At 43.0% G+C, this 106,031-nt stretch carries 86 protein-coding genes, 5 pseudogenes and 2 riboswitches; of the genes and pseudogenes, 43 read left to right on the top strand and 48 right to left on the bottom strand.

What is annotated here, in order from left to right; translation table 11 throughout:
- Window positions 1-199 precede the first annotated feature (199 nt).
- From KFO40_RS08060 to KFO40_RS08045, 4 genes are all read right to left on the bottom strand, one after another.
- Window positions 200-1,747: an arylsulfatase gene (locus KFO40_RS08060; RefSeq protein ID WP_211146243.1), complete on the bottom strand. Its 1,548-nt coding sequence runs from the start codon at window positions 1,745-1,747 to the stop codon at window positions 200-202.
- Between the two features lie 83 nt (window positions 1,748-1,830).
- Window positions 1,831-2,994: a M24 family metallopeptidase gene (locus tag KFO40_RS08055; protein WP_008641198.1), complete on the bottom strand. Its 1,164-nt coding sequence runs from the start codon at window positions 2,992-2,994 to the stop codon at window positions 1,831-1,833.
- A 232-nt stretch (window positions 2,995-3,226) separates the two neighbouring features.
- A complete protein-coding gene (gdhA, locus tag KFO40_RS08050) occupies window positions 3,227-4,564 on the bottom strand; it encodes an NADP-specific glutamate dehydrogenase (protein WP_008024724.1) in 1,338 nt (445 codons plus the stop codon).
- 216 nt (window positions 4,565-4,780) lie between these two features.
- A complete protein-coding gene (locus KFO40_RS08045; protein WP_009038722.1) occupies window positions 4,781-6,892 on the bottom strand; it encodes a prolyl oligopeptidase family serine peptidase in 2,112 nt (703 codons plus the stop codon).
- 146 nt (window positions 6,893-7,038) lie between these two features.
- Between KFO40_RS08045 and KFO40_RS08040 the strand changes: the two genes are divergently transcribed.
- The 4 genes from KFO40_RS08040 to KFO40_RS08025 all read left to right on the top strand — a co-directional run bounded on the left by KFO40_RS08040 (window position 7,039) and on the right by KFO40_RS08025 (window position 13,693).
- On the top strand, window positions 7,039-8,274 hold the full coding sequence (locus KFO40_RS08040) for an AAA family ATPase (protein WP_121960516.1): 1,236 nt from the start codon (window positions 7,039-7,041) through the stop codon (window positions 8,272-8,274).
- 5 nt (window positions 8,275-8,279) lie between these two features.
- The gene (locus tag KFO40_RS08035; RefSeq protein WP_008024719.1) at window positions 8,280-8,921 is read left to right on the top strand and encodes an HNH endonuclease; all 642 of its coding nucleotides are present in this window, start codon (window positions 8,280-8,282) and stop codon (window positions 8,919-8,921) included.
- Between the two features lie 4 nt (window positions 8,922-8,925).
- The gene (locus tag KFO40_RS08030) at window positions 8,926-11,892 is read left to right on the top strand and encodes a PEP/pyruvate-binding domain-containing protein (RefSeq protein ID WP_211146242.1); all 2,967 of its coding nucleotides are present in this window, start codon (window positions 8,926-8,928) and stop codon (window positions 11,890-11,892) included.
- A gap of 319 nt (window positions 11,893-12,211) precedes the next feature.
- Complete coding sequence (locus KFO40_RS08025; RefSeq protein WP_211146241.1) at window positions 12,212-13,693, top strand: PCMD domain-containing protein; 1,482 nt, start codon at window positions 12,212-12,214, stop codon at window positions 13,691-13,693.
- Between the two features lie 905 nt (window positions 13,694-14,598).
- On the opposite strand, the gene KFO40_RS08020 is transcribed toward KFO40_RS08025, so the two are convergent.
- From KFO40_RS08020 to KFO40_RS07990, 7 genes are all read right to left on the bottom strand, one after another.
- Window positions 14,599-15,381, bottom strand: a complete 783-nt coding sequence (locus tag KFO40_RS08020; RefSeq protein WP_117809256.1) for a porin family protein — start codon at window positions 15,379-15,381, stop codon at window positions 14,599-14,601.
- A gap of 13 nt (window positions 15,382-15,394) precedes the next feature.
- Complete coding sequence (locus KFO40_RS08015) at window positions 15,395-16,525, bottom strand: PCMD domain-containing protein (protein ID WP_117809257.1); 1,131 nt, start codon at window positions 16,523-16,525, stop codon at window positions 15,395-15,397.
- A 215-nt stretch (window positions 16,526-16,740) separates the two neighbouring features.
- Window positions 16,741-17,040: a HipA N-terminal domain-containing protein gene (locus KFO40_RS08010; protein ID WP_117809258.1), complete on the bottom strand. Its 300-nt coding sequence runs from the start codon at window positions 17,038-17,040 to the stop codon at window positions 16,741-16,743.
- The gene (locus tag KFO40_RS08005; protein ID WP_117809259.1) at window positions 17,037-17,255 is read right to left on the bottom strand and encodes a helix-turn-helix transcriptional regulator; all 219 of its coding nucleotides are present in this window, start codon (window positions 17,253-17,255) and stop codon (window positions 17,037-17,039) included. The genes KFO40_RS08010 and KFO40_RS08005 overlap by 4 nt, the downstream gene beginning before the upstream one ends.
- Window positions 17,256-17,386: 131 nt before the next feature.
- On the bottom strand, window positions 17,387-18,721 hold the full coding sequence (locus KFO40_RS08000) for an NADP-specific glutamate dehydrogenase (protein WP_004317274.1): 1,335 nt from the start codon (window positions 18,719-18,721) through the stop codon (window positions 17,387-17,389).
- 247 nt (window positions 18,722-18,968) lie between these two features.
- Window positions 18,969-19,145 (bottom strand): hypothetical protein, encoded by a 177-nt coding sequence (locus KFO40_RS07995; protein ID WP_004317275.1) that lies wholly within the window; start codon window positions 19,143-19,145, stop codon window positions 18,969-18,971.
- Complete coding sequence (locus tag KFO40_RS07990) at window positions 19,142-21,433, bottom strand: NADP-dependent malic enzyme (protein ID WP_008024705.1); 2,292 nt, start codon at window positions 21,431-21,433, stop codon at window positions 19,142-19,144. Before KFO40_RS07990 ends, KFO40_RS07995 begins: the two co-directional genes overlap by 4 nt.
- Before the next feature lie 269 nt (window positions 21,434-21,702).
- Between KFO40_RS07990 and KFO40_RS25875 the strand changes: the two are divergent.
- A pseudogene (locus tag KFO40_RS25875) lies at window positions 21,703-21,864 on the top strand (RNA polymerase sigma-70 factor); the annotation flags it as partial.
- A 326-nt stretch (window positions 21,865-22,190) separates the two neighbouring features.
- Here KFO40_RS25875 and KFO40_RS07985 read toward each other — a convergent pair.
- The 5 genes and pseudogenes from KFO40_RS07985 to KFO40_RS25935 all read right to left on the bottom strand — a co-directional run bounded on the left by KFO40_RS07985 (window position 22,191) and on the right by KFO40_RS25935 (window position 28,530).
- Window positions 22,191-23,627 carry a calcineurin-like phosphoesterase C-terminal domain-containing protein gene (locus tag KFO40_RS07985; protein WP_118407719.1) on the bottom strand — a complete coding sequence of 479 codons (1,437 nt, stop codon included), beginning with the start codon at window positions 23,625-23,627 and terminating at the stop codon, window positions 22,191-22,193.
- 3 nt (window positions 23,628-23,630) lie between these two features.
- On the bottom strand, window positions 23,631-24,230 hold the full coding sequence (locus KFO40_RS07980) for a hypothetical protein (protein WP_211146240.1): 600 nt from the start codon (window positions 24,228-24,230) through the stop codon (window positions 23,631-23,633).
- Between the two features lie 54 nt (window positions 24,231-24,284).
- Window positions 24,285-25,768 (bottom strand): annotated as a pseudogene (locus KFO40_RS07975) (SusD/RagB family nutrient-binding outer membrane lipoprotein).
- 10 nt (window positions 25,769-25,778) lie between these two features.
- Window positions 25,779-28,286, bottom strand: coding sequence for a TonB-dependent receptor domain-containing protein (locus KFO40_RS07970; protein ID WP_249938188.1), 2,508 nt, complete (start codon window positions 28,284-28,286; stop codon window positions 25,779-25,781).
- Window positions 28,234-28,530: a carboxypeptidase-like regulatory domain-containing protein gene (locus KFO40_RS25935; RefSeq protein WP_248005566.1), complete on the bottom strand. Its 297-nt coding sequence runs from the start codon at window positions 28,528-28,530 to the stop codon at window positions 28,234-28,236. The genes KFO40_RS07970 and KFO40_RS25935 overlap by 53 nt, the downstream gene beginning before the upstream one ends.
- A 356-nt stretch (window positions 28,531-28,886) precedes the next feature.
- Between KFO40_RS25935 and KFO40_RS07965 the strand changes: the two are divergent.
- Both KFO40_RS07965 and KFO40_RS07960 read left to right on the top strand, forming a co-directional pair.
- A pseudogene (locus tag KFO40_RS07965) lies at window positions 28,887-29,558 on the top strand (PDDEXK nuclease domain-containing protein); the annotation flags it as partial.
- A gap of 23 nt (window positions 29,559-29,581) precedes the next feature.
- Window positions 29,582-29,866 (top strand): annotated as a pseudogene (locus KFO40_RS07960) (TolC family protein); the annotation flags it as partial.
- A gap of 126 nt (window positions 29,867-29,992) precedes the next feature.
- Here the strand turns inward: KFO40_RS07960 and KFO40_RS25635 are convergent.
- The 9 genes and pseudogenes from KFO40_RS25635 to KFO40_RS07915 all read right to left on the bottom strand — a co-directional run bounded on the left by KFO40_RS25635 (window position 29,993) and on the right by KFO40_RS07915 (window position 35,026).
- Complete coding sequence (locus KFO40_RS25635) at window positions 29,993-30,295, bottom strand: hypothetical protein (RefSeq protein ID WP_225449910.1); 303 nt, start codon at window positions 30,293-30,295, stop codon at window positions 29,993-29,995.
- 163 nt (window positions 30,296-30,458) lie between these two features.
- Window positions 30,459-30,653 carry a hypothetical protein gene (locus KFO40_RS07950; protein ID WP_118407727.1) on the bottom strand — a complete coding sequence of 65 codons (195 nt, stop codon included), beginning with the start codon at window positions 30,651-30,653 and terminating at the stop codon, window positions 30,459-30,461.
- A gap of 147 nt (window positions 30,654-30,800) precedes the next feature.
- A pseudogene (locus KFO40_RS07945) lies at window positions 30,801-31,100 on the bottom strand (hypothetical protein); the annotation flags it as partial.
- A gap of 19 nt (window positions 31,101-31,119) precedes the next feature.
- A complete protein-coding gene (locus KFO40_RS07940) occupies window positions 31,120-31,743 on the bottom strand; it encodes an NYN domain-containing protein (RefSeq protein ID WP_117684065.1) in 624 nt (207 codons plus the stop codon).
- Window positions 31,744-32,059: 316 nt separating this feature from the next.
- Window positions 32,060-33,109 carry a DUF4373 domain-containing protein gene (locus tag KFO40_RS07935; protein ID WP_117684041.1) on the bottom strand — a complete coding sequence of 350 codons (1,050 nt, stop codon included), beginning with the start codon at window positions 33,107-33,109 and terminating at the stop codon, window positions 32,060-32,062.
- A gap of 47 nt (window positions 33,110-33,156) precedes the next feature.
- The gene (locus tag KFO40_RS07930) at window positions 33,157-33,600 is read right to left on the bottom strand and encodes an N-acetylmuramoyl-L-alanine amidase (RefSeq protein WP_211146238.1); all 444 of its coding nucleotides are present in this window, start codon (window positions 33,598-33,600) and stop codon (window positions 33,157-33,159) included.
- Window positions 33,597-34,352 carry an HNH endonuclease gene (locus KFO40_RS07925; protein WP_117684042.1) on the bottom strand — a complete coding sequence of 252 codons (756 nt, stop codon included), beginning with the start codon at window positions 34,350-34,352 and terminating at the stop codon, window positions 33,597-33,599. Before KFO40_RS07925 ends, KFO40_RS07930 begins: the two co-directional genes overlap by 4 nt.
- Window positions 34,353-34,460: 108 nt before the next feature.
- On the bottom strand, window positions 34,461-34,685 hold the full coding sequence (locus KFO40_RS07920) for a hypothetical protein (RefSeq protein ID WP_211146237.1): 225 nt from the start codon (window positions 34,683-34,685) through the stop codon (window positions 34,461-34,463).
- Window positions 34,682-35,026, bottom strand: coding sequence for an SH3 beta-barrel fold-containing protein (locus KFO40_RS07915; protein ID WP_008770759.1), 345 nt, complete (start codon window positions 35,024-35,026; stop codon window positions 34,682-34,684). The genes KFO40_RS07920 and KFO40_RS07915 overlap by 4 nt, the downstream gene beginning before the upstream one ends.
- 296 nt (window positions 35,027-35,322) lie before the next feature.
- Here KFO40_RS07915 and KFO40_RS07910 point away from each other — a divergent pair, with 296 nt between their 5' ends.
- Entirely contained in the window at window positions 35,323-35,790 is a 468-nt protein-coding gene (locus KFO40_RS07910) for a hypothetical protein (protein WP_008770760.1), read from the top strand.
- A gap of 42 nt (window positions 35,791-35,832) precedes the next feature.
- On the opposite strand, the gene KFO40_RS07905 is transcribed toward KFO40_RS07910, so the two are convergent.
- On the bottom strand, window positions 35,833-36,057 hold the full coding sequence (locus tag KFO40_RS07905) for a carboxypeptidase-like regulatory domain-containing protein (RefSeq protein ID WP_004314034.1): 225 nt from the start codon (window positions 36,055-36,057) through the stop codon (window positions 35,833-35,835).
- 584 nt (window positions 36,058-36,641) lie between these two features.
- On the opposite strand from KFO40_RS07905, the gene KFO40_RS07900 reads away from it, so the two are divergent.
- The 8 genes from KFO40_RS07900 to KFO40_RS07865 all read left to right on the top strand — a co-directional run bounded on the left by KFO40_RS07900 (window position 36,642) and on the right by KFO40_RS07865 (window position 48,623).
- The gene (locus KFO40_RS07900) at window positions 36,642-39,779 is read left to right on the top strand and encodes a SusC/RagA family TonB-linked outer membrane protein (protein WP_004314033.1); all 3,138 of its coding nucleotides are present in this window, start codon (window positions 36,642-36,644) and stop codon (window positions 39,777-39,779) included.
- A gap of 37 nt (window positions 39,780-39,816) precedes the next feature.
- A complete protein-coding gene (locus KFO40_RS07895) occupies window positions 39,817-41,370 on the top strand; it encodes a RagB/SusD family nutrient uptake outer membrane protein (protein ID WP_004314032.1) in 1,554 nt (517 codons plus the stop codon).
- 20 nt (window positions 41,371-41,390) lie between these two features.
- Window positions 41,391-42,302, top strand: coding sequence for a putative zinc-binding metallopeptidase (locus KFO40_RS07890; RefSeq protein WP_008770762.1), 912 nt, complete (start codon window positions 41,391-41,393; stop codon window positions 42,300-42,302).
- 22 nt (window positions 42,303-42,324) lie between these two features.
- Window positions 42,325-43,635, top strand: coding sequence for a DUF4302 domain-containing protein (locus KFO40_RS07885; protein WP_211146245.1), 1,311 nt, complete (start codon window positions 42,325-42,327; stop codon window positions 43,633-43,635).
- A gap of 1 nt (window position 43,636) precedes the next feature.
- Complete coding sequence (locus KFO40_RS07880; RefSeq protein WP_211146236.1) at window positions 43,637-44,803, top strand: BACON domain-containing protein; 1,167 nt, start codon at window positions 43,637-43,639, stop codon at window positions 44,801-44,803.
- Between the two features lie 259 nt (window positions 44,804-45,062).
- Window positions 45,063-46,259 carry a hypothetical protein gene (locus tag KFO40_RS07875; RefSeq protein WP_211146235.1) on the top strand — a complete coding sequence of 399 codons (1,197 nt, stop codon included), beginning with the start codon at window positions 45,063-45,065 and terminating at the stop codon, window positions 46,257-46,259.
- Window positions 46,260-46,296: 37 nt separating this feature from the next.
- The gene (locus KFO40_RS07870; RefSeq protein WP_118218486.1) at window positions 46,297-48,084 is read left to right on the top strand and encodes a hypothetical protein; all 1,788 of its coding nucleotides are present in this window, start codon (window positions 46,297-46,299) and stop codon (window positions 48,082-48,084) included.
- Between the two features lie 20 nt (window positions 48,085-48,104).
- Window positions 48,105-48,623 (top strand): hypothetical protein, encoded by a 519-nt coding sequence (locus KFO40_RS07865; RefSeq protein WP_118218435.1) that lies wholly within the window; start codon window positions 48,105-48,107, stop codon window positions 48,621-48,623.
- Between the two features lie 245 nt (window positions 48,624-48,868).
- On the opposite strand, the gene KFO40_RS07860 is transcribed toward KFO40_RS07865, so the two are convergent.
- Window positions 48,869-49,141: a DUF4248 domain-containing protein gene (locus KFO40_RS07860; protein WP_049702163.1), complete on the bottom strand. Its 273-nt coding sequence runs from the start codon at window positions 49,139-49,141 to the stop codon at window positions 48,869-48,871.
- 366 nt (window positions 49,142-49,507) lie between these two features.
- Here KFO40_RS07860 and KFO40_RS07855 point away from each other — a divergent pair, with 366 nt between their 5' ends.
- The 5 genes from KFO40_RS07855 to KFO40_RS07835 all read left to right on the top strand — a co-directional run bounded on the left by KFO40_RS07855 (window position 49,508) and on the right by KFO40_RS07835 (window position 56,596).
- Window positions 49,508-50,020, top strand: coding sequence for an HU family DNA-binding protein (locus KFO40_RS07855; RefSeq protein WP_009038697.1), 513 nt, complete (start codon window positions 49,508-49,510; stop codon window positions 50,018-50,020).
- A gap of 530 nt (window positions 50,021-50,550) precedes the next feature.
- Window positions 50,551-51,411, top strand: coding sequence for an Rpn family recombination-promoting nuclease/putative transposase (locus tag KFO40_RS07850; protein WP_118407738.1), 861 nt, complete (start codon window positions 50,551-50,553; stop codon window positions 51,409-51,411).
- 287 nt (window positions 51,412-51,698) lie between these two features.
- Window positions 51,699-51,888, top strand: a riboswitch (cobalamin riboswitch).
- Between the two features lie 31 nt (window positions 51,889-51,919).
- The gene (locus KFO40_RS07845; protein WP_211146234.1) at window positions 51,920-54,313 is read left to right on the top strand and encodes an anaerobic ribonucleoside triphosphate reductase; all 2,394 of its coding nucleotides are present in this window, start codon (window positions 51,920-51,922) and stop codon (window positions 54,311-54,313) included.
- A gap of 194 nt (window positions 54,314-54,507) precedes the next feature.
- Window positions 54,508-54,966 (top strand): anaerobic ribonucleoside-triphosphate reductase activating protein, encoded by a 459-nt coding sequence (gene nrdG, locus KFO40_RS07840; protein WP_008026567.1) that lies wholly within the window; start codon window positions 54,508-54,510, stop codon window positions 54,964-54,966.
- Window positions 54,967-55,201: 235 nt separating this feature from the next.
- Complete coding sequence (locus KFO40_RS07835; RefSeq protein WP_087320439.1) at window positions 55,202-56,596, top strand: MFS transporter; 1,395 nt, start codon at window positions 55,202-55,204, stop codon at window positions 56,594-56,596.
- 84 nt (window positions 56,597-56,680) lie between these two features.
- Here KFO40_RS07835 and rseP read toward each other — a convergent pair whose 3' ends face one another.
- From rseP to tsaB, 7 genes are all read right to left on the bottom strand, one after another.
- Complete coding sequence (gene rseP, locus KFO40_RS07830) at window positions 56,681-58,036, bottom strand: RIP metalloprotease RseP (RefSeq protein WP_004317003.1); 1,356 nt, start codon at window positions 58,034-58,036, stop codon at window positions 56,681-56,683.
- 124 nt (window positions 58,037-58,160) lie between these two features.
- On the bottom strand, window positions 58,161-59,330 hold the full coding sequence (locus tag KFO40_RS07825; RefSeq protein WP_004317002.1) for a 1-deoxy-D-xylulose-5-phosphate reductoisomerase: 1,170 nt from the start codon (window positions 59,328-59,330) through the stop codon (window positions 58,161-58,163).
- Between the two features lie 97 nt (window positions 59,331-59,427).
- On the bottom strand, window positions 59,428-60,288 hold the full coding sequence (locus KFO40_RS07820; RefSeq protein ID WP_004317001.1) for a M23 family metallopeptidase: 861 nt from the start codon (window positions 60,286-60,288) through the stop codon (window positions 59,428-59,430).
- A gap of 74 nt (window positions 60,289-60,362) precedes the next feature.
- Window positions 60,363-60,902: a ribosome maturation factor RimM gene (gene rimM / locus KFO40_RS07815; RefSeq protein ID WP_117684054.1), complete on the bottom strand. Its 540-nt coding sequence runs from the start codon at window positions 60,900-60,902 to the stop codon at window positions 60,363-60,365.
- Window positions 60,899-62,203 carry a UDP-N-acetylglucosamine 1-carboxyvinyltransferase gene (murA, locus tag KFO40_RS07810; RefSeq protein ID WP_008641268.1) on the bottom strand — a complete coding sequence of 435 codons (1,305 nt, stop codon included), beginning with the start codon at window positions 62,201-62,203 and terminating at the stop codon, window positions 60,899-60,901. Before murA ends, rimM begins: the two co-directional genes overlap by 4 nt.
- A 157-nt stretch (window positions 62,204-62,360) precedes the next feature.
- Complete coding sequence (locus KFO40_RS07805; RefSeq protein WP_004316998.1) at window positions 62,361-62,972, bottom strand: DUF4290 domain-containing protein; 612 nt, start codon at window positions 62,970-62,972, stop codon at window positions 62,361-62,363.
- Window positions 62,973-63,001: 29 nt separating this feature from the next.
- Window positions 63,002-63,691 (bottom strand): tRNA (adenosine(37)-N6)-threonylcarbamoyltransferase complex dimerization subunit type 1 TsaB, encoded by a 690-nt coding sequence (gene tsaB / locus KFO40_RS07800; RefSeq protein WP_004316997.1) that lies wholly within the window; start codon window positions 63,689-63,691, stop codon window positions 63,002-63,004.
- An 89-nt stretch (window positions 63,692-63,780) separates the two neighbouring features.
- Between tsaB and KFO40_RS07795 the strand changes: the two genes are divergently transcribed.
- From KFO40_RS07795 to nadD, 3 genes are all read left to right on the top strand, one after another.
- Window positions 63,781-64,659, top strand: coding sequence for a YicC/YloC family endoribonuclease (locus tag KFO40_RS07795; protein WP_004316996.1), 879 nt, complete (start codon window positions 63,781-63,783; stop codon window positions 64,657-64,659).
- A 186-nt stretch (window positions 64,660-64,845) separates the two neighbouring features.
- Window positions 64,846-65,415: a guanylate kinase gene (gmk, locus tag KFO40_RS07790; RefSeq protein WP_008641270.1), complete on the top strand. Its 570-nt coding sequence runs from the start codon at window positions 64,846-64,848 to the stop codon at window positions 65,413-65,415.
- Window positions 65,416-65,623: 208 nt separating this feature from the next.
- The gene (gene nadD, locus KFO40_RS07785) at window positions 65,624-66,214 is read left to right on the top strand and encodes a nicotinate (nicotinamide) nucleotide adenylyltransferase (protein WP_049702168.1); all 591 of its coding nucleotides are present in this window, start codon (window positions 65,624-65,626) and stop codon (window positions 66,212-66,214) included.
- Window positions 66,215-66,219: 5 nt separating this feature from the next.
- On the opposite strand, the gene KFO40_RS07780 is transcribed toward nadD, so the two are convergent.
- Both KFO40_RS07780 and KFO40_RS07775 read right to left on the bottom strand, forming a co-directional pair.
- Window positions 66,220-67,509, bottom strand: coding sequence for an ATP-binding protein (locus KFO40_RS07780; RefSeq protein ID WP_211146233.1), 1,290 nt, complete (start codon window positions 67,507-67,509; stop codon window positions 66,220-66,222).
- 197 nt (window positions 67,510-67,706) lie between these two features.
- Window positions 67,707-68,786: a metallophosphoesterase gene (locus KFO40_RS07775; protein ID WP_211146244.1), complete on the bottom strand. Its 1,080-nt coding sequence runs from the start codon at window positions 68,784-68,786 to the stop codon at window positions 67,707-67,709.
- A gap of 184 nt (window positions 68,787-68,970) precedes the next feature.
- Between KFO40_RS07775 and KFO40_RS07770 the strand changes: the two genes are divergently transcribed.
- A complete protein-coding gene (locus tag KFO40_RS07770; protein WP_211146232.1) occupies window positions 68,971-69,864 on the top strand; it encodes a 1,4-dihydroxy-2-naphthoate polyprenyltransferase in 894 nt (297 codons plus the stop codon).
- A 3-nt stretch (window positions 69,865-69,867) separates the two neighbouring features.
- On the opposite strand, the gene rfbB is transcribed toward KFO40_RS07770, so the two are convergent.
- From rfbB to KFO40_RS07755, 3 genes are all read right to left on the bottom strand, one after another.
- On the bottom strand, window positions 69,868-71,004 hold the full coding sequence (gene rfbB, locus KFO40_RS07765) for a dTDP-glucose 4,6-dehydratase (protein ID WP_008641275.1): 1,137 nt from the start codon (window positions 71,002-71,004) through the stop codon (window positions 69,868-69,870).
- A gap of 22 nt (window positions 71,005-71,026) precedes the next feature.
- A complete protein-coding gene (gene rfbA / locus KFO40_RS07760; RefSeq protein WP_004316988.1) occupies window positions 71,027-71,896 on the bottom strand; it encodes a glucose-1-phosphate thymidylyltransferase RfbA in 870 nt (289 codons plus the stop codon).
- A gap of 99 nt (window positions 71,897-71,995) precedes the next feature.
- Complete coding sequence (locus KFO40_RS07755; RefSeq protein WP_009038686.1) at window positions 71,996-72,490, bottom strand: metallophosphoesterase family protein; 495 nt, start codon at window positions 72,488-72,490, stop codon at window positions 71,996-71,998.
- Between the two features lie 55 nt (window positions 72,491-72,545).
- Between KFO40_RS07755 and ppk1 the strand changes: the two genes are divergently transcribed.
- From ppk1 to KFO40_RS07710, 9 genes are all read left to right on the top strand, one after another.
- Window positions 72,546-74,729 (top strand): polyphosphate kinase 1, encoded by a 2,184-nt coding sequence (gene ppk1 / locus KFO40_RS07750; protein WP_211146231.1) that lies wholly within the window; start codon window positions 72,546-72,548, stop codon window positions 74,727-74,729.
- A gap of 412 nt (window positions 74,730-75,141) precedes the next feature.
- Window positions 75,142-77,391 carry an inorganic phosphate transporter gene (locus tag KFO40_RS07745; RefSeq protein ID WP_008017861.1) on the top strand — a complete coding sequence of 750 codons (2,250 nt, stop codon included), beginning with the start codon at window positions 75,142-75,144 and terminating at the stop codon, window positions 77,389-77,391.
- Between the two features lie 236 nt (window positions 77,392-77,627).
- Window positions 77,628-78,134 carry an Imm9 family immunity protein gene (gene imm9, locus KFO40_RS07740; RefSeq protein ID WP_134985584.1) on the top strand — a complete coding sequence of 169 codons (507 nt, stop codon included), beginning with the start codon at window positions 77,628-77,630 and terminating at the stop codon, window positions 78,132-78,134.
- Between the two features lie 283 nt (window positions 78,135-78,417).
- On the top strand, window positions 78,418-79,044 hold the full coding sequence (locus KFO40_RS07735; RefSeq protein WP_015531513.1) for an HU family DNA-binding protein: 627 nt from the start codon (window positions 78,418-78,420) through the stop codon (window positions 79,042-79,044).
- Window positions 79,045-79,159: 115 nt separating this feature from the next.
- Window positions 79,160-80,098 carry a tyrosine-type recombinase/integrase gene (locus tag KFO40_RS07730; protein WP_074708701.1) on the top strand — a complete coding sequence of 313 codons (939 nt, stop codon included), beginning with the start codon at window positions 79,160-79,162 and terminating at the stop codon, window positions 80,096-80,098.
- Window positions 80,099-80,501: 403 nt separating this feature from the next.
- Window positions 80,502-83,078, top strand: a complete 2,577-nt coding sequence (locus KFO40_RS07725) for a hypothetical protein (RefSeq protein ID WP_121960492.1) — start codon at window positions 80,502-80,504, stop codon at window positions 83,076-83,078.
- A gap of 26 nt (window positions 83,079-83,104) precedes the next feature.
- Complete coding sequence (locus KFO40_RS07720) at window positions 83,105-83,971, top strand: BT1926 family outer membrane beta-barrel protein (protein WP_049702173.1); 867 nt, start codon at window positions 83,105-83,107, stop codon at window positions 83,969-83,971.
- An 84-nt stretch (window positions 83,972-84,055) separates the two neighbouring features.
- Entirely contained in the window at window positions 84,056-84,598 is a 543-nt protein-coding gene (locus KFO40_RS07715) for a DUF4369 domain-containing protein (RefSeq protein WP_008026606.1), read from the top strand.
- Between the two features lie 340 nt (window positions 84,599-84,938).
- Window positions 84,939-85,859 carry a hypothetical protein gene (locus KFO40_RS07710; protein WP_211146230.1) on the top strand — a complete coding sequence of 307 codons (921 nt, stop codon included), beginning with the start codon at window positions 84,939-84,941 and terminating at the stop codon, window positions 85,857-85,859.
- Between the two features lie 137 nt (window positions 85,860-85,996).
- Here the strand turns inward: KFO40_RS07710 and KFO40_RS07705 are convergent, their stop codons facing one another.
- Window positions 85,997-87,277 (bottom strand): O-acetylhomoserine aminocarboxypropyltransferase/cysteine synthase family protein, encoded by a 1,281-nt coding sequence (locus KFO40_RS07705; RefSeq protein WP_004306892.1) that lies wholly within the window; start codon window positions 87,275-87,277, stop codon window positions 85,997-85,999.
- Window positions 87,278-87,407: 130 nt separating this feature from the next.
- Here KFO40_RS07705 and KFO40_RS07700 point away from each other — a divergent pair, with 130 nt between their 5' ends.
- On the top strand, window positions 87,408-88,502 hold the full coding sequence (locus KFO40_RS07700) for an N-acetylmuramoyl-L-alanine amidase (protein WP_117684067.1): 1,095 nt from the start codon (window positions 87,408-87,410) through the stop codon (window positions 88,500-88,502).
- A gap of 604 nt (window positions 88,503-89,106) precedes the next feature.
- Here the strand turns inward: KFO40_RS07700 and KFO40_RS07695 are convergent.
- Genes KFO40_RS07695 through accC form a run of 3 tightly spaced genes read right to left on the bottom strand, consistent with a single transcriptional unit; the run spans window position 89,107 to window position 92,709 of the window.
- Window positions 89,107-90,642 (bottom strand): acyl-CoA carboxylase subunit beta, encoded by a 1,536-nt coding sequence (locus tag KFO40_RS07695; RefSeq protein WP_008026609.1) that lies wholly within the window; start codon window positions 90,640-90,642, stop codon window positions 89,107-89,109.
- 19 nt (window positions 90,643-90,661) lie between these two features.
- Window positions 90,662-91,171: an acetyl-CoA carboxylase biotin carboxyl carrier protein subunit gene (locus tag KFO40_RS07690; RefSeq protein ID WP_004316076.1), complete on the bottom strand. Its 510-nt coding sequence runs from the start codon at window positions 91,169-91,171 to the stop codon at window positions 90,662-90,664.
- 23 nt (window positions 91,172-91,194) lie between these two features.
- The gene (gene accC, locus KFO40_RS07685; protein WP_004308984.1) at window positions 91,195-92,709 is read right to left on the bottom strand and encodes an acetyl-CoA carboxylase biotin carboxylase subunit; all 1,515 of its coding nucleotides are present in this window, start codon (window positions 92,707-92,709) and stop codon (window positions 91,195-91,197) included.
- Window positions 92,710-92,840: 131 nt separating this feature from the next.
- Window positions 92,841-93,045: riboswitch (cobalamin riboswitch) on the bottom strand.
- A 276-nt stretch (window positions 93,046-93,321) separates the two neighbouring features.
- Here accC and KFO40_RS07680 point away from each other — a divergent pair.
- From KFO40_RS07680 to KFO40_RS07670, 3 genes are all read left to right on the top strand, one after another.
- Window positions 93,322-93,645 (top strand): thioredoxin family protein, encoded by a 324-nt coding sequence (locus KFO40_RS07680; protein WP_118195969.1) that lies wholly within the window; start codon window positions 93,322-93,324, stop codon window positions 93,643-93,645.
- 238 nt (window positions 93,646-93,883) lie between these two features.
- On the top strand, window positions 93,884-94,201 hold the full coding sequence (locus tag KFO40_RS07675; protein ID WP_004308987.1) for a type II toxin-antitoxin system RelE/ParE family toxin: 318 nt from the start codon (window positions 93,884-93,886) through the stop codon (window positions 94,199-94,201).
- Window positions 94,202-94,208: 7 nt separating this feature from the next.
- Window positions 94,209-94,523: a HigA family addiction module antitoxin gene (locus tag KFO40_RS07670; protein WP_004308988.1), complete on the top strand. Its 315-nt coding sequence runs from the start codon at window positions 94,209-94,211 to the stop codon at window positions 94,521-94,523.
- Window position 94,524: 1 nt separating this feature from the next.
- On the opposite strand, the gene pncB is transcribed toward KFO40_RS07670, so the two are convergent.
- Window positions 94,525-95,691, bottom strand: coding sequence for a nicotinate phosphoribosyltransferase (gene pncB / locus KFO40_RS07665; protein WP_004308989.1), 1,167 nt, complete (start codon window positions 95,689-95,691; stop codon window positions 94,525-94,527).
- A gap of 166 nt (window positions 95,692-95,857) precedes the next feature.
- Between pncB and KFO40_RS07660 the strand changes: the two genes are divergently transcribed.
- The gene (locus KFO40_RS07660) at window positions 95,858-97,747 is read left to right on the top strand and encodes a toxin-antitoxin system YwqK family antitoxin (RefSeq protein ID WP_008019372.1); all 1,890 of its coding nucleotides are present in this window, start codon (window positions 95,858-95,860) and stop codon (window positions 97,745-97,747) included.
- 170 nt (window positions 97,748-97,917) lie between these two features.
- Here the strand turns inward: KFO40_RS07660 and KFO40_RS07655 are convergent, their stop codons facing one another.
- Both KFO40_RS07655 and KFO40_RS07650 read right to left on the bottom strand, forming a co-directional pair.
- Entirely contained in the window at window positions 97,918-98,697 is a 780-nt protein-coding gene (locus KFO40_RS07655) for an SDR family NAD(P)-dependent oxidoreductase (protein ID WP_004308991.1), read from the bottom strand.
- A gap of 372 nt (window positions 98,698-99,069) precedes the next feature.
- Window positions 99,070-100,008 carry a DUF1848 domain-containing protein gene (locus tag KFO40_RS07650; protein ID WP_004308992.1) on the bottom strand — a complete coding sequence of 313 codons (939 nt, stop codon included), beginning with the start codon at window positions 100,006-100,008 and terminating at the stop codon, window positions 99,070-99,072.
- Window positions 100,009-100,445: 437 nt separating this feature from the next.
- On the opposite strand from KFO40_RS07650, the gene KFO40_RS07645 reads away from it, so the two are divergent.
- The 3 genes from KFO40_RS07645 (at window position 100,446) to KFO40_RS07635 (ending at window position 102,850) form a co-directional block, all read left to right on the top strand.
- On the top strand, window positions 100,446-101,315 hold the full coding sequence (locus tag KFO40_RS07645) for a DUF6845 domain-containing protein (RefSeq protein WP_015531530.1): 870 nt from the start codon (window positions 100,446-100,448) through the stop codon (window positions 101,313-101,315).
- 265 nt (window positions 101,316-101,580) lie between these two features.
- Entirely contained in the window at window positions 101,581-102,384 is an 804-nt protein-coding gene (locus KFO40_RS07640; protein ID WP_004308994.1) for a helix-turn-helix domain-containing protein, read from the top strand.
- Window positions 102,385-102,478: 94 nt separating this feature from the next.
- Window positions 102,479-102,850, top strand: a complete 372-nt coding sequence (locus KFO40_RS07635; RefSeq protein ID WP_004317320.1) for a VOC family protein — start codon at window positions 102,479-102,481, stop codon at window positions 102,848-102,850.
- Between the two features lie 218 nt (window positions 102,851-103,068).
- On the opposite strand, the gene KFO40_RS07630 is transcribed toward KFO40_RS07635, so the two are convergent.
- A complete protein-coding gene (locus KFO40_RS07630) occupies window positions 103,069-103,926 on the bottom strand; it encodes a GyrI-like domain-containing protein (RefSeq protein WP_015531532.1) in 858 nt (285 codons plus the stop codon).
- A gap of 311 nt (window positions 103,927-104,237) precedes the next feature.
- Here KFO40_RS07630 and KFO40_RS07625 point away from each other — a divergent pair, with 311 nt between their 5' ends.
- Complete coding sequence (locus KFO40_RS07625) at window positions 104,238-104,462, top strand: winged helix-turn-helix domain-containing protein (protein ID WP_004308997.1); 225 nt, start codon at window positions 104,238-104,240, stop codon at window positions 104,460-104,462.
- Between the two features lie 262 nt (window positions 104,463-104,724).
- Here KFO40_RS07625 and KFO40_RS07620 read toward each other — a convergent pair whose 3' ends face one another.
- Window positions 104,725-105,828 carry an AAA family ATPase gene (locus tag KFO40_RS07620; protein WP_074708867.1) on the bottom strand — a complete coding sequence of 368 codons (1,104 nt, stop codon included), beginning with the start codon at window positions 105,826-105,828 and terminating at the stop codon, window positions 104,725-104,727.
- Window positions 105,829-106,031 lie beyond the last annotated feature (203 nt).

Raw genomic sequence — 106,031 nt, 5'->3', positions numbered from 1 at the left:
TTTTTCGTAGGGCGTTGCCCTACGCTATATAATTAAGCCCTTTCAGGGCACCCCAATAAATATATAATTGTAAGGCTTTCAGCCTAACTGCAAAATTCTCATTTAACTGCTAAATTCCCATTTAATTAAGAACTGTACTGAAATGAATGAAACCTTGCTTTCTAACTGCTGATTACTCATTATTTCTTTATCCGTACGTTTACTGTTTGGGTAGTGTTACCGAGAAATATGGATTGGGCGTATGTTGTTCGAAGATGATAGCTTTCATCTTTTCTACAACGTCCGGATGTTGGAGTGCTATATCAGTATCTTCGTGAATGTCCGTTTTTAAGTTGTAGAGGAACGGTGTTCCTTTTTTTACCACCATCTTCCAATCGTCCATGCGTACGGCAATCTGGTCTGTTTCATCAAATTCCCAATACAGGAAATCATGTTTCTTTTGCTTTTTCTTACCCAGCAGTGTGGGTGCAAAAGAAATTCCATCGAAATAATCGACTTCTTTTTCTTTATTGCGATATTTTTTTTCGTAGTCCTTGATGCCGATCACTTCGCAGAATGTAGGCATTAAATCATAAAAAGCACAGATGTGATCGTTCACTTTACCTGCCGGTATGTGCCCCGGCCAACGCGCGATAAACGGAATACGTATTCCTCCTTCATGACACTGGCGTTTTAATCCACGCAGTTTTCCGTCTCTGCCGAAGAAAGTAGGATCGGCTCCACCTTCTTCGTGAGGGCCGTTATCACTGGAGAAAATAACCAATGTGTTTTCGTCCAGCCCTTTCTCTTTCAGCTTTTTCAGGACTTCACCCACGTAATAATCCAGCCGGGTAATCATTCCTGCAAATTGAGCATGAGTGTGCGTAATAGCATTGTATCGTGAGCCTTCGCTTCCTTTAAACTCTTTGTCCGGGTTGAATTTGGCTTTGTATTCATTCAGGATGGAATCTTCCGGTTGAACGAGTTCCGCATGAGGCAAAGTGTAAGTCAGTATGCCGAAAAACGGTTGTTGGTCGTCTTGTTGGTCCAACCACTCCAATGCTTTCTGATGAATCATGTCGGCCGAGTATTGCGGACGTTTCTGGTAGTCGGGACCATACATCGGATATTTGATGTTTTCATCCATCACCACCCGCACCACTCCGGTGTCGCCCAACGCTTTACTATAACGGTTCAGGAAATTGGGGTAGTAGAGATGAGCCTGAAATTGACAGATGTAACCGTAGTATTCATCTATTCCCCGTTTGTCGGGAGTAGAACGCGAGCCTTCATATCCTCCCGCCCATTTGCCGAACATACCCGTGGTATAGCCATTGTCTTTCATTATTTCCGGCAAGATTACATGGTCGGAATCATAAGGATGTTGTCCTACTATCGAATATTCTTGGTTTTGCCCATACAACACGATCGGTACATTTTTCCAGTATTCTTTGTTGCCTCGCACCTCACAGTGGCCTGAATGTTGCCCTGTCATGAATGAAGCTCTGGAAGGCGCGCTGACGGGACTGCCGGCGTATGCCTGTGTAAAACGCATACCTTCATTCGCCATCGTGTCTATATGAGGGGTGCGGATAAATGGTTGACCGTAACAGCCTAAATCTCCATATCCCATGTCATCGCAGAGAATGAAAAGAATATTGGGTGGAGTATTTGATTGGGGCGGTGTAGTGTTTTCCGGTGCTTTGTTAGTGGCTGTTGCAGCACAGGCAACAGTGGACATAAAGGTTAGAATGAAAGGTTGTTTCATTGTTTTTTGGGGGTTAAGTGTGTTATTAGTAGTAGAAAAAGATGTGTCCGTTCTTTGCCGGACACATCTTTTTCATCATCTGTTTAACTTAATTCAATGATTTCTTCATTGCAGTTCGTCAGCTTTTCTATTCCTTCATTGGTTACTACCCAAGAGTTTTCAATACCTACGGGGCCTACACCCGGAATAACGATTTTCGGTTCGAGGGCAAAGACCATGCCCGGTTCTAATTGTTGTTTCATGCGGGGAGCCAATACCGGAGCTTCATTAATTTCGAGTCCGATACCGTGGCCGATAAACTTGGCTTGTTGCCCTGTTCCCATAAATTTGTCGGCAAATCCGGCTTCTTTGGCTATTTCGACAGCTATGTCGTAAAGCACTTCACAAGCAATGCCCGGTTTGGCGATGGAAGCTATCTTTGTTTGGATATCCAAACAAACCTGATGGGCGGTGTAAGCCTCTTCGGGCAGCTTTCCTATTGAGAATACGCGGCTCATATCGTTCATGTAGCCGTTGAAGTTACCTCCCAAGTCCACCATAACGCTCTGACCTTCCTTTAGCGGAGTTTTATTTGCTCCTCCCGGCAAAGCAGGATCAAGTCCCTGTCCACCTAAAGCAAAATCATAGGGCGAGGGGTATCCGGCATTGTCTCCGGTCAGTACGCTACCCATGAATATTTCCATGCTGCGTCCGAATACCCGGAAAATTCCGAGGCAACCTTGCAGACGCATCAGGCGTTCTATTTCAATGGAAAACTCGATGTCTGTCATACCGGGGCGATATACGCTTGGAATCTGTTCGTATGCCTTGGCGTGGGCAATGCCCGAACGGCGGAACATCTCAATTTCTACAGGTGTTTTCACACTGCGTGCCTGACGAATCAACGGGGTGCCATTTACAACTTCTGCTTCCGGAAACAGGCTGGCCAGACGACAATATTCCGTATAAGGGAGCTCGTCACCTTCTAACATCAGTTTGGTTGGCATCGGCAATCCTTGTTCTTTCAACAGGTCAACGATTTGTTCCGGTTTGCGAATCGAGAACGAATGTTCTCCTGTGATATTATTAGGGCGTTTGAAAAATAATAGTGCAGGCGAATGAAGGGGGAGGTAAAGATAGCCACTGACTACACAGCCATACGTGTAAATTAAATTTGCATTACAAGTGATAAGTGCGGCGTCAATGCCCTGTGACACCATCAGACTGCGAATCTTGTCACGGCGAAATTTCAATTCGGGTTGTAGCATTTTTTATTTATTACATGATTATTAATTACAAAACTATCAATGGTAAATTATTAGTTGTGAGTTATTTATCTGATATAACAAATTCACAAACCATTATTTAACCTATCATGCCACAAAGATAATTAATTCCAGCGAAAATAATGTTAATCTCAAAAAAATAGCGCTACCCGCGTCCTGTCACAGGAGGCGAGCAGCGCAAACCACAAATACAAATACAACTAAACAAAGTCTTCTAAATAACGCCTTGTCCCATCATTGCGTGAGCTACTTTCATAAATCCGGCAATGTTGGCACCCTTCACATAATTAATGTATCCGTCGGGTTCCGTGCCGTACTTCACGCATTGTGCATGGATGCCGTGCATGATTGCATGGAGCTTTTCGTCCACTTCGGCAGCACTCCAGCTTAGGTGCATTGCGTTTTGAGACATTTCCAAACCGGAAGTGGCAACACCGCCTGCGTTGACCGCTTTACCCGGAGCATACATTATCTTATGTTCAATAAAGAGGTCGATTGCTTCGGGAGTACATCCCATGTTGGAAATTTCTCCGACGCAAAGTACGTCATTTTTTATGAGATTTTGAGCATCTTCTCCATTTAATTCATTTTGGGTAGCACAAGGAAGTGCGATGTCTGCTTTCACTTCCCACGGGCGCTTGCCTTCTACAAAGGTAGCATTCGGATACTGTTCTGCATAAGGTGCAACAATGTCATTACCCGAAGAACGAAGTTCGAGCATATAGTCTATCTTTTCGCCGCTGATACCATCCGGATCGTAGATATATCCGTCCGGGCCGGAAATTGTAATCACTTTGGCACCCAGTTCGGTAGCTTTGGTAGCTGCTCCCCATGCAACGTTGCCGAAACCGGAAATAGCGACTGTCTTACCTTTTATATCAATACCTTTCGCTTGTAGCATCTGATTTACAAAATACAGACCACCGAAACCGGTAGCTTCCGGGCGAATCAACGAGCCTCCGAATTCTAATCCCTTGCCGGTGAATGTGCCTGTAAATTCACGAGTCAGTTTCTTATACATACCGAACATATAACCTACTTCACGTCCGCCTACGCCGATATCACCGGCTGGTACATCCATATCCGGTCCGAGGTGACGCCATAACTCCAACATAAAGGCTTGGCAGAAACGCATGATTTCAGCATCACTCTTACCGCGCGGAGAGAAATCGGAACCACCTTTTCCACCACCCATAGGCAGCGTGGTCAGTGCATTTTTGAATGTCTGTTCGAAACCGAGGAATTTCAGAATGGAAAGATTGACGGAAGCATGGAAACGGATACCACCTTTATAAGGACCGATCGCATTATTGAATTGTACACGATAACCGAGGTTGGTCTGCACCTCGCCTTTGTCATCCACCCACGTCACACGGAAAGTGAAGATACGGTCGGGTTCTACCAATCTTTCTATGATTTTAGCTTTTTCAAATTCAGGATGTTGATTGTATATATCTTCGATAGAAAGAAGAACTTCCTTCACTGCTTGAAGATATTCAGATTCACCGGGATGCTTAGCCTCCAAAGAGGACATGATTTTCTGGATGTTCATGATACTATATTTTAAAAGGTTAATTCTGATAAAATGTCAACTAACTCACTGCAAATATAGGAAAATTTTTCAAAGTTGCTTGTTTTAATGCGGATATTTTGATTAAATAATGATAAAATGTCAATTTCTTCTGTTGAAAAACACAAAGCCCCGCAGCCTGTAATGTAAAATACAGGTTACGGGGCTTGTATGTGTTTATAAATAGGAAGTGCCGCTTTAGAATTTTGGTTTCATTCCTAGATTATACATGATGAATCCATAAATATCAGCTTGTTCTTCCAGTACTTTAGCCATTGGTTTGCCTGCGCCATGCCCGGCTTTGCTGTCAATACGGATCAGTGTCGGATTGGTACCGTCGTTGTCGGCTTGCAGGGTAGCGGCAAACTTGAATGAGTGGGCAGGGACTACACGGTCGTCATGGTCGGCGGTAGTGACCAGTGTTGCCGGATATTTCGTGCCCGGTTTCAGGTTGTGCAGTGGAGAGTAGCCTTTGAGGTATTCAAACATCTCTTTGCTGTCTTCGCTTGTGCCGTAATCGCTTGCCCAGTTCCAGCCGATAGTAAATTTATGGTAGCGGAGCATATCCATCACACCTACCTGCGGAATCGCTACACGGAACAGGTCGGGACGCTGTGTCATGCAGGCACCTACCAACAGACCACCGTTGGAACCTCCTACAATGGCGATTTTATCTTTATTTGTATATTTCTGGTCGATCAGATATTCGGCAGCAGAGATGAAATCATCGAATACGTTCTGTTTCTGCATTTTAGTTCCGGCTACGTGCCAGTCTTCGCCGTATTCACTACCACCGCGCAGGTTTACTTGTGCGTAGATACCCCCATTTTCGAGGAATGGAATGCGTGTGGCACTGAAGCCCGGGTTGAGGCTGATACCGAAGCCACCGTATCCGTAGAGGAATACAGGGTTTTTGCCGTCTTTCTTCAAATCTTTCTTATAAGTAAGGAACATCGGAATTTTTACGCCGTCTTTGCTGGCGAAGAATACTTGTTCGGTCACAAAATCGTCCGAGTTGAACTGTACTTTCGGGGCACGATATAGTTCGTAGGTGTTCTGATCCATGTCGTATTTGTAGGTAGCACCCGGAATGGTGAATGAAGTGAATCCGAAGAAACATTCTTTGTCGTCTTTGTTGCCGCTAAAGCCTACGGAACCGAGTGACGGCAGTTGGATTTCCTGAATTTGTTTACCGTCGAGACCGTAAACGTATGCGTGGTTTGAGGCATCTTTGTCATAAGTAAGGAACAGTTTGCCACCGATCACTTCCGCATTTGAAAGAACAGCTTCCGATTCGGGTACGAGCTCTTTCCAGTCCTCCAGCTTCGGACGGTTGATGTCGGCTACCATGATCCGGTTTTTCGGTGCACCGTAGTTGGTATAAATATAAATTTGGTCGCCGATAACTTCGATTGGGTAATATTGGTAGTCGAGGTCTGTAGTCAGCTGGATGAAGGGTGAATTCGGCTTTTTCAAATCCCGTATAAACAGGTTGTTACCTCTTCCGGCACCGGATTCCGTCAGGAAGAGAATCCGTTCGTCTTCACTGGTGCTCGATGTATAGAAACGTTTCGGATAAGCAGGATTCTGATAAATCAGTTTATCTTTTGACTGTGGCTCACCGATTTTGTGATAATAGATTTTGTGATTCTCGTTCACGTTGGAGAACTCTTTTCCTTTGGTCGGCGCATCATAGGCACTGTAATAGAAACCGTCTCCCTGCCAGGCGGCACCGGTAAACTTGGCCCATTCGATGTGGTCTTCCAGCAGTTTTCCGCTTTCGGTATCCATTACATAAATTTCAGACCAGTCCGAACCGCTGCGTGAAATACTGTAAGCGGTGTACTTGCCGTCGTTTGAGAAATAAAGACCGGTCAGTGCTACTGTTCCGTCGTCCGATAGTTTGTTCGGATCGAGGAAAACACGCGGTTCGCCGTCCAATGAGTCCTGCACATAGAATACACTCTGGTTCTGCAGACCGTCATTTTTACTGAAATAATACTTCCCATGTTTCTTGATCGGGGCACTGATCTTCTCGTAATCGGCCAGTGTCGTCAATCGTTTCAGAAGGTTTTCGCGGAACGGGATCTGGCTAAGATACTCATTCGTTACTTTGTTTTGTGCTTCTACCCAGGCAGTAGTGGCTGCGCTGGTGTCATTTTCCAACCATCTGTAAGGGTCGGGAACTTGTGTGCCGAAGTACACATCTACAGTGTCTACCTTTGCCGTCTCGGGGTAGACCAGCTTTTTTTGTTGGGGAGCGCATGACATCACCATGATTCCACTCATTAATAAAGTTACTTTTTTCATGTGAATAAAAAGTCTTTTTGAATAAACTTAAAGTTACAAATCTACAAAATAATAAGAGATAAACAAGTAAACTTTATAAAGAAGATGATGGAAAATGAGATTTAAAGAATTAACTTTGCAAAAGTAATCATCAAGTATAAAGGACTATGGATAATTTTATTACGAGTATCAAGGTTAATCATATTTTTCATTTGGAGAACTTTTGTATACCAATCTCTGAAAATGAAAAAAAACATCTGATTATTACGGGAAAGAACGGAAGTGGTAAGACTATTTTGTTGAATGCAATTGTGGAGCATTTAAGTCAGGTTTGTAATGATAAGATGTTGAGTTTCTTAGATTTAAAGAAAAATTTAGAGTCTAATCAAGCATGGTTGCAGCAAGCTGAGACCACTGGTGATTCGAAAAGTATTGCTTCCGGCCAGAATAATGTTGAATATTATAAAAATAGAATTGAAGAATTTTATGGAAAAGTAGAACTTTCATTCCATGATATATACTCCATCTCTAAGGATTTTTTTAGTCAGAACTTTATTATAGCCTACTATGCTGATGAACGTAAGTCTCTTTTTGTAGAACCTAAGAATCCTGTTAAGCCGGATTTGAAGATGAAGACTGATCTGAAACATAATAAAGTAGATCAGTTCTTGAATTTTATGGTTGACTGTAAAGTGCAAGAGGCTTTAGCTCGTAATGAAGGAAAAACAGAGGATGCTGATTATATTCGTCAATGGTTTGTCGGCTTCCGAAATATTCTTCGTCAGATATTTGATGATACAACCTTAGAACTTGATTTCAATTATAAAGATTACTCTTTCCTCATTCAAACACGCGGAAAGTCGTTTAAATTCACCGAACTATCAGCAGGATATTCGGCTGCATTAGACATTGTAGCTGATTTAATTTTAAAAATGCAATCACAGAATAATGTGGTCCGTGCATACGAGAAAGGAGGAATTGTGTTGATTGATGAAATAGAAACGCATCTTCATTTGGAACTACAAAGAGTGATTTTGCCGATATTGACTACTATTTTTCCTAACATACAGTTTGTTGTCACTACTCATTCCCCTTTTATTCTTAATTCTTTAGAGAATGCTGTTGCTTTTGATTTGGAGCATCGTGAACCAATTGAAGACTTAACGGATTATTCTTATGAAGCATTAGCAGAAGGTTACTTTGGTGTTCGTACAGACTCCAGTGAGATTCAAATGCGTTTACAACGGATGGAAGAATTGATTCGTTCTGATCGGCTTTCTATTTCGGATAAAAGTGAGTTGGAAATGTATCTGCAGGATTTTGATAAGATTCCGGAAGCAGTTGCTCCTGCTATTAAAGCTAAATATTATGATCTGAAAAGAGAGTGGCAAAATAAGAATTAATTAAGATGATTAGAATTTGTAAAAATGCAGATAAGCCACAAACTTTAGATAAGAGTTATAATACGGACGAGGTCTGCAAACAATTACTGATGGATCAGAATGATAAATGTTATCTATGCGAACGGCGTTTGACAACTGATTATCAAGTAGAGCATTTTAAATCGCAAGCCAATAATGGAGACTTGAAGCAAACATGGGAAAACTTATTTGTAGCTTGTGGATACTGTAACAATAAAAAGTCGAATAAGTATGATGATATCTTAGATCCGACTCAATATGATATCGAAACTATAATAGAACATTCAAATGATTTTGTTAATCAGAAAGCAATATTTGATAGTGATAATAGAACTTCTGAAGTACTTTCAACGATAAAGTTATTGAATTTATTATTTAATGGAAAACTATCTTATAGGAATTGTCGTGAGCAACGATTTTATGATGAATTTATTCAAAAAATGAATTTCTTTTCTTATGTTGTTGATGAATATATGTCAGGTAAGAAAGAATATTATTATCCGGTTATAAAAGAACAGTTGGATATTCGTAGTGAATATTTGGGATTTAAATATGCAATTATTCATAGTAACGATTTGCTGAAACATGATTTTGGAGATATGACGATTTGGAATAAGAAAGGAGAATGACTTTATGCTTAGTAAATATAAATTAAACCAGCTTTACTTCAAAGATACACAGTTCGCCAACCTGATGACAAGGCGAATTTTTAACGTGTTGTTAATCGCCAACCCTTATGACGCTTTTATGTTGGAAGATGACGGGCGCATTGATGAGAAGATTTTCAATGAATACACCTCTTTATCTTTGCGTTATCCACCTCGTTTCTCGCAGGTATCCACAGAGGAGGAAGCATTGGCGCAGTTGGAAAATATGTCGTTCGACCTGGTGATTTGTATGCCGAGCACGGGGGACAATGACAGTTTTGATATCGGTCGTCATATCAAAGAGAAATACGAGCATATTCCTATCGTCATCCTGACTCCTTTCAGCCATGGTATTACCAAACGGATTATCAATGAAGATTTAAGTGCGTTTGAATATGTGTTCTGTTGGTTGGGCAATACCGACCTGTTGGTGTCTATTATCAAATTGATAGAGGATAAGATGAATTTGGAACACGATGTGCAGGAAGTCGGTGTGCAGTTGATTCTTTTGGTGGAGGATGGTATTCGTTTCTATTCTTCTATTTTGCCGAATCTGTATAAGTTCGTGTTGAAGCAGAGTCAGGAGTTCTCTACTGAAGCCTTGAATGCGCACCAGCGTACACTTCGTATGCGCGGGCGGCCTAAGATTGTACTGGCACGTACGTATCAGGAGGCAATGGAAATTTATCATAAATATCAGAATAATATATTAGGAGTAATCACTGATGTCCGTTTCCCGAAAGTGGAACGGGGTGAGAAAGATGGTTTGGCAGGTATCAAGCTGTGTGCCGAGATACGAAAGAATGATCCGTTTGTTCCGTTGATTATCCAGTCGTCCGAGTCGGAGAATGCATCTTATGCAGCTAAGTATGGTGCCAGCTTTATTGATAAGAACTCAAAAAAGATGGATGTCGATTTGCGTCGTATTGTTTCCGATGATTTTGGTTTTGGTGATTTTATATTCCGTAACCCGGCTACCGGGGAAGAGATTGCCCGTGTCCGGAATTTGAAAGAGTTGCAAAACATTCTTTTTGCTGTACCTGCGGAGTCTTTCTTATATCATATCAGCCGGAATCATGTGTCGCGTTGGTTTTATTCCCGTGCTATGTTTCCCGTAGCCGAGTTCTTGAAACCGATAACATGGAATAGTCTTCAAGATGTGGATGCTCACCGGAAAATCATCTTTGAAGCCATTGTGAAGTATCGTAAGATGAAGAATCAGGGAGTTGTGGCTGTCTTTAAGCGCGACCGCTTCGACCGTTATTCTAACTTTGCCCGTATCGGAGATGGTTCTTTGGGCGGAAAAGGGCGTGGACTGGCGTTTATTGATAATATGGTGAAGCGTCATCCGGAGTTTGACGAGTTTGAGAATGCGCGTGTCGCCATTCCTAAAACGGTAGTGCTCTGTACGGATGTGTTTGATGAATTTATGGATACCAATAATTTGTATCAGATTGCATTGTCGAACGCGGATGATGATACGATTCTGAAATACTTCCTGAAGGCCAAGTTGCCGGACAGGCTGGTGGAGGACTTCTTTACTTTCTTCGATGTGGTGAAATCTCCGATTGCCATCCGTTCCTCTTCTTTATTGGAAGACTCTCATTATCAGCCGTTCGCCGGAATTTATAGTACATATATGATTCCCTATCTGGATGACCGGTATGAAATGTTGCGTATGCTTTCGGATGCTATTAAAGGGGTGTATGCTTCGGTTTATTTCCGCGACAGTAAAGCGTATATGCAGGCCACTTCGAATGTGATCGATCAGGAAAAGATGGCTGTTATCTTGCAGGAGGTAGTTGGTAATCAATATGGCGATCGTTATTATCCGTCTATGTCTGGTGTGGCCCGTTCGCTGAATTATTATCCGTTGGGGGATGAAAAAGCAGAAGAAGGAACGGTTAACCTGGCTTTGGGATTGGGAAAATATATTGTAGACGGTGGTATGACCCTTCGTTTTTCTCCTTATCATCCTAACCAGGTGTTGCAAACCAGCGAAATGGAAATCGCCCTGAAAGAGACCCAGACCCGTTTTTATGCTTTGGATTTGAAAAATGCCGGGCATGATTTTTCTATCGACGATGGTTTCAATTTATTGAAACTCCATGTCAAAGAGGCGGAAAATGATGGTGCCTTGCGTTATATCGCTTCTACGTATGACCCGTATGACCAGATTATCCGGGATGGTTTATATCCCGGAGGTCGGAAGGTGATTACTTTTGCCAATATCCTGCAACATGATGTATTCCCGTTGGCTCGTATTCTGCAATTAGTCTTGAAATATGGTGAACAGGAGATGCGCCGTCCGGTTGAAATTGAATTTGCGGCTACGATGAGTCGTGAACATGATAAATCCGGAACTTTCTATCTGTTACAAATACGTCCTATCGTAGACAGTAAAGAAATGCTGGACGAGGATTTGAACGAGATACCGGATGAAGATGTGATTCTCCGCTCATATAATTCATTGGGACACGGTATCATGAATGATATTTATGATGTGGTCTATGTAAAGACCGATAATTATAGTGCCTCCAACAATCAGGCAATTGCCTGGGAAATAGAAAAGATTAACCAACAATTCTTGAATGAAGGAAAGAATTATGTGCTTGTCGGTCCGGGACGTTGGGGAAGCAGCGATACTTGGCTCGGCATCCCTGTGAAGTGGCCGCATATCTCGGCTGCCCGTGTGATTGTGGAAGCCGGACTGACCAATTATCGGGTAGATCCCAGTCAAGGGACACACTTTTTCCAGAATTTGACTTCTTTTGGAGTAGGATATTTCACTATCAACGCCTTTATGAATGATGGGGTTTATAATCAGGATTTCCTCAATGTGCAACCTGCGGTGGAAGAAACGAAATATCTTCGTCATGTCCGCTTTGAGAAACCGATGGTGGTCAAGATGGATGGAAAGAAGAAGCAGGGTGTGGTTTTGATGCCTTTTTAAGTGGAACTCGCAATAATTTTATGTGAAACAAATTTTGGAAGTACTAGGAGGGGCGTTTTTTATGTGTTAGAATTGATAAGATTCTTTTTTCTGACCGTTGGTCTTTTTAACTAAATTAAAATATGACTTAAATCTTCCGTAGCGTACCGTATAGTGTGAATATTAACCTTAAAAAGTCTATATAGACAGGAAATATGGCCTTATGATCTTAAAAATAGGACATAAAATACAAAGAATTGACCTTGTGTAAATTATTATAAAGCTGTTACTTTGTACTCGTTTTTGTGATCAAATAGATTATTAATTAATTATGAAAATTATGAAGAAGAGTTTATTGTACTTGTTTATGCTTGTTTGTTCTGTTAGCATATTCATGAGTTGTAGTGATGATGACGATGAAGTGAAATATCCGATAGATACAGAATTGGCTGGAGGCTATGTTGGTAATCTGTCTGTGAATGTGGATGGTAATCAAATGGGAACTACTGAAAATCAAAAAATCACAATTTCACAGTCTAATAAGGGAACTAACCAAATTGCATTATCATTGAAGAATTTTATTTTTTTGGTAAATGTTGGTGATATTGAAGTTGATCCTTGCACTGTGAAAGCTATAGATGGTGGTTATGCTTTTGAAGGTCAACAGAATCTAGATTTGGTACAGCCACTTGGTAATTGCCCTGTTAGTATTTCTGGTACTGTGAAAGGTAGCAATATTAATATTGAAATAGGTGTAAAAGTTGGTGCTCCTTTAAATCAAAATGTAAAGGCTACTTTTGTTGGTCGTAAATTGACAGGTAGTGAAAGTTCGGAAGCTAAAATAACAAGTTTTATTATTGACGATGAGGCAGTAGTAGAACAACCAGTTATAAATGAAGAAGCTGGTACGATTGTTTTTGCTGTTAATGAGGAAGTAGAATCTTTAAAGTTTACTCCTATTATTGAAATATCTGAAGGAGCAACTATTACTCCGGCTTCCGGCGTAGCACAGGACTTCTCGAATAATAAGAAAGTGACTTATACTGTGACGGCGGAAGATGGCACCGTGAAAGTTTATACAGCTTTTGTGGAAGGTACTCGCAAGGTATTGAAATATTCTTTTGAAGATTGGAAGGAAGGTACTAAGAATGATGAACTGTTACCCAAAGATTTGTGGGCAGGAAGTGCTGCAGGAGCAGGTATTTTAGGTGGTACTTTGTTGAGAAAGGAAACTAGAGAGGATGGTACGTATGCGGCTAAACTGATAACTTTTGAATATCCAAATGAGCCAAATTCATTAGTTCCGAAGATTACTGCCGGTTCTATTTTTATTGGTAAATTTGATATGATGCCTGCTTTACAAGGTGATAGGTTGAGTTGTACTAAATTTGGTCTTGATGCAGAAACAGTTAGTTTAGGTGGAAAACCGCTTCGTTTTAAGGGTGTTTATAAATATGAATCAGGTTCTAATTATCTTGACGCTTCTAATTATGAAGATGTAAAACCGGTTGATATTAAAGATAAAGGACAGATTCAAGCCGTATTGTATAAAGTGCAAACAGGTGAGGATGGTAAAGAGATTGTATTGACAGGTCACGATGTGAACACTTCGGAATTAAGAGTTGCTGTTGCTAATATTATCGTTGAGGATATTAAAGAATATACTCCTTTTAACATTGAATTTGAATATTTACAAGAGTATGACCGAACCGCAAAATATAAATTTGCTATAATTTGCTCTTCAAGTAAAGATGGTGATTTATTTAAAGGTGCTGGTGGTAGTACTTTGATTGTGGATGAATTTGAAGTAATATGTGAATAAGATTATTATAATATAAGTTGGCATACATTTGATGTGTGTTTATTGTATAAACGAGGGTGTCTATGAGGATATCCTCGTTTTTCTGTAAAATCCTGTATATATATATCAAATAAATATTAAATAGATTTCCCTTACTGTTTTTGGACAGTGGGGAGTTTTTTTGTAGTGAGGGAGAATTATTGTTTGTTTATGGCAATCATACCCAAAATGTCATTCAATATACGATACAGAAAAGGATTTGTTCACTATAGAATAACATCCGGATATAAAGTTTCAATGAATTTGAACTCAGCAAATACTACATAATGGAAAAATATCTATCATACTATCATTTATTTTTATATTAAGCTAGCTGTCAATAAGATAAGTATGATAGATGATTTTTCAAACAGGTATCTATCATATTTTTGTCGCAAAAAACGGGTATCTATCATATCCATACTGCATCCGTTTTAGTGTAGTATTAGGGGAAACACCCATATGAAGCCACAATAATATCCACTTTATAGGATGATAACCTGTATTTGGCAGCTAAATAATCCATTGGAAACGGTAATCTTTTTATAGCCTACATATGTAGGCTGTACAGCCCGCAGCTGTAAACCGTACAGCCTACGTATGCAGGCTGTTTGTCACACAGATGTGGGCTATAAACTTATCGCTGTCAAAGTGGGATTATTAAGCCATACAAGTCGGATTTATATAGGTTTATTGCAACAAAAACAAGCCATCTTACGCCTGTTTGAACCTTATTGGGCTATTTTATTGATGAGAGATACTCGCTTTTTGGTGGTATAGAAACGCGGAAACGCTTACGATATTACCATAAATAAAAAACTACGAGAAGAATTCCCGTAGTTTTCTATTGACACAATATTCTGGATTGTTTAGTATAAAACAATATGCTAAAATGCATATCCAAATCCCACGTTCAAATAAATAGGATACATGGCAAATGAGATTGTATCAAAATCTTTTTTGAAAATATCATTCAGCCCCCACGTTAAGTCAGCGTATACATTTAGATGTTTAAATGCTCTCCATTCGCCGCCTAGTTGTAGTCCCCATTGAAATTTTTGGAGATTTTCGGAAAAATCATAGGTAGCTATGCTTTCCCCAGAGAAAACAACTCGTGAACCTGTTTGGTCTGGAGTACGTAAATGACCGTTGTATACATGTCCGGAGAATCCTCCTTCGATGAGGTATGATATGTATGGACCTGCAGACAATTTCCAACGCTTGCTTATCTTATAGTTAGCAACCACCGGAATTGTCAGATATGAATTTTTAACTTTGGTCTTTACTCCTCCTGTCCATAATCCTTGTAATTCTCCACCATTGGTATTGATAATTTTCATACCGTAATTTTTTACGGTAGCTTCGGTGGTCATATTCTTATTTTCAAGTCGCACTCCTACAGTCATCCCCCATTTGGGATCGAACCACTTCGTCGCATTACCTTCAATTGAAATTGCGATTCCTGGTGCATAACTATCAATTTTACGGATTTCTTTTGGTAGAGGTAATGGTGAAGTTCCACCAATATTGAAACCGGCCTTTATACCATATTCCCATCCATGTAAATAAGACCAGATGATACCTTGGTTTCTTTCTTCCTGTGCTTGAGCTGTGAATATGCTTACAAATAGCAGCACAACTATGATATTGATTGATTGATATTTTTTCATTGTGTTAGTTTTTTTATTCTTTACAAATAAGTTCTAGCTCATCAACGTATAGAGTGCTACCAACAGCCCCTCTAAAATAGGCGCCATCTACGCTGGATGATAGTACAATACCTAATTTATATTTACCGTTTTGTAGTTTCGTATCGTCAATTTCTCGTCCTTTTACTGATTCGAAATATAAAGTAAACTCATTCCATTCATCTTCTGATTCAACGATATCTTCAGGTTTTATTCGTGCTAATAATACTAATTTATCAGAGTTGAATACGTCATCACCATTGAGCATGATAGAATTATTTTCTGCCTCATACATAACAGCATAAATATCACATTTATCCTTTTTTCCGGTTTGTGGCTGTCCTTCTACAGAATAAACTTCCCCAGCTTTAAATTTATAATGTCCTTTTAGTGCTATGGGATGTTTATAAAATTGAAAACCAAAGTTCGTTGCTTTTCTAGGATTTGTCAGTGCATTTTCTACTTCGAATGTTCCGATAAATAAATTCCCAGCAGCAATATACATTTTTACCATTGCACCAAAATCTCCAGTGTTACGGGTTTCTAGCTTTACAGCCTTACCTTTAAAACCATTTGTAACTTGTACTGTTGGGTAATCTATTCTAGAATTAGCCATACCTGTTAATTTAAAACCAGGATTACCGCTTGACCATTGTAGTACTTTAGATATTTCTTGCGAGGTTGCTGGTGTAAATTCGTAAAATGTATCGTATTCACTGGAGGTTGTCAGTAATTCTTCAAAACTGAAAAGGGTAGGTAATTCCGCTAAAATCACATTTACGGTATAAACAGGCTGCCATTGACCGTCTTCTGATGTAACGGTGAATTTACGGGAGTGCGGTTCTTCGCTGAAATCATAGGTAGATTCAGTATCGCCTGCTATTGGAGTATTTACTTTAATTGTAGCTCCTTGTGGAAGTGTAAATTTTAATTTCTGTTTGGAAAGGTCGGCTCCTTTATTTACATATACATTGATTACTTTAGAATCTGCATCGATATTTGCCAATTGCACATCATCGCCTGAACAAACATCAATGGCTGCTTCTGAATTTAATGCTTCATCCTGTATGCAGGAGGATATTGCACATGTAAAGATGAAATAGGCTATTAAAGTCTTAATTTTCATTTGATTTTCCTTTTTAGTTTACTAATTTAGTATCTTCTATAAAACTTGGTTGCAAAGTTAAGTTTCTTTTTTGAAATGCAGCACTTCATCACTTAAGTAATTCAATAAAATTAGTGCCTTTTTAAAATTGATGTTATAAATGAATTATTCCTTTTTACATCCCTGCACTGTTTTTATAATAAATCTAACCACCCTTCGAGGTTCTGTGAGACAATTTAGCTTGCACTCCTGTAAGTGTGGTTTGTGAACATATGACTTGACATACGGTCACGTCGATTTATCTTCCAGCTTTTCTCGGCAATATCCAAGAGACAGTCTTCGGGAATGAGACCGTCAAAGAATGGGAATAATATTAGACTTGTATATACTTTTTCAGAGATTGGCAATGTGAGACTGGTAGGTTCGGCATCGTTGGATTTAATGTAGGCTGTATCGTATTGGAAAGTATAGCCATTTTCATCTTCTGTAAGCAATCCTGCAAACTGGTCTTGGTTGTATATGAGTGCTTGTCTCATAGCTTGTTGAATTTATTTATTGGTACAACCCCCACTTTCATTCCAAAGAGGCTAAGCACTTGATTTACTTTATCAAGACGCAAAGTCTGTTTGTCTTGTTCGAGTTCGCGTACAAAGCGTAATCCAACTCCTGATTTTTCGGAAAGTTCTACTTGGGGCAAGTTATGTTCTTTACGCATTTGCTTGACGTATTCTGATAATGATTTATCATCCATATTATACCCTTTGGGGTATAAATATAATGTAATTTTTCTGTTTTACACCCTTTAGGGTATAAAAACTCCCGCACTTCCTTTCGGAAGGCGGGAGCCTTTAAATAAACTATAGCTTATATATCTTTCGCTGATTATACGATACCTTGTGCCATCATTGCTTTAGCAACCTTCATGAATCCGGCTACGTTAGCACCCTTCACATAGTTTACGTATCCGTCGGCTTCTGTACCGTACTGAACGCAAGCTTCGTGGATATTCTTCATGATGCTCTTCAGTTTTTCGTCTACTTCTTCAGCGCTCCAGCTCAATTTGATAGAGTTTTGAGTCATTTCAAGACCTGATACTGACACACCACCGGCATTAGCAGCTTTACCCGGAGCGTAAAGGATCTTAGCATCCTGGAACACTTTGATAGCTTCCGGAGTAGAAGGCATGTTAGCTCCTTCAGATACGGCGATACAGCCGTTTGCTACCAGTTGACGAGCGTGGTCGCCATTCAATTCATTTTGAGTAGCAGAAGGAAGAGCGATATCACATTTTTCACCCCAAGGTTTAGCTCCTTCTACATATTTGCAACCATATTTTTCTGCGTATTCACGGATACGGCCACGGTACAGATTCTTCAGTTCCATGATGTAGTCCAGTTTTTCGCGGTCGATACCATCCGGATCGTAGATATAACCGTCAGAGTCAGAGCAAGTAACTACTTTACCACCCAGTTCGATTACTTTTTCGATTGTATATTGAGCAACGTTACCAGAACCGGAAACCAGACAAACTTTACCTTTCAGGTCAGTGCCTTTTGTTTTCAGCATTTCCATCAGGAAGTAGATGTTACCATAACCGGTAGCTTCCGGACGAATCAGTGAACCACCGAATTCGCGGCCTTTACCTGTAAATGTTCCGGTAAATTCATGAGCCAGTTTTTTATACATACCGAACATGAAACCTACTTCACGGCCACCAACACCGATGTCACCGGCAGGAACGTCAGTTTCAGGACCGATGTGACGCCACAGTTCCAGCATGAATGCTTGTACGAAGCGCATTACTTCGGCATTTGACTTTCCACGAGGAGAGAAGTCGGAACCACCTTTACCACCACCCATCGGCAGCGTAGTCAGTGAGTTTTTGAATGTTTGTTCAAAGGCAAGGAACTTCAAGATAGAAAGGTTTACAGATGCATGGAAACGGATACCGCCTTTGTAAGGACCGATCGCGTTGTTGTGCTGAACACGGTAACCCATGTTGGTCTGAATATTACCTTTATCATCCATCCAAGTCACGCGGAACTGATATACTCTATCAGGAATACACAAACGTTCGATCAAGTTTACTTTATCAAACTCCGGGTGTTTGTTGTATTCTTCTTCAATAGTAGAAAGTACTTCTTCTACTGCTTGATGATACTCCGGTTCATTGGGAAATCTTCTTTTCAGATCGTCTAATACCTTTGCTGCATTCATAATCTTTTTTTCTTTAATTGGTTGATATAAAAATAATGTGCTAATTTGACAATTTGCTCATGTGCCGCTCGACTATGTGCTTTTCTGCCGTATAGCAATTTGCACACTTGTATATGGGTACATCGGATTTTTATTTCCGGTTGCAAAAGTAAAGATAAAAATTGAACTGGCAAACATTTTATAAAGAAAAATGCGATAAAACATCAAATTTGATATTTTATCGCATTAAAAATAGGAAAAAAGATATTTATTTGTTCTTTTTGATCGACTTATAAACAGGAATAAATACTAATGCTGCCGAAATGACAAGCATTACTATCGTCATCCCGTCAATTCGTTCGGCTTTTGTTAGAACTAAATAGCAAAGCGCCAACCAAAGCAGGCTGATGCAAACTATTTGTGATTTGGATAACGGGCGTTTCATTTCACTCCTCTTTTCTTTTTGTCAACAATGGCGTCGATCACGGCTACGGCTGTGATATTCACAATGTCACGGACGGAACTTTCGAAATCGGTGAAGTGGATAGGTTTGTTCAATCCCATCTGGATAGGGCCGATGAATTCTGTATCCGGGTCCATTGCCTGCAACAGTTTGTAACCGGCGTTTGCTGAACTTAGATTCGGGAAAATCAATGTATTTACGTCTTTACCTTTCAGGCGGGTAAACGGATATTTGGTATCACGCAATTCGCGGTTCATGGCAAAATTAACCTGCATTTCACCGTCGATAGCCAATTCCGGATATGCTTCCTGCATGTGAGCAACTGCTTCGTGCACTTTCACTGGGCTACCTGCGGTATCAGCGCCGAAGTTAGAGTATGACAACATAGAGATAACCGGTGTGTGATTGAAGAAACGAACTGTTTTATCGGACAGTTTGGCGATATCAATCAATGTTTCCGTATCGGGGTGGCGGTTAATCAATGTGTCTGCCAGGAAGTAAGTACCTTTCTTGGAGTTCAGGATATGCATGGTACCGAAGTGTTTGAAGCCCGGTTGGATGCCGATCACTTCTTTTGCCACTTTGATCGTATTGCTATATCTTGTATAAAGTCCGGTGATGAATGCGTCTGCATCTCCTGTTTCCACCATCATCATACCGAAGTAGTTGCGTTCGAACATCTTGTCGTTGGCTTCTTCGTAGGTAAATCCTTCGCGTGCACGTTTTTCTGCAAGGATGCGGGAGTAACGCTCGCGACGATCTGATTCGTCCGGGTGGCGAAGATTGACGATTTCAATACCTTCCAGACTAAGCTCCATTTCTTCTGCCAGTTTTCCGATAGCTTCGTCGTTTCCTAATAAGATAGGATGACAGATACCTTCGGCTTTTGCTTCAACGGCAGCTTTCAGCATATTCGGGTGGATACCTTCGGCAAATACGACACGTTGCGGTGAGCGGCGGGCAGTATCATACAGTTGGCGGGTCAGTTTGGATTCGTAACCCATCAATTCGCGCAGGTGAACACAGTAAGCGTCCCAGTCTTTGATTTCAGTGCGAGCCACTCCGCTTTCCATAGCAGCTTTTGCCACTGCGCAGGAAACTTCGGTGATGAGGCGTGGATCTACCGGTTTCGGGATAAAGTATTCCGCACCGAAAGAAAGGTTGTTTACGTGGTAGGCTGCGTTGACTACATCAGGTACCGGTTGTTTTGCCAGGTTGGCAATAGCGTGTACGGCCGCAATCTTCATTTCTTCGTTGATTGCTTTAGCTTGAGTGTCCAAAGCACCACGGAAGATATATGGGAAACCGATTACATTATTAATCTGGTTCGGATAGTCGGAACGTCCGGTAGCCATCAGTACGTCAGGACGTGCTGCCATGGCATCTTCGTAAGAGATTTCCGGTGTCGGGTTGGCCAATGCGAATACGATGGGCATCGGAGCCATGCTGCGTACCATATCTTGACTCAACACATTTCCTTTTGACAGGCCGAGGAATACATCCGCGCCCTTGATTGCTTCTTCCAGTGTGTGGATATCTGTGCGGTCAGTTGCAAAATATCTTTTCTGTTCGTTCAGATCGGTACGTGTCTTGCTGATAACGCCTTTACTATCCAGCATGACAATATTTTCGAGGCGAGCGCCCAAAGATACATATAATTTAGTACAAGATACTGCGGATGCACCGGCACCGTTCACGACGATTTTCACATCCTCGATTTTCTTTCCTGCCACCTGCAAGGCATTTACCAAACCGGCGCTGGAGATAATAGCAGTACCGTGCTGGTCGTCGTGCATTACAGGAATGTCTAATTCTTCTTTCAGGCGACGTTCGATTTCAAAACATTCGGGCGCCTTGATGTCTTCTAGGTTGATACCTCCAAAGGTAGGAGCGATTGCTTTCACTGCCGCAATGAACTTCTCCGGATCTTTCTCGTCTACTTCGATGTCGAAAACGTCGATACCGGCATAGATTTTGAAAAGCAGCCCTTTACCTTCCATTACAGGTTTGCCGCTTAATGCGCCTATATCGCCCAGTCCGAGTACGGCTGTACCGTTAGAAATAACAGCTACAAGATTTCCTTTAGCTGTATACTTGTATGCATCCTGCGGGTTCTTCTCAATTTCGAGACAAGGTTCTGCTACACCGGGGGAATATGCGAGTGATAAGTCGGTTTGAGTACTATAAGGTTTGGTAGGCACTACCTCAATCTTGCCGGGTTTGCCCTGTGAGTGATAGAGCAAAGCGGCTTCTTTCGTTATTTTAGCCATGGTATATATGTAATTTGTTAATAAGTTATCAATTGGCTGCAAATGTAGGAATAAAAGTTAGAAATTGTTGCTGTTGATTGGTAATTTCTATTAATTTTATAGCAAAATGGCTGAATTTATGATATGAAATACATAGGATATGCATTTATATCCTATTCTTTTTTAAAAGCTTAGATATTGATTTATTGAAATTTTAACAAGCGCTTTGGTTGTCGGCTTTAGTTATTTCGTTATTTTTGAGTCCATATATGATTTAACCTTATTTGATGATGATTACCACCCAACAACTTCAATTATTGAAGGAAGGAAATAAAAATGCTTTTGAAGCGTTGTATCGTGCATACAATGCTCGCATTTCCCCAAATATGGTGTATTATTACGTGAGACGCGAACTCCTACTTCAAAATTATGTGGATAAACTATCAAATGAATACTAAAATTCTTCTAGTTTGCTGATTTTCAGGGAAAATATGAAATAAACAAATGAGACAATTAACCGAATTATAACATTTTAAATAGCTGAATCAAAAAGTGGTTTCAACTGCTGATTCGCATAAAGATATAAGAGATAGGTGACTGGTTGGAAAAAAGTAGAGTTTATGCCGGATAGCTACGGCAGTTTGTTTTCGTAGCCGGATGGCATAAATTCTATTGATTATCAGTTCAATAAATATACAGATAAACAGTCTTCCTATTTTTCTTTTTATCTCCAAACAGTTCTTGTCAAAGAATACTTATTTGTGTTTCATAGGATAAACTACAGTTTCACCTCTTTCGTGAATACTTCCCCGAAACGATTCTTAACCACCACTTTGACAGACTTTGTACCTTTCGCAGGCTGTGCCCGGAAAAGATGCCGTGTATGATAGCCGGTTTTCTTTCCTTTCACCATGTTGATGTAATCCTGGTCTTCATCATCAAAAGCCTGCATGGCACCTTTCAATACTCCGTCTTCGTACCAGTTTACCGTATACGTTCTGTCCCAATCCCAGATGTTGGCTACCACATAGTCTTTCTGGCTTTCAAATTCTCCCGGCTTGTAGAGCCGGAACTGATAATCGGGAGAACAGCCTGTCGCTTTGTAACGCCACTTCACATCGTCACCTTTCACTTCTACCACCAGATAACCGTTCGGCGCTCCGCAACGGTTCACGTGTCCTGCCCACCATGCACCGCAGGCAGCTCCGATATTATGTTCATAAATAGTAGGCGCAGGTTGCTGATTCTCATAGAAATGTGTGTGTCCCGAGAAAATATGAACCTGATACGGTCTTAATAGTTGGAAAAGCGCGTTGGCGTTGCGTGCATTTCCACCGGCCGATACCGTGTTGTTGGCTACCGGAGCGTGTACGTTCAGGAATACGGTGCTTCCTTCGGGCACATAACTTAAATCTTTTCTCAACCAGTCCAGATCTTCCGGTGTGAATCGTTCCGTGTATTTCTTATTACCATCGTAATCGATGTCTTTCATTGCGATTACATGGATTTTTCCAATGTTGAATGAATAGTTGGCCGGACCGAACGACTGGTAATAATTCTGTTCCCCATATCCGTCTGCCGGATGGTCCGTCTGTGTCATGGACTTGTAGAGCAGGTTGAAATCATGGTTTCCCATTAGTTGGAACATTGTGATACCTAAATTAGAGACGGCTTGCCGGTAAGGAGCATATAAGTTCATGGCATCCCACACAAGGTCGCCCAGTCCCATACCAACGATTTCGAAGTTCTTTAGCGAGTCGGCAGTTTGTTTCAGGTCGGGCACTGTTTCTGTGCGGAAGCGGTCCAGTTGCTTCTCGTTCCTCACTTGCGGATCGGAAATGGCGATATATACAAATTCATCCGCTGGCTTCTGCCGTTTGGTCAGAACGAAGTTGCACTGATTCTCGCTTTTCTTCGCATCCAAATACTGATAGAAGCCGTCGGCTACACCCTCTTTGGAAGGAAGCTCATAGTCTGCCGGAGTAGAGATGTAAACCATCGGATAACGTGCCGGATCGGTGTTCAAAACATAGTTTCCTTGCGCGTCGGTTGTTTTAAAATGCGCACCGTCAGTTACTACTACACCGCTGACAGGCTTACCTGTGTTATCTTTCACACTGCCTTTCACAACAGTCTGACCAAAAGCGGCAACAACATTTAGCTGGAGACATAAGATTGCCGCAAACAGCATATTTCTATTACATACTTTTTTCATTGCTTATAACTTTCTTAGAGTGACTTGATTGAATAATGCGATAATCTCTTCCGGTTCGTCTGCCGACTTTACAGCCTCTTCGAAAGACTTGCTGTTATCGTCGAAACACATCACATTGGCACAATCCAGAATGTGTGCCATGTTGGATGTAGCAACTTCCCGGCTCACTTCTTCCTTTTTCAGTGCCTTTTTATAATATTTGTTCACCTTGTTGACTGCCTTGTAAATGGAAGGCTTCAAAATCTCAACGGAAGAATCAGTGAATCCGATCGTTACATCATACTCGTGCGTGTAATTCTGGATGAAAGTATTCCATTTTCCGGTAATGTCACTACCTAGATAATGTTCCGTTTCAAACACCGGTTTAGTTGTCGGAATCTCTCCATATACGTCGAATATAAATGTAGCTTTTGGTTTCTTCCCTACGGGAGTCGCTTCTTTCTCCAGTTTGTTTTCTGCTGTATTTCCTACCGTATTCTCCGCAACGTTTCTTGAAACATTTTCCTTTCCGCGGATATTTTCGTTCATGGCAAGTTCTCCTTTCTGTGCTATTGCTGTCATTGTTATATATAACATGACAGCCATACTGATAATTTTCTTCATATACATTGAATTTTAAATTTATGGTTGATACATTTCTTTATTTGCCATATTCCGTTATTGTTGCCACATTAATCGAATATTAAAATCATCACCTCCCATATTCTGCTTGGCAGCCTGATAGTTTTGTTTTTCAGGTTGGTACGTTGCAGGGCAGCCGGATATTTGAAACGTTTCGGCATTTGGTTGTTGGCATTCGCGATGCCGGGTCCTACGGGCAACACAGGAAAGCCGGTACGGTTATATTCGAACCACTGCTGATAGTCGCAGAAGAACAGTGCGACGAATTTCTGGTTCATGATACGTTCCAAAGTATCGTCATAAGCCGCTTCCGGATTCTCAAAGTAATTGTCGGGCAATACCTGTCCCCACTGTTCGATAGCTGCCTGCACTCCTTTCTGATACGCTTCTTTGGCAGCGTTGCTTCCTCCGTCGATCACTCCTTTCTTCAGTAGTTCCGCTTTGATAAATTCAACTTCGGCATAAGGCATCATGGCAAGTTTCATGGGAGCTTTCGCCATTTCTTGATTCAGTCCCGAAGCCGTGATGGAGGGCAACGTCTGATAACCGCTGGGCAAGCCTACATAATCCTTTGTCTGGTCGGGCAGAGTGACCTGCGTTGCATACACTTGCAGACGAGGGTCGTTCCATCCTTTTAGCAGGTCGACAAAGAACTCGGAAATCTGAACGTATGAAGTGAAATCCTGCGGCCGGGTGAGCGGAGCTTCCTGCGGATAAGTTCCGCTGATGGCAAGCAGGGCGGCATCATCGTTCGATTCGAATACCGGATAGGTGGCGGGATCGGTTAGCATCGTGCGCAATTCCTGTTTCGCGTTGAACTCCGGAACGTCGATCACGCGGAGCAATGCACGCAGGCGGAGCGAGTTGCAGAACTTCTTCCATTTCTTTATACCGGTTGCATCTCCTTTAGACGTGTTGTACAACATTTCGCCCGATTGGTTGTAGATCAGTCCGTTAGCTTCGTCAAACAGTTCGTTTGCCGTTTTCAGGTTGTCGATAATTTGTCGGTACACTTGTTGTTGGGTGTCGAACTTCGGTGCGAGTATTCCTTCATCGGCAGAGCAGGCTTCGCTCATCGGGACGTCACCGAAAGCATCGGTTAGAATCTGGTACAGCCAACTTTGCAGTGTGAGTGAGATGGCGTCATAATTGGGTTGTTTGGAAGCCTCCGGGAGTTTTTCGGTGAGACGCGTCATCTCTTTGGCGTTATTGATCCATTTATAAAAGGTAGTCCATGTGCCGTCTCCCTGGCTGTCCGTCATATACCACCATCCGACACCGTTAGTGCTGGAAGTAGATACAGCGCATTGCATCAGGTCGTAGGTGTAGTTGTTGTAGAGTTTCCAGTTGTAGACAGACGTTTCGTAGAGAATCGGGTTGAGCAGTGTGCCGGGATTCACCTCGTCCATGCGGGTGGGGTCCGTATTCAGTTCGTCGAAGCTGGTACAGGAGGTTGTACAGAGTGTTCCGCACACTATTATTCCTCCTGCTATATTCTTTAAAAAATTATAGGTTTTCATGAGTCAGTGTTTAAAAAGATAAGTTAATATTTAATCCGAAAGTACGTGCCGTAGGCAGTGAACCCGTTTCTACACCCGTTACCATCGAACTTCCGTTGAGGGCGGCAGATTCGGGGTCAAATAAAGGATAATCCGTGATGCAGAACAAGTTGCGTGCATAAAACGCTATCGATGCTTTGCTGAAAGGAGTTTTCTTCAGTGTGCTGCCCGGTAATTTATATTCCAGTCTCATTTCACGCAGTTTGAGGAAATCGGTGCTGAAAGTGTTCGTCTCCACGTTTGCCATCCGATAGTACTCTTTATAATAGCTTTCCACGGTTACCACTTTAGTGTTTTTCGAGAAGCTACCGTCGTCGTTTTTCACTACACCCGGGGCAATCATATACATTCCGTCCTGTGGTGAAAGTCCGGCGGTGGCAATGCGCGGATCATCTTTCGACATATAAAATTCCGTTCCCGGCAGACGTCCGTTCAGGGTATGTGCCAGTTTTCCCTGTTCCGTCATTTTGTGGTGAGAGTGCGAATACATTTTTCCTCCCACTTGTCCGTCGAGCAGGACGCTAAGAGTAAAGTTTTTGTAGGAAAATTCGTTATACAATCCGGCTTTCCATTTCGGATAGGCTGTGGCTACGTATTCAATCTCTCCCGAACGTTCGGGCAGTCCGTTATCATTGATGACAACGTTTCCTTCCGGGTCGCGCACTAGTTTGTAGCCCCAGAGGTCGCCTGTCGTACCTCCCACGCGTCCGATGATGGAGACGTTGCCGATACTGCTGATTAACTGATTCTCGTCTGCCCCTTCCGCCAGCGAAATAATCTTGTTTTCGTTTTTAGACCAGGTAAAAGTGGCGTTCCAGCGGAAATCTCTGCTGACTACCGGGGTAACGTCCAATTGGATTTCATAACCACGGTTGCGGACACATCCCGAATTGATAGTCGCTTTGCTGTACCCTGTAGTCGGGTCCATCGGAGCATCCAGAATTTGGTTTTTGGTGCGGTTGTAATAGAATGTGAAATCGAGCCCGATGCGGTTTTGGAACATACGCAGGTCGAAACCGGCTTCGTAGTTGGTTGAAATTTCCGGTTTGAAGTCCTGATTGTACAGTGTGGAAGCAACGACAGCCGATCCGGGGAAATCGCTCGTTCCGTAGTAGGGCGATGTTTTGTAAGGGTCTGTGTCGTTACCCACCTGGGCGAAAGAACCTCTTACTTTCAACAAATTGATTGGTTCCGGCATTAGGAACAGTTCGTTCATCACTGCGCTGACGCTGACCGACGGATAGAAGAAGGAACGGTTGTTCTTCGGTAGGGTAGACGACCAGTCGTTACGTCCGGTGACGTCGAGAAACAGTTTATCCTTATATGCGAAGTTGGCTGTGAAATAAAGACTGTTCAATGCTTTCTTTTTGATGACAGTCTGCACGTTCGGGTTGGAGACACCGTTTGCCAGTTTGTAGACTCCCGGCGTAATCAGTCCCACCACCGAGGCGGCGAGCATATCATAGCTCTGTTGCATCATGTTTCCTCCCGCCGAAGCATTGACGTGCAATCCGTTAGCGAAGGAATCATGGTACGTAAATAAAGCGTCGCTGTTTAATTCATAATCGAACACATTCTGTTTTTTGAAGAATCCGTTACCAAATACCACATCGCTGATAGGACGGTGTTGTTCGCGCTGGTCGGCTGATAGTTGAATACCGGACCTGATCATGAAATCGAACTTGCTGTTGATACGCAGGTTGGCGGAAACGGAGGAAACGTTACTATGTTTCTCTGACGGATTTTCAGATTCGTATAGAATGACATACGGGTTTCCGATGAAGGAACTGTAAGGCTGGAGCTGTTTCACATTTTCCTGTCCGGTACGCCACATCGGGCGTAGCCAGTCGAGGTTGACATTCGGATTCTGGAAGATGAGAAAGTAAGAGATGGAGTTACTGTTATACCCCAGGGCAGGCGTATTGTTGAGCTTGCGGTAGGTATAGCTCGATTTAAAATTGATGCGCAGTGCCCGCGAAATCTGTTGTTGGGCGGAAATCATGGCAGTGATGCGCTGGAAACCTGTATTGGGAAGAATCCATTCGTTTTTGGTGTGGGTGATGGAAGCCCGCACGCTGCCCCGGTCGGATTTTCCGGTCAGGGCTACGGAGTTGGTAATTGTGTAGCCCGTCTGGAACAAATCCTTGCGGTTGTTTTTATACGCTACCCAGGGAGTCGCTTCGGAGGCACGTCCCTGTGTCGCCGGATCATATTGGTAGAATTTCCTGTTGGCATCGAAACGTGCTCCGTATGCGCTACTCGTTCCGCTGGTGCTTGCGTAGCTGCCGTCTTCCGCTTTTCCGTAGGAGTAGTATGGTTCGCCCTCATAGATGGACCCTGCCGGACCGATGTTACTCGGCAGTCCCTGTCCGAATTCATACTGATAATCCGGCCACCTCATCACATCGTCTATGCTGAAGTTACCGCTATAAGATACGCCGATACCTTTGGGTGCGCCGGCTCCCGATTTCGTAGTCACTATATCCTACATAACTAAATAGGAGCAAATCTTTGGAACTTAATGTTTTCTTAGTTTTCAGGGAGTAGTTGCCGTCAATGTCGGTCACCGTACCGTCTGTCGAGTTTTTTACAGCGATGGTAGCCCCGATTAACGGTTCTCCGCTTTCACTCGTTATTGTTCCTTTCACTGTTGTCTGTGCGTATGCAGAACCACAGCACAGAAATCCAACTGCCAGAGAAAGCAGCCATTTGTTACTTTTCATAATCTTTTTACCTTGCTTCTTTTAATTTATTAAATGCAATAAAGTCGTTAACACCAGTGTTTTTGTTTCACGGTGCAAAGGAAGACAAGGCAGATTAAGATAGTATTACAGATCTGTTAACAAATTGTGTTATATCGTAAACACTAATTAAAGAATTAGTTTGCACTCGTGACAAAGTGGTGGTATGACGGAAAAGGCAGGCAAATTTATCGGATAGTGTATCCGTAATGGTTCAATTATCATTATATTTGCCACTCTATTACCAAGGAAGGTCTCTTTGCTTTGGGGTAATCGGCTGAATGATGCTTGGGTAGGAATAACCTATAGTGTCTTTAATCTAAAACGAAAAATAATAAATGGAAATTCAAAATAGTATATTTAACTACGCTACTTTGCTTAAACAAGTCAAAGCACGGGTGGCACTCGCACAGAAAAAAGCGATTTATTCCGCTAATGAAGAAATGCTTTCTATGTATTGGGACATCGGCAAACTTCTTTGTGAAAGCCAGAAGCAGATAGGATGGGGGAACAATGCACTTGAACAGCTTGCCAATGACTTGAAGAATGATTATCCGAAAGTGAAGGGCTTTTCCCCACGAAATTGCAGGTGTATGATTCAGTTTCATAAAGAATATAATCAAGAGCTTACAATTTGGCAACCAGTGGTTGCCAAATTAGAAATGTCAAATTGTGTTCTTCCGATAAAACAGTTAAGCTGGTCACACAACATCACTTTAATACAACGGGTAAAAGACCTGAAAGCCCGCTATTGGTACATGATTCAATGTTTGAAGAGTGGATGGAGTCGTAATTTCTTAATTGAAGCTATCAATCAGGACTACTACCATACTTACGGGGCATTGGCAAACAACTTCGATTCCACTCTCCCGGAAATACAAGCCAAGCAGGTAAAAGAAACCTTAAAAGACCCCTATATTTTTGATATGCTGACTTTCACTGACGAATATAACGAAAGAGATGTAGAGTTAGGGTTGGTTAAGCATATTGAAAAGTTCCTTCTCGAAATGTTATGCAAACCTTTACATAAAAGTTCGAACAAACCTTGCTGAATGCAGGTGTGGAAGTGAACGAGGCACTGGTACAGTATCAGACTGCCCGCGAGAAAGCCGACTACTACGACAAGCAGGTAGCCTCTTTGCAAACAGCCGCTAAGAGCACAAGCCTGTTGATGAAGCATGGCAACACCACTTATCTGGAAGTGCTGACGGCACAACAGACGTTGCTCAACGCGCAACTGTCACAAGTGGCGAACCGCTTTACCGAAATTCAGGGTGTGATTACGTTGTATCAGGCTTTGGGTGGCGACCGTATGTAGGGAGGTATGTTTAAAATGGATGGCATCCGTTACATTGACTAACATCTGGTACCTGATAATTTGAATGTTTGTGTATGAAGAGAAAGAGGTGGGCTACCCTGTGAAGGGGAACTCACCTCTTTTGTTTTAGCTGTCTATGTCATATAGGTTAAGAAGGGTTTCTTTAATTCTGTCTTTTTTTCTCTCTATATCAGAACACTCTTTTTTGTTTACCATCAGGTAAGAACTGATTTCTATAAATTCGTAATGTTCAAAACGTTCTTTACCAAATAATTGGGTAGCCATGTTTTTGTATAATCTGAACCTTTGATTGTTGGCTCTTCCTTCTATTTTGTTAGATTCTAAATCTAAACTTTGAGCACCATTTATCACAAATGAAGCTAGTGGGAATTTTTGTAAAATGAGAGGGACAATGCTGGCACAAGTCATAAATATACGTAGAGTTTCTGTATAGTTGTGCATTTTAGTCTTTGACAGATATCTTTTCTGTTTGAGTAGAATTTATAAATATATGCAAAATCAAAAGCGTCACCAACATTTGGTGACGCTTTTTGAATAAATATCATCTTATAAGGCCTTATATTATCCAGCATTACGGTACAAGTCTTATACTTGTATTTACAGGAATATTTGTTTCGTTTACACGATTCCCGTTTCCGACAATTTCTTTGAGAGACACAGTTTTATATTCGCTTATTGATTTCCATCCAAGTCTCTCACCTTTGCTCTTTTTGGTGTTGTTAGCAGCCAATAAAGCTTCTTTCTGTTTTTTTAAACTGTTTCCCATAATTAATGTCTCCTTTAGAGCTATGCCCCAAATATCTGTTTGGAACGTAATAATGTTATTACTCCGCAAAAATAACAAATATATTTGCAAGAGAGGGTGGCTGATTGTGGATTGATGAGTGCTTTTAACTTCTTTTGTCTAATTACTCTATAACTCTTCGATCATGCTTAAAGGTAAATCAGTACATTCGGCAATAGATTGGTTGTCTATCCCTTTGGCTTTCATATTCCGCGCTATTTGTAGTTGGGCTTTTTGGGCGCCTTCTTTTATCCCTTTCTCCATCCCTTCTTTCATCCCTTTTTGTTCAGCTGCATCCATTGTCACCAAATAATCGCGGTACACCTTGACGCTATTGTCGTATCGCTCCCTGTCTTCCGGAGACATGGAAGCCACATCAGCGATATCTTCCAATTTCTCGAAGACAGCTTTTCGTGCCTTCAACGGCAAGATAGGTCGATCTGAAATCTTATTTCCACTCATTCGGGCGTTCTATTACATATCCGTTTGGTAGCTGCACTTTTTGGGGCAATATATGTTTCTTGAATATATTAAAAGCGCCATCAAGTTTACGTGTGCCATCACTTAGGTTCGATAAATTAGATGAATATCTGTTAGGAGGAAAATATACATAGACCTTTTGTAACGGGTTAAATTCTCTTATCAGCTCTACAGGTGGTATTAAATCGCTGTCTGCTGATACAATGATAGCAATGTCACAGCGCTTTTTATAGGCGTCCGACAGAATCTTTGTAGCTATTCGTACATCTGTCTCTTTTTCTTCAAAAGAATGAATGATACCACCACAATAACGGCATTTAATCTCTTTTTTGAGGTATTTACCCAATATCAAGTTAAATTTAGGGTTGCATTTGTTTGCTTGAAATAGTTTATCTTGCCTATCGTGTTTGCCTGCATCTGTTGGACGAGCTGAAAAATAATTGACTTCTACCAATTCTTGATAGGGCTTTAGAAAACTATTAAAGAAGCTGACTAAATCCAGCCAATAACACATTTTCCATTTTTTGGACTTCAGCCCGTAATAGAAATTAAAACCGTCTACATAGACTATTACTTTCTTTTTGTCTTCCATAGCGTTATATATAAAAAAACCCATCTTTAATTGATGGGTCAGCCTTAGTATTTCTCAACTAAGGGGGGTAATTTGTACCACAAAGGTACAAATCTTTTTTAGAATAACAAATTGATAGGTTCTTTTTCTTCCTTTTTATGATTTACTTTATTCTTTGGTTTCTCGAGTTACAAATACTGGCTCTACAAGTCGAGGCCTTTTCCTTGTATGATAAAGATGCGATAGTTCTTGGTTTTCTATCTTTCTTTGCCTGAATTTATGATATAAACGAATGATGATGGCATGTTTCGTTTTTATATTCAGACTTTTTCCCGGTTTATCTTCCCCTGATTAGCTTTTTCAGTGTCCCGTTGTATGTGTTTTCAAATTCCGTCGGATGATTGAGCGCCCAAAGAATGTAATCACCCGGTTCGTTCTTTTTGAGCAGGGTAGGGCGGTATTGGGAACTAAGGATTTTCCATAAAATCCCGCCGGGACCTCCCAGTTCTTTACGTCGGGCAAGGGCGGCAATCGCTTTCACTGTCTGTTCGTTCCGGATACCGATTGTTTGCATATTTAGTAGAAGTATAGCTTCCGATCCCCCTCCCGTTTGCATCCCTTCCGAAATCGTTTTCGGAGCTGTTTCTAAGACCGTTTTCGGAGCTGTTCCCGGAGCTGTTTCAGAAATTGTTTCAGAAACCGTCTCCGCAATAGATTCCGTTTTTTCTCTTCCAATCGATTTATCCAAAGACAAACCCTCTACAACGACAGGCGAAGCCTGAAAAACGCTGTTTGACGGAACGGGCGGCATTATCCTCTCATTCTCTTTTTGGCATTTTCCTTGTCTCTCTGTCTCTTTGTCTTTTTTGATTTCAGATTTGATCTCATTTTCCATATCCATTTCCTGTTTACCTTTGATATCTGTATCCGTTTCCTCTTTTGTTTGTGGCATTGTTGTAGCAAAATCATGGGATTCTGTTACATCTTTAAAATCTTCCTTGATAAGCCAGAAATGTTCCAGAGGTAATTTGTATTTTCTCCGGCTGTCGGTGATGATTTTATGATATTGTTCCTGAATGGCCTGTGAGGTCAATACACCGTACTCCTTATATATAAGATCGTCGAACAGCCCCACCGCCAGGCAATCATCAATGATGGCCTGCATTTCCTCCTCCTCGCAACACGCTTCCTGGGCGATGTCGAAGAGCGTGTCTTTGTTCCACGAAATATAATAACCTTTCTCTTTATAAATGAGGCAAAGCAGTGAAGTGAGCGCAGCAATCCCTGCCGCATGGTGGCGACAGGAGATGCGGCGTACTTTTCTGTCCTGCAGAAAATTGACATCGAGGGGAAAATAATCTAATCCGGGTTTGGAAATGCGGGCCATGATGATAAATTACTGATTGTAAATAATTGATAATAAATAACTGATAATTATTGAATAAACTCCGCTTTTACATCGAAGCAGGGGCAGGATTTTATATACTCGTTCGGTGAGATAATACCGTCTCCATTAAGATCGGGACTGGTGTCCCGATCTCCTATCACCTGTTGCAGAGAAGGGAAGACAAGGCGCAAATCTTCTACCAGCCGGACAAGTGCTTCACGCTGCGCTTCCGTTCGTGTGTCGGCAGGCCGACCGTTCCTGTCCAGTCCGCCAATGTAGCAGATACCGATAGACCGATGATTCCATCCCGTGCAATGTGCTCCGTCGAGGGCAACATCCCTTCCCGGTTCAACCGTGCCGTCGAGACGGACGACGAAGTGATAACCGATAGAACGGAAGCCGCGTTGACGATGCCAGCGGTCGATGTCGGCAGCGGTAAAATCCTGTCCCGCACGAGTGGCGGAACAGTGGATGATGATGGTGTCTCTCATTGTGAAATCCTCCTTTCTTGTTTGCGTATAGTAGGGGAGGTGAATCCGAAGGCGGCAGCCTCCTCTGCAGACAGTTGACGGTAATATTGCTTTGTCACCGAGTGGTGTACCGGAGTGAAGGGAGCGTGAATCGGTGGTACAGCCGTATCCGTTATTGCCAATGAGTTTAAAAAGACAGGCAGCTGTGATAAAGCCGATGAATTGGCAAAGGGAACCTTCATGAAATCGTTTCCCCGATGTTGCCTTGCACGTAGGTTATGTAGCCATACACGATCCGGATGTTTCAGTTGCAGGATGAGCCAGTGTTGGTGTGACGGTTTCAGGCGTTCCTCTCTGCCCATTTCTTTCATAGACGGATAGGCACGTAAAATGATTCCTTTCGCATCCGTTACGGCGCAGGGAGTTTTGCGGGAACCTGTTCCGGTGGGGCGTAATCCTGTGCGGATGGCGTGCATCGTGTTGGTGTATGCATCGCACCATTCAAGGTTTGACACGTGGTTGTTCATTGTGTTTCCGTCAAGGTGGTTTATTTGCGGCAGATGTTTCGGGTTCGGAATAAATGCTTTGGCAATTAAGCGGTGGACGTTGTAATCGGTACAAATTCCTTTATTCAGGAGTGATACCGTTTCATAACCGGTTCCGATGATTTTAGTGCAAAGAATTAACTTCGATTTGCCCTTGAAACTCAATACCCGCCCATGATCTGAAATCATATAGTCGGGGTTTTCTTCAATAAATCTCCAATTTTCCATACTTGATACTGATAAATGTTAATAAAATTATACTCTGTTAAAAAATAGTCGCTTCTCTGAATTTGGCAAGGAGAAACGGCGTTTCCTGCATCTGTTAAACGGCGCTTCCTAGTGTGGAAAAGCGGCGCTTCTTGTATGTGTTAAACGGCGTTTCTTGCTGTCTTCATCTTGCTCTGTAGGAGGTTCGAGCCGTTCGGCACAGTGAATGAGAAATTCTAATTCTTCCCGGCAACCTTGAATCGCTTCTTGCAGGGAGTCTACATTATACTGTCTGCAAAGAGCTTCCCACTCTTTTCGTTTTTGCTGATTCATTCCTTTTTCTTGTAGGTTCATTCCACTTCGATATCCAGAAAATTTTCAGCATGAAAGGTGCGCCAGCCTTTGGCATCGATGTCGTAATAGACGACAAATGTGTTCTCCGGTTTCGGTGTGTACGGGCGGCGGAAACTATGTTCGTAGCCGATGAGTGTGCCGGTGGCACGACGGATGGTTCCATCCTGCTTGGTATATCGGAAACAGACGTTTCCGTGATGCATTTGTCGGATAAGCTTTCCTATCCGGTGAGCCGTGACGAGTGCATCGTGTCGGCTCATGCCATTACTTTGCCGGATGACAGCGGCCTGCTTCATAAGCCGTATCCGTTGAAGTGAATGATTCTTTTTGATTTCAGTCATTTTTTTTATTCGGTTTATTTTTGATTACGGTGGCAAAGGTAGAAGATGAGTTGCGTAAAGGTTGTCCAAGCTTGACGCATAAAAAAAGAATGGATACGAATGTGTCATGCTTGAATGAGTCGATGCATTAAAAGATTCGACCTGTTTTTTTTGATTATGTCAGTTGGGTAGAAAATGGGTACCTCCAAATCTATCCATATTTAAATTTATTCATGGAATAAGAACGAATGTGTCATGCTTGAACACAAATGTTAAAAGAAATATCGGACTTTTGTGGAATAATATAAAAATAAATTATGAAAAAGGAAAGCAAGAAATTTAAAGTAAAAAGTAGAGATAAACAGAGTAAAACAACCGGTGTCCGTCATAGTGACGACGATGTGAAGAAAGCGGTGGTGGATCGTATTTTTAAGATAGAACAGTTGAATAATATTCCGGAAAGATATGTGGCGAACCATTCGAATTGTTCGCGCTCTTCAATAGGACGTATGTGTAAATGTAAATTTGACGGTCAGAGTCCTATCCCCGATTGGACAACTATTCATAATTATTCTGCTTGTATCATTGGAAAGTCTGAATTTATTCCCGGATTTCCCGAAGTGTTGTGCCATGTTTTAAATCTAATTGTTGACGATTCGGCAGATATAGACTGCACGGTGGATAATGACTGCCATATAGACATTGAAATTCGATTTCATACCTCCAAAAAACTGGTTAAGGATCCTATGGAAAAGGAAGGAGATAGGGAGAAAGAGGAACAATAAAAAGTAGAATTAAAGACGAAAATAGAAGGAATGGACTAATGATTACCAAGTTCTTGATGAACTTGGTACATTACTAATCACGAACTTTCCATCAAGGTCAGTGGTAGTTCCGATAGATGTACCTTTAATTACAACAGATGCCCCTATGACAGGTTGATTGTCTTCCTCGGAGAAGACAACGCCTGTTACCTTTTTAGAGGTTTGGGCAATTGTCAGGCTAATGCTTGCTAATAAGCAAGTTAATAACAGCGTTAGTTTTCTTTTCATATAGTTTTTATATAGTAGAATAGTCTGTTTTGTTATTTAATTATTTGCAAAAGTAAGCACATTTTTAGAAAAACAAAGAAAAATATGAAAAAAAATGCGAAATTGAACTGTATAGACAAAATACTATTGATGAAAAAGAAATGCAGATGAAACGAGTGTGTAAAAGTGAATTTCTATGCCTTTGTGATGGTTGATAATTCAAAAGAAGTTTCTTTTTGATATTTAAATGTGATAAAATAGCCTGATAAGATGTTTAATAACACATGAAAAATCATTAATTAGCATCTATCGGTAGAAAAAGGATAGTTTTCGGGAAGATTATGAATTTCGTGACCGTTATCTTTTATATTGTCACTTGGAGTTCAGGATAAAAGCTATTTGGGAACTGGAAAGGTCATTATATAAAAGATATTTTCTACCTCTTCAGTAAACCGGTAAAAGACGAAAAAAGTAGATTAAAGGCAAAAAAAGAAGATTATTTTTATCTTATAGTTCCGCATTTGTTTGCTTGTATTCTCTTTAGGTATCTTCTTTTTTATGTTTATTAAAGACTTTATATTTAGATATTTGCGGAGGAATGGGCTATGAAACGTATAAGTTCATCAAGAACTTTGCGAATCACCTATGTCGGCATGAAGCCGCAGGATGTTCCTATTAAGCCGGGGACAATCAAGGTGATGATGAAATCCGACTCCGAAGTATTGCAGGAAGTGGTGGTGACCGGTATGCAAAAGATGGACAAACGCCTGTTTACGGGAGCCACCAAACAATTGGATGCCGATAATGTGAAACTGGACGGTCTGCCCGACATCAGTCGCGGCTTGGAAGGTCGTGCGGCAGGAGTTTCCGTTCAGAACGTTTCGGGTACTTTCGGTACCGCTCCTAAGATTCGTGTGCGCGGTGCTACTTCCATTTACGGAAGTTCCAAGCCCCTTTGGGTAGTAGACGGAGTGATTCTTGAAGATGCCATCGACGTAGGTCCCGACGATCTTTCCTCCGGTGATGCGGAGACATTAATCAGTTCCGCCATAGCCGGGCTGAATTCCGACGACATCGAGAGCTTTCAGATATTGAAAGACGGATCGGCGACTTCCATTTACGGTGCACGTGCGATGGCAGGCGTGATTGTGGTCACCACCAAAAAAGGCCGTGCCGGAGTCAGCAAAATCAGTTATACCGGTGAGTTTACCACCCGTGCCATACCCAGTTACAAAGAATTCAATATCATGAATTCGCAGGAACAGATGGGTATCTATAAAGAGATGGAGCAGAAAGGCTGGCTGAACAGTGCCGACCTTTTCCGTACCAAAGACACGGGAGTGTACGGTCGTATGTATCGTCTCATCGACGAGTATAATAACAGCAACGGCCAGCGCGGACTTCTCAACACCCCCGAATCCCGCAATGCTTATCTCCGTGAAGCGGAAATGCGTAACACCGACTGGTTCGACGTGCTTTTCACCAATGCCATTTCGCAGAATCATTCCGTCAGCGTCACCGCCGGAACGGAAAAATCATCCTTCTATGCCTCGTTGAGCGCTATGCTCGATCCGGGCTGGTACAAGCAGAGCAAAGTGAAGCGTTACACAGCCAATGTAAACACCACCTATAATCTTTATAAAAACCTGTCGATCAACCTGATTTCTAACGCTTCCTACCGTCAGCAAAACGCACCGGGAACGATGAGCTCTACCCTCGACATCGCTTCCGGAAAGATGTCACGCGGATTCGATATCAACCCTTATTCTTACGCGCTCAATACGAGCCGTACGCTCGACCCGTCTGCGGATTATATCAGCAACTACGCTCCATTCAACATTCTTCACGAACTGGATAATAACTACATCGAAATCAACATGGTAGATGTGAAATTTCAAGGCGAGCTGAAATGGAAAGTGATTCAAGGACTTGAATTAAGTGCCCTCGGAGCTGTGAGATACCAGACCTCGTCGCAGGAACACAACGTGCTCGACGATGCCAACCAAGCCGTTGCCTACCGTACCGGTATGGACGACGCCACCATCCGCGAACAAAACGGATTGCTTTATAAAGACCCCGACAATCCATACGCCCTGCCTATCACCCTGCTGCCCGAGGGGGGAATCTACCAGCGCCAGGACCGCCGTATGTTGGGGCTCGATTTCCGCGGAACCCTCTCATGGAATCACCTTTTTGCCGAAAAACACATCACTAACTTCTTTGCCGGTATGGAAGTGAACAGTCTTAAAAAGGCATATTCTTCCTTTCAGGGCTGGGGAATGCAATATTCGATGGGGGAAATTCCTTCCTACGTCTATCAGTTTTTCAAGAACGGAATAGAGTCCGGTTCGCGTTATTACAGTCTGGGGCACTCCGAAACCCGTAGCATTGCGAGCTTTCTCAACGCCACCTATTCTTATGACGGCCGTTACACGCTCAACGGAACTTTTCGTTATGAAGGAACCAACCGCATGGGGCGCAGCCGTTCGTCACGCTGGCTGCCCACGTGGAACTTGTCCGGTGCGTGGAACGTGCATGAGGAAGCTTTTTTTAAAGCGCTCCAACCCACTCTTTCCAACCTGACTCTGAAAGCTTCTTACTCTCTTACTGCCGATCGCGGTCCGGCGGAAGTAACCAATTCGCAAGCCATCATCCGCAGTTTCTCTCCCTATCGTCCTTTTACCGATATTCAGGAAACGGGACTTTACATCGAGGACATCGAGAACAGCGAACTCACCTACGAGAAAAAGCATGAACTGAACATCGGCATCGACCTCGGTTTGCTCGAAAACCGGATCAATTTCTCTGCCGACTGGTATCAGCGCAACAACTATGACCTGATCGGTGTAGTTCCCACGCAGGGAGTGGGCGGTTTCATCAACAAATATGCCAACGTAGCCACGATGAAATCCCACGGTGTGGAGTTCACCCTTTCCACCCGCAACATTCGCACGAAAGATTTTTCGTGGAATACGGACTTTATCTTCTCCTACGCCAAAAATGAAGTGACCCAACTGAAAGGACTCACCAGCATGATGGAACTGGTATCCGGCAACGGTTTCGCCCGTGAAGGCTATCCCGTGCGCGGACTGTTTTCCATCCCTTTTGCAGGGCTCGACGCGGACGGTATTCCACAGTATCTGATTGACGGAAAACTGACCACTACCGGTGTCAACTTTCAGGAACGGGAGAAACTTGATTATCTGAAATATGAAGGTCCTACCGACCCTACTGTCACAGGAAGTTTCGGTAACGTATTCACTTACAAAGGCTTCAAACTGAATGTCTTTATGACCTATTCTTTCGGCAACGTAGTTCGACTGGACCCTGTGTTCAACTATAAATACTCCGACCTCACCGCCATGCCGCGTGAGTTTAAGAATCGTTGGACGGTCTCCGGCGATGAGGCGAAAACCAATATACCAGTGATAATAAGCGACCCGCAATATCAGGCGAATACCTCGCTCTATCTTGCTTACAATGCTTACAACTACTCCACGGAGCGTATTGCCAAAGGCGATTTTATCCGTATGAAGGAAATATCACTGATGTATGAGTTCCCGAAAAGCTGGATTGCCCCTGCCAAAATTTCCAACTTGTCGCTTAAGTTGCAGGCCACTAACCTCTTCCTGATTTATGCCGACAAGAAACTGAACGGGCAGGATCCGGAATTTGTGAATACCGGCGGTGTAGCATCGCCCGTACCCCGCCAGTTCACCCTCACCCTGCGCCTGGGACTGTAAGTAAAGAATAGAGAATCAACCTAAAAACATACGAGAGATGAAGAAAAAGATAAACCATATACTCCCTGCACTGGTACTGACCGCAAGTTTAGGTCTGACCACCGTCTCCTGCAACGGCTTTCTGGACGAAATGCCGGACAACCGTACGGAGTTGAACACCGACCAGAAAATAGCCAAACTGCTTGTATCGGCGTATGCCGACGTGTCGCCCAACGAACTGTTCGAGCTTTACAGCGATAACTCTGATGATAGTGGCCCTACCTACGGTTACTACAAGCTTTCCGAACAAGAGTGCTACCACTGGCAAGACACCAAGGAAGAATATCAGGACACGCCCAATTCTCTTTGGGGAGGTTACTACAGCGCAATAGCCGCCGCCAATATGGCGCTCAATGCCATCGAAGAAAAAGGAAATCCGGCGTCACTCGACCCACAGAGAGGTGAAGCGCTCGTGTGCCGTGCCTACTGTCATTTCATGTTGGCGAATATCTTCTGCAACGCCTATGACACTCATGCCTCCCAATCTTTAGGAGTGCCTTATATGGAAGAGGTAGAAACCACCGTATCTCCCCGTTACGAGCGGGGCACGTTGGAAGAAGTGTACCGAAAAGTGGAGCGTGACCTCCTCGAAGGGATCGGCTTGATTTCGGACGACAGCTACTCCGTACCCAAATATCACTTCACCCGTAAAGCCGCTTATGCTTTTGCCGCCCGTTTCTACCTTTATTATATGAAGCCCGATTTCTCCAATTGCGACCGTGTGATTGATTTTGCCACCCGTGTATTGGGGACTAATCCTGCCGATCTGCTGCGCAACTGGGAAGCGTTGGGTAATCTTTCCGTGAACGGAAACGTGCAGGCAGATGCCTATATCGCCTCTTCCAATGAAGCCAACCTGTTGATAAGCAGTACCATTTCCAACTGGGGAGCAATCGGGAGTGACTATCTGATAGGTCCGCGTTACTTCCATAACCAGACGCTCGCCACCAGCGAAACCTGTCTGTCGTCAGGGTTGTGGGGCAGTTCGGATTATTTCTATCTGAAACCTTTCTCCACCAACGGGTTTGTTGCCAGTATTCTGCGTAAGAGCGGACTTTATGAGGGCACATACCTTTATTATATGCCTGTACTGTTTTCTACGGACGAAACCCTGCTCTGTCGTGCCGAAGCATACGCGCTGAAGAAAATGTATTCCCAGTCGGCAGCCGACATCACGAGTTGGCAACGTGCCTACACCCGCAACAAATCGGTGCTGACACCCGAACAGATCAACGCCTATTATAACAAGATGAGTTTTTACACCCCCTTCACGCAACAGACACCGAAAAAGCAACTGGCCCCCGACTTTACGATTGAGGAGGGAATGCAGGAAAATCTCATCCATTGCATCCTGCATATCCGTCGTATCACCACCCTGCACGAAGGGATGCGCTGGCCCGACATCAAGCGATATGGCATCCTGATTTATCGCCGTGATATGGCCAACCAGCGTGTCACCGACGAAATGCCTCCGAACGACTTGCGTTACGCAATCCAAATTCCGCGGAGTGTGATCGTGGCGGGAATACAACCCAACCCGAGAAGAAATTAACAAAGAAAAAAGTGGAAGTTATGAAAAAACAGCTCATTTATTTTTTGCTTGCCCTTACCGCAGTCTGCCTGGGGGCTTGCAACAATGGCGACGAAATAGACACCGCGCACAGCATTTTCTCCACCGAACCGATGGAGAGGAACGCTTTCGACGATTGGTTACTCGACAACTACACATATCCCTACAACATCGATTTCATGTATCGCATGAAGGACATCGAAAGCGACCATAAATACAATCTTGTACCTGCCGATTATGATAAAGCGGTGGCACTGTCCAAAATCATCAAGCACGTCTGGATGGACGCTTATGTAGAACTGGCTGGAATCGATTTTCTCCGCGTATATGTGCCTAAAACCTTTCATCTCATCGGATCGCCTGCTTACGAAAGTAGCGGGAATATGGTACTCGGTACGGCAGAAGGCGGAAAGAAAATCACGCTTTACAACGTGAACGACCTCAACGTGAAGAAAATCAATATCGAAAAACTGAACAACTATTACTTTGAAACGATGCACCATGAGTTCGCTCATATCCTGCACCAGAAACGGAACTTCGACCCTTCTTTCAACCGGATCTCGGAGGGGAAATATGTGGGAGCCGACTGGTACTACTACATGACTGCAGAGGGAGCCATGCCCCGTACAAACGATATAGCGTGGCCCGACGGCTTCGTGACCGCCTATGCCATGAATCAGGCGAACGAGGATTTCGTGGAAAACATAGCCATGTACGTCACCCACACGCAGACCTACTGGGATAATATGTTGAGGGCTGCCGGAGAAACGGGTGCAGCCACTATCAATAAAAAGTTTGCTATTGTTTACAACTATATGCGGGATACTTGGGGAATCGACCTCAACGAACTGCGCAAAATCGTACTGCGTCGTCAGCAGGAAATTACCGAAATTGACTTGAGTACGATTCAATGAGTATGAATTTTAATTATACATTATCACTATGAAGAATATAACAATATACCTCTTGTTAGCTCTTGCCTGCCTGGGCTTGCAGTCATGTCTCTTTCAGGAGGAGAACTACTTTGACGATTCGTCTGCCAACCGTGCCACAGCCGATGTGAACCGGTGCAGCGAACTTTTGAAAGCGGCTCCGAATGGCTGGGTGATGGAATATTACATCGGCAAGGATTATTCGCTTGGAGGCATCACCCTGCTTTGCAGGTTTGATGGTCAGCGGGTGACAATGGCTTCGCAGATGTCGGAAGCAGATGAGACGGTCAGTTCGCTCTATAGCGTTAAGTCGGAACAGGCGACGATGTTGTCATTCGATACCTATAATTATCTGGTGCATTATTTCGGGCAGCCGCAGGGAAGTATGTCTGACGACCCGAACGGGACGCTCGGAGGCGACTACGAATTTATTATTTCGAGTGCTTCTGCCGAGCGTATCGAACTGAAAGGCAAAAAATACGGCAACCGGATTGTGATGAAGGCACTTACCGAAGACCAGACGTGGAAGCAATATCTCACCAAAATTAAGAAGGTGGAGGACGATGCTTTCTTTTATGAATATGATTTACTGATGGACGGACTCTACACAGGACAAATGATTCGCAGCAACTATACGTTTATCGTGACTTATTACGACGAAATAGGAAAAGTGCATCAGAAAACCGTGCCTTTTATGTTTACCGCCGACGGACTACGTTTCCATGAACCGGTAACGATAGACGGGCAGACGATGCAGAATTTTGTCTGGAAGAACGAGCTTATCAGCTTTGTCTGTACCGACGAAGGGGCTACGGGAGTCAAACTGGCGGGTGTCTACACTGCCGGGTATCAAAGCTATGATTATTATCCGGGCACTTATCAGATGGATTTTTACCGCCTGAACGATGAAACGGGACAACTGGAAGTGGCCTCGCAGGAAGTCCGGCTATTGAAGAACGAAGACGGGAAGAGTTACTGGCTCAAAGGGTTGGAATATGATATTCTGGTGATGTATGACAAGCCGCGCGGCGGACTTTCTGTCTCCCCGCAGCTTCTCAAAAAGGTGCAGGGCGGATATGTTTATCTGGCTATGTGGGACGTAATGAACGATTATGTGCTCCGTAGTGAGTCTATCGGACTGATTAGTTATGCTACCACTAACGGCATTTACCTGGTGGACAATGGAGTCTGGATGGGGGAAGTTTCCGGATTCATCTTCGGAGTGTACAACTCGCAGGAGGAGGACGCGGCTTTCATCGGATACACGGATGCGTTTGCTTCCATCAGATTAGTTAAAAAAACAATAGAAGAATAGTATGATGAACAAGTTATTTATGATCGTATTATCTGTATGCTGCCTGCTGATGGCAGCGTGCGGCACGGATAATGATGAAACGCCGCAGGGCTTACGCATCGTGGACACGGATGTCGATCTGGCTGCTGGCGGTGGAACGGTGGAAGTGGCTTTGCAGGCTGCCGGGGAACTGACGGCTGTTTCCGGTGCGGACTGGTGTAGGGTGATCGAAGTGACAAACGAGAAAATCACATTACTTGCCAGGGCTAATTATGAATATGTGTCACGTGCCACGCAAGTGACCGTAAGCGATGGTAGCAACGAACAGAAGATTGTGGTGACACAGGCTGGTAATATTTTTACGCCCGATACCGACCAACAGGTGTTGCGGCTTGGCAATGCTCCTTCACAAACCGTGGTGCGGGTCAACAGCTCGTTCGATTTCAAGGTGAGTGTACAGAAAGGAATCGACTGGGTGGAAGTCCCTTCAGCCTCGAAAGAAGAAGGCTTCTTGCTCGTATTGAAAGAGAACAAGACCGGAAATCCGCGTGCTTGCCAACTGATGGTCAGTACCAATGAGGGACGGAAGTTTTTCTATTATGTCTACCAGTATGAAGCGAGCGACCTGCTCGGAGCATGGGAGAGCAGTCAGATTTATGTGAAATGGGATAAGAAAAAGATAGATAAGGCATATTCTTTGTCGGCTACGGAGGTGACGAAAGATGCGGAAGGTGATGGCTACACTATTAAAATGTCATTAGTCGGTACTCCGGTGGTGCAGTATTTGAAAGATCCTTCGAAGGCTACGATTTCATTGCAGGCTACCTACGAGGATGGGGCTTTTGTGGTTCCTATCGGCGCAGCACAGAAAGATTTTATTCTGACGCAGGAGGTGGATGAAACAGCCAATAGCAGGACGGCTGATAATACAGCACTGGAAGAGGAGGTGGTTTTACAAACATTATACGGCTTTTCCGTAGCTGCTTCCTCCAATATTTATGCGAAAGGTAATTTCGGATTTGCTCCCCTGCTTTATCAGGATGGTTCTGTCGGGATGAGTTATCAGGATGTAACCGGTGCACCGGAGAGCGGGTGTTATCTTGCGATAGCACTATTCGACGGACAGCAATTTTCTACCGCAGCATTGAAAGACTATATTCTTTTCCCTGACATTGCGCTCTTTAAATAGTTGGAAACTTGCAACTAATGAATCAACCGGATATAACGTTTCCGGAATAGATGTATGAAGAAAAGAACTACCGTTGTGAAACGGAAGGAGAGGTTAATGACCCTCTCTTAATTTTAACTTTACATATATGACAGGCGGGGAGGACTACCCGTGTGGAGAACGGGAGTTTTTTTCCCGGGATTACCCTGCCTTTTTTATTGCCTTCGCGGGCACTACGGAAGTTCTTTTTAATGATGTAACGATATAAAATAACTCTTATATGGATAAGAAATTAAAATTAATGAATTTATTAGGTGTTTGCCTGTTCGCTGTTGTGTCTGCGTGTGCGTTGGCCTCTTGCAGCGACAATGACACAGAAAATCCGGAGGGCGAAAAAAACGGCGGAGAAAATGGAAAACCTACTCCTGAAACCGTAGAGTTTGTCAACTCCAACTTGGTATACTGGGGAGACGAAGACGGAGTGGGGACGGATCACTTTGTGCTCACTCTGTATACGGATATGGAAGTGGACGCTGCCGGTAATCCGATAGGACCGGGCAAGATAATGGCGTTCAGCCTCAATGTTCCGCCGTTTGCTCCCGGAACCACGGAGTTTCCGCTTCCTGAAAGCACCTTTGATGCGGCACCGAACGGATATACGTTTAATGAATGGACGTTCAACCTCGGATACATGAACCAGATGGATCTGCCGACCGGAAAAGTGGAAGTGCCTGGCGGTACTTTTTATGGTGACGTGAAAGCGTACTCCACAAGCGTTGATGCCGACCTCCTATCCGGAGGTAAAATGACTGTCAAACGGAGTGACGGCGGCGAATATACGATTAGTGGTACGTTGGTAGGTGACTTGTCGCTCAAACGTTATTTCACCTACACGGGAAAACTGACTACTATCGACCGTCACGAAAGCACGGAAGAAACTCCGAACTCTACGCTGACCACCGATCTCGCCCTGAACGAATGGACACAAGCCCGTCTGCAAGATAAGGGCGATTCTTATTACCTGCAAGATGAATCGTGCCGGGTAGTCGAACTTTACCTGGCAGAAGAGGGGATAGGACTTGCCGAAACATGGCCGACAGGCAACGGAAGAGTGCTGAAAGTGGAATTCTTTGTAGAATGGGCTACGGATGTGACACAAGGTATTCCGGCTGGTACGTATAAGGTAGTGGCACGTGACGAAGAGTCGAAGGGTATTCCGCGCGAATTCCTGAAACCGGGAGGCATTGCTTCGGGTTATCCCAATGTATTTACATATCCGCAGGGAACCTGGTACGAGAAAATATCCAACGGAACCATGAAAGAATATGCACGTATAGACAGCGGAACGATGACCGTGGCACGCGATGGGGACAAACATACGCTGACTATTGACTTTATCGATTGTGATAAGGTACACCCGCACCACGTGCGTACCACCTACTCGCAGGATACTCCCGTCAATGTATTCTTTTTTTAATCACACGATTTTATAATTAACCCCAAAAATGAGAGATATGAAAACTAGATTTATTTCCTTTTTCTTGTTCATGTTAACAATGAGTTGTTTTGTGGCATGTAGTAGCGATGACCCGGCGCCCGAGCCTGAACCGGAGCCGGTAGAAACTGTTAATACGTATACGTATAAAGATAAGACGATACAAGCGAAATCGGTGTCCTGCTTTGAACAGGAGGGCATTATATACGTATGTATGAGTCCGTTGCAAAGTCTGGAAACGTTGGAAGACTTTATGGGAAGCGGTAAGGAATATGTAATGATGGGAGTGGATAAGAGTCTGGTAGGCAATCCGGTCACGGTAGGCGGTTCTGATGACGACACTTATGTGGTTTATTACATGGATGCCGACGGAGAGGCCATTGTCACCGTTAGCCCCGACGAATGGAAAGACGTGTTGACACAGGGCAAGATCACCGTGACAATGACACCGGGAGAAAATGAGACATCCGCTGTGAAAGCAACTTTTGACTTTACATTGAAAGGTGGCGGCAAATTTACGGGCGAGGCGGATTGCGCTTACAAGGCTCCGGAAAAGCTTCCGAGCGAATATTCTTTGGGCGATGAGGTACGTGCGTTGAAGTCGGTTGTGGCTACTACGTTAGGAGGTTTCCAATATGTTTATTTAAGTCCGGAGGCCGGCTTGACTACGGTGGAGGATATATCGGATGCCGAATATCTGATGCTGGCTGTTACTCCCGAAATGGTCGGACAAGAAATCGATATTACCGCTGGTGAAGATGTGGAGTACGCTTTCTATAACATGACGAACTTGGGAGCGGATGATATTGACGCAGTAGATCCTTACGGATGGGCGGATGTGTGCTCGGCTGGTAAGCTCAAAGTCGAAAAGACAGAAGAGAGTATAAAGGTAACCTTTAGTTTTACGTTGCTTTCGGGCGAAAAGTTCAAAGGTTCTTATGAAGGTAATTACACCGAGATAAAGCAAAGCACCACCAATATTTTGACTCTGAATGGAGAAAGTACACGTGATATCAAAGCTACCTTCTATGAAAAGACCAATGAAGGAGTTGCCTTGTATCTCACTCCGTCAGGGATTTCATCTGCTGCAGATTTGAATAATGTAAATACATATTACGTACGTCTTTTTGTTCCGAATACAGGACTGGACGGACAGGAGGTAGATATAACAACTACGAATCTGGCTTTTGAGTTTACTTATTATAATCCGTATGATGAAGAAAGAATCGAAGTTTCTAAAGGACATCTGGAAGACGCGGCAGGTACATTCAGTGTGTCGAAATCGGCGGATAATGAATACTCGTTGACGCTCGACCTCAAATATTTGGGAGACAATAGCCTTAAAATATCGGGCAACTACAACGGTACTTTCGAAGTATATGATACGACGATTCCGAATCAATATCAGTTGAGAGCGGACGGCACTCCGGTGACTATCCAGTCGGTAGTGGTAGATAAGACAGATGCGGATATTTGTGCGATTTATATTTCCCGGCAGGCAGGTATCACTACCGTGGCCGGAATGTCGGCAGCGGATGCCGTGGTACGTGTTCCGAAGAGTATGATGGAGGGAGCTATTCACGGATTTTCCGGTAGTGCGGAAAATGCGAAAATATCGATCGCTTACGGAGGAGTGACTTATAATCAGGCTAATACGACGAACGGTGCTCATTTGGCCGCAGGTGGCAATACTTCTGTGGCTCTTCAAGGAAGTGAAATTGAAATGACATTCAAGATTTTTAGTATTGTACAGTACGATGGCGACTTGTCCGGCTACTACAAGGGCACGGCGACCGTAATAGAATAACGATTTAATGAAGTATATTCATGAAGAAAATTTTACTGAAATATTTCAACCTGTTCGCTTTATCGGGACTGCTGTTGGCTTTCGTCGGATGCAGCGACGACAATGATTCGATAACTCCCGGGCCGGACGTGGAGGAAATGCCTTCCATCGGTACTTACTCTTTCCGGGGAGAGGCGAATAAGATTGTGACCGGTGTGGCTTCTGTGGATGGGGACTATTTAACTTGTGTCCTTTCTCCGGAAAAGATGGATGAGGGAAAGACTGATACTTATTTTGCTTTTTCTCTCCATTTGTATTGGGAAGGGCAGGTGGTGGATGCTTCTACGCTCTATCACAACGACCAGTATGTTTTTATCTACGAAGATCCGATTTATTATTACTCGCAGTATAAAAAGGTTACAGGGACGTTTTATGTGCAGCGTAACAGCGAAACGAATGTGACTGTCAAATTGAATCTGCGGCTTCATGACGGGGTCCGTTTTAAAGCGGAGGTCACTGCCGATTTAATGAAACCGTCGGGAGAAGAACCCTCGGAATAAGGCGGCTTCGGGCGATATTCTTGCCCGGTTATGAATTTATCTTTTAGACGCGGATGACGGACGCGGATTTTAAAATAGCTATGCAGCTTTAAAAATCTGCGTCATTCGTGTCATCAGTGTCATCCGCGTCATTCGTGTCTAAAAAATTACTTGTATGCCGGAGGGAAATCCTGTTCGGGCACTACGATGTCAAATATCCATTCAGATCACTCTATTTTCATTCCTTTCCGTGCCGTATTTGTTTTTTAGGGTTCTCCCAAAAACTTGAAGAATAGTCCAACTTGAGCCGGAGTAAGTAAGATTGCCTTTTCACTGTAGCCGGTTTGGGCAAGTGCGGCTTGTAATGCCGTATTTTGGGCAATCCAACTGCGGAGGGTGCGGCGTGCCGAAGCAGACTGTATGTGAGGCAGATAAAGTGTGGCCAGCTGACTTTTGCTGTAAGTCTGTATGCGGGGAGAGTTTGCCGTCTCCGACATTTCTTTTGGGCTGACGGAGGTTACTGTTGTTTCTGTTTTCATTGTCGGTACTTTCTATTATTAGTAGGTGTTCATAATTTGTTTATATCATAATTCGTTTATATCATAATTTAGGCACGGATTACTCCTAAAAAAATAGCCATTAATCAGTGACAGGAACTTATCTGTTTCTTTTAAGTTTATCCTGTGTGAATGCGAAGATACGCTTTTTTATGCCAAGTGGTTCTGCTTTGTACAGAAGCCTCTGTTGGCATAGCTTGTGTAGAAATTGTGCCTGTTTGTTGTCTCTTGTGATGAGTTGTCACATCGTGTTCCTCTGCTTTTTTCTTTTCATATACTTTTGCCTTCGTAATCGGTTACAGATAGAATTTATTCATTAATCATTAAAAAGAAGAAAGGAAAAAAAGTATGCCATTAATTTACAAACCGTATCAGGCAACGCTTGCCAACAAGGAAGGACAGAAACTTTATTATCCCCGTCTGGTGAAATTCGGGAAAATGGTCAATACGCAGAAAATGGCGGAATTGATTGCAGAAAAAGCCTCGCTGACGGCGGGTGATGTTCACAACGTCATTCGTAACCTGATGTCGGTGATGCGTGAACAGTTGCTCAATAGCCGCACGGTGCGCCTCGAAGGCTTGGGGACGTTTACTATGATTGCCAAGGCAAACGGAAAAGGGGTAGAGTTGGAAAATAAGGTCAGCAGTTCGCAGATCACTTCATTGCGTTGCCAGTTTACTCCCGAATACACCCGCGCCGCCAACGGAAGTGCTACCCGTGCGTTGACCACCGGGGTGGAGTTTGTGCACATCAAGGATGTAGCGGGTTCGTTTGTGGCCGACGATGTCATTGACAAAGAACCGGATGATGATAATAAACCTGGTGGTGGAAGCGGAGAAGCGCCGGACCCGGCAGCTTAACCGGGAGTTCAGCCGGCAGCTGAATCCGCAGGGACTAACTGATAAGTTTGTCGGGCAAACTAAAGCCCGAACATGACCGACGGTTGACGGTTGGCTGTCAAATTCCAACGGACATAAAACGGAATCCAACGGACATAAAACGGATTATTAACTTTTAAAAAGAAAACGGATGAGACTATTATTGGAGAAGTTGCTGGATATTCTTGAAGCAGTTCTGCGTTTCCGCCACCGGAGAAACGGCAAGGCAGAAAAGGATTAGCTAGCTGGAAAAGGCTTGGCATACCTGAAAAAAAAGGTATGAAACGGAATGACGTAAAAACATAGAACGTGCCGTCTGCACGTAGTTCGCGGAACAAGTAAAAATAAACGTGTAGCAACTCATAGAGTAAACATAAGTAAGGAGCAAGTAAAGAAGCTGTCTCGAATGGACGAGGCAGCTTTTCTTTTTGTATCCATTTATTTTCTTCTATTCTTGACCGTATTCAACAAAAAAACTCTATCTTTGTTTTATAATTGAGACACAGCATATAATGGGAAGATTTATCAATCCCTTTACCGATTTTGGCTTTAAGTTTTTATTCGGCAGAGAGGTAGAAAAGGAGTTGTTAATCGACTTCTTGAACGATTTGCTCGTAGGCGAGCACGTAATCACCGACATCAGGTTCCTTAACAACGAACAGCCGCCGGAAGTAAAAACAGAACGAGGTCTTATCTACGACATCTATTGCGTAACCGATACCGGTGAACGTATTATCGTAGAAATGCAGAACCGGGAACAGCCTTATTTTAAAGATCGTGCCCTCTTCTATCTTTCTAGGGCCATTACGCAGCAAGCGAAAAGGGGAGTTTGGAACTTCCAGTTGGATGCCGTGTACGGAGTGTTCTTCATGAATTTCGTGATGGATAAGGATATGCCCTCTAAAATCAGAACGGATGTCGTTCTTTCTGACAGGGATACGGGGAAGCTCTTCAGCAACAAGTTCCGGCAGATTTTTATCGAACTACCGAACTTCAACAAAGAAGAGGATGAATGTGAAAATGATTTTGAACGCTGGATTTATATACTAAAGCATATGGATACACTTGACCGGATGCCTTTCAAGGCTCGCAAGGCCGTCTTCGAGCGACTTGAAAAGTTGGCTTCCAAAGCAAATATGACCCAGGAGGAAAGAGCCCAGTATGAAGAAGAATGGAAAGTTTATAACGATTATTTTAATACGTTGGACTTTGCTGAACAGAAGGGCTTACAGAAAGGCTTACAAAAAGGATTACAGAAAGGTTTGCAAAAAGGTAAAGAAGAAACAGCTCGTAATTTGAAAGAATTAGGTGTGGCTGACGATATTATTATGAAATCTACCGGGCTTTCGAAAGAAGAAATAGAAAAATTATAATTTCTTTCATTCCATTGGGAAGAAAGGCTTGTCGAAAGTGAAAAAATAGTCTATAACTTATGAAGCAAAAGATAGTTGTGGAGACTTTTAACACATCCTTTTTTCGTTAAGAGTAAAGTATCTAAAAACTATATATGTCTTTGGGGTGAAATGAACGGATTTGGAATATTATCCACGTTAAAATCAGAAAAAAGTTTTCCGTTTTGGAAAACTTTCTGTATCAGTGAGAAAGAAAAGTTTCCCGAAATTTAATGTTAAAAGCTAACCAAGCTATGATATAATCTCCTATCTTTGTATCCGGTTTCGGAACTAAAAAGAGGTTTAGTCAATGAGGGAACGCTGTGCAAATCGGCGACAGTACCCGCTGCTGTAATTCTCTAAGAATCCGCACAATAGGCCACTGCATCGATGCCGGTGTGGGAAGGTGTTGCGGGGGAGGGATAAGTCAGAAGACCTGCCGAAGAGATTTTCTATTTTTAATTTATTAATGCTTTCGGGAGTTAAAGTTATGAACTACGCGGAAATTTGTATCATCAAACGTGATGGTAAAAGAGAAGATTTCTCTATCAGTAAGATTAAGAATGCAATCAGTAAAGCATTCAGTGCAAGTGGAATTCAGGATGAGCAGCAGTTGGTTGCTGACATCACCATGAATGTTATCAGTCAGTTTGCTACCCCCACGATCACCGTAGAAGAGATTCAGGACTTGGTAGAAAAGTCGTTGATGAAAGTGCGGCCGGAAGTAGCGAAGAAATACATCATCTATCGCGAATGGCGGAATACGGAGCGTGATAAGAAAACCCAAATGAAACAGGTGATGGACGGCATTGTGGCTATCGACAAGAACGATGTCAATTTGAGCAACGCCAACATGAGCAGTCACACGCCTGCCGGACAGATGATGACGTTCGCTTCCGAAGTAACTAAAGATTATACCTATAAATACTTGTTGCCGAAACGTTTTGCCGAAGCGCACCAGTTGGGAGACATTCACATCCACGACCTGGATTATTATCCGACAAAGACGACAACCTGCATCCAATATGATATGGATGACCTCTTTGAACGCGGTTTCCGCACAAAGAACGGTAGCATCCGCACCCCGCAAAGCATCCAAAGCTATGCTACGCTGGCTACCATCATCTTTCAGACCAACCAAAATGAGCAGCATGGCGGACAGGCGATTCCGGCTTTCGACTTCTTCATGGCAAAAGGAGTGGCCAAATCTTTCCGCAAGCATCTGGCATCGTTCATCAACTTCTATGTGGCTATGGAAAACGGAAATCAGGCCGATGAAAAATCCATCCGCACGTTGATTAAAGAATACCTTCCGTCTATCAAGTCCACCGAGGCCGAACGCGAAACATTGCGCATCGCTCTGGTCGCTTTACAGATCATTATAGATAAGGAACACCTTGCCCGCATCGTCGAAAAAGCCTACCAGCAGACCCGTAAAGATACACATCAGGCAATGGAAGGATTCATCCACAACCTGAACACGATGCATTCCCGTGGCGGTAACCAAGTGGTATTCAGTTCCATCAACTACGGAACGGACACTTCTGCCGAAGGCCGCATGGTGATCGAAGAACTGCTGAAAGCTACCATTGAAGGCCTCGGCACCAGAGGAGAAGTGCCCGTATTCCCTATCCAGATATTCAAGGTGAAAGACGGCGTTTCTTACTCGGAGAAAGACTTTGAGAAAGCAATGAAAGCGGAGAACATCGAAGCGGCAATGACCGACAGTTACGAGGCTCCCAACTTCGACTTGTTATTAAAGGCTTGCCAGACTACTGCGAAAGCGTTGTTCCCGAACTTCATGTTCCTCGACACATCTTTCAACAAGAACGAGAAATGGAAAGCCGACGATCCGCAGCGTTACATTTACGAGTTGGCAACAATGGGCTGCCGTACCCGTGTTTTTGAAAATGTGGCCGGAGAAAAATCTTCTTTGGGACGTGGAAATCTTTCGTTCACCACACTGAATATGCCAAGACTGGCTATCGAAGCCCGTATCAAAGCGGAAAATCTGGTAGAAGATGAACGCAACAAGGACGCCATCGAACAAAAAGCAAAAGAAATTTTCATCGAATCCGTACACCAAATGTCTGCGCTCGTGGCCGACCAGCTTTACGAACGTTATCAGTATCAGCGTACGGCCCTGGCACGCCAGTTCCCGTTCATGATGGGAAATAATGTGTGGAAAGGCGGTGGCGAACTGAATCCGAACGAACAGGTAGGAGACGCCTTGCGCAGCGGTACACTGGGGATCGGATTTATCGGCGGGCATAACGCGATGGTGGCTCTCTACGGACAAGGTCACGGACACAGCCAGAAAGCATGGGACACGCTGTATGAAGCGGTGATGGAAATGAATAAAGTGGTAGACGAATATAAAGAGAAATATAACCTGAACTACTCCGTTCTGGCTACTCCTGCCGAAGGACTTTCGGGACGTTTCACGAAAATGGACCGCCGGAAATATGGAAAAATCCCCGGAGTGACAGATCGCGACTATTATGTCAACTCTTTCCACGTAGACGTGAAAGAACCGATCAGCATCGTTGAGAAAATCAAGCGTGAAGCTCCGTTTCACGCTATTACACGCGGCGGACACATCACGTATGTGGAGCTGGACGGTGAAGCGCAGAAGAATGTGCGTGCTATTGCCAAGATTGTGAAAGTGATGCACGACGAAGGAATTGGATACGGCTCTATCAATCACCCGGTAGACACTTGTCATAACTGTGGTTACAAGGGAGTTATCTTCGATAAATGCCCTGTATGCCAGAGTGAAAGTATTCTCCGTATGCGTCGTATCACCGGTTATCTGACAGGCGATTTAAGCTCTTGGAACTCTGCCAAACGGGCAGAAGAGAAGGACCGTGTAAAACATTTGTAGAATAAATGTTTGATAATTGATGAATGGATAATGAACGGTGCTTGATGAAAGCGTTACGGTTCATTATCCATTATTCGGTTATTACTTGCAGCACGTTACTCTCATCTTGTACTGTTCTGTAACGAGTATTTATTCCACATTTATATGGTTATCATCCATTCTCAAATCTTCATTTTCCATTAGCTATTAAAGAAGTGAATTTACTAGGAACTTATTCTGAAACGATTGTTGACGGTGAAGGTATCAGGTTTTCTATTTATCTTGCCGGCTGCTCCCATCATTGTCCCGGTTGCCACAACCCGGAGAGTTGGAATCCGGGAGCAGGAGAAGAACTGACGGAGGAGAAAATACAGTCCATCATTCGTGAAATCAAAGCGAATCCTTTGTTGGACGGCGTTACTTTTTCCGGCGGTGATCCGTTTTTTCATCCGGAAGCGTTCCTGCTTTTACTGAAACGGGTGAAAGAGGAAACAGGGATGAACGTGTGGTGCTACACCGGATACACATACGAAGAAATTAAGGCGCAGCCTCGTTTGAGTGCCGCTCTTGATTATATTGATGTATTGGTGGACGGACGCTTCGAACAGGCTCTTTTCTCTCCATATCTGGAGTTCAGGGGAAGCAGTAATCAGCGGATTTTGAAGCTGAAGTAAATGTAATTCGACATTTAGAGTAAGTTGAATCCAGTAGTTGAGCACTAAAAAAACTTATTTTTCAAAGGAAACAAAAACACCTGTACCGTTGTTTTGTTTACCTTTACGAAACCAAGTGAATCATTTTTCATCACAGAGTAACGCGGCGCTTTTTGGTAGTCGGTGGGGCTTGCGTCTGTGTTTGTGTCTGCTTGATGGTGAAGAAATAAACGACTACTTACAAGAATAAGTTTTTATGGTACAATCAATAAATCCAACTCAAAAAAACGATGAGACCGATGGCTTGCCAATGCCTAAACGTATTTGGGCGGTGGTGTCTGTCGGCTTCGCTCTTTGTATGTCAGTACTGGATATTAACATCGTCAATATCGTACTACCTACACTTTCGCATGATTTTGGGACTTCTCCCGCTGTAACCACCTGGATTATCAACGGCTATCAGCTGGCCATCGTTATATCGTTACTGTCTTTTTCCGCTTTGGGTGAAATCATCGGTTACCGGAAAGTCTTTCTTTCGGGCATCGGACTGTTTTGCGTCACTTCATTGATCTGTGCCTTGTCCGATTCGTTTTGGACTTTGACGGTTGCCCGTATCTTTCAAGGGTTCAGCGCTTCCGCCATCACTAGTGTGAATACGGCACAGCTGCGTTACATCTATCCGAAGAGCCAGATCGGGCGGGGGATGGGGATCAATGCAATGGTAGTCGCCATATCGGCTGCCGCCGGACCATCTGTGGCGAGCGGTATTCTTTCCATTGCCAGTTGGCACTGGTTGTTTGCCATCAATGTGCCGTTGGGACTCACTGCATTGCTTCTCGGCATCAAACACCTGCCACGACAGGAGGAGCGTACGAAACGTAAATTCGATTATATCAGTGCCATCGCGAATGCGGTCACTTTCGGTCTGCTCATTTACACGCTGGACGGATTTGCCCACCATGAGAAAATGGACTTCCTTTTCATTCAACTGATTGTGTTGGCAGTGGTCGGTACCTACTACGTGCGCCGACAACTGACGCAGACCACTCCGCTGCTCCCTCTTGATCTGCTGCGGATTCCGATTTTCCGGCTGTCCATCCTGACTTCCATCTGTTCTTTCATAGCACAAATGACAGCGATGGTTTCTTTGCCTTTTTTCCTCCAGAACACTTTGGGACACAGCGAAGTCATGACCGGACTTCTACTCACACCGTGGCCGTTGGCTACGCTTGTCACGGCTCCGTTGGCAGGATATCTTGTCGAGCGCATCCACCCCGGTATCTTGGGAAGTGTCGGGATGGCTCTGTTTGCTGTCGGGCTTTTCTCGCTTTCCAGTCTGACTGCGGAGTCGTCCGATATTAGTATCATACTGCGTTTGATGCTGTGTGGGGCAGGCTTCGGATTGTTCCAGACACCGAACAACAGTACGATTATCTCTTCCGCTCCTACGCAACGTTCGGGCGGAGCCAGTGGTATGTTGGGAATGGCCCGCTTGTTGGGACAGACCACCGGGACAACATTGGTCGCATTGCTTTTCAGCTTTGTCGCTCATGACCGGAGTACAGCTGTCTGTCTTATGGTAGGAAGTGGATTTGCTGTTGTGGCGGCTATCGTCAGCAGCTTGAGACTATCGCAGCCTTCCACTCTATAAAAAAAGTATCCCGGATGAGAGAGGAGTGAATACCTGTTCTCATCCGGGATTGTTTTTTATGTCTTTCTTCTGTCGTTTGGTCTGTTAGAAGAAGAACCTTAGAATATCGTTGAAGTTAGCCCATATCAACAGACCGAAGAGTAGAATCATACCGGTCATTTGAGCGTATTCCATAAATTTGTCGCTCGGTTTGCGGCGAGCTATCATCTCGTAGAAGAGGAAGAGCACGTGGCCGCCGTCCAATGCGGGGATAGGGAGGATATTCATGAAAGCTAGAATGATGGAAAGGAAGGCTGTCATATACCAGAACTGGTGCCAATCCCATGTAGCAGGGAAGATGCTGCCGATCGTTCCGAAGCCACCTAGCTGTTTGGCTCCTTCTTTCGAGAAGAGGTATTTCATGTTTCCTACATATCCTTTCAGGGTCTTTACGCCGAGGGAGACACCTGCCGGGAAGGATTCGAAGAAAGTATATTCTTTTTTCACCATAGGGAGCAGGCGGTCTGTGACGAGACAGGCGGTTACACCCATCAGGTAGGCGGAGTCTACACGCATATTCAATGTGTCGGTTACGCCGCCACGCACATAGGTCAGTGTAATCAGGCGCGGATCTATGCTATCTTTGAGCAGGGTTTCCGCGTTTTTCTTACGTTCTGCCATCGCTTCTTTGAAGTCGGAGAAAGAAATCGGTGTTCCGTTCAGGGCGATAATGCTGTCACCCGGTTGGATGCCTGCTTGTGCGGCAGGAGAATTCACCATCACACTGTCTATCACATACGGGAAACGGTAGGAGGCAAAACGGATGCTGTCTGCCAGAAGACGTTGCATCAAGTCTTCAGGGATATAAACGGAGGCTTTCGCGCCGTTGCGGATAACGCTTACTTCGCGGGCGTCGGCAATCTGGCTCAACATATCGCCGTCATAACGTTCAAAAGGAACGCCGTCGGCAGAAAGAAGGATGTCGCCGTCCTGAAAACCTACGGATTTGGCCGTTTCGTTGAAATCCATACCGAGAGGAGCTTCCTGCACCTTTATATATTGGTCGCCCCACGCAAATAGAATCATCGAGTAGATGAACAGGGCCAACAGGAAGTTGAACAGTACGCCACCCACCATGATTAGCAGACGTTGCCACGCCGGTTTGGAACGGAACTCCCACGGTTGTTCGGGTTGTTTCATCTGCTCGGTATCCATCGACTCGTCAATCATACCGGCTATCTTGACATAACCGCCCAATGGCAGCCAACCTACTGCATATTCTGTGTCACTTTTCTTGGGCTTGAATTTAAACAGGGTGAACCAGGGGTCAAAAAATAAGCAGAATTTTTCTACACGCACCTTAAACAAACGGGCAAAAAGAAAATGCCCGCCTTCATGAATGATAACGAGCAAAGATAAGCTCATAATCAATTGCAGGGCACGAATCAAAAATGTTTCCATATAGTCTATTTACAATTTAAAGCCTTCACTGGATTCTCTGCCAAAGAGAAGATATAAAGGCTATTTTCAATTTATATTAATACTAATCAATTTCTCTATTTTCTTTATTCCTCTACGAAATGAATTATATCAGACTTGCTGCTATCTTTCTTGCTTCCGCATCGGTAGCCACATAATCATCGTAGGTCGGGTTGGCAATGAAGGTGGCCCGTTCCATTGTTTTTTCTATCACGTCGCTCATGCCGAGGAAGCTGATGCCGTCTTTCAGGAAAGAGGCTACCACTACTTCATTGGCGGCATTAACGATGCAAGGCATGTTCCCTCCGCGATACATCGCTTCGTAAGCGAGTGCCAGATTGCGGAAACGTTTCGTGTCGGGTTGCTCAAACGTCAGGTTCGTGCATTTGGAGAAATCGAGCCTGTCGAAAGAAGAACTGATACGGTCGGGATAGGAGAATGCATACTGGATGGGCAGGCGCATATCGGGCATGCCCAACTGTGCTTTTACAGCTCCGTCTTCAAACTGCACCATCGAGTGAATGACTGATTGCGGATGCACAACCACCTCAATCTGACTGGGTTGAACACCGAACAGCCATTTGGCTTCGATCACTTCAAAACCTTTATTCATCATAGAAGCAGAGTCAATCGTGATTTTTGCTCCCATTTCCCAATTGGGATGTTTTAAGGCCTGTGTCTTAGTCACGGACTTCAATTGTTCCAAAGTGTAAGTGCGGAACGGACCTCCGGAGGCAGTCAATATCACTTTCTCAATCGGATTGCCCACTTCTCCCGCTAAACACTGAAAAACGGCGGAGTGTTCAGAGTCTACCGGCAGAATCGGAGTGCGATATTGTTGTGCCAGCTGGTTAATCAGTTCACCTGCTACTACCAATGTTTCTTTATTTGCCAATGCAATCGCTTTCTTGGCGCGGATCGCGTTGATTGTCGGCTTCAGTCCGGCATAACCGACCATGGCTGTCAATACCATATCAATAGGACCCGCTTCCACAATCTGACAGATAGCGTCGGTCCCTGCATACACCTTGATAGGCAGGTCGCTCAATGCTTCTTTCAGTTCGGAATACTTTTCTTCGTTGGCTATCACTACCACTTCCGGCTGAAACTTCCGTGCCTGGGCAATCAGTAGTTCCACACGATTGTTGGCTGTCAGTGCGTATGCTTCGTACAGGTCGGGATGCTCTTCGATGACTTGCAAAGCCTGCGTCCCGATAGAACCTGTGGAGCCTAGAATAGCTATTTGTTTTTTCTTTTTATTAGTCTCTATATTCATTTTATCTATTTCTTCCTATTTTGTTGACAAACATATCATCGCTGATTATCACTTATATCTCATCACTCGCCATATCTTATCATTCATCATTGATAACCTAAAAAACAATGTATTTTTCCGGATTCACCGGGTGACCTTTATACCAAAGTTCGAAGTGCAGGTGCGGCCCTGTACTAAGTGTTCCGCTATTTCCTACCAGGGCGATGGCTTCGCCTCCTTTCACCCGTTCACCTTCCTTTTTCAGGAGAGAGCCGCAGTGTTTGTAGATTGAAATTAAATCCTGGTTGTGTTGCACGCCAATCAGATAACCGGTTTCAGCCGTGTATGTACTAAGGATGACGGTTCCGTCCATGGTTGCCAGTACGCTTTCGTTGGGATTGGCGGCAATGTCAGTGCCGTAATGTTTCTTTTCGGCATTGAAGTGGTCGGACACCATGCCTCGTGTCGGACGGTATAATATCAATCCGGTCACGTCCGGTTGGGAAGTGATGGAGGTCAGATTGTATTTTTCATTCTCCTCATATTGGCGGCGGAATTCTTCTTCCCGCTTGGTTCGTTCCATCAACGTGTCTTCACGGGCAGCAGTCAGCGAATCAAGCGTTTGCACGCTGTCGATAGGCACTTTCCCGCTGAAAATGTCCTGAATGTTCATGATGTAGAGGTTCTGCTTGTTGAGCACTTGTTGCAAAGAGTCTACACGCAGCGCATTGTCTACAATCTGTGTACGGACTTCACTGTTCATATATCCCGGAAGATAATTGCGCAACGGGGTGAAAGTAATGATGCAGGAAGCAATCAGGAAAAGCACTGCCAGCACGCAAAGTAAAACGGATAGTCCATTGAGCTTGGATACACGAAGTCCGACAATTTCTTCAAGTGTATTTTCATTAACGATCGTTAGTTTATACTTGAACTTGAAATTTTTCCAGAAAGCTTTACTTCGTCTTCTCTTTGGCATCTCGGATATTTACTATTTTACGATTTACTATTTACTATTTTCAGTTGATGAGTGACTCATCGTTTTATTTGTTCTCATCGGTCATCTTCCAACTCTTCCAGATTGAGCAACCCTTCGGGAAGCTCCACGGTGATGAGTTTCTGTTTCTGGTCTATCCCTACGATAAATTCCTCCTGGGCGGGAACGAGTAGTTCCTCTTCTTCTCTTTCAACCACAAAAAGGGTGTTTACCGTAGTGGTATCCACATCTATCACTTCTCCCAGAGGTCCGTGATGAATGTCTTCCATTTGGAAACCGATAAAGAAGTTCCAGGACAATTCGCCGTCTTCCGCTTCTTCCGCATGCTTTACGGGGAAGTAAACTTCAATGTTGGTGAACATTCGGGCACGTTCGGCGGTGTCTATTCCTTCCAGTTTTACCAAAGCGGTGGAGTCAGAACGGAAACGGTATTCTTCAATGAAGAAGGGCACGAAAATACCGTCGAGCAGGCATATCAGATAATCGCAGTCCACACGGTCGAAAATGTCGTCGGTAAACGTAAACTGCAATTCGCCGTGAATACCATGCGGTTTATTGAATAATCCTATCTTATATACTTCTTCTTTCTTTATCATATTCGGGTGATTCTGGCTCCGATAGCGTTCAGACGTCCTTCGATGTTCTGATAACCACGGTCTATCTGTTCGATGTTACTAATGGTACTCGTTCCTTCGGCACTCATGGCGGCAATCAGAAGGGCGATACCGGCACGTATATCCGGTGAAGTCAGGCGGGCACCGCGCAACTTGAAGCCATGATTGTGTCCGATGACTACGGCACGGTGAGGGTCGCAGAGGATAATCTGTGCACCCATATCGATTAGCTTGTCCACAAAGAACAGGCGGCTTTCGAACATCTTCTGATGGATCAGTACGCTGCCTTTGGCTTGTGTGGCTACAACGAGCATCACACTAAGCAAGTCGGGAGTCAGTCCCGGCCAGGTGGCGTCGGCTATCGTCATGATGGAGCCGTCGATGAATGATTCTATCTGGTAGGTTTCCTGTGCGGGAACATAAATGTCATCTCCTCTCTGTTCGAGCTTGATGCCTAGGCGGCGGAAGCTCTCGGGGATGATTCCAAGGTTTTCGTAAGAAACGTTCTTGATGGTAATTTCGCTTTTTGTCATGGCTGCCATACCGATAAAACTGCCGACTTCAATCATATCGGGCAATACGGTGTGTTGCGCGCCATGCAATTCTTCCACACCTTCAATAGTAAGCAGGTTGGAGGCAATTCCGCTGATTTTCGCTCCCATCCGGTTGAGCAACCGGCAGAGTTGTTGCACGTAAGGTTCGCAGGCAGCGTTGTAGATGGTAGTAGTGCCTTTGGCAAGCACGGCAGCCATTACGATATTGGCTGTTCCGGTGACGGATGCTTCGTCCAGCAGCATATAGCTTCCTTGAAGTCTGTCGGCTGTTATTTCATAAATGCCCCGTCCTTCATCATAACGGAAGTCCGCTCCTAAATTCTGAATACCTACAAAGTGAGTATCCAAACGGCGGCGACCGATTTTATCTCCTCCCGGCTTGGATATCAACGCTTTGCCGAAACGTGCCACCATAGGGCCAATCAGCATGACAGAGCCTCGCAGACTGGAGCATTTCTTTAAAAACTCATCGCTTTCCAGATAAGCCAGGTCTACATTCTCTGCTTTAAAACTATAAGAATCAATGCCTTTCTTTGCAACCGTCACTCCCATCTCGCGCAAGAGCTGAATCAAGTTGTTGACATCAAGAATGTCAGGTATATTGTTCACCGTTACTTCCTCTGCGGTTAGCAATGTGGCACAGATTATCTGCAAAACTTCGTTTTTAGCTCCTTGCGGGTGAATCTCTCCGCAAAGCCGATGTCCTCCTTCGATTACAAATGAAGCCATTAATTAAAGTATTAAGTGTGATTAAAGTATTAAGTATCAAGTATTAAGTATTAACCGTACGGTATCGCACGCTAAGTAAATAAGTAAAAGAAATCCAACCAGTGCCAACAAATGGCTGCGATTAATACTTTATACTTAATACTTATTTCCTATTTTCTTAGTATCTTCTCTTGTTGTTCTGACGATTATTGGTATAGTTCGTCTTCGGACGATAGTTCTGGTTCAGGCGTTCTGCCATCAGCCGGACGATATCGTCAGTCATTTGGAGTTCCCCGTTGGAGAGTTCGTACAGGTCTTCGGCGATCTTTTTGTCGTCCACTGTATCTTTGTTCCATGCCAGGTAGTCCTTTTTCATGTGGTTGCAGATGAGGGCAATCAGGTTTCTCTTTTCGTTTCCTTCGGGGAATTCGATTGCTTTCTTTATCAGCACTTCCAGTGTGCGTCCGTAGTGGCGATAACGCATACGGGCAGTGGAGTAGGGGATCGGATCCGGGCGGGTCACCAGGTTGTCCTTACGGATGATTTCATACGGGTAGTCAATATCCAGCTCAAAACCGGACATGATAGCCAGGTGATCCCAGAGCTTGTGCTTGAAGTCGGGCACATCACGCAAATGGGGGAACATATTTCCCATAATGTTGATGATGGTGTTAGCACAACGCTGACGTTCTGCACGATCCTGAATGGTCAACGCATAATCTACCATGTTCTGGATGCTACGCCCGTATTCGGGAAGCGGCATTCTTTTCTGTTGAGTATTGTATTGCATTTATTTAATTGAAAGTTTAAAATTAAAAATTAAAGAAGTTTTTTCGGCATGGAAGCAACGAATTCTTTCAAGTAGAAAGGTTCGAAGTAAGCCACGTCTTTATAATCTTCGTCGGCTATTGCTTTTTCTGCCAGCGGGAACATCATTTTAGCCAACGGGTGAATATTGTCGATAAAATGTGCGTTCGGATGCGTAATCTGTTCGCGGCATTTGTCGGCCCCGTTTCCAAAGAAATAAACCGGCTGCTCGTTCAGAAACTCCAAGTAAGAGTTTTCGTCTACAATATCGGCAGCTACTGCACGTTTCACCTGAAGTCTGCGGTCATAAACGGCTGCGTATACTTCCATGCGGCGGGCGTCGATCATCGGACAAAGCAAAGCGTCCTCGGGCAAGTCGTGATACAACAACACCGGAACAGTCAATACTTCCAGCGTCGGAATACCGATCAATGGGACGTTACGTCCGTAACAAACTCCTTTCGCCATAGAAACCCCGATTCGAAGTCCGGTATAAGAACCCGGCCCGCAACTCACTGCGACTGCATCCAAAGGGATGGCATGACTGTCTATGAAAGACAACGCTTCATCTACAAAAACTCCTAAAGACACGGCGTGTGAAGGGCCTTTCAAATCTTCTTTCACAAAAATCGTCTGTCCGTCTTGACTGGCCGCTACCGAGCAAACAGAGGTAGAGGTTTCAATATTCAGTATACACGACATAAAAATCAGCTTATTAAATTGTCGCAAATTTACATGATTATTTCCAATTCTTAAAATATTCGTGTACTTTTGCACAAAACTTTAAGGTTATGATACAGTCTATGACAGGATACGGCAAAGCTACGGCCGAACTTCCTGATAAAAAAATAAATGTAGAAATCAAGTCGCTCAACAGCAAGGCAATGGATTTATCCACTCGCATCGCTCCGGCGTATCGTGAAAAAGAGATTGAAATCCGTAATGAGATTTCTAAAGTGCTGGAACGTGGAAAGGTTGATTTCAGCCTGTGGATCGAGAAGAAAGAAACGGCAGAAAATGCGACTCCTATCAATCAAGTATTGGTGGAAGGTTACTACAAACAGATTTTGGCAATCTCGCAGAATCTTGGTATTCCTGTTCCTGCCGACTGGTTTCAGACATTGCTCCGTATGCCGGATGTGATGACTAAAACGGAAATCCAGGAACTGACCGACGAGGAATGGAAAATGGTGCATGCCACTGTGCTCGATGCTATCAGTCATCTAGTAGATTTCCGCAAACAGGAAGGTGCTGCACTGGAAAAGAAGTTCCGTGAAAAGATCGCCAATATCTCAAGCCTGCTCGAAAAGATCGCTCCTTACGAAAAAGAGCGTGTGGAAAAAGTGAAAGAACGCATCACGGATGCTCTCGAAAAGACATTAAGTGTGGATTACGACAAGAACCGCTTGGAGCAGGAATTGATCTATTACATTGAGAAACTGGATGTCAATGAAGAAAAACAACGCCTTAGCAACCATCTGAAATATTTCATCAGTACAATGGAAAGCGGTAACGGACAAGGTAAGAAACTTGGTTTTATCGCCCAGGAAATGGGTCGGGAAATCAATACGTTAGGTAGCAAGTCCAATCATGCCGAAATGCAGAAAATCGTTGTTCAGATGAAAGATGAGTTGGAGCAGATTAAGGAGCAGGTGTTGAACGTGATGTAATTTACTCACAATAAATTCATTTACGATAATTCATTTACGATTAGACGATTTACGATGTGCGATTGAAGTTAGTATTGCGAAATAATAGTGTACACATTTGGGTATTTATAAATTCAAAAAGTAATATCAACCGTACATCGTAAATCGTCTAATCGTAAATAACTTAATGTCAAATAAACTTTAATAATGACCGGTAAACTAATTATTTTCTCTGCCCCGTCAGGTTCGGGCAAATCTACTATTATCAATTATCTGCTGACGCAGAATTTGAATCTTGCGTTTTCTATTTCTGCTACCAGCCGTCCTCCGCGTGGGACGGAGCAGCACGGAGTGGAATATTTCTTTCTTACGCCGGAGGAATTCCGTTGTCGCATTGAGAACAACGAATTTTTGGAGTATGAGGAAGTATATAAGGACCGTTATTACGGAACGTTGAAGGCACAAGTGGAAAAGCAACTGGAAGCAGGTCAGAATGTTGTGTTTGACGTTGATGTGGTAGGTGGATGTAATATCAAGAAGTTTTATGGTGACCGTGCGTTGTCAGTGTTCATTCAACCGCCTTCGGTGGAAGAATTACGTTGCCGGTTAGAAGGGCGCGGAACGGATGCCCCGGAAATCATTGAAAGCCGTATTGCTAAGGCGGAATATGAATTGGGCTTTGCTCCGCAATTCGATTGTGTGATTGTCAATGACGATTTGGAAGCAGCGAAGGCAGAAGCGTTGAAAGTAATCAAAGAGTTTTTAGCCGAAGAATAAGACTTGAGAATGTACAAGAAGAATTGTAACACCCGAAAATGGATGTATCTGTGTGCCGTCACCGGTGTGATGAATCTTCTTGCTTTTATTGTATGCCTTTATTTTCAACAATGGTTCATAAGCGGCATTGCGCTACTTCTCACAATCAGACAAGCTATTGTTTTACCGAAGTGGAGAAAGAAAATAAAGCAAGAAAGAATAGCGGAAAATGAATCAAGTTAAAACAAGAAAAACCGGAATCTTCAGCGGGTCATTCAATCCGATTCATATCGGGCATCTCGCTTTAGCCAATTACCTTTGTGAGTATGAAGGGTTGGATGAAATATGGTTTATGGTAAGTCCGCAGAATCCTTTGAAAACGAAGGTAGAGTTATGGAGCGACGAGCTTCGTCTTCAATTAGTGGAGTTATCCATCAGTGATTATCCTCGTTTTCGAGCTTCAGACTTTGAATTTCATTTGCCCCGTCCTTCGTATAGCGTATATACACTGGAAAAACTTCGTGAAACGTATCCTAACCGGGAATTTTATTTCATTATCGGTTCCGATAATTGGGAACGTTTTGGACGCTGGTATCAGTCCGAACGCATCATTAAAGAGAATCAACTCCTCATTTATCCTCGTCCCGGCTTTCCGGTAAAAGAAGAGGAATTGCCGGAAACCGTGCGTCTCGTTCATTCCCCTGTTTTTGAAATCAGTTCCACTTTTATTCGGGAAGCCTTGAGTGCAGGGAAAGATATTCGTTACTTCCTGCATCCGAGAGCTTGGGAGGCTATTAAGAAAGATAATATACGCCTTTGAATATATTATAATATGTGTCCGGCAGAATATAACGGATAATTTGTCAGCCACTCTTGTTCCCGATAATCTGACATGGAAAAACGGATGCCATGTAGTTCTGGATTCTTTTCAACAAAAGAACGCAGACTTTTCGACTGTAAATTTTCTTCAGCTTTCACTTCGACCGGAATAATACAGATTTCTTTTTGCAAAAGGAAATCCAATTCTCCTTTGGAAGTATCTGAAGACCAGTAATAGATATTCAAGCCTTTCACTGATTTCAGTTGTTGTAACACATATTGTTCGGTAATTGCTCCTTTATAATCGGTAAATAAAACATTGCCTTCCAATAATGCTTGTGGGGGGAGTCCGCTCATTGCTCCCATTAATCCGGTGTCTAGCATAAACAGTTTGAATGCGGAAAAATCTTCGTAGGCCGATAAAGGTATTCCACCTTTCTTTACCCGGTTTACTTTATAAATAAGACCGGCATCTATCAGCCATTCTATGGCCAGTTCAAAATCCTTGGCTCTTGCTCCTTCTTTTATAACTCCATAAATGAATTTGCGATTTTCTTTAGCCAGTTGTGCAGGAACCGAACGCCACACCATACGAATCTTAGGGACTTCGGCAATAGGAGCGTGTTTGGAAAAATCACGGTCATAAGAATCCAGTATGTTTTGTTGCAACTGGCGGACTTCGGTATAGTCTTTATGCTCAATAAATGCATTGACTACTTCGGGCATTCCTCCTACGAAATAGTACTGTTTAAGGAAGTCGGTGAATTTAGAACGGAAGGTAGAAATGAGGTTCCAATCTTGCTTTGCAAGCAAGCTGACAAAAGACTCTTGTCCGATAGCTTCTAAAAACTCGGAAAAAGAAAGTGGATATAGGTCTATAAAATCGACTTTTCCCACCGGGAAAGAGTCATTTTGATGCATAGCGATGCCCAGTAAAGAACCAGCTGCAATAACATGATACTGTGGCGCTTTCTCCAGGAAATATTTCATGGCTGTCAAGCCGCGTGGGGCTTCCTGAAGTTCGTCAAAAAGAATTAAGGTATCTGTATCTACTACTTTTCCGGTTACTAACTGGATAGCCATCAAAATACGTTCGATATCAAAATCTTTTTGAAAAACCTCTTTCATCACTTCATTGTCTTCGAAGTTGATGTAGGCAAACTGTTTGTAAGCAGTAGCCGCAAACTCTTTCATAAGCCATGTCTTTCCTACCTGACGGGCTCCGCGAATAATCAAAGGCTTTCGTGTAGACTTTTCTTTCCAATCGTACAATTGTTGCATTGCATTTCTTCTCATACTTCTTTCTTTTATTGTCAGCTACTTATAGGTACAAATGTAAGCACTAAAAAGGATAATAACAAAAAGTCGTACCCTAAAAGTGTGGTATTTAACAAAAAGTTATACCCTAAAAGTGTGGTATGTTACAGAAAGTCGTATCAGAAAAGTGTGTGATGTTGCTATTTTTGTTTGTTATTGTACCAAGTCACGATACCTTACTCCGTCAATCGATGAAGAGTAATGACGATGATTTCTGCCGGAGCACCGACACGGATCGGTAACTTTGAAGTTCCTATTCCGTTTGTTATAATCAAAGGAATTTTTGCTGTATTATATGCCAGTCCGGTGATAAAACGATTGCCGTAGTGTGAGTTCAGTGCCGGGGCGACTCCGAATACACGGACTTGTCCGCCGTGTGTATGTCCTGCGAGAGCGAGGTCTGTATTGGCTACTGAAACATCTTCTATGTAATCCGGCGTATGAACTAGTAAGATGACAAAATCTTTGGGAGAGAGTGCCAAAGTGGGTGATACTCCGTTGCGCCCCAGATCGAAAGGATTGCGCACTCCGGCGATAATAATCTGCTGGCCGTCTTTACGCAGCGTGTCTACTTCGTGTTCTAACGGACGCATTCCGTAATGTTTCATTGTGTTCACAATATCGTCGTGGCAACGTTCGTAATCATTATTACCCATCACTCCATAGGTTCCCATTGGTGTCTTTACACGTGCAAGTGCGGAAAACAAAGGTTTTACATATTCGCAACCTTCCTGATAATCACCACCCATCAAAAGAACATCTGCTTTTTGGGCAATCAATAAGCGGACAAGGTCGTTCAATCCTTTCTCTTTCAGCAGGCTTTTGTAATGTAAATCGGAAATGAAAGCGATGCGGAAACCTTCAAAAGCTTCAGGTACATCGCGGTGGGTGAAGTCGTATTTTACTACACGGTCCACTCCTGTATAAACAGATGACACATCTACGCTGGAAGAGGTTATTTGGGTTCCACGGAGCATCCGGTCGGATTCGTACGCGTCGGTATCAGTCTCCTTTTTCTTTGTATGTTGCTTTTTGTTTTTAGAAACAGCCAGTGCTTTGAGTTTCGAGTGGTCGGGAGCGAACAGTCCGGCAATGGCGTTAGTCGTATCCGGATAAATGGAATCAGTATGTAAGACAGGGTGCGGCAAGCTAGTCACCATATTCTTTTTCGACTTGCAGGAAACAAGCAAAAGCAATGCCAACAGGATAACAGGGTAGATTGTTTTCTTCGTCAGTGGATAAATCGTTTTCTTCATCAATGGGATATTTATTTTTTTCATCAATGGGGTATTTATTCTTTTCATCAATAGGGTATTTATTTTCTCCATCACAGGAGCATTTATTTTCTTCATCTTCTCTTAGTTTGAAGTTTTCTAGGGTGCAAAGATACGAAAAATCATGTATCTTTGTCCGTCAAAACTCTTTATAATATATTAAAGTATGGAAGAAGTAAAGCGTAACTCGCTACAAGCATGGATATTAGCTGCACGTCCCAAAACTCTTACAGGAGCTATTACCCCTGTTCTGATAGGTACAGCTCTCGCTGCGATGGACGGGCATTTTCACTGGTTGCCGGCACTGATCTGCTGTCTGTTCGCAAGTCTGATGCAAATTGCCGCTAATTTCATCAATGACCTTTTCGACTTCCTCAAAGGGACAGATCGGGAAGATCGCCTGGGACCCGAACGTGCTTGTGCACAGGGATGGATTTCTCCGCAAGCGATGAAAACCGGGATTATTATTACGGTTGCTCTTGCCTGTCTTATCGGTTGCACATTACTTTTCTTTGCCGGATGGGAACTGATTGTCGTAGGAGTGTTTTGTGTATTATTCGCCTTTCTTTATACCACCGGGCCTTATCCTCTTTCTTACAACGGCTGGGGAGATGTACTGGTGATTGTTTTCTTTGGATTTGTGCCTGTTGGCGGAACATATTACGTGCAAGCGCTAACATGGACGCCGGATGTCACTATCGCCTCTCTGATTTGTGGACTATTGATTGATACGCTACTGGTAGTCAATAACTACCGTGACCGGGAAGCGGATGCGCGCAGTGGAAAAAGAACGGTAATCGTTCGTTTCGGTGAGAAGTTCGGCCGCTATTTTTATTTGATGCTGGGTGTTACAGCTTCTTTTCTCTGTCTGTGTTTCCTTCGTGAAGGTCATTTTTTAGCCGCTCTTCTTCCGCAACTCTATTTGATTCCTCATTTCCTCACCTGGAAACGGATGGTGAAAATATATAGTGGTAAAAAATTAAACAGCATATTAGGCGAGACTTCGCGTAATATGCTGTTTATGGGTGTTCTTATTGCAATAGGAATGTTGGTAAGTTGAGAATCATTTCCCATACATCTTTTCGTAGTAACCCTGATAATCTCCGCTGGTAACTTCTTCCACCCAAGCTTGGTTGGCCAAGTACCATTCGATTGTCTTTACGATACCGACTTCGAATTTTGTTTCGGGATACCATCCTAAAGCATTTGTAATCTTTGTAGGATCGATGGCGTAACGTTGGTCATGTCCCAGACGGTCTTTAACGAACGTAATCAGATCTTCATTGATCCAGTCGATCGAAATATTTCCGTTTTCGTCTTTCACCTTCTTTTTGAGAACCTGGCGATATTCGGGCTTCTCTGCCATCAGACGGTGGATAGTTGAAATAGTCAGTTTTACGATTTCGAGGTTTGTCTTCTCGTTATGTCCGCCAACGTTGTACACTTCTCCGTCTTTACCTTCACGTACAACGAGATCAATCGCTTTGCAGTGATCTTCTACATAAAGCCAGTCGCGTACATTACTGCCGTCACCGTAGACGGGGAGATGTTTTCCTTCGAGGATATTCTTGATAATCAACGGAATCAATTTCTCCGGGAAATGGTACGGACCATAGTTGTTTGAGCAGCGGGTAATTGTTACCGGCATTTTATAAGTATCATGGTAAGCCATCACTACCATGTCTGCGCTAGTCTTAGAGGCACTGTACGGGCTGTGAGGACAAAGCGGGGTTGTTTCTGTGAAATACCCTTCGGCTCCCAGTGAACCATACACTTCGTCGGTGGATACCTGATGATAGCGTACACCTTTTCTCCAGGTAGGGTATCCTTGTTCATCTTTTCCCATTACCCATGCGCGGCGTGCACAATCCAATAAGTTCTGTGTTCCGAGAATGTTGGTAATCAGAAACAGTTGCGGATTTTCAATGCTGCGGTCAACGTGACTCTCGGCAGCGAAATTCACCACATAATCAAAACGATACTCAGCAAAAAGACCGTCTACCACATCACGGCTGCAAATGTCTCCTTTGATAAAGACGCAGCGTTCGTTGTCGATGTCTTTGGCAATCGTTCCTAAGTTACCTGCATACGTCAAAGCATCCAATATCACGACTTTGATGTCGTTATGTTTGGCCAAGATGTATTTGATGTAATTTGCCCCGATAAATCCTGCGGCACCGGTCACTAGATAAGTTTTCATATTTTATTCTATTATGTTGATTTTAGGATTGTTTTGCCAATTCGATGAGATACTTTCCGTACTCGGTCTTTTCGAGTTGTTGACCTAACAGAAGCAATTGCTCCGTCGGAATCCATCCCTGACGCCAGGCGATTTCTTCAATACAGCTGACGTAGAAACCTTGCCGGTTCTGAATAGTGGCCACGAAGTTGGATGCTTCCAGCAGACTATCGCAGTTACCCGTATCCAGCCATGCGAATCCGCGGCCGAAGAGTTCCACTTTCAATGTGCCTTCTTCCAGATACAGGCGATTCAGGTCTGTAATCTCATATTCTCCACGTGCTGAAGGACGAAGAGCTGCCGCTTTTTCCGTCACACTGGCATCATAGAAATAGAGTCCGGGAACAGCATAATTACTTTTCGGCACTTCCGGTTTTTCTTCCAGTGAAATAACTTTCCCTTGTTCGTTAAATTCCACTACACCGTATGCGCGCGGGTCTTTTACATAGTAGCCGAAGATGCAGGCGCCTTTTTCTATATTGGCAGCCCGGCGGAGCATGGCAGAAAAGCCTTGTCCGTAAAACATATTATCCCCAAGAATCAGACAGCCCGGTTCACCGTTCAGGAAATCGGCTCCCAATACGAAAGCCTGTGCCAGTCCGTTAGGTTGTTCCTGTATTTTGTAGGAGAAAGACATACCCAGCTCCTCACCCGTTCCCAGCAAATCCCGGAACATAGGCAAGTCACGTGGAGTCGAAATAATCAACACTTCGCGTATTCCTGCCAACATCAGTGTCGACAATGGATAGTAAATCATCGGCTTGTCATACACAGGCATGATTTGTTTGGAAATCGCTTTGGAAAGCGGATAAAGTCGGGTGGCACTACCACCGGCCAGAATAATTCCTTTCATGTTCGTCTGAGTTATTCATTAACAGTGTGCAAAGGTCGGAAAGAATTCCGACGTGGCAAAATTTTAAAATAATTTTTCAGTCAGGCGGGGACATTTATTTTATTTGTCCGCCAGTTCGATAACTTCCAAGTCCTGAAACGCCCCTTGATTGATAACAAAACGCACCAAAGTCCGCACCTTATGGAAACCAGACATACCCGCAGCTCCCGGATTGATATGTAACATATCCAGCGTTTTATCATACTTCACCTTTAATATATGCGAATGTCCGCTGATAAAAAGCTTGGGCGGTCGCGTCATCAGACTACCGATGATGGAAGGATCATACTTTCCCGGATAACCGCCGATATGTTTTATCAGTACTTCCGCACCATCCACCGTGAAACGATTTATTTGAGGATACAGTTTTCTGATTTCCTGTCCGTCAATGTTTCCGTACACCGCCCGGAATGGACGGAATGCGGCTAACTTTTCCGCTACTTCCAGTGAACCGATGTCTCCGGCGTGCCAGATTTCGTCGCACGGTTCAAAATATTCCAGGTATTTCTCATCCCAGTAAGCGTGAGTATCAGATAATAATCCAATTCTTGTCATAAAATTCTTTGTTTAATCCCACAAAGATACTATATTTGGAAAAATCTTAAAGCACATGGAAAGCAAATATAATTATTTCAAGCGAGATATAAGTTGGCTCTCATTCAATTACCGCGTATTGTTGGAGGCTCTGGACGAGCGTCTGCCGCTTTACGAACGTATCAACTTCATCTCTATCTACTCTTCCAATCTCGAAGAGTTTTACAAAATCCGTGTAGCCGACCATAAAGCTGTTGCTTCCGGCGCTACGGAAAGCGATGAAGAAACCGTACAGTCAGCCCGCGAACTGGTAGAGGAAATAAATAAAGAAGTCACCCGCCAGCTGGATGACCGTGTACGCATCTATGAACAAAAAATACTGCCTGCCCTGCGCAAAAATCATATCATCTTTTATCAGGACAACCATGTAGAACCGTTCCACCAACAGTTTGTCAAAGACTTTTTCCGGGAGGAAATCTTTCCCTACCTGCAACCTGTGCCTGTATCCAAAGATAAAATTGTCTCCTTCCTGCGGGATAACCGCCTTTACCTGGCAATACGAGTCTATCCGAAGAAAGAAGAAAAAAACAAAGGAGAAGAACCTAAAGAAAATATAGAAAAATATACCGGAGAGTGCATAAATGAAAGAAATGACGGAGAAGGTATAAAAGTAGGCATGGAAGCAGCAAGGCCAAATGTAACAGACCTCCGACAACCCCTTTACTTTGTGATGAAACAACCCTACGCCAAAGTGCCCCGCTTCATCGAACTTCCGTCTCGCGAGAAAAATCATTATTTGATGTTTACCGAAGACATCATCAAGGCAAACCTCAACCTGATCTTCCCCGGCTACGATGTCGACTCCAGTTACTGCATCAAAATTTCCCGTGATGCTGATATATTGATTGACGACACCGCCAGCAGTGCCGACCTCGTCGCCCAACTCAAGAAGAAAGTGAAGAAACGCAAGATCGGTGACGTCTGCCGTTTCGTCTACGACCGTGCTATGCCTTCTGAATTCCTGGACTTCCTTGTGGATGCCTTCCGTATTCAGCGTGACGAACTTGTCCCCGGTGATAAGCATTTGAACCTCGAAGACCTACGTCATCTTCCCAACCCGAACAAATCCCTTCATAGCCTCGAAAAACCGAAGCCGATGAAGCTGACCGTCCTCGATGAGAAAGAATCCATTTTCAATTACGTCGCCAAAAAGGACCTATTATTATATTACCCTTATCACTCTTTCGAGCACTTTATCCACTTTCTATATGAAGCCGTGCACAACCCGGAAACCCGTGAAATCATGGTAACTCAATACCGCGTAGCGGAAAACTCCGCCGTCATCAACACCCTGATAGCCGCCGCCCAAAACGGCAAGAAAGTCACCGTATTTGTGGAACTGAAAGCCCGCTTTGATGAAGAAAACAACCTTGCCACCGCCGAAATGATGCAAGCCGCCGGTATCAAGATAATCTACAGCATCCCTGGTTTGAAAGTGCACGCCAAAGTAGCCTTGATCCGTCGTCGCGGATTAAACGGTGAGAAAATCCCCAGCTACGCCTACATCAGCACCGGCAACTTTAACGAAAAAACCGCCACCCTTTACGCCGATTGCGGTCTTTTCACCTGTCGCAAAGAAATAGTGGCCGACCTCTATAACCTCTTCCGTACCCTGCAAGGAAAAGAAGACCCGAAGTTCACCACCCTTTTGGTAGCCCGTTTCAACCTCATTCCCGAATTGAACCGCCTGATCGACCGCGAAATATCCCTCGCAGACGAAGGCAAGCAAGGACGCATCATCCTAAAAATGAACGCCCTCCAAGACCCTACCATGATAGACCGCCTCTACGAAGCCTCCGAACACGGTGTACAAATCGACCTTATCGTCCGTGGTATCTGTTGTCTTATCCCCGGACAGTCATACAGTCGTAACATCCGTGTCACCCGTATTGTAGACAGTTTCCTCGAACACGCCCGCATCTGGTACTTCGGCAACGACGGCACCCCCAAAGTATTCATGGGCTCTCCCGACTGGATGCGCCGTAACCTCTACCGCCGCATCGAAGCCATCACCCCCGTTCTTGCCCCCGACCTGCGTGACAACCTGATCGAAATGCTCGACATCCAACTCGCCGACAACCAAAAAGCCTGCTGGGTAGATGATAAGCTGCAAAACATATTCAAAAAAAGAACACCCGGCACCCCTGCCGTCCGAGCCCAATACACCTTCTACGACTGGCTAAACAAAACTAACAGCTAACATCAAATCCTTTCCGCAGCAACTATGCTGCGGAAAACACATCATTGCAAAACACATCATTACAACCATACCCCAGCCCCCCCATCGTACATACGATCACAATGACCTGCACCCCGCATGGTTTCCCGGCCTACTTTTTTCTCCGTCAAGCGAGCGCCCGTAACGTAGCGTCAAGAAGGGCAGACTGTTTGAGCGTAGCGAGTTTCTGCCCTTTAGCGAAGTGAAGGAAGCGAGTAGGAGAAAAAAGTCAGCCTTGAATTTTTCTTTGCTTCTTTCTTTTGTTTCAAGACAAAAGAAAGATGATTACGAGATAAAAGAAAGACGATTGTAATACAATTGTAACATGTATGACACCTCCCTGCAACGTCAAATCCCGTCCTTTGCAACTGGAAACAACATACACATATTATTTATGGAGACTATTTATTTATGCATTATCATCTTCCTCTTCGTCCTTGCCGTCTTCGATCTGATAGTCGGAGTCAGCAATGACGCAGTCAACTTCTTAAACTCCGCGGTAGGTGCCAAAGCCGCTTCGTTTAAAACCATCCTTTTCATAGCCGGCGTCGGCATATTTATTGGCGCCTCTCTATCCAATGGCATGATGGACATAGCCCGGCACGGCATCTACCAGCCCGAGCACTTCTACTTTGCCGAAATCATGTGCATTCTGTTAGCCGTCATGCTGACCGACGTAGTACTGCTGGACGTATTCAACTCCATGGGTATGCCCACCTCCACCACCGTTTCACTAGTTTTTGAACTACTCGGAGGAACCTTCGCCCTCTCACTTATCAAAGTACATAATAGCGACACCCTCGGTTTGGGCGACCTCATAAACACCGACAAAGCCCTTTCCGTCATCATGGCCATTTTCGTATCCGTCGCCATCGCCTTCTTCTTCGGAATGATCGTACAATGGCTGGCCCGTGTGATATTCACCTTCAACTATACGAAAAAGATGAAATACAGCATTGCCCTCTTCGGAGGTGTAGCCGCTACCGCCATCATCTATTTCATGCTTATCAAAGGACTGAAAGACAGCTCCTTCATGACCCCCGAAAACAAACACTGGATACAAGACAACACATTAATGTTAATCGCCGTCTTCTTCGTGTTCTTCACCGTGCTAATGCAAATCCTTCACTGGATGAAAATCAACGTTTTCAAAGTAATTGTATTGATGGGCACCTTCGCCCTCGCTCTCGCTTTTGCCGGCAACGACCTTGTCAACTTCATCGGTGTTCCCCTCGCAGGCTTCTCCTCTTTTATGGACTATACCGCCAACGGAGGAGGAAATCCGAACGGCTTCCTGATGACCTCCCTGCTGGGGCCCGCCAAAACCCCGTGGTATTTCCTTATCGGAGCCGGAGCCGTTATGGTCTACGCCCTTTGTACTTCTAAAAAGGCACATGCCGTAATTAAAACATCCGTCGACCTTTCCCGTCAAGATGAAGGAGAAGAAACATTCGGAAGTACCCCGATTGCCCGTACAGTAGTCCGCATCAGCATGACACTTGCCAACGGAATCTCCCGCATTATGCCAAGTGGCAGCAAAGAATGGTTTGACTCCCGCTTCCGCAAAGACGAAGCTATCATTGCCGACGGAGCAGCTTTCGACCTTGTCCGCGCTTCTGTCAACCTGGTATTAGCGGGTCTGCTCATCGCCTTGGGAACTTCCCTGAAACTTCCTCTTTCTACCACCTACGTAACCTTCATGGTAGCTATGGGTACCTCCTTGGCCGACCGTGCCTGGGGACGTGATTCTGCTGTTTATCGTATTACTGGCGTATTAAGCGTCATCGGTGGCTGGTTCATCACTGCCGGAGCTGCCTTCACCATCTGTTTCTTCGTAGCCCTCGTACTTCATTATGGAGGAAATATCTCTATCATCGCACTCATCGGTATAGCTGTATTCATCCTGATCCGTAGCCAAGTGATGTACAAAAAACGCAAAGCGAAAGAACAAGGTAGCGAAACTCTGAAGCAACTTATGCAAGCCACAGACAGCACAGAAGCCCTGCAACTGATGCGTAAGCACACCCGTGAAGAACTTTCCAAAGTGCTGGAATATGCAGAAACTAACTTCGAACTGACCGTCACTTCTTTCCTCCACGAAAATCTTCGAGGACTGCGTCGTGCTATGGGTTCCACAAAATTTGAAAAACAGCTCATCAAACAGATGAAACGTTCCGGCACCGTAGCCATGTGCCGCCTCGACAACAACACCGTACTCGAAAAGGGACTTTATTACTATCAAGGCAACGACTTTGCCAGCGAACTGGTTTACAGTATTTCTCGTCTCTGCGAACCTTGCCTGGAACATACCGACAACAACTTCAACCCATTGGATGCCATTCAGAAAGGTGAATTCAGCGATGTTGCCGAAGATATTACATATCTGATTCAGCAATGCCGTAAGAAAATGGAAAACAACGAGTACAACAATCTGGAAGAAGAAATCCGTCGTGCCAACGACCTCAACGGACAACTTTCGCTATTGAAACGTAAGGAACTGCAACGTATCCAAAGCCAATCAGGAAGCATCCGGGTTAGCATGGTATATCTCACGATGGTTCAGGAAGCACAGAACGTAGTCACTTACACCATCAACTTAATGAAAGTAAGCCGTAAATTCCAAATGGAGACTGAAATGCCGTAAAGGCTGGAAACGATAACGTTCTTCACTGGAAAAAAACGAATGATAACTCGAAAGGAAAGGACTGTTTGATAAACCCTATTTATATAAGTGAGGGCATGTCAAACAGTCTTTTCTTTTTAGAAAGTGGTTGGATAAAAAAGCTCTGTTCTTTAGCATTTGATTTGATAAAATTGTATATTTATAGTCGGTAAGATATTTGAGACGATTTAAAATGCAATGGTATAAAAATGAAATGAATGAAATATCAATTAGAAATAACCACTTTACTGGTTCCTGTCAATGTGCATCAGTTGTTTGAAAAATGTGAATGGCCCGAACTAAACAGTTTTGACAAAGAAATGGTTGAGAACTATTTCTCTGATTTGGTAAATGGCATTCAAACCGATGAGGCTTTGGACGATTGGACGCTGACCGTTGTCCTTTATATCGGCACTTATTTGGGAGCCAGCCATATCAGTATCCGGAAACATGGAATCACTGATACGGCAACAAAAGAAAAAGTGTTGACGATCGGTATACCTCTCCCTTGCAGTAAAACCGTTCGTTGGGGAGTGAAGAAGAAAGAACGTTTTACCGGTAAAACACCGGATGAAAGCTATAGGAGGAATAACAGGCTGCTTCCCGTCTACTTTGCGAAATATGATACTATGGGAACCTATATTGAAGATAACATCCGGATAGCCCTTTTGAATTTGTTTGAAGTAGGTTTTACCTTGAAAGGATATAAAGTAAAGAAACGGTGATAGTAACTGAATCGTAATCAAACTTCCTTTTCATAGGGATTAAACTTGCTTATTCCGGCAGGAAAACATATCTTTGTTGGTAAGAAAACTATAACCGCAAGTTCTGATTATAAAACCGGAACTTTTGATTATGTAATCAGAAGTTTCAGTTATAAAACCAGAACTTGCGGTTTTAGTTTGCCCTAAGGGAAAAAGAACTTTTCTTCTAGGGGAGAACAAGTTTTCTACCTATAGCTAGGATGTTTTCTATTAGTAATCAATATTTCAAATAAACTTTAGTACTATGGCAATGTATGTAATGGAAGAAATGCCCGATATTCATGGAACGGGCGAACAAGTACTTTATCCGCGGTTTGCAATGATGGATCAGGTTTCTACCGAGGAGCTGATACGTCAGATAGCATCCAGCAGTGGTTTTAATGTCGGAGATGTGGAAGGCGTAATTACACAAATAGGTATTGAGATGGCACATCAGATGGCAGAAGGCAAGTCTGTGAAGCTGGATGGCATTGGAACATTCTCTCCTTCGTTGGCGTTATGCAAAGATAAAGAGCGTGAAAAGGCCGGAGAAGGCGAAACCCATCGTAACGCACGAAGCATTGTGGTGGGAAACGTGAACTTTCGTGTAGACAGGAAGATGATAAGGCGTATCAATGGAAGATGTCTGCTGGAAAGAGCCCCGTGGAAGTCGCAACGTTCTTCACAGAAGTATACTCCGGAGCAACGGCTTGCATTGGCTGTTAGATATTTGGAGGAACATCCTTTTTTGACAGTCTACGAATACCGGAAGCTGACAGGTCTGCTGCGCACAGCGGCTACCAATGAATTGCGCCAATGGGCGTATACGCCTGGTTCCGGTATCGGGATTGATGGCAGAGGAACACATCGGGTGTATATAAAGAAAACATAATTCATCATATTTGTATGATGATACTTTGAGATTTTGAATTAAGAGCATTGGGGGAATTGCGGTGAGGGCGCTTTTCTTCAGGGACGTGCTTGAGTGATAACTAAAATTAATAAAAATGGGGAATTTGATTTCATTTATGAAGGAAGTAGCTGAAGGGCTTCGAAAAAGTGGGAATTATGGAACTGCTCATGTTTACAGGAGTAGCATGAATGCTATCATTGCATTTAACGGGAGCAGGAATCTGTCATTCAAGAAAGTGAATCAGGAGTTTCTTAAAAGTTTTGAAACGTATTTGCGGGAAAAGGATTGTAGTTGGAACACGGTTTCAACCTATATGCGTACATTGAGGGCGGTGTACAACCGCGCGGTTGACCGTCGTATGGCATCTTATATACCGCATCATTTCCGGTATGTTTATACAGGAACGCGTGCTGACAGAAAGCGTGCACTGGAAAAGGAGGATATGGAACGATTGATGAAAGAGCTTCCCAAACAAATTCATCAGGGAAGGGAGGTATTACAACGTACGCGCGCGTACTTTTTCTTAATGTTCATGCTTCGTGGTATGCCGTTTGTAGATCTTGCCTATCTTAAAAAGCAGGATATGGTGGGGAATGTGCTTACTTATCGTCGTAGAAAAACCGGGCGGCTTCTAACTGTGACGCTTCTGCCGGAAACTATGAAACTAATAAAAAAGTATATGAACACCGATTCTGCTTCTCCTTATCTTTTTCCCATACTGACTGGCGGAGAGAGTACCGAAGCTACCTACAGGGAATATCAGATAGCTTTGCGTAATTTTAACTATCAGCTTCTGTTGCTGAAACAAGTACTTGCATTGACTTCTGATTTAAGCTCATATACGGCTCGGCATACTTGGGCTACAATGGCATATTATTGCGAGATACATCCAGGCATTATTTCAGAGGCGATGGGACATTCATCTATTATCGTCACAGAGACTTATCTAAAACCTTTTAAGAATAAGAAAATAGATGAAGCGAATGTGACGATTCTATCTTCGCTGAAGAGGAGCTATGTTTGTGGCAAGTGATTGATTAATAGTACTGTTACTTTGTAGGTAACGGGAAGAAAAGACGCTGCAAATATGAGCATATTTCTTAAAACATCCAAACAAAATCGTACATTTTTTCTAATAAACTACTCAAAATAGGAATAAACACAGAAGAACACGTGGATTCTTTGTCTTAGAGCTTTGTTAACGTCTAAATTTTGCAATAGATTTCCCGCCCCTCTACTTTTTCTCATAAGCAGGGGTAAGAAGATTCGTCATATATCGTATTATTTTCTAGTATAGACTACTCTAAAAGAGCAGGCACAAGGTTTTTCCCGTTACCTACAAAGTAACGGGAAGAGGGGGAGTGAAGCGAAATAAATCATGAATTAGTACAAACAAATTTTTTATTTATTAATTGTATAACATTTAATTTACTTTTATGAGAAAATGGACGTATTTAGTCGCAACCTTGCTCATGGCAGGTACGACGGCGACATTCACGGGATGTATTGATACCGATGAACCGGAAGGCATTGCAGAACTTAGGGGAGCAAAGTCTGATTTTATCAAAGCTCAAGCTGCAGTTGAGCTTGTAGAGGCTGAATTGAGAAAAGCACAGGTTGCAGAGCAAGAATTAGTTAATGCAGGTTTGGCACTTCAGAATAAATCTGCAGAAATTGATTTGCAGTTGCATGAACTGGATATTCAGTTGAAGCAACTCCTGATTGAAAAGGAAGAAGCTGCTACTGCACAAGCAAAAGCAGAAGCGGAAGCTGCCATTGCAAAAGCGGAAGCTGACAAAACTAAGTGGGAAAATGAAAAGGCATTGATTGTTGAGCAGTATAAGGAAAAAATGCTTCTTGCCGAAACTGCCACTGCTAAAGCACAGGAAGCTTACAAACAAGCTATGGAACAGATTGAAGCTTCCAAGGTTTTGTTGACAGATGAAGAACAAGCTCGTTTGAATGGTGTACAAGCGCAAGTTGCCTATGCAAAACAAGCAATGGACAAGGCAATGTATGGATATTCAACAACTGTTATCAAAAGAATTCTGTCATCGGAAGTTGCGAATTCCACTACTACTACAAATCCGGATGAAAGCACGGAGACTAATTCTTCTACGACTAAGTATTATGTTTATCTTATTACTGAAGATCCTACCCAGTCTGCGGATGGCTATAAAGCCGGTAGCTTGAAAAAACTTCAGGAGCAATTAGCTAACTATTCTGATATAGTAGCTGATAATAATTTAGAAGCGGTTTTGGATAATGCATTGAAAAATGCAGAATTTGCTTTAGAAATGACGCAGAAGTATGCTGATAACTTGAAAGCTATCTTGGATAATGAGTATACTACTGTTGCAGATTGGGAAGCAGAAGTCAAGAAGCTGGAAGAAGAAATTGCTGCTGCAAAGGTCAAGGAACAACAGTATAATATTGAAAAAGGCAAGTTGGAAGTTGCTAATTCTAAACTGATATCTGACTTGGATGCTACTAGTAATAAGTTGGAGACTGCTAAAAATAACCAGAACTCTAACAAGAACAAAGCTAAAACAGCTGCAGCTTATTCTAAGAAAGTAGAGGCTGAAAGTGTAAAGAAAGGATTGAATGATGTAATACCTAGTGGAACAACTGTTGCTGGTTATAATTCTTCTACTGGTACTTTTGCCTATGCTAAAAGTATACAAATTACTGAAGCACAAAGTCAGATTGATGGTTGGGTTAAGCTGATTGATAAGGCTACTAAAGGTGTTGATTTGGAAAATATAGAATGGGCCAAACCACAATTGGCTACAGCTCTTGCAGCACAAAAAGAAGCTGAAGAGAACTATGCTAAAGATTATAAAGCATGGGAAGATGCAATGGCAGCTTATGATGAAAGTCTGAAAATAGAATTGGAGAAATCAGAGGTAGCCGCTAATGCTGCAATAAAGAAATATAATGGACTTAAACCGGAAGATAGAAAAAAAGAAGCTAATATTGATGCTGTAGCTACGGCTTTAGTTGCATACTATAAGGATGCATTGGCTAAAGAAGCACAAGTTACTAAGGCAACTGCGACAAAAGGAAGTGATACGAAAAAAATCTCTGCTTGGCTGATAGCAGACGCTAATAACTTTAAAAAGGTTGTTGGAATAGACTTAGGTATTATTGTTTGGGGAAATGATGGTGACATTACTACTGCAAATGAAATATCTACTGCAAATATTGGAAAATTAATGGAGGTAGAGCAAGATTCTAATGTAAAGACTCCATTGGAAAAGTGGAAATCTGCTTCTTCTGCTGTATTTAGCGATAATTTCAATTCAGCTAATAATCCAAGAAGATTGCCGGTAACTAAGGACGAAGTAATAGCTGCGGCTGGTGGTAATCATGTAGATGCTTTGAAGAATGGTAATTATGGTTCTCTTGGTAAGATGATTTGGGCAACAGCAGAAACGGCTAGTCTACAAGCTATAATTGATCAGGTAGAAACTTACAAAGCTTTGAAAGAAGCATTTACTGCTCAAAAAGCTGTAGAACAGGCTGCTCAAGATAAAGCAAATACTGCTTTGGCGGATGCTGTAGATAAAGCTAAGAAAGCTAACGACGAAGCCCAGGCTGCTTATGATAAAGTCTTTAAAGAAGTAAATGATAATATTGCAACAGTACAAAAAGAATACGGCAATAATGAAATTATCAAAGGTAAGATTGAAACGGAAATCACTGTTTATTTGAATAATAACTTTACTAATGGTGATTTAGGTTCTTTGGAGGCTATCAAAAATTTGGTTAAGCAAGAACATATGATTGCTTTGGCAAATGTCACTGCCGCTAAGGCCGATGTTGCTAAAGCTAAGAGAAATATAGAGAAATTAGCGGCAGGTACTTATACTGATACAGATTATATTACTGAATCATTGGCAAGTATCCAGGAAAAGATCAAAGTAAAACAGGCTGAATATGATGCTGCCAAGGCAGACTATGATGCTGCAAGCGCTCAATTGAAAGCACTTCTTGCTATCTTCTTGAAATAATTCCCTAACTACGTAAAAGTAACAAGATGATAAAAAAACTATGCACATTACTTTTGCTGACCTGTATGACAGCTGCGCCTTCAATGGCGCAGCATTACAGCAGCAGTGATGATGCGTCGTTTGCCCCGAAGAAAGGACAGTGGCAGGTTTCAGTCCTGCTTGGTAGCGGAAAGTTCTTTAACGAGAACACCTCTTATCTGCTTCCTAAGTTCTCCAATGACGGAGGAGTAGTCGGACTTCCCAATGGAGGGAAGGATAACTCCGGCGATCTGAACCGCTATCTGAACATCGGGAGTCTGAATAATAATAGTCTGGTCAATATAGCCGGAATTGAAGGTAAGTATTTTGTGTCTGACAATTGGGATGTAAATTTCCAGTTCAGCATGAACGTTAGCCTCACTCCTAAGAAAGACTATGTAGAAGGAGACAACAGTGTACCTGACATGATTATCCCTGCGCAAAGTTATATCAATGCGCAGATGACTAACAACTGGTATGTATCTGTCGGTTCCAACTACTATTTCAAGACTCGCAACGAACGTATTCATCCATATCTCGGAGGCGCACTCGGCTTCCAGATGGCACGCATTGAAACGACCGAACCATACACCGGAGACACCTACAAGGATAGTGACGACTCGGAAGAACTTCCGTCACAGGTCTATGTTTCCGGAAGTAAAGCCGGTCAGATGTACGGTTTCAAAGTAGCTGCCGTAGCAGGTATTGAGTATAGCATTGCCAAAGGTTTTGTTTTCGGTTTCGAAATGCACCCTCTGGCTTACCGCTATGACTTGATACAGATTTGCCCGAAAGGATTTGATAAATATAACGCCAGTCACCACAATATCAAAATATTTGAAATGCCTGTAGTGAAACTGGGATTCAGATTCTAAGGATGAATGATTATACAAATGTATGAATGAAAAGAGAAAGCCGTTCTGCTGATAGTGCGGACGGCTTTTCTTTTTTAAAGAAGAATGAAGAGCTTAATGAACAGATATGTGAAACTTTTATCTTTTCTTCCGGGAATATGTCTGATAGTGGCTTGCACCGGGCATCAGATAAAAGGTTACGAGATTAACGGCAGTGCACCTTTGCCCGAATTCGAAGGAAAAATGGTTTATATGAAAGATGTTTCGAGCGGGCAGCCGGTAGATAGTGCAGAAATAATCCACGGAAAGTTTGATTTTTCCGATACGGTGACTATTGTGTCGCCCGTAGTAAAAGTGCTTTCTATTCGTGCCAACAAATCGGGACTGGAATACCGCCTCCCTGTTGTCATAGAAAATGGTAGTATCCAAGCCTATATTTCCGATGTGGTTTGCACAGGAGGAACAATGCTGAATGAACGAATGCAGGATTTTCTCATGGCTGTTGATGAATATTCTACAGCCTGCGAGAACAAGCAAACGGAACAGATAAAATCCGGATTTGCGGATTTATTGAAAAAATACATAGAAATCAATGATGACAATGCAGTAGGAGAATATATTCGGACTGCCTATCGTTCATCACTTTGATGCAATCAGATTGCTTTTAAGACTATAAACTAAATTTCCCACATAATAATATCCTCTCCAGATATTTCCTCCATATTTTTATAGAAGGGAATGTTGCATAAGAGAGACAGAAATGCGCCCTTGTGAAAGTCCATATTTCTGTATTGTTATGTTTTGAGGACGTTCCCGTATTTCCCATTCCCTTTTTCCCCCGGGAACGTCCTTTTCAATGACCTTCTGTTGTATATCTCATATAACTTACACTGTATGGAAGAATCTAGTGGATCTGTACTATTGGTAACTTTTCATACAAAGATAGTGTTTTTTACAAATACTTTATATCTTTGCAAAACAATGGCATATGCCGGGATTTAACCATACCACTGAAAATATGAAAACAAAAACTTTATTAGGCTTCTTTCTTCTTTCTGTTATGGCTTTTTGTGTATCAGCCTGTCAAGATGATGCAGAGATTATCTTATTTAGTGGTTCCGAACTGGTTGACGAAACAGGAACTTGTACAAACACTGTTTCTTCTACAGTCTTGTATCTTAACGGATGGGAAGCGGAGAATATCGGGATAGCCAATGGAAAAGGTGGCTACTCTGCACAAAGCTCCGATGAAACAATTGTGACAGCAACAGTCATCGACAACCGATTATGGCTTAGTTCGCATGGTAAAAAAGGGAAAGTAACGGTTACCGTTACTGATAAGGATGGTAATTATGTCACCCTGCCTGTGACTGTTTCTTATGGCGTATTGACATTTATGTGCGTCGACCAACCTGAATTTCAGGTTTCCAGACCCAGTGAAGATATGTTGTCATTGGATTCGGAAAGCGAGTTGCAGGAAAAAGTGAATGTGGCAATGGCTTCTTATTCTTTTATAAATAAAGGAGATATCTGTATTTTGCGGCCGGATGATGTATATCATTTATCTGAAGAAGGAACAGGAGGGAAATTCATTTATAAGACAGAGGATGAGCAAATTCTTGTTGAAGGAACATACCAGATAGAGTGGGCTTCATTGGGTGGAAAACAGAAAAAGGCTTTTGTCTTTACATATATAGATAAAAATAATATAGAGCAACAACACACGTTTTTTAATTTTAGTCCGTATTTAGGAACTCAAAGTTCTACAAGAGAAAGAGGACCGATTACTACGGCATGGTTGGAGGAGGTATCCGATTCACCTTATCTGGAAGGAGTTTTGCCAGCGGATAGAACAGTTGTATATTGGGTGGATACAGTGATTTCCAGTTTGTCTGCCGAGGATTTATAATCATCCGGAAGGATTTATCGGTTCACATTTGAAATGATTCTCTTCGAAATTAACTTTCTTTTTGTGGTAAATAAAAAGGCACGGAAAATCTTTCATTCCCGTGCCTTCTCTTTGTATTTGATACCTTTACGGTATTGTTATGCGTTCAAAGCCTGTTCGATATCAGCAATGATATCATCCGCATTTTCGATACCTACCGATAGGCGGATCAGGTCCGGACGTACACCGGCTTCCATCAGTTGCTCATCCGTCAACTGGCGGTGAGTATGGCTTGCCGGATGGAGCACGCAACTGCGTGCATCGGCTACGTGAGTAACGATAGCGATGAATTCCAGTGAATCCATAAACTTGATAGACACATCACGTCCGCCTTTCAGACCAAAGGAGATGACTCCGCAAGAACCGTTCGGCATATATTTCTGTGCCAGGCTGTAATATTTGTTGTCCGGCAGACCACAGTAGTTTACCCAAGCTACTTTCTCATTTTTAGAAAGATATTCGGCCACTTTCTGTGCGTTACGGCAGTGTTGAGGCATACGCAGGTGCAGTGTCTCAAGTCCCAGATTCAATAAGAAAGAGTTTTGCGGGCTTTGGATGCTGCCGAGGTCACGCATCAGTTGCGCGGTTGCTTTGGTGATATAGGCACCTTTGCCAAATGCTTTCGTGTAAGTCAGCCCGTGGTAAGACTCGTCCGGCGTACAAAGTCCCGGGAATTTTTCTGCGTGAGCATCCCAGTCAAAATTACCGCTATCTACGATACAGCCACCTACGCTTGTAGCGTGTCCGTCCATATATTTGGTAGTAGAATGAACTACGATGTCAGCTCCCCATTCAAACGGGCGACAGTTGATAGGAGTAGGGAAGGTGTTGTCAACAATCAAGGGGACCCCGTGACTGTGTGCGATACGTGCGAACTTTTCAATATCCAGTACTTCCAAAGAAGGATTGGAAATTGTTTCGCCAAACAAAGCCTTTGTATTCGGTTTGAAAGCAGCAGAAATTTCTTCTTCGCTGGCATCCGGATTTACGAAAGTCACATCGATGCCTAGTTTCTTCATCGTCACTCCGAACAGGTTGAACGTACCTCCATAAATAGCGGAAGAACAAACGAAGTGATCTCCTGCCTGGCAGATATTAAAAATGGCATAGAAGTTGGCAGCCTGACCGCTGGAAGTCAGCATAGCGGCTACACCACCTTCAAGAGCGGCGATTTTGGCGGCAACGGCGTCATTCGTTGGATTTTGCAGGCGGGTATAAAAGTAACCACTGTCTTCCAAATCGAACAGGCGGGCCATTTGCTCGCTGGTATCGTATTTGAAAGTTGTACTTTGATAGATGGGCAATACGCGTGGTTCGCCTTTTTTAGGCGTCCATCCAGCCTGTACACACAGGGTTTCCGGTTTGAATTGTTTTGCCATAATGTTATCGGGTTTTAATGTTTTATTTCAAAAAATGTTTTAATGCTGCAAAAGTAGGGAAAATAATTGTATTTTTGCCCTGTTTATGAGTGAAATGATAACTCTTGCGAAGGAGATAGTTAATGTAGTTATGAAAAATAAACTCTATATTCTTTTATTCTTAGCTTTTCTTTTTTCGGGCACAACTCTTTGGGCGCAGCAGAAGGCAACTCCGAAGGCAGGTGAGGGCATCTCTTCTTTTCTGTTGAGGCACAACCGTTCTCCGAAGAAGTATTACGACGATTTTATAGAGTTGAATAAGCAGAAGCTGGGAAAGAATAATGTGCTTAAAGTAGGCGTGACTTATGTTATTCCTCCGGTAAAGAAATCGACAACTACTTCTGCCAAGACTACTCCTGCCAAAAACACGGGTGCCAAGAACACAACTTCCGAAGGCGCCGGGACAAAGCAAGCATCTTCAAAAGCTAAATCGACAAAAATAGGAACCACCATCAACGAACCTCTGTTTGGAAAGCAACTGGCTAATGTGAAAGTCACTTCCAACCGTCTTGCCGGTGCTTGTTTCTATGTGGTCAGCGGACACGGAGGTCCCGATCCGGGAGCTATTGGAAAAGTGGGTAGATACGAACTGCATGAAGATGAATACGCTTATGATATTGCACTCCGTCTGGCACGTAACCTGATGCAGGAAGGAGCCGAAGTGCATATCATCATTCAAGATGCCAAAGATGGTATTCGGGATGATTCGTATCTGTCGAACAGTAAACGTGAGACTTGTATGGGGGATGCAATTCCTTTAAATCAAGTGCAACGCCTTCAGCAACGTTGTGATAAAATAAACGCCCTTTACCGGAAAGACCGTAAGAATCACTCTTATTGCAGGGCGATTTTTATTCATATCGATAGTCGTAGTAAGGGAAAACAAACGGATGTCTTTTTCTATTATTCGAATAAAAAAGGAGACAGCAAACGATTGGCGAATAATATGAAAGATACGTTTGAGTCAAAATATGATAAGCACCAGCCTAATCGGGGTTTTTCCGGCACAGTGAGCGGGCGCAACTTATACGTGCTTTCCCATACCACTCCCGCTTCCGTTTTTGTGGAGTTGGGCAATATCCAGAATACGTTCGATCAGCGTCGGTTGGTGATAAATTCCAATCGTCAGGCACTCGCAAAATGGCTGATGGAAGGCTTCCTGAAAGATTACAAAGAGAAGAAATAACATTTTTGCTTCTCTTTTCGTGAACAAAATAAAAATCTGAATGTTTTATATATGCAAATCGCCTGATGGCTACTTGTAGGTATGCGAATATATATGGGCTAGTGAATATGCCTCCCCGGCATAACAGGAAGATTGCATAGTAGTTTTGTCGTGTTTTATTTTGTGTTTGTGTTGTGACGGTGCTGCGATGTGAATCGGGGTGCCGTTTTTTTTCGTTTCTCTTGAATTCATTAAAAGCACGTTATTTCATTTTCTTATCATATTATTGAATAAAATCTTATCAATCCTGTGAACAAAATCCGGAAGTGTATGTTATTTATTGTGCAAATCGCCTGATAAAGCTTCTTGTGTGTATGCGAATATAGATAAGTCAAGCAAGGTATGCCTCCCCGGCATGACAGGAAGATTGCATAGTAGTTTTGTCGTGTTTTATTTTGTGTTTGTGTTGTGACGGTGCTGCGATGTGAATCGAGGTGCCGTTTTTTTGTGTATATAAAAAGACTTACTCATAAAAAGAGGGCTTACAAAGATTCTAAAGTATATCGTAGAATCTATGTAAGCCCGTCTTGATGGGAGGGTGCTTTATGCACACCTTATCTAGTTGTTATAAAGGCATATTACCGTGCTTCTTGGGCGGATTTGTCTGCATCTTGTTTTCCGTCATTTCTAGTGCCTGAATCAGACGTTTGCGAGTCTGTCTCGGATAAATGATTTCGTCAATATATCCCAGTTCGGCAGCCTGATACGGAGTAGCAAACTTTTCTTTGTAGGCTTCCAGTTCCTTAGCCTTTGTTGCTTCGTCAGCTTTGCGGAACAGGATATTGATGGCACCGTCTGCACCCATCACTGCAATTTCTGCGCTGGGATATGCGAAGTTCACGTCAGCTCCGGTTTGCTTGGAGTTCATTACGATATAAGCGCCGCCGTAAGCTTTGCGGGTAATAACAGTCAGTTTGGGAACAGTAGCTTCTGCGAACGCATAAACTATTTTTGCGCCGTGACGGATGATACCGTTGTTTTCCTGCGTATATCCCGGAAGGAATCCCGGAACATCTTCGAATGTAATCAACGGAATATTGAAACAGTCGCAAAAACGGATAAAACGACTTGCTTTGTCGCTGGCGTCGATGTCAAGAACGCCGGCAAGATAAGCCGGCTGATTGGCTACGATACCTACCGAACGACCTGCCATGCGGGCAAAGCCGATGATGATATTCTTTGCAAAGTTCGGCATGACTTCGAAGAAATAACCGTTGTCTATCACGCGTTCGATAATGTCTTTCATATCATACGGTACGTTCGGATCTGCCGGAACGATTGTATCCAGAGAAGCGTCTTCGCGGTTGGTTTCGTCGGCGCAAGGTTGTTTCCTGGCTTCATCCATATTATTCTGCGGTAAGAAAGACAACAGTTCGCGGATACTCATCAACAGTTCTTCTTCGGAGTTGCACATAAAATGCGTCACACCGCTCTTGCTGCTATGTGTCATTGCGCCACCCAGCTCTTCTTTGCTTACTTCTTCATGAATCACGGTTTTTACTACATCCGGACCAGTCACGAACATGTGACTTTTTTCTTTCACCATAAAGATGAAATCGGTAAGGGCAGGAGAGTAGCAAGCGCCTCCGGCACAAGGACCTAGGATGGCCGAAATCTGTGGAATCACACCGCTGGCCATTGTGTTCTGATAGAAAATATCCGCATAACCGGAAAGGCTTTCGATACCTTCCTGAATACGTGCGCCACCCGAATCATTCAGAGCGATAATCGGGGCACCGTTCTTCAACGCAAGTTGTTGTACTTTCACAATCTTTTTGGCATTGGAAGCAGACAGTGAGCCGCCATATACGGTAAAGTCATAAGCGTAAACAAATACCTGGCGACCGTCTACCTTTCCGTAACCTGAAACAATGCCGTCTCCCGGAATTTTGTTTTTATCCATGCCATAGTTCGTACAACGGTGAACCATCAACTTGTCTAGTTCAACGAAAGTACCTTTATCGAGCAACATCTCAATACGTTCGCGAGCAGTCATTTTACCGCTTTCGTGTTGCTTCTCTATTTTATCAACGCCTCCACCAAGAGAAGCGATGCGGTCACGTTCCTCGAACGTGGCGTATGCTTTATTCATTTCTTCCATAATGCAATCCGTTCTTATATTATGCAATCGGTTCTAATGTTATTAATGTCTGGTCGCCGGTTATGTTATCACCTTCCTGAACCAGAATTTCTTTAATGCGGCAGTCTGAAGTCACTTTGTAGTTACTCTGCATCTTCATGGCTTCGATAACGATAGCGGTGTCTCCCGCCTTCATTTCCTGGCCGACTGCAACAGGTATTTTCACTACTTTGCCCGGCATCGGAGAAATGATACAGTCATTCTGTTCTTCTTCCCCTTTCTTGCGCATACGCAGATATTTTGCTTGGCTGTCCACTATTTCTACATTGAAACTGCTATAATGCGTATTCACTTTATAGCTTTTTCCGTTATCACGGCGAATCAGCTGTGCGTTCGAACTGCGTCCGTCCATCAATATGTTGCAAGTACCGTTTTCTGCCATCACTACGTCTGCTTCAAACGTTTTTCCATCAATGGTGAGCACTACCTTGTTATCTTCCTTGCTGACCAGTTCTACTTCGGCCACACGGTTTCCTATATGAATTTCCATAATTGAATTCTCTTTGTTAAAATTTAGATTCTCAACACACCCTTATGCAATCCGAACTCTTTCCACTTGCTGATGGGGCGGTTGTCGGCAGCCATACCGCTGTTGTTCTCTTCGAGATTCATCAAATAGTCTATATAAGCAGCGATCAGGGCAATATTTTCGGAATATTCGCTGGTGCGCGTAATCCGTTGTTGCAGAAACTCGCTGTTCTTGGCGATGAATCCTGTGTCATAATGACCTTCTACAAAATCAGGAGTATCCATGATGGCACGCAGATAACTGATGTTGTTTTTCACTCCGGTCAATTTATATTCGTGGAGAACACGACGCATCCGCTCAATCGCATATTCGCGATTGGTAGCCCATACAATCAGTTTACCGATCATCGGGTCATAGTAGATCGGAATTTCATATCCTTCGTATACATAACTGTCAATACGCACACCGATACTGTTCGGCTCTGTAATCTGTTTGATGATACCCGGACTTGGCATGAAATTCATTTCAGTGTCTTCGGCACAGATACGACATTCGATAGCGTGCCCGCGTTGCTGGATATTCTCTTGTTTCAGTTGAAGCACTTGTCCGTCGGCAACTTTAATTTGCTCTTTCACCAAATCTACTCCGATCACTTCTTCCGTAATTGGATGTTCCACCTGCAAGCGGGTGTTCATCTCAAGGAAATAATAGTTGCGGTGTTTATCAACAAGGAATTCGATAGTACCCGCACCGATGTAGTTCACAGCTTTAGCCGCCGCTACCGCTTTTTCACCCATGTCTTTTCGCAGTTCGGGAGTGACGAAAACCGAAGGAGTCTCTTCCACGATTTTCTGGTTACGGCGTTGCACGGAACATTCGCGTTCGCACAGATGAATGACGTTTCCATGCTTGTCACCAAGAATCTGGAACTCGATGTGATGAGGCTCTTCAACGAACTTCTCCAGGTAAACCGTGTCGTCGCCAAAGGAAGACAATGATTCGCTCTTGGCAGTGGTATAAGCTTCTTCCACTTCTTCGGCACTGTGGATGAGGCGCATACCTTTTCCACCACCGCCCATAGAGGCCTTCAGCATCACCGGATAGCCGATTTTATTGCAAAGCTCTATGGCTTCTTCCACGCTTTTCAGGTTGTCTTGTGTGCCGGGAACTACGGGTACTCCCGCCTCAATCATTTTGATACGGGCAGCAATTTTATCTCCCATAGCTTCCATTGTTTCCGGATTGGGTCCGATAAAGATGATTCCTTCTTCCTGACATCGACGGGCGAAGGTGGCATTCTCGGACAAGAAGCCGTAACCCGGATGAATGGCGTCTGCATGAGCTGCTTTTGCCACTTCGATGATTTTTTCTATATTCAGATAACTCTCTTTGGATGCTGCCGGCCCTACGCAATAAGCTTCGTCTGCATAAAGCACGTGCTTCGCGGTCCGGTCTGCTTCGGAGAAGATAGCGATACTCGTTATCTCCATTTCCCGGCAGGAACGCATCACCCTTACGGCAATTTCACCGCGATTGGCTACTAAGATTTTTTTTATCATACTTTTTTCAATTAAGTACATACTTATTAATGTCTTCCCGTCTAATGGACATACTCCACCCGACGAAAAACAGTATTTTTTTGATTTGGGGCTTAACAAGTGATACTCTTTCTCCTAATCCACGAGGAGAGGGGCGTCTTACACAAAATGGCAGGTCTTCTGACTGACTCTTGTCTTATTTGCCTTCCCGAATAACATCAGTGGCGTTAAATTAGTTCAATTATAAGACATTGAACAGAGTTTCACAGCAGCGGGACTGTCCGGGATTTACACCCGGTTCCCTATTAATCATCGTCCGTTGGATACGGATTCTGAACCATTTTGGGGGGCAAAGATAAATAAATATTGAATAGGATGTTCCTTTTTTGCACGAAAGTTTCAATTTTGTGCAATGCTTGTCCTTAGTTCGGAAGATAAAGTGATAGGAGCAAAGTATGATGCGGAGAAGTCTTTTCGCCGTACGGAGATTATTTGCCTGGATATTAATTGCTGGTCGGGTAAATACAAACGGGTTTGATTCTTTAATTTGTGTGTAACCTTGCTTCTTTTCTAAACCATCTTTCTCCTGATATTGTTAGGTTGATAGTTATTAATTAAAAGGAGATATTCATTATGAAAGAAAAGAAAATAGCTAGTGAAGAAAGAAACCAGGAGAAGCTGGCTAACGGTGATTGGGTAATGGCAGAGTTTTACGCAACGTGGTGTCCTCACTGCCAGCGCATGAAACCGGTTGTTGAAGAGTTCAAGAAACTGATGGTAGGAACATTGGAAGTGGTGGAAGTGGACATCGACCAAGAGCCTGCCCTTACTGATTTTTATACGGTGGAGTCGACTCCTACCTTTATTCTTTTTAGAAAAGGGCAACAGCTTTGGCGGCAATCCGGCGAATTACCTTTGGAAAGATTGGAAAAAGCAGTGAAAGGATTCAAATTCTGAAAAAGATTTTAATCTAACTCCACGGATATGGATTTTGTCACTTTTGTCACAGATAGTATAAAGAAAGCACATGTATACTGTGCTGCTTGGATACAGTTATTTTAATAAGGTGATAGCAGTTTTTATCTAATACTTCTTGGTTTTAACTAAGTTTGATAGAACTGCTATCATTATATCCACTTTTTTAGTGTATTCTTGGAAAAACTACTATCTTTGTACTGTCGTAATAATTAGAGAAATGGTTATTGAGTTTGAAAAGGAGTATCTTTCAGAACTTTATTATGAAGGTAAATGTAACGATAAGAAGCATCGTTTTCAACCTCAAGTAATAAGGAATTATGTGAAGCGAATTGTCACTTTGGCTGAAGCATTGAATGTAGAAGCGCTTTATCCTTTAAATTCGTTGAATTATGAAGTATTGACAGGGAGTAAAAAAGATATTTCCTCTATTCGGATTGATAAACAATATCGACTGGAATTTAAAATATCGACTACGGACTCTGAACCAATCATAACTATTTGTTCTATTATTGACATAACAAATCATTATAAATAAGAATAGTATGTCTAACTTAGGGTATTCTTTTATTCCGGTGCATCCGGGAGAGATTATAAAAGAAGAATTACAATCTCGTGGTATATCGCAGAAACGATTTGCGGAAGTGGTAGGCGTGTCTTATACGATGTTGAATGATATATTGAATGGGCGTCGTCCTGTATCTACGGATTTTGCCTTATTGATTGAAGCTGCTACCAATATAAATGCGGAAATGCTGATGAATATGCAGACAAGATATAATATGCAGATTGCCCGAAAAGATAAGAATGTTATAGCGCATTTGGAGAACTTACGGAAAATATGTGCCACATTGTTATAATTTAGTTCAACCTCAACTCATGCAGGCATGCCTGCACTTCTTCAAGACTGCCGGTATGTTTTCCTTCATCATCCGACAGTTTGATACATTCCCTCCACTCCTGATTGACATTCATCTTGCATTGCGTCAGTTTCATCACGATGTTCGAAGGTTCGAACCCGGTATCGTTGGTGAGATTGGTGCCGATTCCGAAAGAGCAGCGGATTTTGTTTTTGCAGTATTCTTGAATGTCTAATGCTTTTGTAAAGTCGAGGGCATTGCTGAATACGATGGTTTTGGTTGTCGCGTCGATTCCCAACTCTTTGTAGCGGGCAACCAGTCGGTCGATAAACTCAAATTCATTACCGGAATCGCAGCGCACACCGTCGAAAAGTTTAGCTTGTTTACGGCTAAGGTTACTAAGGAAGATGCCGGAAGTATAGGTATCGGAAAGTGCGATACCCAAATCACCGTCATAAACATTCACCCAGTTTTCGAGTGCCATATAATTGGCATGTTTATATCCGAACTGTGCTCCATGAAACATAAACCATTCGTGAGGGTGAGTCCCCATCATTTTCATTCCATATTTCATTGCGAAGTTGCAGTTGGAAGTCCCGGTGCAATATTGCGCTGTCTCGTTCAGTCTTTTGATAACAGTTTCCTGCACATCAATAGAGAATCTTCTCCGTGTACCAAATTCTGAAAAGCGGAGCTGATGTTGGTTCGATAACTCTATTTTCTCCGACAGTTTGCAAAGAATCCCGTTCATATCTGCTACATGGCCGAAGAACCGGTTTTTGATTTCAGAAACAATAGCGAGCAAAGGCACTTCATATAAAGTCACTTTATAAAGCAAGTCAGTCACTTCGATGTGGAGATGACAGGCTTCATCCAGATGAATATCAATCTTATTCGGGTCGAAACGAAAAGAAGACAACCACTCCCAGTAGACTCTCGGGAGAAATCTGCAATTCTTCGTCATGTATTCCAACTCCTCTTCCGTGAATCTCAACTGACTAAGATTCTTGATCTCTGCCTTGAGTGTTTCCAGAAAAGCTTCGGTATACTTTGTTTCGTTCCGGTCATTGAAACTAAAAGTACCCATTGCATAGGGGAACAGTTTGATATAAGCGTACGAGGTGGTAAACTTATAGAGGTCTGTATCTAGTAGTGTTTTAACAATCATGACGTTCGTTCTTTTCTATTAATAACGTTGTAAAGTTAGTATTTGTTGAACGAAATAATAGCCTGCTGACAGATAATTATTCCATTTTTGGGATCGATTTATACCTGATTATCTGATATTATCATTAATTTTGCCGTAATTATGTATTAAATAAAAGATATTTGGTATGAAAAACGCTTTGGTATATAGCTGCGTATTACTGTTGTTATCATGTGGCGGAAAAACCGGAGGAACTTCGCAATCTTCTTCCACGAATCAGGAAACACAGGAAAACGCTTTAAGCGAAAAAACTACTGCTATTTCCGAAGCTTTCTCTATGGATTTTTATAAAGGAAGTGATTGGATTATTCCTGATACGCTTTCCGAATCATTGCTAAAAGAACCGGAAGCATCTTCTTTGAAGGTCTATGACTCCGACAGTATTTGCCGGAAACAAGTAGATGGCGTGGAACGTTGTTTTTACAAGGACTCATTGATGAACGGTGCTTATAAGCACTTTTATTTTCGCTCGACTGATTCTTTTGTGTCGGAACCCTATTATTCGGTAGTTGTTTATAAAGACGGAATAAAGAACGATACGGTGCGTCATTACAGTATCTCTTCCCATTGTATGACAAGTCGTATAATCACTCTTGACAGTATTTGTGAACTTTATCAATCTTATTATTCCAACGGATATCCCCATATCTTTTACCAGGCTACACGAGGTAAACTTAATGGAGTACGTCAGAGATGGTATTATGATGGAAAGCCGGACTGGTTTGAACACTATAAAGATGGGAAGCTAAACGGAGAGGAAATGAGATGGCATGCCAACGGACATCTATGGCAGGTTAATCATTATATTGACGATCAGGAAGTGTTACCGACCGAATGTTGGTATTATAGCCATTCGGAATACGCTTATAATGACCCTGACGGGGTAGCGGAGGCTCCCGACTGGTATGAGTATAAATATCAGGCATCAGAAGGGACTCCCTTTTATTACATTCAAGAAATTTATGCATTGGAGAACGGCAAAAAGTATCTTCTGAAACGAAAATATTTTGAAAAGGATTCCGATGAGCCGATATACTTCATGGATGATAAGTGTGATTCTGTAAAACGAAGCATTGTGACGGTCGGAACTCAAAAGCGGCTGGATATAAGGAATTATTCTGGCGGGCGGCTACGTCGTTTCGAGAGTTATCCGTACTCGGAGAAAGGCGTGCCGGGTGTCATGACTGAAATTTATTCTGAAGAAGGCAACCGGATTGCAAAGAGTATGTATGACTATCATAGTGGAAGAATGATTTCCTTGCGTATGTATAGCAATACAGGGGCAGACGTGAAAAAACTTGAATTTGCTGAATATACGAATATGAAGGCGGATAGTTGTAATAAACAGCTTGATTCTGGTAAAGGGCGTTATACAGACAATCAAAATAAACTGTCCGTGCGCTGGAAAAAGGGGGAACTCGCACTGCTGAATTCTCCGGCGAAAGAAGATGAAGATGGATTTATAAAATGGTACTATGATGGGTATCAGTCTGATTACGGTCTGCATTTTTTTCACTATTCAGGGTTTGAGAGCTGGGGTTATTTTGTGATGAGTGATGTTACAGGAGAAGTTTACGAATATCGTAGTATAGATACTCCTTTATTCTGTGGAAAATCCGGTCTTTTCCTTGTTGTAGATGAAAATCCGTATAAGGAAGAATGTTATGTCCGCGTTTACAAGATGCTTCCCGAAGGACGTTTGGCGGAAGTTGCCGCACTCAATCGGGGAGGAGGGGATTATTTTGAGGTTGATTTGGACGATTTTGTCTGGGTGGGTGAAAGTTCATTCATTGCCAATAAAAAAACGTCGGAAGATGAACTTCAATGTGACTTTTACGGAGGATGCTCTGACAGTTGCCTGGAAGAGTACAGGAAGTGTGGCTATCTGCAAATCGACGAAGACGGCTGGGGGTATGTGCGCGTCGATCTTCGTCCTGATGCTTTGCAGACTAAGCAGGAGCTTCCGTCTTCACTAGAAGCTATTAACGAAATGAATGCATGGGTAAAGTCATTGTGAAACCCAGAAACAATGGAAAATCATGCATCCACTCTTCCCCCTTTTCGATAGATATTTTAAGATCATTACTGTCTATTCTACTAATTCCCGGTTGCATCCGCTATTGATAAATAGCGAAAGAAGCCATATTCCCATTATTGTCATTTTATTCATTGTATTAAAGTTATGTTCTATGATAACGCTACTGTCGGGTTATGAGCAGTCAGGCCACCATCTACGACGATTGTTTGTCCCGTGATGTACCTTGCATCGTTCGAAGCCAGAAAAGCGATGGCAGCTGCGACGTCTTCCGGTTCTCCTAAATAAGGAGTGGCACATTGGCCGAGGAAGATGTTGCGTACATCTTCATTCAGGTTATCCAATGCCGCGGGGGTAAGTACCAATCCCGGGGCTACGGCATTGCAGCGGATATTTTTCTTTCCCATTTGGGTAGCGATGTATTTCGTCAGGTTGATGACGCCCGCTTTGCTGGCACCATATAATGTACCGTTAGCATCAGCAGTAAGTCCGCTTATGGAAGCTACGTTGACAATGTTTCCGCCGCCATTGGTAGTCATGATAGGGATGACCTGTTGAGAAAGGTACATGGTACAGCAGAGATTCAGGTGGAATGCCTCGTCAAAGTAATTGATATCCAGCTTCTCGATGTTAAGGTCACGTTTGGGATCGGTTCCTCCTACATTATTAATCAGTACATCTATTCGTTGATATTCATTCATAGAAAAATCAATCAGCTCTTTGCAACTCTGGAGTTCGGTGGCGGAGAAATAGACATGGCGCACGTCGGCCCCTGCATGAGTAAGTTCGTTGGCAAGCTGTTCCGCCTTTTTTTCAGAATGGTCAGCGATGACTACTTTGCCCCCTTCGGAGACAATGCGGCGTGTGGTTGCTTCGCCGATACCACCGGCAGCACCGGTGATGACAACTACTTTATTTTCGAATCTGTTCATATATTGGGAATTTGATAGTTACCTTCTATTAGAAACAGCTGGCAGAGGAATTTGTTAGACCTCATAAACGCTCTTTAATAAGATAAGGTGTCCGATTGGAAAACATTTGCATCTCCTCCGGTTTTATGCCCTGATTATTTAAGAAAACTGTTAAATGTTAATGCTTAACCGCTTATTTGTTAATACGGTTCAGATTCTATTAAACCATGTTATAAGATACGCTGCATTGGGCCGAAAATTTGGAGATAACCGAAAAGTCCGTATCTTTGTACTGTGTTTTTCATAGTATTAGATTTAAGGTTAACAAAAGATTGGCTGTCTGGGATAGATAGCCTTTTTTTATGCCTGTAAGTCAGATACGGATCAGGAAGACTAAAACAACGAATATTGGTTATCCCGCAGACTCTTCATCTCCCGTTCCTTTACTATATCATCTTCGGATAAATGACCGATGAGCAACGGCGAGTTTTTATCATGTTTCTTCATATTATATGCTGCTGTATTATAATTACCTTTGATGGCATAGCAATAAACACATCCGTTCAGACAACTTTCATAAGTCCCGATATCAATACTTTCGATACAGTTGCAGATATTACGCTGGTTTTTATCCTTTTGAGCAAGGATAGGATAACCGGTGATCTTTTCAATCAGCCCTTTATCAATGCACAAGCCGCTGGGAATACCCAAATGTCTTAAATCTACCTTGACGGTACAAGTGTCCAGCTGTATACCGGGATAAATATCTATTGTCTTTTTAAAGGAGACGGCCATTTCTTCTATTTCCTCTTTGGTCAGCGGATTGATGTTGAATGGTTGTATCGAGTTTCGGATATGGGGGTAATGATCTATAAATCCCAACATACATTTCGAGGTATGGTCTTTGAGTTCATGGGCAATCCGGGCGAATGCTTCCTGGTGGAAAGAAACGTTGTATTCCTCATTCGTCAGTATCGGATCATATCTCCAAATCATTTTTTCTCTGCCAATTTTGTCTGCCAGCTTTTTAAAGGTATCAATTCGTTTATCGATAGATGGCAAACGATTCTCCAATTTTTCTCCGTAAGGGTTGAGTGTAAATTGGAAGTAATAGTTGTAATCCTGTAATTTATCCAGCTGGTTAAGCATCGGGGCCGGGTTCTTGGTCCAGAATACGAAACAATCAACCACAGCAGGAGATAAGGAAATCCTGCTAATCATTTTCGGATGATAAGGATTGGGCACTAATACATATCCTTCTTTTATCCGGTTGAAAAACCATTGAGAATAGAATGCCGGAATATCTGTCCGGCGGCTGGCACTGATTATCATAGTTCAAAGTTACGAAAAAAAACAATGTCGTTTCCATGATTAGCCTTTTTTTCTATTCTTACTTATCCGGGGAGCAACTTATGTGAATGAATATGTTAAATGTTAACGGATGAAGTCTGAAATGTTAATGCGATTCTCGGAGTATTAAACCCTGTTACAATATCGTCTGTTTAGGCGCTGAAATTTGCTATTTATCTGAAATATGGTACCTTTGTACTGTGTTTTTTTCATAAGTATTAGATTTAAGGTTAACAAAAGATTGGTTGCTCGTGATGAGTAGCCATTTTTTGTTTTTATACACGTTGGTTGCTTATTCCTTAATCATCGTTAGCAGCATTTTAAATTTCTCCACTACACTTCTCGAATATGCATTGTTTGTCTATAACAAAAAACGATTTTTATTGTTATAGTACGAAAGACTTAATAAACGAACCATTATGAAGAAGAATATTTTATTTTTCGGAGCACTTGTAGGTGCTCTCTTGTTGGTTTCTTGTTCGGGAGGAAACAAGAAACAGGCTGCGTCCTCTGTCGCTTCGGAGGAATTGGACAATGCCAGTAAGGTGATAAACTATTATCATACATCGCTTATCGTGTTGAGGCATGTAGCCAATGCGAAAGACATAAATGCAGTTTTGGGATATATGGAACAGACAGGAAAAGTTCCTGAAGTATCTCCGATTGCACCACCTGAAGTATCTGCCAGAGATACAGCGGAATTGATGGATCCGGGAGATTATTTTAATATAGAAGTCCGTCAGAATCTGAAGCAGAGTTATCGAGGACTTTTCAGTGCAAGGACGCAATTCTATGATAATTTTAATAAATTCCTCTCTTACAAGCAGGCAAAAGAGACTGCAAAGATCGGCAAGCTCCTCGACGAGAACTATCGGCTTAGTGTAGAAATGTCGGAATATAAACAAGTGATCTTTGATATTCTAAGCCCTCTGACAGAACAAGCTGAAAAAGAACTGCTTGCCGATGAACCGTTGAAAGATCAAATCATGGCCATGCGTAAGATGTCCGGCACCGTGCAAAGCATCATGAATCTCTATTCACGCAAACATGCGCTGGATGGTATGCGTATTGATATGAAGATGGCCGAACTGAAGAAAGAACTCGAAGCTGCAAAGAAACTTCCTGCTGTCACAGGTTATGATGAAGAACAGAAGAATTATTATAGCTTCCTGACTTCCGTAGAATCATTTATGAAAGATATGCAGAAAGCCAGAGATAAAGGTAGCTATTCCGACGAGGACTATAATGCGATATCGGAGGCCTACGAATACGGACTTTCCGTTATCTAAAGAATCTTCCTCTGTTTGAATGTGAGCTACAATCATGCTCTTTCAAACAGAGGATGTTTTTTTTTAAGAAAAGGTTTGCCGTCTTTTCAATTGTACCTTATTCTCAAATAAGGATCCTGCCTTAAATCCTTATCTGTTTATCATTCCGGCATATCTGTTCTTAATAGGACGACTCCCTAATTTATAAAAAGTCCTTTTTTTACTATACCTCTTTAAACAGGAGCTTTACTTTTGCATTTGAATTAAGAAATAATATCTTTGCTCTATGCAATCATTTCAACTCATAAAACCCTGTTTGGCGCTTGCTCCTTATATACGGCATTACTGGATATTGCAAGACGATTCAGTGACTCCGGTTTCCGAACGGACTCTGCCCATTGGCTGTATGCAACTGGTATTTCATAAAGGGAAACAACTCCTTTTGTCGGGCGAGTCGGAACTACAACCTCAATCCTTTATTTCCGGACAATCGGTCGGCTTCTCGGATGTACAGTCGACGGGTAGGATAGAAATGATTACTGTTGTTTTCCAGCCTTATGCAGTCAAAGCATTGTTTCATATTCCCAGCCATCTGTTTCACGGACAAAATGTAGATACCGATGCGATGGAAGATGTAGAACTGTCGGATTTGGTGAAACAGGTCACTGACACTTCTGATAATGCCGTTTCTATTCGTTTGATAGAGCAGTTTTTCCTTCGTCGTTTATACACCCTTCCGGAGTATAACCTCAAGCGGATGTCTGCTGTGTTTCATGAAATAAACCTCCAGCCACAAATCAACATTGCTCATCTGTCGGAAACGGCCTGTTTGAGCAGTAAGCAGTTTGGACGTATCTTTGCCGATTATGTCGGCACTACTCCCAAAGAATTTATTCGCATTGTCCGTATGCAGCGGGCATTGTCAATGTTGCAGCAGGATGCCACTATCCCTTTTGTACAAGTAGCTTACGAATGTGGCTTCTCCGATCAGTCTCACATGATAAAGGAATTCAAACTCTTTTCCGGTTACACCCCTGCAGAGTATCTTTCTGTCTGCGCTCCTTATTCCGATTATTTTTCCGAACTTTAAAGATGTCCCTTTTTTCCTATCAGGCTTCCTCGTGTTGCCCTACTTTTGCAGTGTCTTTGCAAAGGCTTAGTAGTAACGATAAAAAAGAAACGAAATGAAAAAACTAATTGCATTTTTTGAGATTCCTGCTTCCGATTTCCATCGGGCTGTCGATTTTTACGAAACAGTATTGGGTATGCAACTTCCGACTTTTGAATGTGAAACAGAAAAAATGGCTTGTTTCACAGAAGAAGGTGAAACCGTTGGTGCTATCTCTTATGCTTCAAATTTCGACTTTCTTCCTTCAACGCATGGAGTGCTTATCCATTTCAACTGTGAGGATATAGAACAGACCTTGGAAAAAGTACTTCTGAAAGGAGGGAAAGTAGTCATTCCCAGAACAAAGATCGAGGCGGACGGCAAAGGATGGTTTGCCGTATTCACTGATAGTGAAGGAAACCGGATTGGCATTTATGCTGAAAAATAACAGGTAGGAGAGAGGAAGGCAGCCTGTTATAGCATAATATGCTTTTAGATGCGGATAACGCAAAATGACACGGATAAGAAGATTATAAATCTGCTAAATCCGTGTCATCCGCGTCTAAAAGATAGACTTATCAGGGTTTTGCACTATCCCCCAAAAAAAGTCAGACGTTAAATCACATCTTTATTCATTCTCTTTATTCCGCCATTTGTCTGTCCGCATTATTCTACCGGAATATAAATTTCCGTCAACAACTCTTCGGGAGCAGTGTCGCATGGATTGTTCAGATAACGTTCCGCGCTGGCTTCATCACGCAGCGTACATTCCATTTCGGGCAGACACTTTCCGTAAATCGTATCATACACAGCTTGCAAATTGTCATACGGACCTTTATACAAGAAGATAGCATAACGTCCGGCCGGGATCACCTTAAATCCGACATCACTTTTTGGGGTTACCTTTACAGGCATTACCATACATACGTCTGTACGCAGTTTTTCTGCCGGTGTCACTTTCGGATCATCGTGATAGATGCAAAGCGGGCTGAAATCTCCCATCGGCAACTGTTGTTCTTTGATGAATTGGAATAAACGGCCCCAGGTGCCACCGTAATCATTCAGTTTGTAATCGCCGGTGAGACGGATATAAATCACATTCCGTTCGGAAACGTTTCTGATCTCTCTTTTTAGTTCCAGGTCTGGCCTGATAATCGCTGGTTTCATAATTACAAAGTTTTTATTGTTTCTATACTCTAAAGGTGAAATGCCATAAAATTGCTTGAACACTTTCGACAACGAAGAAGGAGAAGAGTAACCAATCCGATAGGCTATGTCGGCAATCGGAACATCCGAGTAGCGGAGTAGACGTGCGGCAGCTTCTGTCCGCGTCCGGACAATAAACGTACCAATCGGTTCACCGAGAAAAGCTTTCATGATCCGGTGAAAGTAAAAAGGAGAAAAGTTTGAAATTCTGGCCAGAGATTTTAAATCAATGTCTTCTCCCAAATGTTGGTTGATGTATTCCACTACAACATTTACGCACTTTTGATATTCTTCTTTCGTTGTTTTTTTCTGTTGCATAACTTATTCTGGTATTTCACTCCGCAAAGGTATTGGTAAAAAAGCGAAATGACTTGTCCGATATTGCGGAAATGTCAATTTCCTATTTTCTTTCTGTGATTGCCCGATTCCTGTTTTGAGAATTTATTTTGATATATAATGTTCCTTTTAGTGGTGTTATGGTACGAATTATTACCAAGTTTTTAATCACTAGACGCGAAATTGATTTCTTTGTTTTAAATAATGTCAAAAACTAAAACAAAAAAGTTGGTTTTGTTATAAACAATTATTAAAATGACTATATTGTAACCAAATTATTAATAAAAATAGCCATGGATAAAACAATTGTAGGGAACAATGCCGGAAAAGTTTGGTGTGCCCTGAAAGAAATTGGTGAAATTTCAATACCTGAATTGGCAAGAAGATTAAACCTAAGCGTAGAAAGTACAGCATTGGCGGCCGGTTGGCTGGCAAGAGAAAACAAAATTTGTATCCAGCGAAAGAACGGATTAATTGCTTTATCTGATGAAAGCACTTTCCCTTTTAGCTTTGGATAATTACAGATTTTGCGAGTGAGTATCTTTGGATTTCCGTTAACTTGTAAGTAAGAAAATGTCGATATAAGGTATCACATGCAAAGTTTGAACTTAAGAAGTTTAATATTTAAAAGAGTTGCTCCGTAATAGGGCAACTCTTTTAACGTATAATAAACGTATAAAAATATCAAATCGTTCTTGTTGATAGGTAAAATATAGATACTTATATTTCGCAATAATAATAGTCGATTTTTCTTTAAAAGTTCTACTTTGGAGGATTTGTTCAGAATCCTACCCGCTTTCTTCCTAAAGAGAAATCCATGCCTTCGTAATTATAGATTTCAGCCAGTGTCATAGGTTGTGTCTGTTGGGGGATATCCAGTCCTTCTTCCTTTATTAGTTGGTTTACTTTGTCGGTTGTCAGGTCTTTAAATTCGTACCGGGCAGCCAGACGTCCTTTTCTAAGCAAGGCTTCGTCGATATCTTTTAGTGGAGCGTTGAATGTGCAGATAAATTTGATACATAATTCATCGCTTAATAGTCCGTCGCTGATATTCAGTATGTTGACTAGTCCGGCATTCATGCGGTTGCTTCCGTTGCGGCTTGACAATAACTCTTCGCAATCTTCTACGATAAAGATAGAATTTTTTTGTTGACGGATAAAAGTGATAAAGCTAGGGTCCGAAAGTTTGTCTACCAGGTCGCCGCTCATATAAATCATTCTCTTTTTTCCGAGATTGATAAGATGACGGATATAAGTTGTTTTCCCCGTACCTTGTTTCCCGTGCAGAATGATTAAACCGCTTTTATTCTCCTCTAATAGGAAGTTTTCGATTTCAGCGGCTACGGGAGCAAAATCATTGTTATAGTGGCGGTCAATCTGAATGCCCGGCTTATTGATTTGCGATTGTTTCAGGCTGAAGTAGTTATGAGCGTATGTTACTATAAATAGGTTGTTCAGTTTCTCATTCTCCTTTTTGTGGTTTTCGCAAATCTGATTGATACGATCGATTTCTTCCTTATCAATATTGGAATAGGCTATTTTTGTGCAATTATCAAAATAGCCAATCATTAAATTCTTCTTGCAGATAACGATGCAATCATATAACTCTTTTGTAGATGTATCTTCTTCTTCCTCCTCTTCCTCTTTTTCATTCTCAAAATGATTGCAATATATATGCTCGAATATATCGAACGCATCGTCTTGCTGATAAAGTTCTTTGATTTCTTTCAGGAAATCCTGGTTTACTTTATATTTCACCATTTTCATAGAAGGGAATCGTTTGAATATCTGATAGAATAGACTACAAATGCTACTGTCGCTGAACCAGCCTGTGGAGTAATCGAAAATATCTGTGAAATCTGCGAGTGTGTATTCTTTACTCATTTTTTCTTTTTATATAAATAGGACGGCAAAGGTACTAAATAAATCTATGATATGGACTTATCCGATTTCTCATTTTCTTGAAAAACATTGGTATGATAGTTTCCTGCATTTATATCAGCGCGCCCCCTGCAAACGATTTTTCATTTTCATTTCTCATATTCTCATAAATAATACGGTAATTATATGTAAATCAATAATATAAT

This window comes from Bacteroides sp. 1001302B_160321_D4 (genome assembly GCF_015667765.1).
GTDB lineage: Bacteria > Bacteroidota > Bacteroidia > Bacteroidales > Bacteroidaceae > Bacteroides > Bacteroides xylanisolvens.
The sequence above is the reverse complement of the archived record's forward strand: the minus strand, read 5'-3'. Positions and strand labels throughout refer to the sequence as shown.

Excerpts from the sequence above, each read along its gene's own strand:
- KFO40_RS08060 (WP_211146243.1), bottom strand. The coding sequence starts at position 1,747 with ATGAAACAACCTTTCATTCTAACCTTTATGTCCACTGTTGCCTGTGCT.
- KFO40_RS08055 (WP_008641198.1), bottom strand. The coding sequence starts at position 2,994 with ATGCTACAACCCGAATTGAAATTTCGCCGTGACAAGATTCGCAGTCTG.
- gdhA (WP_008024724.1), bottom strand. The coding sequence starts at position 4,564 with ATGAACATCCAGAAAATCATGTCCTCTTTGGAGGCTAAGCATCCCGGT.
- KFO40_RS08045 (WP_009038722.1), bottom strand. The coding sequence starts at position 6,892 with ATGAAAAAAGTAACTTTATTAATGAGTGGAATCATGGTGATGTCATGC.
- KFO40_RS08040 (WP_121960516.1), top strand. The coding sequence starts at position 7,039 with ATGGATAATTTTATTACGAGTATCAAGGTTAATCATATTTTTCATTTG.
- KFO40_RS08035 (WP_008024719.1), top strand. The coding sequence starts at position 8,280 with ATGATTAGAATTTGTAAAAATGCAGATAAGCCACAAACTTTAGATAAG.
- KFO40_RS08030 (WP_211146242.1), top strand. The coding sequence starts at position 8,926 with ATGCTTAGTAAATATAAATTAAACCAGCTTTACTTCAAAGATACACAG.
- KFO40_RS08025 (WP_211146241.1), top strand. The coding sequence starts at position 12,212 with ATGAAGAAGAGTTTATTGTACTTGTTTATGCTTGTTTGTTCTGTTAGC.
- KFO40_RS08020 (WP_117809256.1), bottom strand. The coding sequence starts at position 15,381 with ATGAAAAAATATCAATCAATCAATATCATAGTTGTGCTGCTATTTGTA.
- KFO40_RS08015 (WP_117809257.1), bottom strand. The coding sequence starts at position 16,525 with ATGAAAATTAAGACTTTAATAGCCTATTTCATCTTTACATGTGCAATA.
- KFO40_RS08010 (WP_117809258.1), bottom strand. The coding sequence starts at position 17,040 with ATGAGACAAGCACTCATATACAACCAAGACCAGTTTGCAGGATTGCTT.
- KFO40_RS08005 (WP_117809259.1), bottom strand. The coding sequence starts at position 17,255 with ATGGATGATAAATCATTATCAGAATACGTCAAGCAAATGCGTAAAGAA.
- KFO40_RS08000 (WP_004317274.1), bottom strand. The coding sequence starts at position 18,721 with ATGAATGCAGCAAAGGTATTAGACGATCTGAAAAGAAGATTTCCCAAT.
- KFO40_RS07995 (WP_004317275.1), bottom strand. The coding sequence starts at position 19,145 with ATGAAACGCCCGTTATCCAAATCACAAATAGTTTGCATCAGCCTGCTT.
- KFO40_RS07990 (WP_008024705.1), bottom strand. The coding sequence starts at position 21,433 with ATGGCTAAAATAACGAAAGAAGCCGCTTTGCTCTATCACTCACAGGGC.
- KFO40_RS07985 (WP_118407719.1), bottom strand. The coding sequence starts at position 23,627 with ATGAAAAAAGTATGTAATAGAAATATGCTGTTTGCGGCAATCTTATGT.
- KFO40_RS07980 (WP_211146240.1), bottom strand. The coding sequence starts at position 24,230 with ATGAAGAAAATTATCAGTATGGCTGTCATGTTATATATAACAATGACA.
- KFO40_RS25935 (WP_248005566.1), bottom strand. The coding sequence starts at position 28,530 with ATGAAAAGTAACAAATGGCTGCTTTCTCTGGCAGTTGGATTTCTGTGC.
- KFO40_RS25635 (WP_225449910.1), bottom strand. The coding sequence starts at position 30,295 with ATGACTTGTGCCAGCATTGTCCCTCTCATTTTACAAAAATTCCCACTA.
- KFO40_RS07950 (WP_118407727.1), bottom strand. The coding sequence starts at position 30,653 with ATGGGAAACAGTTTAAAAAAACAGAAAGAAGCTTTATTGGCTGCTAAC.
- KFO40_RS07940 (WP_117684065.1), bottom strand. The coding sequence starts at position 31,743 with ATGGAAGACAAAAAGAAAGTAATAGTCTATGTAGACGGTTTTAATTTC.
- KFO40_RS07935 (WP_117684041.1), bottom strand. The coding sequence starts at position 33,109 with ATGGCCCGCATTTCCAAACCCGGATTAGATTATTTTCCCCTCGATGTC.
- KFO40_RS07930 (WP_211146238.1), bottom strand. The coding sequence starts at position 33,600 with ATGAGAGACACCATCATCATCCACTGTTCCGCCACTCGTGCGGGACAG.
- KFO40_RS07925 (WP_117684042.1), bottom strand. The coding sequence starts at position 34,352 with ATGGAAAATTGGAGATTTATTGAAGAAAACCCCGACTATATGATTTCA.
- KFO40_RS07920 (WP_211146237.1), bottom strand. The coding sequence starts at position 34,685 with ATGAACCTACAAGAAAAAGGAATGAATCAGCAAAAACGAAAAGAGTGG.
- KFO40_RS07915 (WP_008770759.1), bottom strand. The coding sequence starts at position 35,026 with ATGACTGAAATCAAAAAGAATCATTCACTTCAACGGATACGGCTTATG.
- KFO40_RS07910 (WP_008770760.1), top strand. The coding sequence starts at position 35,323 with ATGAAAAAGGAAAGCAAGAAATTTAAAGTAAAAAGTAGAGATAAACAG.
- KFO40_RS07905 (WP_004314034.1), bottom strand. The coding sequence starts at position 36,057 with ATGAAAAGAAAACTAACGCTGTTATTAACTTGCTTATTAGCAAGCATT.
- KFO40_RS07900 (WP_004314033.1), top strand. The coding sequence starts at position 36,642 with ATGAAACGTATAAGTTCATCAAGAACTTTGCGAATCACCTATGTCGGC.
- KFO40_RS07895 (WP_004314032.1), top strand. The coding sequence starts at position 39,817 with ATGAAGAAAAAGATAAACCATATACTCCCTGCACTGGTACTGACCGCA.
- KFO40_RS07890 (WP_008770762.1), top strand. The coding sequence starts at position 41,391 with ATGAAAAAACAGCTCATTTATTTTTTGCTTGCCCTTACCGCAGTCTGC.
- KFO40_RS07880 (WP_211146236.1), top strand. The coding sequence starts at position 43,637 with ATGATGAACAAGTTATTTATGATCGTATTATCTGTATGCTGCCTGCTG.
- KFO40_RS07875 (WP_211146235.1), top strand. The coding sequence starts at position 45,063 with ATGGATAAGAAATTAAAATTAATGAATTTATTAGGTGTTTGCCTGTTC.
- KFO40_RS07870 (WP_118218486.1), top strand. The coding sequence starts at position 46,297 with ATGAAAACTAGATTTATTTCCTTTTTCTTGTTCATGTTAACAATGAGT.
- KFO40_RS07865 (WP_118218435.1), top strand. The coding sequence starts at position 48,105 with ATGAAGAAAATTTTACTGAAATATTTCAACCTGTTCGCTTTATCGGGA.
- KFO40_RS07860 (WP_049702163.1), bottom strand. The coding sequence starts at position 49,141 with ATGAAAACAGAAACAACAGTAACCTCCGTCAGCCCAAAAGAAATGTCG.
- KFO40_RS07855 (WP_009038697.1), top strand. The coding sequence starts at position 49,508 with ATGCCATTAATTTACAAACCGTATCAGGCAACGCTTGCCAACAAGGAA.
- KFO40_RS07850 (WP_118407738.1), top strand. The coding sequence starts at position 50,551 with ATGGGAAGATTTATCAATCCCTTTACCGATTTTGGCTTTAAGTTTTTA.
- KFO40_RS07845 (WP_211146234.1), top strand. The coding sequence starts at position 51,920 with ATGAACTACGCGGAAATTTGTATCATCAAACGTGATGGTAAAAGAGAA.
- KFO40_RS07835 (WP_087320439.1), top strand. The coding sequence starts at position 55,202 with ATGGTACAATCAATAAATCCAACTCAAAAAAACGATGAGACCGATGGC.
- rseP (WP_004317003.1), bottom strand. The coding sequence starts at position 58,036 with ATGGAAACATTTTTGATTCGTGCCCTGCAATTGATTATGAGCTTATCT.
- KFO40_RS07825 (WP_004317002.1), bottom strand. The coding sequence starts at position 59,330 with ATGAATATAGAGACTAATAAAAAGAAAAAACAAATAGCTATTCTAGGC.
- KFO40_RS07820 (WP_004317001.1), bottom strand. The coding sequence starts at position 60,288 with ATGCCAAAGAGAAGACGAAGTAAAGCTTTCTGGAAAAATTTCAAGTTC.
- rimM (WP_117684054.1), bottom strand. The coding sequence starts at position 60,902 with ATGATAAAGAAAGAAGAAGTATATAAGATAGGATTATTCAATAAACCG.
- murA (WP_008641268.1), bottom strand. The coding sequence starts at position 62,203 with ATGGCTTCATTTGTAATCGAAGGAGGACATCGGCTTTGCGGAGAGATT.
- KFO40_RS07805 (WP_004316998.1), bottom strand. The coding sequence starts at position 62,972 with ATGCAATACAATACTCAACAGAAAAGAATGCCGCTTCCCGAATACGGG.
- tsaB (WP_004316997.1), bottom strand. The coding sequence starts at position 63,691 with ATGTCGTGTATACTGAATATTGAAACCTCTACCTCTGTTTGCTCGGTA.
- KFO40_RS07795 (WP_004316996.1), top strand. The coding sequence starts at position 63,781 with ATGATACAGTCTATGACAGGATACGGCAAAGCTACGGCCGAACTTCCT.
- gmk (WP_008641270.1), top strand. The coding sequence starts at position 64,846 with ATGACCGGTAAACTAATTATTTTCTCTGCCCCGTCAGGTTCGGGCAAA.
- nadD (WP_049702168.1), top strand. The coding sequence starts at position 65,624 with ATGAATCAAGTTAAAACAAGAAAAACCGGAATCTTCAGCGGGTCATTC.
- KFO40_RS07780 (WP_211146233.1), bottom strand. The coding sequence starts at position 67,509 with ATGAGAAGAAATGCAATGCAACAATTGTACGATTGGAAAGAAAAGTCT.
- KFO40_RS07775 (WP_211146244.1), bottom strand. The coding sequence starts at position 68,786 with ATGAAGAAAACGATTTATCCACTGACGAAGAAAACAATCTACCCTGTT.
- KFO40_RS07770 (WP_211146232.1), top strand. The coding sequence starts at position 68,971 with ATGGAAGAAGTAAAGCGTAACTCGCTACAAGCATGGATATTAGCTGCA.
- rfbB (WP_008641275.1), bottom strand. The coding sequence starts at position 71,004 with ATGAAAACTTATCTAGTGACCGGTGCCGCAGGATTTATCGGGGCAAAT.
- rfbA (WP_004316988.1), bottom strand. The coding sequence starts at position 71,896 with ATGAAAGGAATTATTCTGGCCGGTGGTAGTGCCACCCGACTTTATCCG.
- KFO40_RS07755 (WP_009038686.1), bottom strand. The coding sequence starts at position 72,490 with ATGACAAGAATTGGATTATTATCTGATACTCACGCTTACTGGGATGAG.
- ppk1 (WP_211146231.1), top strand. The coding sequence starts at position 72,546 with ATGGAAAGCAAATATAATTATTTCAAGCGAGATATAAGTTGGCTCTCA.
- KFO40_RS07745 (WP_008017861.1), top strand. The coding sequence starts at position 75,142 with ATGGAGACTATTTATTTATGCATTATCATCTTCCTCTTCGTCCTTGCC.
- imm9 (WP_134985584.1), top strand. The coding sequence starts at position 77,628 with ATGAAATATCAATTAGAAATAACCACTTTACTGGTTCCTGTCAATGTG.
- KFO40_RS07735 (WP_015531513.1), top strand. The coding sequence starts at position 78,418 with ATGGCAATGTATGTAATGGAAGAAATGCCCGATATTCATGGAACGGGC.
- KFO40_RS07730 (WP_074708701.1), top strand. The coding sequence starts at position 79,160 with ATGGGGAATTTGATTTCATTTATGAAGGAAGTAGCTGAAGGGCTTCGA.
- KFO40_RS07725 (WP_121960492.1), top strand. The coding sequence starts at position 80,502 with ATGAGAAAATGGACGTATTTAGTCGCAACCTTGCTCATGGCAGGTACG.
- KFO40_RS07720 (WP_049702173.1), top strand. The coding sequence starts at position 83,105 with ATGATAAAAAAACTATGCACATTACTTTTGCTGACCTGTATGACAGCT.
- KFO40_RS07715 (WP_008026606.1), top strand. The coding sequence starts at position 84,056 with ATGAAGAGCTTAATGAACAGATATGTGAAACTTTTATCTTTTCTTCCG.
- KFO40_RS07710 (WP_211146230.1), top strand. The coding sequence starts at position 84,939 with ATGCCGGGATTTAACCATACCACTGAAAATATGAAAACAAAAACTTTA.
- KFO40_RS07705 (WP_004306892.1), bottom strand. The coding sequence starts at position 87,277 with ATGGCAAAACAATTCAAACCGGAAACCCTGTGTGTACAGGCTGGATGG.
- KFO40_RS07700 (WP_117684067.1), top strand. The coding sequence starts at position 87,408 with ATGAAAAATAAACTCTATATTCTTTTATTCTTAGCTTTTCTTTTTTCG.
- KFO40_RS07695 (WP_008026609.1), bottom strand. The coding sequence starts at position 90,642 with ATGGAAGAAATGAATAAAGCATACGCCACGTTCGAGGAACGTGACCGC.
- KFO40_RS07690 (WP_004316076.1), bottom strand. The coding sequence starts at position 91,171 with ATGGAAATTCATATAGGAAACCGTGTGGCCGAAGTAGAACTGGTCAGC.
- accC (WP_004308984.1), bottom strand. The coding sequence starts at position 92,709 with ATGATAAAAAAAATCTTAGTAGCCAATCGCGGTGAAATTGCCGTAAGG.
- KFO40_RS07680 (WP_118195969.1), top strand. The coding sequence starts at position 93,322 with ATGAAAGAAAAGAAAATAGCTAGTGAAGAAAGAAACCAGGAGAAGCTG.
- KFO40_RS07675 (WP_004308987.1), top strand. The coding sequence starts at position 93,884 with ATGGTTATTGAGTTTGAAAAGGAGTATCTTTCAGAACTTTATTATGAA.
- KFO40_RS07670 (WP_004308988.1), top strand. The coding sequence starts at position 94,209 with ATGTCTAACTTAGGGTATTCTTTTATTCCGGTGCATCCGGGAGAGATT.
- pncB (WP_004308989.1), bottom strand. The coding sequence starts at position 95,691 with ATGATTGTTAAAACACTACTAGATACAGACCTCTATAAGTTTACCACC.
- KFO40_RS07660 (WP_008019372.1), top strand. The coding sequence starts at position 95,858 with ATGAAAAACGCTTTGGTATATAGCTGCGTATTACTGTTGTTATCATGT.
- KFO40_RS07655 (WP_004308991.1), bottom strand. The coding sequence starts at position 98,697 with ATGAACAGATTCGAAAATAAAGTAGTTGTCATCACCGGTGCTGCCGGT.
- KFO40_RS07650 (WP_004308992.1), bottom strand. The coding sequence starts at position 100,008 with ATGATAATCAGTGCCAGCCGCCGGACAGATATTCCGGCATTCTATTCT.
- KFO40_RS07645 (WP_015531530.1), top strand. The coding sequence starts at position 100,446 with ATGAAGAAGAATATTTTATTTTTCGGAGCACTTGTAGGTGCTCTCTTG.
- KFO40_RS07640 (WP_004308994.1), top strand. The coding sequence starts at position 101,581 with ATGCAATCATTTCAACTCATAAAACCCTGTTTGGCGCTTGCTCCTTAT.
- KFO40_RS07635 (WP_004317320.1), top strand. The coding sequence starts at position 102,479 with ATGAAAAAACTAATTGCATTTTTTGAGATTCCTGCTTCCGATTTCCAT.
- KFO40_RS07630 (WP_015531532.1), bottom strand. The coding sequence starts at position 103,926 with ATGCAACAGAAAAAAACAACGAAAGAAGAATATCAAAAGTGCGTAAAT.
- KFO40_RS07625 (WP_004308997.1), top strand. The coding sequence starts at position 104,238 with ATGGATAAAACAATTGTAGGGAACAATGCCGGAAAAGTTTGGTGTGCC.
- KFO40_RS07620 (WP_074708867.1), bottom strand. The coding sequence starts at position 105,828 with ATGAGTAAAGAATACACACTCGCAGATTTCACAGATATTTTCGATTAC.